General features: G+C 49.0%; 98 protein-coding genes and 3 tRNA genes (1 of these 101 running past the window's edge). 38 read left to right on the forward strand and 63 right to left on the reverse strand.

Annotation, left to right across the window (positions count from 1 at the left end):
- Positions 1-207: 207 nt before the first annotated feature.
- From HGT70_RS12100 to uvrC, 4 genes are all read right to left on the reverse strand, one after another.
- Positions 208-294: transfer RNA gene (locus HGT70_RS12100), tRNA-Leu, on the reverse strand.
- Positions 295-300: 6 nt separating this feature from the next.
- Positions 301-374 (reverse strand) — tRNA-Cys (locus tag HGT70_RS12105).
- 213 nt (positions 375-587) lie between these two features.
- The gene (gene pgsA, locus HGT70_RS12110) at positions 588-1,136 is read right to left on the reverse strand and encodes a CDP-diacylglycerol--glycerol-3-phosphate 3-phosphatidyltransferase (protein ID WP_071434923.1); all 549 of its coding nucleotides are present in this window, start codon (positions 1,134-1,136) and stop codon (positions 588-590) included.
- A 66-nt stretch (positions 1,137-1,202) separates the two neighbouring features.
- The gene (gene uvrC / locus HGT70_RS12115; RefSeq protein ID WP_071434920.1) at positions 1,203-3,035 is read right to left on the reverse strand and encodes an excinuclease ABC subunit UvrC; all 1,833 of its coding nucleotides are present in this window, start codon (positions 3,033-3,035) and stop codon (positions 1,203-1,205) included.
- A 173-nt stretch (positions 3,036-3,208) separates the two neighbouring features.
- Here uvrC and HGT70_RS12120 point away from each other — a divergent pair, with 173 nt between their 5' ends.
- The gene (locus HGT70_RS12120; RefSeq protein WP_071434918.1) at positions 3,209-3,430 is read left to right on the forward strand and encodes a DUF2594 family protein; all 222 of its coding nucleotides are present in this window, start codon (positions 3,209-3,211) and stop codon (positions 3,428-3,430) included.
- Between the two features lie 177 nt (positions 3,431-3,607).
- Positions 3,608-5,002 (forward strand): D-serine/D-alanine/glycine transporter, encoded by a 1,395-nt coding sequence (gene cycA / locus HGT70_RS12125; protein WP_071434917.1) that lies wholly within the window; start codon positions 3,608-3,610, stop codon positions 5,000-5,002.
- A gap of 31 nt (positions 5,003-5,033) precedes the next feature.
- Here cycA and HGT70_RS12130 read toward each other — a convergent pair whose 3' ends face one another.
- Both HGT70_RS12130 and HGT70_RS12135 read right to left on the reverse strand, forming a co-directional pair.
- Entirely contained in the window at positions 5,034-5,924 is an 891-nt protein-coding gene (locus HGT70_RS12130; RefSeq protein WP_071434915.1) for an EamA family transporter, read from the reverse strand.
- Between the two features lie 171 nt (positions 5,925-6,095).
- Positions 6,096-6,183, reverse strand: a tRNA-Ser gene (locus HGT70_RS12135).
- A gap of 214 nt (positions 6,184-6,397) precedes the next feature.
- On the opposite strand from HGT70_RS12135, the gene yccA reads away from it, so the two are divergent.
- The 4 genes from yccA (at position 6,398) to hspQ (ending at position 9,119) form a co-directional block, all read left to right on the forward strand.
- The gene (yccA, locus tag HGT70_RS12140) at positions 6,398-7,057 is read left to right on the forward strand and encodes an FtsH protease modulator YccA (protein ID WP_214196008.1); all 660 of its coding nucleotides are present in this window, start codon (positions 6,398-6,400) and stop codon (positions 7,055-7,057) included.
- A gap of 101 nt (positions 7,058-7,158) precedes the next feature.
- Positions 7,159-7,485: a sulfurtransferase TusE gene (tusE, locus tag HGT70_RS12145; protein ID WP_071435286.1), complete on the forward strand. Its 327-nt coding sequence runs from the start codon at positions 7,159-7,161 to the stop codon at positions 7,483-7,485.
- Positions 7,486-7,553: 68 nt separating this feature from the next.
- Positions 7,554-8,744: a 23S rRNA (cytosine(1962)-C(5))-methyltransferase RlmI gene (rlmI, locus tag HGT70_RS12150; RefSeq protein ID WP_071434911.1), complete on the forward strand. Its 1,191-nt coding sequence runs from the start codon at positions 7,554-7,556 to the stop codon at positions 8,742-8,744.
- 57 nt (positions 8,745-8,801) lie between these two features.
- Positions 8,802-9,119 carry a heat shock protein HspQ gene (gene hspQ, locus HGT70_RS12155; RefSeq protein WP_071434909.1) on the forward strand — a complete coding sequence of 106 codons (318 nt, stop codon included), beginning with the start codon at positions 8,802-8,804 and terminating at the stop codon, positions 9,117-9,119.
- Between the two features lie 13 nt (positions 9,120-9,132).
- Here the strand turns inward: hspQ and helD are convergent, their stop codons facing one another.
- Positions 9,133-11,187 (reverse strand): DNA helicase IV, encoded by a 2,055-nt coding sequence (gene helD, locus HGT70_RS12160; protein ID WP_214196010.1) that lies wholly within the window; start codon positions 11,185-11,187, stop codon positions 9,133-9,135.
- 109 nt (positions 11,188-11,296) lie between these two features.
- On the opposite strand from helD, the gene HGT70_RS12165 reads away from it, so the two are divergent.
- Together HGT70_RS12165 and yccS are read left to right on the forward strand one after the other, a co-directional pair.
- Complete coding sequence (locus tag HGT70_RS12165; protein ID WP_071434905.1) at positions 11,297-11,746, forward strand: YccF domain-containing protein; 450 nt, start codon at positions 11,297-11,299, stop codon at positions 11,744-11,746.
- A gap of 2 nt (positions 11,747-11,748) precedes the next feature.
- Positions 11,749-13,881, forward strand: a complete 2,133-nt coding sequence (gene yccS, locus HGT70_RS12170; RefSeq protein WP_071434903.1) for a YccS family putative transporter — start codon at positions 11,749-11,751, stop codon at positions 13,879-13,881.
- Here the strand turns inward: yccS and HGT70_RS12175 are convergent.
- Complete coding sequence (locus HGT70_RS12175; protein ID WP_071434901.1) at positions 13,856-14,506, reverse strand: TfoX/Sxy family DNA transformation protein; 651 nt, start codon at positions 14,504-14,506, stop codon at positions 13,856-13,858. The genes yccS and HGT70_RS12175 overlap by 26 nt on opposite strands.
- A 207-nt stretch (positions 14,507-14,713) precedes the next feature.
- Here HGT70_RS12175 and HGT70_RS12180 point away from each other — a divergent pair, with 207 nt between their 5' ends.
- Both HGT70_RS12180 and ompA read left to right on the forward strand, forming a co-directional pair.
- The gene (locus HGT70_RS12180) at positions 14,714-15,205 is read left to right on the forward strand and encodes a SulA-like leucine-rich domain-containing protein (RefSeq protein ID WP_071434899.1); all 492 of its coding nucleotides are present in this window, start codon (positions 14,714-14,716) and stop codon (positions 15,203-15,205) included.
- 345 nt (positions 15,206-15,550) lie between these two features.
- On the forward strand, positions 15,551-16,603 hold the full coding sequence (gene ompA, locus HGT70_RS12185) for a porin OmpA (protein ID WP_214196012.1): 1,053 nt from the start codon (positions 15,551-15,553) through the stop codon (positions 16,601-16,603).
- Between the two features lie 39 nt (positions 16,604-16,642).
- Here the strand turns inward: ompA and matP are convergent, their stop codons facing one another.
- A complete protein-coding gene (gene matP / locus HGT70_RS12190; RefSeq protein ID WP_214196014.1) occupies positions 16,643-17,101 on the reverse strand; it encodes a macrodomain Ter protein MatP in 459 nt (152 codons plus the stop codon).
- Between the two features lie 158 nt (positions 17,102-17,259).
- On the opposite strand from matP, the gene HGT70_RS12195 reads away from it, so the two are divergent.
- Both HGT70_RS12195 and fabA read left to right on the forward strand, forming a co-directional pair.
- On the forward strand, positions 17,260-18,990 hold the full coding sequence (locus HGT70_RS12195; protein WP_214196016.1) for an AAA family ATPase: 1,731 nt from the start codon (positions 17,260-17,262) through the stop codon (positions 18,988-18,990).
- Between the two features lie 68 nt (positions 18,991-19,058).
- Complete coding sequence (fabA, locus tag HGT70_RS12200) at positions 19,059-19,577, forward strand: bifunctional 3-hydroxydecanoyl-ACP dehydratase/trans-2-decenoyl-ACP isomerase (protein ID WP_071434890.1); 519 nt, start codon at positions 19,059-19,061, stop codon at positions 19,575-19,577.
- 58 nt (positions 19,578-19,635) lie between these two features.
- Here fabA and rmf read toward each other — a convergent pair whose 3' ends face one another.
- The 6 genes from rmf to rlmKL all read right to left on the reverse strand — a co-directional run bounded on the left by rmf (position 19,636) and on the right by rlmKL (position 27,491).
- Entirely contained in the window at positions 19,636-19,803 is a 168-nt protein-coding gene (gene rmf / locus HGT70_RS12205) for a ribosome modulation factor (RefSeq protein WP_157725251.1), read from the reverse strand.
- A 155-nt stretch (positions 19,804-19,958) separates the two neighbouring features.
- A complete protein-coding gene (pqiC, locus tag HGT70_RS12210) occupies positions 19,959-20,528 on the reverse strand; it encodes a membrane integrity-associated transporter subunit PqiC (RefSeq protein ID WP_214196019.1) in 570 nt (189 codons plus the stop codon).
- A complete protein-coding gene (gene pqiB, locus HGT70_RS12215; RefSeq protein ID WP_425328687.1) occupies positions 20,528-22,183 on the reverse strand; it encodes an intermembrane transport protein PqiB in 1,656 nt (551 codons plus the stop codon). Before pqiB ends, pqiC begins: the two co-directional genes overlap by 1 nt.
- Positions 22,158-23,432 carry a membrane integrity-associated transporter subunit PqiA gene (pqiA, locus tag HGT70_RS12220; protein WP_214196023.1) on the reverse strand — a complete coding sequence of 425 codons (1,275 nt, stop codon included), beginning with the start codon at positions 23,430-23,432 and terminating at the stop codon, positions 22,158-22,160. The genes pqiB and pqiA overlap by 26 nt, the downstream gene beginning before the upstream one ends.
- Positions 23,433-23,445: 13 nt before the next feature.
- Positions 23,446-25,368, reverse strand: coding sequence for an ABC transporter ATP-binding protein (locus HGT70_RS12225; protein WP_214196025.1), 1,923 nt, complete (start codon positions 25,366-25,368; stop codon positions 23,446-23,448).
- A gap of 2 nt (positions 25,369-25,370) precedes the next feature.
- A complete protein-coding gene (rlmKL, locus tag HGT70_RS12230; protein WP_214196027.1) occupies positions 25,371-27,491 on the reverse strand; it encodes a bifunctional 23S rRNA (guanine(2069)-N(7))-methyltransferase RlmK/23S rRNA (guanine(2445)-N(2))-methyltransferase RlmL in 2,121 nt (706 codons plus the stop codon).
- 101 nt (positions 27,492-27,592) lie between these two features.
- Here rlmKL and HGT70_RS12235 point away from each other — a divergent pair, with 101 nt between their 5' ends.
- Positions 27,593-28,717: a YcbX family protein gene (locus tag HGT70_RS12235; RefSeq protein WP_214196029.1), complete on the forward strand. Its 1,125-nt coding sequence runs from the start codon at positions 27,593-27,595 to the stop codon at positions 28,715-28,717.
- Here HGT70_RS12235 and HGT70_RS12240 read toward each other — a convergent pair.
- The 3 genes from HGT70_RS12240 to pepN all read right to left on the reverse strand — a co-directional run bounded on the left by HGT70_RS12240 (position 28,714) and on the right by pepN (position 33,163).
- Complete coding sequence (locus tag HGT70_RS12240) at positions 28,714-29,259, reverse strand: cell division protein ZapC (RefSeq protein WP_071434876.1); 546 nt, start codon at positions 29,257-29,259, stop codon at positions 28,714-28,716. The genes HGT70_RS12235 and HGT70_RS12240 overlap by 4 nt on opposite strands.
- A 135-nt stretch (positions 29,260-29,394) precedes the next feature.
- Positions 29,395-30,405: a quinone-dependent dihydroorotate dehydrogenase gene (gene pyrD, locus HGT70_RS12245; protein ID WP_214196031.1), complete on the reverse strand. Its 1,011-nt coding sequence runs from the start codon at positions 30,403-30,405 to the stop codon at positions 29,395-29,397.
- Positions 30,406-30,547: 142 nt separating this feature from the next.
- The gene (gene pepN / locus HGT70_RS12250; protein WP_214196033.1) at positions 30,548-33,163 is read right to left on the reverse strand and encodes an aminopeptidase N; all 2,616 of its coding nucleotides are present in this window, start codon (positions 33,161-33,163) and stop codon (positions 30,548-30,550) included.
- Between the two features lie 255 nt (positions 33,164-33,418).
- On the opposite strand from pepN, the gene pncB reads away from it, so the two are divergent.
- The 4 genes from pncB (at position 33,419) to HGT70_RS12270 (ending at position 38,793) form a co-directional block, all read left to right on the forward strand.
- Complete coding sequence (gene pncB, locus HGT70_RS12255; RefSeq protein ID WP_214196035.1) at positions 33,419-34,624, forward strand: nicotinate phosphoribosyltransferase; 1,206 nt, start codon at positions 33,419-33,421, stop codon at positions 34,622-34,624.
- Positions 34,625-34,749: 125 nt separating this feature from the next.
- Positions 34,750-36,150, forward strand: coding sequence for an asparagine--tRNA ligase (asnS, locus tag HGT70_RS12260; protein ID WP_071434866.1), 1,401 nt, complete (start codon positions 34,750-34,752; stop codon positions 36,148-36,150).
- A gap of 241 nt (positions 36,151-36,391) precedes the next feature.
- Complete coding sequence (locus HGT70_RS12265) at positions 36,392-37,471, forward strand: porin (protein WP_071435284.1); 1,080 nt, start codon at positions 36,392-36,394, stop codon at positions 37,469-37,471.
- A gap of 128 nt (positions 37,472-37,599) precedes the next feature.
- On the forward strand, positions 37,600-38,793 hold the full coding sequence (locus HGT70_RS12270; protein ID WP_214196037.1) for an amino acid aminotransferase: 1,194 nt from the start codon (positions 37,600-37,602) through the stop codon (positions 38,791-38,793).
- A gap of 28 nt (positions 38,794-38,821) precedes the next feature.
- Here HGT70_RS12270 and HGT70_RS12275 read toward each other — a convergent pair whose 3' ends face one another.
- The 7 genes from HGT70_RS12275 to cmoM form a co-directional block, all read right to left on the reverse strand.
- On the reverse strand, positions 38,822-39,463 hold the full coding sequence (locus HGT70_RS12275; RefSeq protein WP_071434863.1) for an MBL fold metallo-hydrolase: 642 nt from the start codon (positions 39,461-39,463) through the stop codon (positions 38,822-38,824).
- 11 nt (positions 39,464-39,474) lie between these two features.
- Positions 39,475-40,032, reverse strand: coding sequence for a peptidoglycan L,D-endopeptidase MepK (mepK, locus tag HGT70_RS12280; protein ID WP_071434861.1), 558 nt, complete (start codon positions 40,030-40,032; stop codon positions 39,475-39,477).
- A gap of 152 nt (positions 40,033-40,184) precedes the next feature.
- Complete coding sequence (gene ldtD, locus HGT70_RS12285) at positions 40,185-41,969, reverse strand: L,D-transpeptidase (RefSeq protein WP_214196039.1); 1,785 nt, start codon at positions 41,967-41,969, stop codon at positions 40,185-40,187.
- Positions 41,970-42,111: 142 nt separating this feature from the next.
- Positions 42,112-46,569: a chromosome partition protein MukB gene (gene mukB, locus HGT70_RS12290; protein WP_214196041.1), complete on the reverse strand. Its 4,458-nt coding sequence runs from the start codon at positions 46,567-46,569 to the stop codon at positions 42,112-42,114.
- Positions 46,566-47,291, reverse strand: a complete 726-nt coding sequence (gene mukE, locus HGT70_RS12295) for a chromosome partition protein MukE (RefSeq protein ID WP_071434855.1) — start codon at positions 47,289-47,291, stop codon at positions 46,566-46,568. Before mukE ends, mukB begins: the two co-directional genes overlap by 4 nt.
- Positions 47,272-48,594 (reverse strand): chromosome partition protein MukF, encoded by a 1,323-nt coding sequence (gene mukF / locus HGT70_RS12300; RefSeq protein ID WP_214196043.1) that lies wholly within the window; start codon positions 48,592-48,594, stop codon positions 47,272-47,274. The genes mukE and mukF overlap by 20 nt, the downstream gene beginning before the upstream one ends.
- A complete protein-coding gene (gene cmoM, locus HGT70_RS12305) occupies positions 48,591-49,376 on the reverse strand; it encodes a tRNA uridine 5-oxyacetic acid(34) methyltransferase CmoM (RefSeq protein WP_214196045.1) in 786 nt (261 codons plus the stop codon). Before cmoM ends, mukF begins: the two co-directional genes overlap by 4 nt.
- 123 nt (positions 49,377-49,499) lie before the next feature.
- On the opposite strand from cmoM, the gene elyC reads away from it, so the two are divergent.
- Entirely contained in the window at positions 49,500-50,258 is a 759-nt protein-coding gene (gene elyC, locus HGT70_RS12310; protein ID WP_071434849.1) for an envelope biogenesis factor ElyC, read from the forward strand.
- A gap of 22 nt (positions 50,259-50,280) precedes the next feature.
- Here elyC and kdsB read toward each other — a convergent pair whose 3' ends face one another.
- The 8 genes from kdsB to cmk all read right to left on the reverse strand — a co-directional run bounded on the left by kdsB (position 50,281) and on the right by cmk (position 59,329).
- Entirely contained in the window at positions 50,281-51,027 is a 747-nt protein-coding gene (gene kdsB / locus HGT70_RS12315; protein ID WP_214196046.1) for a 3-deoxy-manno-octulosonate cytidylyltransferase, read from the reverse strand.
- A gap of 2 nt (positions 51,028-51,029) precedes the next feature.
- The gene (locus tag HGT70_RS12320; protein ID WP_157725250.1) at positions 51,030-51,206 is read right to left on the reverse strand and encodes a Trm112 family protein; all 177 of its coding nucleotides are present in this window, start codon (positions 51,204-51,206) and stop codon (positions 51,030-51,032) included.
- A gap of 28 nt (positions 51,207-51,234) precedes the next feature.
- The gene (gene lpxK, locus HGT70_RS12325) at positions 51,235-52,245 is read right to left on the reverse strand and encodes a tetraacyldisaccharide 4'-kinase (RefSeq protein WP_214196048.1); all 1,011 of its coding nucleotides are present in this window, start codon (positions 52,243-52,245) and stop codon (positions 51,235-51,237) included.
- Complete coding sequence (msbA, locus tag HGT70_RS12330) at positions 52,242-53,990, reverse strand: lipid A ABC transporter ATP-binding protein/permease MsbA (RefSeq protein ID WP_214196049.1); 1,749 nt, start codon at positions 53,988-53,990, stop codon at positions 52,242-52,244. The genes lpxK and msbA overlap by 4 nt, the downstream gene beginning before the upstream one ends.
- Positions 53,991-54,024: 34 nt before the next feature.
- Positions 54,025-56,274, reverse strand: coding sequence for a DNA internalization-related competence protein ComEC/Rec2 (locus HGT70_RS12335; protein WP_214196051.1), 2,250 nt, complete (start codon positions 56,272-56,274; stop codon positions 54,025-54,027).
- Between the two features lie 181 nt (positions 56,275-56,455).
- Positions 56,456-56,740, reverse strand: coding sequence for an integration host factor subunit beta (gene ihfB, locus HGT70_RS12340; RefSeq protein ID WP_071434839.1), 285 nt, complete (start codon positions 56,738-56,740; stop codon positions 56,456-56,458).
- Between the two features lie 104 nt (positions 56,741-56,844).
- Positions 56,845-58,521 carry a 30S ribosomal protein S1 gene (rpsA, locus tag HGT70_RS12345; protein WP_214196129.1) on the reverse strand — a complete coding sequence of 559 codons (1,677 nt, stop codon included), beginning with the start codon at positions 58,519-58,521 and terminating at the stop codon, positions 56,845-56,847.
- A gap of 121 nt (positions 58,522-58,642) precedes the next feature.
- Positions 58,643-59,329 (reverse strand): (d)CMP kinase, encoded by a 687-nt coding sequence (gene cmk / locus HGT70_RS12350; RefSeq protein WP_071434837.1) that lies wholly within the window; start codon positions 59,327-59,329, stop codon positions 58,643-58,645.
- 167 nt (positions 59,330-59,496) lie between these two features.
- Here cmk and HGT70_RS12355 point away from each other — a divergent pair, with 167 nt between their 5' ends.
- Positions 59,497-59,688, forward strand: a complete 192-nt coding sequence (locus HGT70_RS12355) for a YaiA family protein (protein ID WP_071434835.1) — start codon at positions 59,497-59,499, stop codon at positions 59,686-59,688.
- A 39-nt stretch (positions 59,689-59,727) separates the two neighbouring features.
- Here the strand turns inward: HGT70_RS12355 and HGT70_RS12360 are convergent, their stop codons facing one another.
- The 3 genes from HGT70_RS12360 to serC are packed head-to-tail and all read right to left on the reverse strand — an operon-like array spanning position 59,728 to position 63,831.
- Positions 59,728-61,350 carry a peptide ABC transporter substrate-binding protein gene (locus HGT70_RS12360; protein WP_214196052.1) on the reverse strand — a complete coding sequence of 541 codons (1,623 nt, stop codon included), beginning with the start codon at positions 61,348-61,350 and terminating at the stop codon, positions 59,728-59,730.
- A gap of 54 nt (positions 61,351-61,404) precedes the next feature.
- Positions 61,405-62,688, reverse strand: a complete 1,284-nt coding sequence (gene aroA / locus HGT70_RS12365) for a 3-phosphoshikimate 1-carboxyvinyltransferase (RefSeq protein ID WP_214196053.1) — start codon at positions 62,686-62,688, stop codon at positions 61,405-61,407.
- A 57-nt stretch (positions 62,689-62,745) separates the two neighbouring features.
- Entirely contained in the window at positions 62,746-63,831 is a 1,086-nt protein-coding gene (gene serC / locus HGT70_RS12370; RefSeq protein ID WP_214196054.1) for a 3-phosphoserine/phosphohydroxythreonine transaminase, read from the reverse strand.
- Positions 63,832-64,025: 194 nt separating this feature from the next.
- Between serC and ycaO the strand changes: the two genes are divergently transcribed.
- Complete coding sequence (ycaO, locus tag HGT70_RS12375) at positions 64,026-65,786, forward strand: 30S ribosomal protein S12 methylthiotransferase accessory factor YcaO (RefSeq protein ID WP_214196055.1); 1,761 nt, start codon at positions 64,026-64,028, stop codon at positions 65,784-65,786.
- A gap of 102 nt (positions 65,787-65,888) precedes the next feature.
- On the opposite strand, the gene HGT70_RS12380 is transcribed toward ycaO, so the two are convergent.
- The 7 genes from HGT70_RS12380 to lrp form a co-directional block, all read right to left on the reverse strand.
- Complete coding sequence (locus HGT70_RS12380) at positions 65,889-66,899, reverse strand: zinc-binding dehydrogenase (protein ID WP_214196057.1); 1,011 nt, start codon at positions 66,897-66,899, stop codon at positions 65,889-65,891.
- A gap of 712 nt (positions 66,900-67,611) precedes the next feature.
- Positions 67,612-68,772 (reverse strand): MFS transporter, encoded by a 1,161-nt coding sequence (locus HGT70_RS12385; RefSeq protein ID WP_214196059.1) that lies wholly within the window; start codon positions 68,770-68,772, stop codon positions 67,612-67,614.
- 151 nt (positions 68,773-68,923) lie between these two features.
- The gene (serS, locus tag HGT70_RS12390; protein WP_214196060.1) at positions 68,924-70,216 is read right to left on the reverse strand and encodes a serine--tRNA ligase; all 1,293 of its coding nucleotides are present in this window, start codon (positions 70,214-70,216) and stop codon (positions 68,924-68,926) included.
- A 74-nt stretch (positions 70,217-70,290) separates the two neighbouring features.
- Entirely contained in the window at positions 70,291-71,640 is a 1,350-nt protein-coding gene (locus HGT70_RS12395; RefSeq protein ID WP_071434822.1) for a replication-associated recombination protein A, read from the reverse strand.
- Positions 71,641-71,657: 17 nt separating this feature from the next.
- On the reverse strand, positions 71,658-72,269 hold the full coding sequence (lolA, locus tag HGT70_RS12400) for an outer membrane lipoprotein periplasmic chaperone LolA (protein ID WP_071434820.1): 612 nt from the start codon (positions 72,267-72,269) through the stop codon (positions 71,658-71,660).
- 161 nt (positions 72,270-72,430) lie between these two features.
- Complete coding sequence (locus HGT70_RS12405) at positions 72,431-75,865, reverse strand: DNA translocase FtsK 4TM domain-containing protein (RefSeq protein WP_241576256.1); 3,435 nt, start codon at positions 75,863-75,865, stop codon at positions 72,431-72,433.
- A gap of 111 nt (positions 75,866-75,976) precedes the next feature.
- Positions 75,977-76,471: a leucine-responsive transcriptional regulator Lrp gene (lrp, locus tag HGT70_RS12410; protein ID WP_048911880.1), complete on the reverse strand. Its 495-nt coding sequence runs from the start codon at positions 76,469-76,471 to the stop codon at positions 75,977-75,979.
- Between the two features lie 386 nt (positions 76,472-76,857).
- On the opposite strand from lrp, the gene trxB reads away from it, so the two are divergent.
- The 4 genes from trxB (at position 76,858) to aat (ending at position 82,169) form a co-directional block, all read left to right on the forward strand.
- A complete protein-coding gene (gene trxB, locus HGT70_RS12415) occupies positions 76,858-77,823 on the forward strand; it encodes a thioredoxin-disulfide reductase (protein ID WP_214196133.1) in 966 nt (321 codons plus the stop codon).
- A 130-nt stretch (positions 77,824-77,953) separates the two neighbouring features.
- Positions 77,954-79,729, forward strand: coding sequence for a heme ABC transporter permease/ATP-binding protein CydD (cydD, locus tag HGT70_RS12420; RefSeq protein ID WP_214196062.1), 1,776 nt, complete (start codon positions 77,954-77,956; stop codon positions 79,727-79,729).
- Complete coding sequence (gene cydC / locus HGT70_RS12425) at positions 79,729-81,468, forward strand: heme ABC transporter ATP-binding protein/permease CydC (RefSeq protein ID WP_214196063.1); 1,740 nt, start codon at positions 79,729-79,731, stop codon at positions 81,466-81,468. The genes cydD and cydC overlap by 1 nt, the downstream gene beginning before the upstream one ends.
- Positions 81,465-82,169 carry a leucyl/phenylalanyl-tRNA--protein transferase gene (gene aat / locus HGT70_RS12430; protein WP_214196065.1) on the forward strand — a complete coding sequence of 235 codons (705 nt, stop codon included), beginning with the start codon at positions 81,465-81,467 and terminating at the stop codon, positions 82,167-82,169. The genes cydC and aat overlap by 4 nt, the downstream gene beginning before the upstream one ends.
- A gap of 87 nt (positions 82,170-82,256) precedes the next feature.
- Here aat and HGT70_RS12435 read toward each other — a convergent pair whose 3' ends face one another.
- Positions 82,257-82,457 carry a hypothetical protein gene (locus tag HGT70_RS12435; protein WP_071434808.1) on the reverse strand — a complete coding sequence of 67 codons (201 nt, stop codon included), beginning with the start codon at positions 82,455-82,457 and terminating at the stop codon, positions 82,257-82,259.
- A 25-nt stretch (positions 82,458-82,482) separates the two neighbouring features.
- Between HGT70_RS12435 and infA the strand changes: the two genes are divergently transcribed.
- Entirely contained in the window at positions 82,483-82,701 is a 219-nt protein-coding gene (gene infA, locus HGT70_RS12440) for a translation initiation factor IF-1 (RefSeq protein WP_028684310.1), read from the forward strand.
- Positions 82,702-82,773: 72 nt separating this feature from the next.
- On the opposite strand, the gene HGT70_RS12445 is transcribed toward infA, so the two are convergent.
- From HGT70_RS12445 to clpS, 4 genes are all read right to left on the reverse strand, one after another.
- Positions 82,774-83,604: an IS3 family transposase gene (locus HGT70_RS12445; protein WP_214196135.1), complete on the reverse strand. Its 831-nt coding sequence runs from the start codon at positions 83,602-83,604 to the stop codon at positions 82,774-82,776.
- 11 nt (positions 83,605-83,615) lie between these two features.
- On the reverse strand, positions 83,616-84,122 hold the full coding sequence (locus tag HGT70_RS12450; RefSeq protein ID WP_214196067.1) for a helix-turn-helix domain-containing protein: 507 nt from the start codon (positions 84,120-84,122) through the stop codon (positions 83,616-83,618).
- 67 nt (positions 84,123-84,189) lie between these two features.
- Entirely contained in the window at positions 84,190-86,472 is a 2,283-nt protein-coding gene (clpA, locus tag HGT70_RS12455; RefSeq protein ID WP_071434804.1) for an ATP-dependent Clp protease ATP-binding subunit ClpA, read from the reverse strand.
- A 53-nt stretch (positions 86,473-86,525) separates the two neighbouring features.
- A complete protein-coding gene (gene clpS / locus HGT70_RS12460) occupies positions 86,526-86,846 on the reverse strand; it encodes an ATP-dependent Clp protease adapter ClpS (RefSeq protein WP_071434802.1) in 321 nt (106 codons plus the stop codon).
- Between the two features lie 247 nt (positions 86,847-87,093).
- Between clpS and poxB the strand changes: the two genes are divergently transcribed.
- Entirely contained in the window at positions 87,094-88,815 is a 1,722-nt protein-coding gene (gene poxB, locus HGT70_RS12465; protein ID WP_214196069.1) for a ubiquinone-dependent pyruvate dehydrogenase, read from the forward strand.
- Positions 88,816-88,956: 141 nt separating this feature from the next.
- On the opposite strand, the gene HGT70_RS12470 is transcribed toward poxB, so the two are convergent.
- Positions 88,957-89,787, reverse strand: a complete 831-nt coding sequence (locus HGT70_RS12470; protein ID WP_214196071.1) for an N-acetylmuramoyl-L-alanine amidase — start codon at positions 89,785-89,787, stop codon at positions 88,957-88,959.
- Between the two features lie 151 nt (positions 89,788-89,938).
- Here HGT70_RS12470 and artP point away from each other — a divergent pair, with 151 nt between their 5' ends.
- Genes artP through artM form a run of 4 tightly spaced genes read left to right on the forward strand, consistent with a single transcriptional unit; the run spans position 89,939 to position 92,803 of the window.
- Complete coding sequence (gene artP / locus HGT70_RS12475; protein ID WP_214196073.1) at positions 89,939-90,667, forward strand: arginine ABC transporter ATP-binding protein ArtP; 729 nt, start codon at positions 89,939-89,941, stop codon at positions 90,665-90,667.
- A gap of 13 nt (positions 90,668-90,680) precedes the next feature.
- Positions 90,681-91,412 (forward strand): arginine ABC transporter substrate-binding protein, encoded by a 732-nt coding sequence (gene artJ, locus HGT70_RS12480; protein ID WP_071434794.1) that lies wholly within the window; start codon positions 90,681-90,683, stop codon positions 91,410-91,412.
- A gap of 6 nt (positions 91,413-91,418) precedes the next feature.
- The gene (artQ, locus tag HGT70_RS12485) at positions 91,419-92,135 is read left to right on the forward strand and encodes an arginine ABC transporter permease ArtQ (RefSeq protein WP_214196074.1); all 717 of its coding nucleotides are present in this window, start codon (positions 91,419-91,421) and stop codon (positions 92,133-92,135) included.
- Positions 92,135-92,803, forward strand: coding sequence for an arginine ABC transporter permease ArtM (artM, locus tag HGT70_RS12490; RefSeq protein WP_071434790.1), 669 nt, complete (start codon positions 92,135-92,137; stop codon positions 92,801-92,803). Before artQ ends, artM begins: the two co-directional genes overlap by 1 nt.
- A 23-nt stretch (positions 92,804-92,826) precedes the next feature.
- On the opposite strand, the gene rlmC is transcribed toward artM, so the two are convergent.
- Both rlmC and nfsA read right to left on the reverse strand, forming a co-directional pair.
- Positions 92,827-93,954: a 23S rRNA (uracil(747)-C(5))-methyltransferase RlmC gene (rlmC, locus tag HGT70_RS12495; RefSeq protein WP_071434788.1), complete on the reverse strand. Its 1,128-nt coding sequence runs from the start codon at positions 93,952-93,954 to the stop codon at positions 92,827-92,829.
- A gap of 89 nt (positions 93,955-94,043) precedes the next feature.
- Positions 94,044-94,766, reverse strand: a complete 723-nt coding sequence (gene nfsA, locus HGT70_RS12500; protein ID WP_214196076.1) for an oxygen-insensitive NADPH nitroreductase — start codon at positions 94,764-94,766, stop codon at positions 94,044-94,046.
- A 174-nt stretch (positions 94,767-94,940) separates the two neighbouring features.
- Here nfsA and HGT70_RS12505 point away from each other — a divergent pair, with 174 nt between their 5' ends.
- The 3 genes from HGT70_RS12505 (at position 94,941) to ybjG (ending at position 97,785) form a co-directional block, all read left to right on the forward strand.
- The gene (locus HGT70_RS12505) at positions 94,941-95,204 is read left to right on the forward strand and encodes a GrxA family glutaredoxin (protein ID WP_071434784.1); all 264 of its coding nucleotides are present in this window, start codon (positions 94,941-94,943) and stop codon (positions 95,202-95,204) included.
- Positions 95,205-95,387: 183 nt separating this feature from the next.
- On the forward strand, positions 95,388-97,067 hold the full coding sequence (locus HGT70_RS12510; RefSeq protein WP_214196078.1) for an aspartate:alanine antiporter: 1,680 nt from the start codon (positions 95,388-95,390) through the stop codon (positions 97,065-97,067).
- A gap of 112 nt (positions 97,068-97,179) precedes the next feature.
- The gene (ybjG, locus tag HGT70_RS12515) at positions 97,180-97,785 is read left to right on the forward strand and encodes an undecaprenyl-diphosphate phosphatase (protein ID WP_214196080.1); all 606 of its coding nucleotides are present in this window, start codon (positions 97,180-97,182) and stop codon (positions 97,783-97,785) included.
- Positions 97,786-97,854: 69 nt separating this feature from the next.
- Here the strand turns inward: ybjG and HGT70_RS12520 are convergent, their stop codons facing one another.
- Positions 97,855-99,051 (reverse strand): serine hydrolase, encoded by a 1,197-nt coding sequence (locus HGT70_RS12520; RefSeq protein WP_214196082.1) that lies wholly within the window; start codon positions 99,049-99,051, stop codon positions 97,855-97,857.
- Between the two features lie 266 nt (positions 99,052-99,317).
- Here HGT70_RS12520 and moeA point away from each other — a divergent pair, with 266 nt between their 5' ends.
- Both moeA and moeB read left to right on the forward strand, forming a co-directional pair.
- Entirely contained in the window at positions 99,318-100,550 is a 1,233-nt protein-coding gene (gene moeA, locus HGT70_RS12525; RefSeq protein WP_214196085.1) for a molybdopterin molybdotransferase MoeA, read from the forward strand.
- Positions 100,547-101,296, forward strand: a complete 750-nt coding sequence (gene moeB, locus HGT70_RS12530) for a molybdopterin-synthase adenylyltransferase MoeB (RefSeq protein WP_071434775.1) — start codon at positions 100,547-100,549, stop codon at positions 101,294-101,296. Before moeA ends, moeB begins: the two co-directional genes overlap by 4 nt.
- 28 nt (positions 101,297-101,324) lie before the next feature.
- On the opposite strand, the gene HGT70_RS12535 is transcribed toward moeB, so the two are convergent.
- The 4 genes from HGT70_RS12535 to ompX all read right to left on the reverse strand — a co-directional run bounded on the left by HGT70_RS12535 (position 101,325) and on the right by ompX (position 105,304).
- On the reverse strand, positions 101,325-102,917 hold the full coding sequence (locus HGT70_RS12535) for an ABC-F family ATPase (RefSeq protein ID WP_214196087.1): 1,593 nt from the start codon (positions 102,915-102,917) through the stop codon (positions 101,325-101,327).
- Positions 102,918-103,097: 180 nt separating this feature from the next.
- Entirely contained in the window at positions 103,098-103,496 is a 399-nt protein-coding gene (locus HGT70_RS12540) for an H-NS family histone-like protein (protein ID WP_214196089.1), read from the reverse strand.
- A 468-nt stretch (positions 103,497-103,964) separates the two neighbouring features.
- The gene (mntR, locus tag HGT70_RS12545; protein WP_071434770.1) at positions 103,965-104,417 is read right to left on the reverse strand and encodes a manganese-binding transcriptional regulator MntR; all 453 of its coding nucleotides are present in this window, start codon (positions 104,415-104,417) and stop codon (positions 103,965-103,967) included.
- A 359-nt stretch (positions 104,418-104,776) separates the two neighbouring features.
- Positions 104,777-105,304 carry an outer membrane protein OmpX gene (ompX, locus tag HGT70_RS12550; RefSeq protein ID WP_071434768.1) on the reverse strand — a complete coding sequence of 176 codons (528 nt, stop codon included), beginning with the start codon at positions 105,302-105,304 and terminating at the stop codon, positions 104,777-104,779.
- Positions 105,305-105,590: 286 nt separating this feature from the next.
- On the opposite strand from ompX, the gene rhtA reads away from it, so the two are divergent.
- The gene (rhtA, locus tag HGT70_RS12555; protein WP_071434766.1) at positions 105,591-106,502 is read left to right on the forward strand and encodes a threonine/homoserine exporter RhtA; all 912 of its coding nucleotides are present in this window, start codon (positions 105,591-105,593) and stop codon (positions 106,500-106,502) included.
- Between the two features lie 115 nt (positions 106,503-106,617).
- Entirely contained in the window at positions 106,618-107,121 is a 504-nt protein-coding gene (dps, locus tag HGT70_RS12560; RefSeq protein WP_071434764.1) for a DNA starvation/stationary phase protection protein Dps, read from the forward strand.
- Between the two features lie 16 nt (positions 107,122-107,137).
- On the opposite strand, the gene rlmF is transcribed toward dps, so the two are convergent.
- From rlmF to HGT70_RS12580, 4 genes are all read right to left on the reverse strand, one after another.
- Complete coding sequence (rlmF, locus tag HGT70_RS12565) at positions 107,138-108,037, reverse strand: 23S rRNA (adenine(1618)-N(6))-methyltransferase RlmF (protein ID WP_214196091.1); 900 nt, start codon at positions 108,035-108,037, stop codon at positions 107,138-107,140.
- A complete protein-coding gene (gene ybiB, locus HGT70_RS12570) occupies positions 108,037-108,996 on the reverse strand; it encodes a DNA-binding protein YbiB (RefSeq protein ID WP_071434760.1) in 960 nt (319 codons plus the stop codon). The genes rlmF and ybiB overlap by 1 nt, the downstream gene beginning before the upstream one ends.
- Before the next feature lie 8 nt (positions 108,997-109,004).
- Positions 109,005-111,179, reverse strand: a complete 2,175-nt coding sequence (dinG, locus tag HGT70_RS12575) for an ATP-dependent DNA helicase DinG (RefSeq protein WP_214196092.1) — start codon at positions 111,177-111,179, stop codon at positions 109,005-109,007.
- 76 nt (positions 111,180-111,255) lie between these two features.
- Complete coding sequence (locus HGT70_RS12580; protein ID WP_214196093.1) at positions 111,256-111,783, reverse strand: GNAT family N-acetyltransferase; 528 nt, start codon at positions 111,781-111,783, stop codon at positions 111,256-111,258.
- Between the two features lie 146 nt (positions 111,784-111,929).
- On the opposite strand from HGT70_RS12580, the gene HGT70_RS16650 reads away from it, so the two are divergent.
- Entirely contained in the window at positions 111,930-112,034 is a 105-nt protein-coding gene (locus HGT70_RS16650) for a hypothetical protein (protein WP_232526967.1), read from the forward strand.
- 14 nt (positions 112,035-112,048) lie between these two features.
- On the opposite strand, the gene idi is transcribed toward HGT70_RS16650, so the two are convergent.
- The 3 genes from idi to HGT70_RS12595 form a co-directional block, all read right to left on the reverse strand.
- Positions 112,049-112,567, reverse strand: a complete 519-nt coding sequence (gene idi / locus HGT70_RS12585; RefSeq protein WP_214196095.1) for an isopentenyl-diphosphate Delta-isomerase — start codon at positions 112,565-112,567, stop codon at positions 112,049-112,051.
- Between the two features lie 101 nt (positions 112,568-112,668).
- Positions 112,669-114,969, reverse strand: a complete 2,301-nt coding sequence (gene bglX, locus HGT70_RS12590; protein ID WP_214196096.1) for a beta-glucosidase BglX — start codon at positions 114,967-114,969, stop codon at positions 112,669-112,671.
- A gap of 141 nt (positions 114,970-115,110) precedes the next feature.
- Positions 115,111-115,343, reverse strand: the 3' end of a protein-coding gene (locus tag HGT70_RS12595; RefSeq protein WP_214196098.1) for a DUF3772 domain-containing protein. 2,194 nt of this gene lie beyond the right edge of the window; only the last 233 of its 2,427 coding nucleotides appear in the window; the start codon falls outside the window, past its right edge; it ends in the stop codon at positions 115,111-115,113.

Consider the following 115,343-nt stretch of genomic DNA (forward strand, 5'->3'; position numbering starts at 1 on the left):
GCGGGACTTGAACCCGCACAGCCTTACAGCCGAGGGATTTTAAATCCCTTGTGTCTACCGATTTCACCACCTGGGCAAATTCTATTTTGTCATTATCAAAGGGGATAATGATCGACTACTGAGTTACCCAATTTGGGTAGAACTGAATATTAACATCCGCTTAAGCGGTAATTCGACATTACAAACAGTGCTTATAATAAATATCGATGGTGCCCAGGGCGGGACTTGAACCCGCACAGCCTTACAGCCGAGGGATTTTAAATCCCTTGTGTCTACCGATTTCACCACCTGGGCAGAATTTGGAGGCGCGTCCCGGAGTCGAACCGAGGTACACGGATTTGCAATCCGCTGCATAGCCACTCTGCCAACGCGCCATAATTCTGGTACTGCTTTTCAGGAGAAGAAGACTCACTGAAGTTGAATTAACTTCTTGTTTTTCAAAGTGTTAATTCATATCCCTGTTCGGAATGGTGGCTATTATGGACTGTCTTCATGGGGTTGGCAATAGCCATAACCACTTTTTTTGGCATTTCAGCCTCGACCGACTGAAAAACCATCACTATGACGTAATGGTAAACAAAAATTGCTTAAGAATTCATTAGATCGTTACGTGATGCCTTGAGATATTGAAACATCGACCAAAACGTTAGGATTGCCGCAACGTACAACGCCACGATCCCTACCAACGTGAAGGCTTCTGAAGGACGCCAGAGCAGTGCTAAGAGTGCAAACATCTGTGCGCTAGTTTTAAACTTGCCAATCCAAGATACCGCGACACTACTACGTTTACCGATCTCTGCCATCCATTCGCGTAGCGCTGAAATAATAATTTCACGCGCGATCATCGTGGCCGCAGGTAAGGTTATCCACCAGCTATGGAAGTGTTCGGTCACTAATACTAGCGCGATGGCGACTAACACCTTATCGGCAACCGGATCGAGAAATGCCCCGAAGGCGGTAGTTTGTTTTAAACGACGTGCGAGAAACCCATCGAACCAATCGGTCACGGCGGCAATGACGAACAGCAATGCCGTAACGGTTGGCCCCCAACTAAAAGGCATGTAGAACGCTAGAACGAAAAAGGGGATCAGAATAACGCGAAACAGCGTTAAATACGTCGGTATTGTAAATTGCATATGCAACAGAGGCCTAGCAGTGTGAGCGAGGCCCTATGTTCCTACATTGTTCACCCTGTTTCAATGCTAGTGTTTAAGTGAATAAAATATTTTTTCGGCAAGACTGGAGGAAATGCCAGGAACGCTAGCGATTTCCTCAATAGAAGCATTTTTGAGCGGCTGTAGCCCGCCCATATATTTTAATAATTGCTGACGTCGTTTAGGGCCAATGCCTTCAATATCTTCTAAAGAACTGGTCGATTTTACTTTGGCGCGTTTTTTACGGTGCCCGGCGATCGCATGATTGTGTGACTCATCGCGGATATGTTGGATCAGGTGTAATGCCGGATCGTCTGCAGGGAGCGACATGCCCTCCCCCACCGGGATCTTAAACAGCGTCTCTAGCCCAGCCTTGCGATCACTCCCCTTCGCGACACCGAGTAACAGGGGTTTAGTCTTATCCCAGGGAACATCAAGCTGTGCGAAGACATCGATCGCCTGTGCAAGTTGCCCCTTGCCCCCATCGATAATAATCAGATCAGGGATTTTTTCAGGTTCTAACGGCTTACCATAACGACGGCGCAATACCTGGCGCATCGCCGCGTAGTCGTCCCCTGGGGTAATGCCCTCAATATTGAAGCGACGATATTCGGCACGCACCGGTCCTTGTGGATCGAACACTACGCAGGAGGCAATGGTTTGCTCACCCATCGTATGGCTAATATCGAAACATTCCATGCGCTGCAGCGTCGGTAAATTAAGATACTCGGTAAGGGCTTTGAAACGCTGAGTCAGTGTCGAGTACTGCGAGCGCTTGGCGACGAGCGCCGACGTCGCGTTAGTTCTCGCCAGCTTCAGATAACGCGCGCGATCGCCACGGGGTTGCGTTTGTAACTGAATTTTACGTCCTGCCAGTTCAGACAAGGAGTCACTCAGGACCTCTTTCTCCTCAAGGGGGAAATCAAGCAGGATGTGAGAAGGCAGTGAACGAGACTCGCTACCTTGCAGATAAAATTGACCGACGAAGGTTTGCACCACTTCGGTGAGTTCAGTATTGGGGGGCACTTTCGGGAAATAGCTGCGGCTACCCAGCACTTTTCCTTGGCGGATAAACAGCACATGAACACAAGCTAATCCAGAATCATACGCCACACTTATTGCATCCAGATCATCGCCTTGATTAGAGACAAACTGTTTCTCGGTGACTCGTCGCACCGCTTGGATTTGATCCCTAAGTCTGCCCGCTTCTTCAAATTTCAACGCCTGACTGGCTTGTTCCATTCTCGACACTAATTGGCGCAGGACTTGATCGTCCTTCCCCGACAAGAATAGACGCACGTAATCGGTCTGCAGTTTATACTCTTCTTCACTGACCAAGCCTTCAACACAAGGGCCAAGGCAGCGGCCGATTTGATATTGCAAACAAGGCCGGGTTCGGTTGCGGTAGACGCTATTCTCACATTGGCGGATAGGAAAAATTTTCTGTAGCAGGATGAGGGTTTCTTTCACCGCATAGCCATTTGGGAAAGGACCATAATAGTCCCCTTTCGCCTGTTTGGCTCCACGGTGCATCGCTAGCCGCGGGTGCTTATCACCACTCAAGAAAATAAACGGATAGGACTTATCATCACGCAATAATACGTTATAGCGTGGTTGGTAGAGCTTGATGTAATTATGTTCAAGCAACAACGCCTCGGTTTCGGTATGCGTGACCGTGACATCAATATGCGCGATATTAGCGACGAGCGCTTCAGTCTTGCGACTCCCGACGTGTTGACGAAAGTAGCTGCTCAGCCTTTTTTTAAGGTCTTTAGCTTTACCGACATAAATCACCTGCTGCTTAGCGTCGTACATTCGATACACGCCAGGCTGATGAGTTACATGTTTTAAAAATTCTTTTGCATCAAATTGTTCAGTCACACCGCCGCCCTAGGTCTAGAAATTTTCTTTCGTGGCTTATCGTTATCTCAATCTTGTCACGCTTATCACTATTATGGCTCACATAACTCTTCTCAGCTAGGTTCGGCGCTATATGGCAGTAAAGTTATTGTGCTACACTCTGCGCAATTTATTTATCAATTGGAGAGAACATAATGAGCCAAGCAATCACTACCGCTCAAGATGTTGAGAGTTTGTCGAAAGAAGTCACCTGTATGAAGATGTTAGTCGCCTGTATGTTGAAATCGATGGGGCAAGTCGATGCAGGTAAAGCTATCCTTCGTATGGAGCGTCAATTAGCGTGTTTAGAAGAGGGTGAAGATAAAACTCAATTCTCCGCTACCCTACAACAAATCAAAACTGCCTACCTCGCGTAATGCCTTAAATACCTCCTCTAACAGGAGGTATTTTCTACAATATTTCCTCTATTTAATACTTTGTGATGCCAATACGTCGCCGCCTATTCTCAAAGCTTAGCGGAGTATGTTACAAATCCCTTCTACGATCTAAAAATAACAATAACGATTGGCTATCATCATCACAGGAAATCTTTCATGACGAATCATACCGATCCCCAGCACTCGGAAACGGGTACAGGTTCATTGAAGCGCAGTTTGGATAATCGGCATATCCAATTAATCGCAATTGGCGGAGCAATCGGCACCGGCTTATTTATGGGCTCGGGCAAAACGATTAGCTTAGCCGGCCCTTCCATTATCTTTGTCTACATGCTGATCGGCTTTATGCTGTTTTTTGTAATGCGCGCAATGGGCGAATTACTACTCGCAAATCTGGAATACAAATCTTTCAGCGATTTCGCCGCAGATCTTTTAGGCCCTTGGGCTGGCTATTTTACCGGCTGGACCTACTGGTTTTGCTGGGTGGTCACCGGTGTCGCAGATATCGTGGCAATCAGCGCCTACTTCCAATTTTGGTTCCCAGATTTCTCGGTATGGTTGAGTGCCATTCTCTGTGTCGCTACTTTTTTAGTGCTGAATATCGCCACCGTAAAGCTATTCGGCGAGATGGAGTTCTGGTTCGCGATCATTAAGATTGTCGCTATCGTCAGCCTTATCGTGGTGGGTGTGGTGTTGATCGCCTCGCACTATGCGCTGCCGAACGGGACTTATGCCACGATGAGCAATATCTGGTCGCACGGCGGCATGTTCCCGAAAGGCGTTTCAGGGTTCTTTGCTGGTTTCCAGATTGCCGTCTTCGCCTTCGTAGGAATTGAACTGGTCGGAACCGCTGCAGCAGAGACTCATAACCCGCAGAAGGTGTTGCCTAAAGCCATCAACTCCATTCCACTGCGTATCATTATGTTCTACGTCTTGGCCCTATGCGTCATTATGGCGGTCACGCCTTGGAACGAGATCGATCCGACCCGTAGCCCGTTCGTGGCCATGTTTGTGCTAATTGGGCTCCCCGCTGCCGCAGGGATTGTGAACTTTGTGGTACTCACCTCTGCAGCGTCCTCCGCCAACAGTGGTATTTTCTCTACTAGCCGAATGCTGTTTGGCTTATCGGAACAGGGCGTCGCCTCGAAGCGGTTTGGCCGATTATCTAAGCGGTCTGTACCCGTGAATGGATTACTCTTCTCATGCTTATGCCTATTTCTGGGCGTCGCATTGATCTACTTAATCCCGAATGTGATGACCGTCTTTACCCTAGTCACCACCGTTTCGGCCATTCTATTTATGTTCGTCTGGTCGATTATTCTCTGCTCTTACCTCGTCTATCGTAAGAAATTCCCAGAGAAGCATCAGGCATCGTCGTTCAAGATGCCTGGCGGTAAAGCCATGTGTTGGGTCGTACTGGCTTTCTTTGCTTTTATTATCGTGTTGTTGACACTACAACCCGACACGCGTCAGGCACTCAGCGTGACGCCAATCTGGTTCGTGCTGTTAGCCATCGGCTGGTGGTTCAAGCGTAAAAAGCTTAATGCGTAGTGAATGACAAAACGGGCCAGCTGGCCCGTTTTTATTTACCGCGCGCGGTTCGACGCCGAAGTTTAAGTTCGCTAACCAACACTCCTGCCACAATTAATACGCCCCCCAGTAGCGCTAGGCTAGGTAAGACCTCCCCCGCTAAACGCCCGGCCACTCCAGCCCAGACAGGCTCACCCGCATAAATAACGGTAGCACGGGTGGGAGAGACACTCTGCTGAGCCCAGTTCATAGTCAGCTGAATAATGGCACTCATTAACCCTAACCCCGCAGCACTTAATAGAACCGAGGATGACAGGTGAGTGGCAGACTCCCCCGCAGGAACCATAAATAAGAATGAAAACAGCGAGGCCGCGGCGAGCTGAATGATAGTGACCCGCTTCGTATCAACCTGCCCGGCATAGCCGCTAATCAGGATAATCTCTCCCGCTATTGCCAATGTACTTAGGAGCGTAACGCACTCGCCGATCCCCAGACCTGCCGTCGTACCGCCGCTGTTCCCAGATAAAAGCAGTAAACCAATAAAGGCTAGCACGATGCCACACCACGACATCAGTCGCGGGGGACGTTTTAAGAAAATCCATTGCAATAGCGGTACTAACGGCACATACATTGCGGTCATAAAGGCCGATTGGCTGCTGGAGATTGTCTGCATGCCCCACGTCTGAAAGCTATAGCCAATCGCGATACAAAAACCGATCAGTCCACCCGCTTGCAGATCTTTCGCCGTCATCCCACCTAGACTTCGCCAAAATACAGCCGCGAGTAGCAGCGCTGCGACCGCGAAACGGATACCCACGAAAAAGAAAGGACTGGCGCTTCGCATTGCGTGATGCACGATAAGGAAGGTTGCTCCCCAGAGCATTGTAATAAGAATGAGCGTGGCTTCTTGCCGAGACACCTTGATTGCAACGGGCGATTTCACTGGCTTTCCTTTGAGTTTGGATAAGAACGATAGAGTGTAGGACGTTAGCGATAGACCGCTTGTTGACCTCAAACAGCCTTGTAGCCGTTATAAGCTAAATCATCGAGAAGGAGGGAAGATAACATGAAGCGAGAAAGCAAAAAACCAGCCGTAGGCTGGTTTCTTAAATAGTGGCGGAGGAGGAGAGATTCGAACTCTCGGATGGTTGCCCATCGGCGGTTTTCAAGACCGCTGCCTTCAGCCGCTCGGCCACCCCTCCGCAATGAGGCGCACTATAAACACTCCCCTAATTATTGTAAATAGCGAAATGTATCGTTCGCTTGAAAAACAAGCAAAATAACGCTTTATGCCGATAAAACAGTCAAAAAGCAGGTATAACCAAGGTCAGACTGAGGTAAAGATGGGTAAAACGCCTTCAATCCCCGCGTAGAGTTGATTAATTTGTAGCAACCACAATAATAAAGGGATGTATCATGGAAAAAACAATTACTTCATCTCGGCTTAGCCAGGTCATTACTTCTCATCACGTTTTACGCAACACCTATCTATTATTAGCACTAACGCTAACGTTCTCTGCGTTAACGGCTACCGCGAGCACGCTGCTTAACCTCCCTGCCCCTGGATTTATCCTGACTTTGGCAGGCTTTTACGGTTTGATGTATTTAACGCATCGCTTAGCCGACCGTCCGGTGGGTATCCTTGCCGCGTTTGCCTTCACCGGGTTCCTCGGTTACTGCCTCGGGCCAATTCTTAGTCGTTATCTGAGCCTAGGCATGGGTGAGACCATCGCCTTTGCTTTAGCAGGCACCGCAGTGGTATTTTTCTGCTGTTCAGCGTATGTCCTGACGACGCGCCGCGATATGTCTTTCTTGCAGGGGATGTTGGTTACGGGGTTTGTCGTCCTGTTAGTCGCGGTTATTGCGAATCTTTTCTTACACCTTCCCGCGCTTCAGATGACGATTAGTGTACTGTTTATTCTCTTTTCGTCCGCGGCCATTCTTTGGGAAACGAGCAATATAGTCCAGGGTGGTGAAACCAATTATATTCGCGCCACCGTAAGCTTATATGTTTCGCTCTACAATATTTTTGTGAGCCTTCTCAGCCTATTGGGAATAACCTCTCGTAACGATTAAGTTCTATAAACCTAGTCGACCGACAGCCTTTAGTAATAAAGGCTGTTTTTTTAGGTATGAAACTTGGTAACATCGCGGGGTTGATGGATGGGATGATAACGATGATGTTCGATAATAAAGAAATAGAGACCGATAACGAAGGTTACTTGAAAAATAGTGCTGACTGGGGTGAACCCCTTGCGGAATCCATCGCTCAGCGCGAAGCGATCACTCTCACCCCGGAACATTGGCAAGTTATCTATTTCGTCAGAGATTTCTACACAGAGTTTAATACTTCACCGGCCATTCGCATGCTAGTTAAAGCGATGGCGAAAAAATTTGGTGAAGAAAAAGGCAATAGCCGCTATTTATTCCGCCTTTTCCCAGAAGGACCTGCCAAACAGGCAACGAAAATCGCAGGGCTACCTAAGCCCGCTAAATGTTTATAAGCCGATAGAGACGAAAAAACGTTTGCTCTCGGCGATACCCTTTTACCACCCCTAACGTTAAGATTATTATGACTGCACGAATTATTCTGGCGAAAGGACGCGAAAAATCGCTCCTTCGTAAACATCCTTGGATCTTCTCCGGCGCAATCGCCAAAATGGAAGGTAAAGCCTCTTCTGGCGATACCGTCGATGTGTGCGACTCAACGGGTCGTTGGCTTGCCAAAGCGGCCTTTTCTCCCTCCTCGCAAATCCGTGCGCGCGTGTGGAGTTTCGATCCCAACGAAAGCATCGATATCGACTTCTTTGTGCGTAAACTCTCGCAAGCACTGAAACTGCGTACTTGGCTTGCCGAAAAAGATAATCTCGATAGTTATCGGCTGATCGCTGGCGAGTCAGACGGCCTACCGGGCATCACCATCGACAGATTTGGCCAATTCTTGGTATTACAGCTCCTCTCTGCCGGAGCGGAATATCAACGCCCTGCCCTGACCACTGCACTGCAACAGGTCTTTCCCGATTGCCATCTTTATGAGCGCTCAGATGTTGCGGTAAGGAAGAAAGAGGGTCTGGAGCCAGTACAAGGCGTGATCGCGGGTGATACGCCTCCAGCATTACTGCCGATCACCGAGCATGGGATGAAGCTATTAGTTGATATCCAACATGGGCATAAGACCGGCTATTATCTCGATCAACGCGATAGCCGTTTCGGCCTGCGTCGCTATTCAGCAGACGCCGAAGTCTTAAACTGTTTCTCCTATACCGGTGGCTTTGCTGTCTCAGCCCTACTCGGCGGCTGTAAGAGCGTAACCAGCGTGGATACGTCGCAAGAAGCCTTAGACATTGCTCGTCAAAATATCACCTTGAACCAGCTCGACCTATCGAAAGCCGAGTTCCTGCGTGACGACGTATTTAAACTCCTGCGCCGTTATCGCGACGAAGGTAAGCGTTTCGATGTCATTGTGATGGACCCCCCGAAGTTTGTTGAAAATAAAAACCAACTGATGGGCGCCTGCCGCGGTTATAAAGATATCAATATGTTGGCGATGCAATTGTTGCGTCCAGGTGGCTTTTTGCTGACGTTCTCGTGCTCTGGACTGATGACGACGGATCTGTTCCAAAAAATCATCGCCGATGCCGCCGTTGATGCCGGACGTACCGCACAGTTTATCGAGCAATTTCGCCAGGCGGCTGATCACCCGGTGAGCAGCGCTTATCCAGAAGGGTTATATTTAAAAGGCTTCGTTTGCCAAGTCGACTGACTTGAAAAAAAGATAATTGCCCCCAGATCTCTCATCACTACACTGTTGGAGACTATTATGATCAGCTGCAAATTCGGAATTGGTCAGCACGTGCGTCATCAACTGACGGGAGCGTTGGGGGTGATTGTCGATATGGACCCGGCGTATGCACTCCAAACGCCCACCCCACAAAGCCTCATCATTCACGAAGGATTGTTAGTGCTGCCTTGGTACTATGTGGTGATGGAAGATGAAGGGGGCGACACGGTGCAAACCTACGTCGCAGAATCGCAATTAACCGGGGAACTGTCTAATGAGCACCTCGATAACCCCGAGTTAGACGATATCGCAGAGCGCGTACGTTCGAAAATCACCTCCCCCCTTCTACGCCACTAAGCCCCCATGGGGCTTAGGCTTTCTTCGCCACGGGCACCCCAAGCTGTTTAAGTTCTCCGACGAAAGGCGAAGGGTTTTCCTGATTAAACAGCAGCCATGACCGCTGTTTGGCCCGGGTTAATGCGACATAGGCGAGTCGCCGTTCTTCTGCATGGGGATAGTCTTCTTGCACGGCTAACACTCCCCGCTCAATCACAGTTTCTTGATCCGCAGCAGGAAAGCCATCTTTACCGTCATTCATGCCACAGATTACGACATAGTCTGCTTCACGCCCCTTGCTCGCATGAATCGTCATAAATTCGACACTTAGGGTCGGCCAGCGCGTAGCTGCCTTATCGAGAACCTTAGGTTTGAGGTAGTGGTAGCGCGCTAACACTAGGACGGTTTCCTGCTTTGTAACGAAGCCACTAAGCTTATCGAACAGCGCTTCGAGCTGCGTTTCATGCAATAAGGTGATGGTCTTCTTATTGCCTTGGCGCAGGCTGGTGATGTACTTACGAAGCTGCGCAGGGTTCTGCTGGATAAATTGCGAAGCGATATCGCTTTGACGCTGATCGAAGCGATAGGTCGTATCTAGTTGACAGAGTGCAGCCTCGCCAAAGTAGTGGGCGAATTTGGTGGTTAAATCGAGTTGCGCGCCTGCGAAGCGATATATCGCCTGCCAATCATCGCCGACGGCGTAGAGATGGCTATGCTTATTCTGCTGACGTAATAGCGAAATCAGCCTCGCGCGTTGGGGTGAGATATCTTGAAATTCATCGACGAGAAGGTATTTCCAAGGGCTGATAAAGCGGCCTTTCTCAATCAGCCCACAGGCCTGCTCGATAAGACTCGTAAAGTCGACGGCTCCCTCTTCTTTTAACGCCGCCTTCCACGCCTTTAGAATCGGCGTCATCAATTTGATCCGCTTCGTAAATAACGGGCGATCCTCTTCGTTGACCTGCTCAATCATTTGCGCTTGAGTTCCACCGTGCATTCTGATTAGGCCCAGCCATTTATCTAATAATACCGGTATTTTCTTCTGAATATCGGGCTGTTGCCAGTAAAGAGGCTCAGTAACCGACCAGCCTAGATCCTCTTCAAGGCAGTGCCGCCATTGATTTGCTGCGGCTTTTTTCTGACTACATTGTTCAATCCACTGATCGAGTAACAATTTATGGCGCTCTGCCGTATTACTTTCTAGCTCCGTTATTGTCGGGGTTTTATTAGTAACTTGCTGAATGATCGCTAACGCCAGACTATGAAAGGTTTTGGCAGTGACCTGTGCTGCTGCCGTACGCTCGGTAATGCGCTGATTAAGTTCCTCTGCGGCTTTTCGACCAAAGGCCAATACCAGGATCTGCTCAGCGAGAGCCTGTTTACGCAGTATTAACCATGCGGTTTTCGCTACCAGCACCGATGTTTTACCGCTGCCGGCCCCCGCTAGGACTAAAACAGATTTTTCGTCGTTCATCACGGCTTGCCGCTGGGAGGAATTTAACGGGGAGCGTTCTACGGTGGCGAAAAACTCAGCATAGTTTTTTTCTAATTGCGCCATCCATTGCTGATTGCGTTGTTGACGCTGAGTTTCCGGCGCCGTTAACCACGATTGGCAAAACTGCCAGCGGCTATAACTATTGGGAAACTCTTTTAATCGAATCGTTGGGAGAGGCAGCGCGGTAAGGGCATCGTGAATGTGAGACTGTAAGTCACCTAACGACACTTGTGTCAGCCAACCATCTTTTTGTACACGTTGCAGAATGAATGTCTCGGTTTCCTGCAGCAGCTGATCACAAATGGTGACCATCTGTTCCGTCCACGACTGCCACGCTTGCATGAGATGTTGCCAGAAGCGTTGTGTTTCTAGCCACTCTGTTCCATGGAGACGAACCACCTTTTGGTCCGCGAGTTCAAACTCCAATTCGCCCCACACGACTCCGCGCTTGCAACGGATACCGATCAATTGGTTAAAAGGTATAATGTATTCATGATGATCGCCTGAAACCTCGATCCCTGCGCTAAGCATACGAACCCGATGATAAGGATGCTGTGCGAGCTTCTTTCCGATTGACGTTGCTTTTAGTTCCATGCACCTGACCATTGATTTACACTATCTCTGTTTTCGATTTTAACTGCCAATAGGCCGAGCCTCCAGATAAATCTACCTCGATATAAACTTCAATAGGGATGATCATTGCATGCGAAGTGTGCTCAATATTTTAAATTTTTTCCTCGGCGGTTTTTTTACCAGCCTCTCTTGGTTAATCGTAACGCTATTAACCGTGGTCTTTATTTTTACCCTTCCACTGACGCGTTCATGTTGGGAAATTACAAAACTATCGTTCGTCCCCTTCGGTAATGAGGCCGTACATGTCGATCTACTGAGACCCGAAAGTAAAAATCGCCTCATGAATTCTGGCGGTACCTTACTCAATGTCGTGTGGCTGGTGCTCTTCGGTTGGTGGCTCTGTCTCTCACATATCTCTGTCGGGATTGCACAGTGTGTGACGATAATCGGTATCCCTACTGGTCTTGCACATTTCAAAATTGCCGTGATCGCGTTGTGGCCAGTCGGGCGTCGCGTGGTCAGCGTAGAGCAAGCTCAAGCCGCGCGTGACAGCGCAGCGCGACTACAATACGGTAACTGATCGTGATCCCTCGCCGCGCACTTCATCGACACTGGCAACATTACGTTCTGAATCGGCTATGGCAAGAGCCGGTTAGGATCTTTCTCGCGATGAGTTGCGTGGCAATTTTTGCTTGGCAGCACCATACGGTGATCTGGACGATCCCCCTTATCCTTGGGATTGTCGCAGCAGCCCTCACCGATATCGACGACCGTCTCACGGGTCGTGTAAAGAATATTGTTATTACGCTGGTGAGTTTCGCTATCGCCACGACGAGCGTTGAGTTACTTTTCCCCTATCCGGCATTATTTATTTGTGGGTTAGGTCTATCAAGCTGGGCATTTATCATGCTTGGCGCCTTAGGGCAGCGCTACGCAACGATCGCTTTTGGCGCTATCTTGATTGCTATTTATACCATGTTGGGGATTGGACTGTTCCCTAAATGGTATATACAGCCTTTATTCCTGCTTGCTGGCGCGGGGGTGTACTATCTTTTTACGCTATTTAACCATCTTCTTTTTCCTGCTCGCCCGGTAGAGGCACAGTTGATTAGCACTTATAACGCACTTGCTAAATATCTAGACACTAAAGCGACACTGTTCGACCCCGATGGCGACGCGCAACAAGCCCGCCCCTTGTACAAGGTGTCGCTGGCAAATAGTCAGTTGGTTCAGCAACTCAATACCGTTAAAACTGCCATCCAGAGTCGCCTACGCGGAGACCGGGCAAGTAGCGCTAGCCGACGTGCTCTGCTTTACTACTTCGTCGCGCAGGAAATCCACGAACGAGCGAACTCATCACATATCGATCATCCCCGCTTACAGGATGACTGGCACTTCAATGAGTTGATGTTCCGCTTTGAACGTTTACTGCATCAACAAGCACTAGCCTGTCGCAATATTGCAGAGAGCCTACAGACCAAACAAGATTACCACCATAGTCGTAATTTCGAACGCGCCTTCCTGAAAGTTGAGGCTGCTCTTGAAAGAATATCTTCTTTTGCTGAAAAAGAGAGTTGCGAACGGTTACGTTGGTTGTTGAAGAATTTACGGGCCATCGATAGCCAACTTGCATCTGTCGCCTCGGAGCAGCTTGCGGCTACCGATTGGCACACGATCGACACTGAACTTTCTTTCGAGGGGTTACAGGGATGGCAGGATATAAAATCACGTTTCAAAAGCCATCTTACCCCTAAGTCTCCGTTATTTCGGCACGCCTTTAGAGTCAGTATTGTGCTCTGCCTCGGGTATTTATTTATTCAGACCATCGGCTTAGAACGCGGCTACTGGATACTTCTCACCTCGCTGTTTGTTTGCCAACCTAACTACTCCGCGACTAAACGCCGCTTAGCATTGAGAGTTATCGGAACGCTTGTCGGAATAGCGATTGGCTTACCTTTACTCTGGCTCGTGCCTTCATTACCTGGTCAATTAGTCGCCATTGTACTATTCGGCGTCTTATTCTTTTTATTTAGGCAGGTGCAATACGCGCAGGCCACGCTCTTTATTACATTAATGGTTCTATTTTGTTTTAACTTGCTTGGGGAAGGGTTTAACGTCGCGTTACCACGTATTACCGATACATTAATCGGTTGTGGACTGGCTTGGCTAGCAGTGAGTTATATTTTCCCCGATTGGCATTATCGACAATTTTCAGCCGTCATTGCAAAAGCTTACGCTGCTAATCTGGATTACTTAAAAGCGGTTACTTATCAGTATCAAAACGGTAAAGATAATGGCGTCGCGTACCGTATCGCCCGGCGTAATGCACATAACGCCGATGCTGAGCTCGCGTCGGTGATTACCCTTTCTGAAGAAAAAGCTTGGCCAAGCCTAGCCGCGAAAGAACGCTCTTTTTCAATACTGTGTACCAATCATAGCTTATTAAGCTACATTGCGGCGCTAGGGGCTCACCGCCAGCGTATTGGTAACCAGCAGTTAGTTGACTTATTGCATGATCTTGCCGCCTACGCAGAGGGCCATCAGCATCTTAATAATGAGGAGATGTCGGCTGCCCTCGCAGCGCTTAGATTACGCGCTGATTCCTTAGAGATTGATGACGAGCCACAAAAAGCACTGATTATTCAGCAGGTCTCATTGATCATTCATACTCTGAGCGAGATAAATAAAGCTAAACCGCTACAGTTAATACTGTAGGGTGCGTTAAGGTAGGTATCGAACGACTAGCGGTAAAAGCGCTATGCCACCGTATGAGTTCGTGCCTAACGCTTTGCGGTAGAACAGCATGGTGAATACCCATGATTGCCCCTTGTAGATAAAAGAGCGTTGGAAGCCCCAGATGCTTATTACGTTGATACATTAAGGTCCAGCATTGTTGGACACCGGCGTTACGTAACTGCTCTTCCGTATGGATACCGACTTCTCTTAACAACGTTTCAAAGCGGATCCCCAAGTTGGGGAGGTCCTTCAACCTACGGTGCGCCTGTTTGTATACTCTGCAGTTTTTTGCATCTTGTAGTGCAGCCCGCGAGAGTTTGAGTAGGCTTATCTCGTCCTGCCATAGTTGCTCACTCACGCTAAAATAATTTAATGCGATTGCACTACCTCTTTTAGAGAAAATGAAGGGATTAAGCGTATGTTGGCTAAGGTATTGCGACATGACTTCACTTCCTCGCAAATAAACTTCCCCCTGTTTCACTAGCGCAAATACGACGCTATCGATTGAAAGAGAATACCCTCCAAATTGGGTTTTAGATTGAATACAACCCAATGAACAGACTTTATTTGTGAAGTCTGCGATACATTGTTGAGAACGATTCATAGCGATCCTCCTGACCGTGAATTCACTAACTCATTGATATAAATATCCTTATAGGGGCATTTACCTTAAATAATTAAAAGTAGTTGTTCAATTAATAAATATAAAATGCTCGGTATGTATTCCAAATCTCTCAAAGGAGGCAAGAAATGATTGATCTTTGGGTGAAGTAGATTTACTGTATATCCATACAGTGCATAGGAGCTAACCATGATCACACCCCATTCTGTAAATGACACAACAAATTTGGCAATTTCTCTCTCAACGATGAATGACTCGCAGGGCGGGATGAACCAAATTTGTTATGATGATGCTTCGCCATCTCTCCTAAACCTATTGCTTTTACCGGCAATTAAACAACTGGGGCAGCAAGCAAAATGGATGTTATGGCTAACTCCCGAAAACCGACTTGATCGCGCTTGGTTAGAGCACTCAGGTATTTCACTGATTAAGTCTGTTCAGCTCCCCATGCTTACCCATGAACAGAAAATCGACTCAATGACCCAAGCGATTAAATCGGGTAATTATAGCGTGATCACTGTATGGCTAGATGATGAGTTAACACCTGAGCAAGAATATTCGTTAGATTACTCGGCCAAGGAGTCGGAAACTGTCGTCTTCGTTCTGCGCAATAATTCGACAAAAAAGCGCCTTGCCAGACAAGTCGAACGCTATAAAATTCCCACTTTTGCATTTCTTTAAGTTTATTGAGATTTATCTGAAGATTTTTTTTATCAAAATTTAAATCTGCTCAATTAACTAACACTCTCAGGCGGGACAACGCCTGCAAGCACGATTACATTTTTTATCGTTACCGAAGTTCAGTTTTAAATGTAACGGAATGTGTATAAAATGCTGTTTTTTACTGTACATCGTTATATCTTACTTGTAAGTTTTTAAACACGTTGTAGACTTTAGCTCGCTAGGGTGCTCAAAAACCTCCAGTTTTAGCTGAGTATAAAACGAGCGAAAAAGACCCAGCGAAGAATTGCAACGCAGAGCAAATTTTATGCTCATTGCCAATTTTGGATGATAACGAGGCGCAAAATGAAAAAAACAGCTATCGCAATTGCAGTGGCACTAGCAGGTTTAGCAACTACCGTTGCTCAAGCTGCACCAAAAGACGACACTTGGTACGTTGGTGGTAAATTAGGTTGGTCTCAATACCACGACACCGGTTTCTCTGGTAACCACTACCAAGTTACTAACGAAGCGCGTGACAACCAACTGGGTGCTGGTGCATTCGTTGGCTATCAAGCAAACCCATACTTAGGTTTCGAAATGGGTTATGACTGGTTAGGCCGTATGAAATATACTGGTCAAAACCACGGCGCATTCATCGGTCAAGGCGTTCAACTGGCAGCTAAACTTAGCTACCCAATCACTGACGACTTAGACGTTTATACTCGTTTAGGCGGCATGTTATGGCGTGTAGATGCTAAAGATTACCAAGGTCACCACAACATCGACACTGGCGTATCTCCTTTAGCAGCTGCTGGTTTCGAATATGCTCTGACTCAAAACTGGGCAACCCGTTTAGAATACCAATGGGTTAACAACATCGGTGACCGTAACACCACTGGTGCTCGTCCAGACAACGGCATGCTGAGCCTTGGCTTATCTTACCGTTTCGGTCAAGATGACGTTGCTCCAGCGCCAGCTCCAGCTCCAGCGCCAGCGCCAGTTGTTGAAACTAAGCACTTTACTCTGAAATCAGACGTACTGTTCAACTTCAACAAAGCAACTCTGAAAACTTCAGGCCAATCAGCACTGGATCAACTGTACTCACAGTTAAGCAACTTAGATCCTAAAGATGGTTCTGTTGTTGTTCTGGGCTTCACAGACCGTATCGGTTCTGATAGCTACAACCAAAACCTGTCTGAGAAACGTGCTCAATCAGTTGTGGATTACTTAGTATCTAAAGGTATCCCTTCTAACAAGATCTCTGCACGCGGTATGGGCGAATCTAACCCAGTTACTGGCAACACCTGTGACAACGTTAAGAAACGTGCTGCTCTGATCGACTGCTTAGGTCCAGATCGTCGCGTTGAAATCGAAGTTAAAGGCGTTAAAGACGTCGTTTCTCAGCCACAAGGCTAAGAGACAACAATAAAAAACCCCGCTTCTGCGGGGTTTTTTTTATTCTTTTTTTAGTTCCAAGATTGACGTAAGCCCTTCTTTGAGCGAACTCATTTGAGAAGCATATTTCTCTTTACGCTCGGCATCCTCGATTAACTGAACAATCGTCTCCGAAAGCGTAACTTCCCTTCGATGTGCTAATCCAGCCAGTCGTTGCCACACGAGGTATTCAAGATCGATAGATTTTTTTCGTGTGTGTTGCTGTTCCGCATTGAAATGGCGCTTACGTCTTGCGCGGATCGTTTGGCTCATTCGATTAGCGAGCTGAGGATTCATATGTTGCGAGATCCACGCAGAGATAGATTCAGGCTGATGCTCGTAACTCAAGAGCAGTCTTACCGCCTCATCGGCGGCTGATTGTTCTATGTGGCGCGTGATCAATTCACCTTCACGGTGTTTCTTGATTAAATATTTCCATTTCCAGCCTGACTCGAGATTCTCTAACTGTAAATATTTCATCAGGTTCCTTAAAATTAATCACTCGGCACTAGAATACCAGCTTTAGGTTTTTCTGCAGCCAAATTTGTCGTCCGCCGTCCCCACATCCACCTACATGGTGTCTCGAGTCGAACTACGATATAATTGCTCTTTTACGTTCAAGGCATAACAAGATTACTTTGACTAGCTCAACACTTTCATGGCAAGAACTTGTACCCGACGAGAAGCGGTTGCTCCCTCTCTTCTCTCGGGCATTATCAACAAGTACCACGGGGTTAGAATCCTTACAATCCCGGTTGCTCGACGCTATTGATCAGCTAAATAAGAACCCTCTCTGTTCATTATTATTGATTAAGATTGAAGAGCACCCTAGCAATGTTAAAGCACTTGCTCAGATAGTCGAACAACAACTGCCACAACGACTCGTTGATCGATGGGTTTATCACTCGCCCGCTGTTCACCAATTCCAATTACAGAAAGTGGTTGCCGATCATTTAGAATCTGCGGTTTATTATGCTGATTGGATTGAGTCAGATCAATTATTCGGTTATCTCTCGGAGCAGCAAGGGTCTTGGACTCCCGAATTGGGTCTCTTGCACCAGGCAAATGGGGGGACACTCATTCTCTCCACCCACTGCTTGCTAGCACAACCGCTTCTATGGTTACGTCTCAAAAAATTTATTAGCGAGCAACGTTTTTCGTGGCTATCCCCCGATCCGCGTAAGCCTCTGCCTATCCGTCTTCCCGATATCCCGCTAGCGGTTGACCTTATTTTGGTCGGTAGCCGCGAAAGTTTAGCGGAATTCAGCGAAATAGAACCAGAATTACACGCCAATGCTGTCTACACCGAAGTCGAACAGACTGCTGAAATCATCTCAGACCAGAACATTATCGATTGGGCTTCGTGGGTAGCGGTGCAGGCCGATATGCTTGAGCTTCCACGCCCTGACGCCGGTTTTTTATTACGGTTAATGCGAGAAGCCACTCGTTACACCAACGAGCTACAGCGCCTTCCAATAAGTTCTCTTTGGCTGCATAAACAACTTGGTGCCGCCTATGCTCAAGGGCATCGTTTAACGGCACAGAGCCTGTCACAAGCGCTTACGAAACAGACTTGGCGTGAGAGCTATCTACCCGAAGCCCTACAGCGTGATCTCGCAGCACCTCATAGTTTACTGGAAACTAAAGGCTCACGAGTGGGACAGATTAATGGTCTCTCTGTATTGGATCTTCCCGGGCACCCACGCCCATGGGGCGAACCTGCACGAATTAGTTGCTTGGTTCATTATGGTGATGGCGAAATTAATGACGTTGAGCGTAAAGCTGAATTATCGGGAAATATTCACGCCAAAGGTATGATGATCATTGAAGCCTGGCTGATGGCCGAGCTGGAACTTGAGCAACAGCTTCCGTTTAGCGCATCGATGGTGTTTGAGCAGTCCTATGCTGAAGTGGATGGCGATAGCGCATCACTCGCCGAATTAGCGGTACTCATCAGCGCGCTGTCATTCAAACCGATACAACAGGCGTTTGCGGTGACGGGTTCGGTCGATCAATTCGGGAATGTACAACCGGTGGGCGGACTTAATGAGAAAATTGAAGGCTTTTACCACCTTTGCCAACAACAGGGACTGACGGGAAAACAAGGTGTAATTTTACCGACGCGGAATTGTAGCCACTTATCGTTGTCAGATGAGGTTATCGAGGCGGTTAAACACCAGCAGTTTCACCTTTGGCCAGTCAGCACAGTTGATCAAGCTTTACAGCTTCTTATGTCTTGTCCTTGGACGTCTGAGAACGAGGAAGTGTCGTTGCTCAGTATTATTCAGCAGCGTATCGATGAAGCCCAACAGCCTACTAAACCTGCAGCAGGATTTTTTTCTCCTTTGCGGTGGCTAAAGCGTGATTAACACCTCTTGCTCAGCGTACAAGTGTACGCTATTCTTCCGTCTTCAATTGAAAAGGGCTAAATGTAATTATGGTAGATAAACGCGAATCCTACAGCAAAGATGACCTAATCGCTTCAGGGCAGGGTAAATTATTTGGTGAGAATGGGCCCCCGCTTCCTGCAGACAATATGTTAATGATGGACAGAGTTGTTCTCATGTCTGAAAACGGTGGTCACTTTGATAAAGGCTTCGTCGAAGCTGAACTTGATATCAATCCTGAACTATGGTTCTTCAAGTGTCACTTCGTCAACGATCCTGTTATGCCTGGATGCCTAGGCTTAGATGCCATGTGGCAACTTGTTGGATTTTACTTAGGCTGGTTAGGCGCAGAAGGTAAAGGCCGTGCACTCGGCGTGGGTGAAGTAAAATTCACCGGACAAGTTCTCCCGACCGCCAAGAAAGTCACCTACAAAATCCACTTCAAACGTGTTATCAACCGTAAACTGGTGATGGGCGTGGCAGATGGTGAAGTATTTGTTGATGGTAAGCTAATCTATACCGCTAGCGATCTTAAAGTTGGTCTATTTAAAGACACTGAATCGTTCTAAGCTGTGCAACGCTAATAAAAAAAGCAGATTCATTATCTGCTTTTTTTATATCTAGGATTTATGCAAAGGCTGAACGTTCTTCAATCGCCTTGCGCCACCCTCCTAACCAATGTGACCGCGAGTCTAACGTTTGATAGGGACAGAGTTCTTTCGATCGCCCAGTTTTTCCGGTTTTGTATCCCAGTGAATAAGCTCTTTCTAAGCGATCGCGTTTTTGTCTCTTCATATCCGTTTACCCTCATAAGATGGCTGGTTAAAAGATGAGGTGATAACTTTATCACCTCCACCTTTTTACGCTTCTCGTTACGCGAGATCAATGGCTAATTTTCGAACAGCTTTGCAAGTTTTGAGCTAAGTCACTTAATTACGTTATAGCAATCACTAATCATTCAGCCGCGAAGCGATCTGTTGTGCCTCTTGATACCACGCTGAGGACAGCGCCTGAACCAGAGCCTGATACCCATCATCTTTCAGCGGGACCACTATCTCGAACGGCTGACGCGTCGTCTCCTCTTGGTGCTGGTACAGCCAATAGCCTTTCACTAATGCATGTCCATCCCAACGGCCTTGGAAGGCAGTTATCGTCACGGTTAAAGAATCAGGTTGCCCATCGGTTAACGTGTTAGTGACCAGCCAGTTTGGCAGTAGGTTACTTAGATTAGTAACCAACGATTGCTGCAGTTGCTGGTCGAGTGGACTTGCCCACAAGTTTTGCTCGGCGATACGATACTGTACGTCGGAAGTCTGAAAGGCGATGCCCGTCCCAGCCAAAGCATCCGGTAAGTTTATGGATTGGATCCACAAGCGTTTCGGTTGTTGGACTAGGCCAGCGCTTGAAGTGTGGGTCAATGCCCCCCCTGGGGGCGTAGTCAGTTGATAATACTTTGCCGTGTCACTGCTGCTACACGCGGTGAGATAAACGGTGAGCAAAGCTATAAGAATTTTTTTCACTATTTAGCCCTTTTAGGTTGTGGATCTTTGGCAGGTGAAGCCTCGAAAACCAAGGCATTACTCTTAGTATTTATCGTACGCAACACCGGTTGCAGCTCTGCAAGTACTTGATCTAAACGCTGAAGGTTGCCGACTAGCTTGTTATAGGCCGGTGACCCCGGTTGTAGTCCCTTCATACTTTGGTTTAGCTCACGCAAGGTCTGCTGCATATCCTGCGGTAGGGTTTTCATCGCCGGGCTATTAGTGATTTGATTCACATGATCAAGAGTAATCTGCAGCTGTTGCATCGTCTTCTGACTCTCTTTCAGCGACCCCGTCGCTTCCGTTAGTAGCGGATTGAGCGGGAGCTTCTCAAACTTGTCGAGAATCGACATCACTTTTTGCTGCATCTGTGTCAATCCACCGTCTACGGTAGGAATGATATCGTACTGGCCGATTTTAGTCGGGCCTTTATAAGCTCCCTGATTGTTCACGAAATCGAGGTCAACATACAATGCACCGGTGATCAGGTTCGCCGTTTTCAAGCTCGCCCTTAATCCATGCTGTAGTCCATCCGCTAAGCGTTGCTGGAGATTAAAGTCAGCACCCAATTTTTTAGAGAAGCGTTCGGGTTCGATTTTAATCAGCACAGGGATACGATAATCGCCGTTCAATTTCTTCAGCATGTTAGGGATAATAAAGGGAACTTGTGCGACCGTACCCAGACGGATACCGCGAAACTCAACAGGTGCTCCGGCTTGTAATCCGCGAATTGACTCGTTGAAGAACAATAGGTAATCGTCGTGTTGGGTATAGAGCGAGTCTGTGATACTACGTTGATAGTTGAAGAGGTGGTAATGCGCTTTGTTTTCAGCTGTTGTACCGAGGTCCCAGCCTTCTGGCACATCGAAACTCACTCCACCACTAAACAGGGTCGCCAACGAGCCCATCTCTACGCGCATACCGGCAGCAGACATATCCACCGCGATACCACTATCTTTCCAGAAGCGTACATTACTGGTGACGAGTCGATCGTAAGGGGCTTGGATAAATAACTGGTACTCCATTTGGCGCTGCACGGGGTCGAAGCGGCTCAGTTCTACCGAACCGACACGATAGCCTCTAAATAATACCGGATCCCCGGCATTTAGCTGGCCTGCCTGGTCGCTATTCAAACTAATATGAATACCTTTTGCATCCGGCGAAGCGAGTGGCGGTGAATCGAGCAGCTTATATTGTGCCGCTTCCTCGCCCTTTCTGCCTGCTTGCAGTTCAATGTAAGATCCAGATAGCAATGTTCCTAGCCCAGTTACGCCTTCACGACCAATTTGCGGTTTAACCGTCCAGAATACGCTATCTTGATGGAGCATTTTTTCCATCCCCGTATTTAAACGGGCACGGATCTCAACGTGCTGCAGATCGTCGCTTAACTTAGCACTCTCTACCATCCCAATATCCACACTACGGCTCTTAATCGCGGTTTTACCGGGGACAATGCCATCGGCATTGGCCGTGGTCAGTACCACTTCTGGGCCTTGATGGGAGAAATGATAATAAACGATCCACGATCCAATAAGGATGGTGATGATAGGTACGATCCACACGGGCGACCAGCGTTTAATTTGCGTGATCCTTGCTTCACCAGATTGATTATTGCTCAATGGATTCTTCCTCATGCTTTTTAATACTTTCGCGATCCCACAACAGGCGCGGGTCGAAGGCTTGTGCTGAGAACATCGTTAAAATAACGACGAGACAGAAGAGTAATGCGCCTTCTGCCGGGTAGACATTCATTAGACTGCCCATCCTTACCAACGCGGATAAGACGGCGATGACAAAGACGTCAACCATGGACCAACGTCCGACAAACTCAACTATTTCATAAACAACCTGCATACGATGATTGTCGCGAGCGCCGTAACCGCCGGCGTTCCAGCTTAACCAACCGATCGCTAAGATTTTCATACTGGGGACGAGGATGCTGGCAATAAAGATAATCATTGCGATTGGCCAAGAGCCTTCATTCCAGAGAAAAATAACCCCCGCCATAATATTCGAGCCTGATGCACTCCCTAGCGCATCGGTCACCATGATCGGCATGATATTCGCGGGGATATATAATATAACGGAGGTCACTAATAGGGAGAGTGTCCACTGCAGGCTTTGTGGCTTACGCGCATAGCCACGCTGATGGCAGCGAGGACAAACGGGATTATCTGCTAACACTATCGCCGTGCAGCAGGGGCAACTGCGTAGATTCTGCGCCAATCCACTGATCCCTGCGGTCGGTGTGATGGGTAAGGGTGGCACAGAGCTGATGCGTCGCCAGATGACGTGGCGCTCTAAGCATTGAAATGCTCTAAGTTGGCATAAGCAAAATAAACACCAAGGCCAAAACCCCATCTCAAGGCCGATTTTGCCATAGGCCATCAGCTTAACGAAACTGACTAATACCCCGGCAAGAAAAATCTCTGCCATCCCCCAATTTTTTAGATAAAACAATCCCTTAGCTAAAGGAATACTGAGTATCGGGCTCAGTCTTTTATTGAGGGTAAGAAGAAGGATTGCGACAAGGCAGGTCGCAGGGATGATCTGCACGAACAACAAAAAGATCGTCGCTAAAAAGCGGTAGCGATCATCGACCATCGCTTGCGGGATTTGCAGGAGACTGATTTGGTTAGTCATCCCCATCACGCTGATACTAATAAAAGGGAAGACATTCGCCAAGGCTAGCATCACTAGTGCCGAGAAGGCATACGCCATTGGACGACGAAGAGGCTCATGCCATGCCGTGCTGATCGTGGTCTCGCAGCGCGGACAGATAGCCCTTGTGCCCGGCGTAAGGCCGGGCAATTTAATCGTCATATCACAGTGTGGGCAAAGCACCCACCTGTGAGAATGACCGTGATGAGAGTGCTCACTCATACAGCATCACTTATTATTCACCATTTTTAAGGTTTTCCAAATGCTCCCAACGTTCGAAGGCAATATTAAACTCTGCTTCTACCGCAGCAAGCTTATCGATAATCGGTTGCGTTTCGCCGTGAGGGCGAGTGAAGAACGCGGCATCTGCCATTGTACTTTGCAGCTGTGCGATCTCGGCCTCAAGGCCTTCCATCTTTTGCGGCAACTGTTCCAGCTCACGGGTTAGATTATAGCTGAGTTTCGCCGGAGCCTTTTTTTCCACCGCTGATTTATTCGAATCAGTGGCTGTCGAGGGGACTGCCGCCTTAGTCGCCTGAGGTTTACGTTGCGCCCCTCGTGAGGTACTACGTTGATGCTGTGCGTCGTGATAGCCCCCAACGTAACGACCAATCTCACCCTCGCCTTCGAAGATCCAGCACTCAGTCACGGTATTATCGACAAATTGACGATCGTGGCTGACCAATAAGACTGACCCTTGATAGCCATCGATTAACTCTTCGAGTAGTTCGAGGGTTTCCACGTCCAAGTCGTTGGTCGGTTCATCGAGGATCAATAGGTTACTTGGCTTTAGGAATAATTTAGCCAGCAATAAACGGTTTCTTTCCCCGCCTGATAACGCCCTTACCGGGGTCATCGCACGTTTAGGGTGGAATAAGAAGTCCTGCAGATAACCTAGAACGTGACGCGGCTTACCGTTCACGAGGACCTCTTGTTTGCCCTCTGCCAAGTTATCCATGACCGTACGATCGGGGTCTAGCTCCGCTCGGTGCTGGTCGAAATAGGCGACTTCTAGCTTCGTCCCGATATGCACTCGGCCTTGCTCGGCCTGAAGCTGACCCAGCATTAAGCGTAATAGCGTGGTTTTTCCGCAGCCATTCGAGCCAATCAGGGCGATCTTATCACCCCGTTGAACTTGAACAGAGAATTGATCCACCAGCGTTTTTCCGCCTACGTGATACACGACATCTTCTAGCTCAAAGACGATTTTTCCTGAACGGCTCGCTTCACCCACTTGCATGTTAGCTTTACCCATCACCTCTCGGCGTTCAGTACGCTCACGACGTAGTGCTTTCAACGCCCTTACACGACCTTCATTGCGCGTCCTACGCGCTTTAATCCCTTGACGGATCCAGACTTCTTCCTGCGCTAATTTACGGTCAAACTCGGCATTCTGCAGATCTTCAACCCGTAATGCTTCTTCCTTACCCAGCAGATATTGGTCATAATCGCCAGGCCAGGAGACCAATTTGCCACGATCGAGATCCACGATACGCGTTGCCATATTGCGGATAAATGAACGGTCATGCGAGATAAAGATGATGCTGCCATTGAACGTCTTAAGGAAGTTTTCCAACCAGTGGATAGTTTCAATATCTAAGTGGTTCGTTGGCTCATCGAGCATCAAGACTTTTGGATTGGAGACTAAGGCCCGACCTAACGCAGCCTTACGCAACCATCCGCCAGAGAGCGAAGAGAGTTCTGTATCGGCATCTAAGCCGATGTTCAAAAGCACATCGTTGATCCGGCTTTCAAGTTGCCAAAGATTCTGATGATCCAACACCCCTTGCAAGCGAGCCATCTCATTAAGGTTTTTCTCGCTCGGGTCTTGCATCACGATATGCGAGATAGCGTGATAAGCTTTAAGGTGCTGAGCTTGCTCCGCCACCCCTTCTGCCACAAAATCATAGACCGAGCCCGCTATGTTCCGCGGTGGATCCTGTTGTAAACGGGCAATAACTAAATCTTGCTCGTAGACGATGCGACCATCATCCAACGGTACTTCCTGATTGATGATTTTCATCAGGGTAGACTTTCCCGCACCGTTACGGCCAACGAGACAGACGCGTTCGTTTTCTTCGATATGCAATTCGGCGTTATCGAGTAAAGGTGCATCGCTGTACGATAGCCAAGCACCATGAATACTAATTAATGACATAGTTATTGTTCCTGACCTACACGCGTAACTAACCAGCAGTTGTGGATATGTTTATTGCGAGAGAAATCTTGAGATTGTGTTTTAGCGGTAATATCCCGCGCTTGTAAACCGACTGCAGCAAGGCCGTCATGGTCCATACGAAAACCACGTTTGTTGTTGGAGAACATGATAGTGCCCCCCGTGCGCAATAGATATTGTAGATCGGTCAGCAGAGATAAATGGTCACGCTGCACATCGAAGCTATCTTCCATCCGCTTAGAGTTAGAGAAGGTTGGCGGATCGATAAAGATCACATCGAAGGTTTCGCGAGACTCTTTAATCCAGCTAAGACAGTCTGCTTGGATAAGACGATGCGACTGCCCAGAAATATCGTTCAACTGGAAGTTACGCTCGGCCCACTCTAAATAGGTGCGAGACATGTCTACCGTAGTCGTAGACTTCGCGCCGCCGAGTGCCGCGTGAACACTTGCGGTCCCCGTATAGGCAAAGAGGTTGAGGAAATCTTTGTTGCGACTCATCTCGCCAAGCATCTTACGCGCTAAGCGGTGATCGATAAAGAGCCCCGTATCGAGGTAATCGGTCAGGTTGACCCAGAAGTGCGCGGAAAACTCGCTCACCTCAAAGAAATCATTTTTGGTCGCTAATTTTTGATACTGTTGAGTGCCTTTTTGGCGTTCACGAGTTTTTAGCACCAGCTTATTAGCGGGTAGCTCTAAGACCTGTAACGTCACGCTTATCACGTCAAAAAGACGTTGGCGAGCCTTTTGCGGCTCTACCGTTTTAGGTGGCGCATACTCTTGAACCACCACACAGTCGGCATAACGGTCAATCGCGATATTATAGTCAGGCAGATCGGCATCATAAATACGGTAGCACTCGATCCCTTCTTGCTTCGCCCATTTATCTAATTTCTTGATGTTCTTACGCAGACGGTTTGCAAAGTCTGGTGCTAGCTCACCCACTACCTGCCCTTCTACCGGCGCACGTAACTTATAATTTTTCTGAACGCAGTCTAGCGGACCATTCTTCGCCTTAAACTGACGATCGGCACGAAGTTGCAGACAATCTAGCAGTTCCGGCGAGCCACTGAACAGCGACAGGTTCCAACCGCCAAACTCGGCTTTTACGCGTCGACCAAGTTGGCTATGCAGCGCAATCAGTGCGGGTTCGTTTTCTAAACGCTCGCCATACGGTGGATTACTGATCACCGTACCGACTTCTGCCTCAGGTTGCGGGTTTTTCAGGTTCACGGCATCTTGGCGCTTAAAACTGATAAACGGTGCAACCCCTGCACGGCGGGCGTTAGTTTGTGCTCGCTCAAGAACCTGTGCGTCGTTGTCATAACCGAAGAAGCGGATCTGTTTACTCTGCATGCCTAAGTTGGCACGTTGTTGCGCCTGTGCAACGAGTTTCTCCCATTCCGCTTCGTTGAATTTTTTCCACGCGAAGAAGCCCCAGTGATCGCGTAAGAGACCTGGTGCACGATCTGCAGCCATCATCGCGGCTTCGATGAGTAAGGTACCCGAGCCACACATCGGGTCGACCATTGGCGTGCCACTTTTCCAGCCAGAACGCATGATGATCGCAGCCGCTAGCGTCTCTTTGAGCGGCGCCTGTCCCGTCGCATGACGATAGTTACGCTGGTGCAAGGCATCGCCGCTTAAATCGAGGGAGATGCTGACTTTATCGCGGTGTAACCAGGCATTGATGCGGATATGTGGGTAGTCTCTATCGACATTAGGGCGAGGGAGATTCTTACGCGTAAAGCTATCGACGATCGCATCTTTAATTCGCAGTGCGCCGAATTGGCTGTTACGGATTTCGTCGTTGGTGCCTTGGAAATTGATAACAAATGATGACTCAGCATCAAATATCTCATCCCACGCGATAGATTGCGCCCCGACATAGAGGTCGAGATCACTAAATACGTTGAACTCTCCCAGCGGTAACATGATACGCGAAGCGATACGACTCCAGAGCAGGCTCCGGTACATCACTTCATCATTACCACTGTAGTGAACCCCTCCCGGTACCAGTCGTAAATCTTGAGCGCCAAAGCCCTCAAGTTCTGTTTTTAAAAGTTCTTCCAGTCCACGACCGGTGCTGGCAAAAAGAGAATTCATAATAAATATCTTTGTTTCGGAAAATTTGCGCCTAGTATAGCGAATCGCGACGCTATGTCATAAAGTTACTGCAATTGTACGTGTAAAAGAGACTCCTTCTGATGATTACCTTAGCGAAACTGTTCATTTATCCTGTTAAGTCGATGCGTGGCACTCAGTTATCACACACTTTGGTGGAAGAAACGGGGTTAACGTGGGATCGCCACTTTATGCTAACGTTAGAAGATGGGACTTTTATCACGGCACGTAAATATCCTGAACTGCTTCGCTTCACCCCGACACTCAGCCGAGATGGACTCTACCTACGTGCGCCTGACCTACAACACGCATGGATAAGGATCGAGGATTTTGCAGAGGTCGATGCTCCCACCGAGGTCTGGGGGAATCATTTTACGGCAAAGATTGCCCCCGACTCGATCAATCGCTGGCTGAGCCATTATTTTCCTCACCCGGTGCAATTACGTTGGATCGGTAACACCCCACAACGTAAGGTAACCAAGCGCCCGGAACATCCCTTGTCATTCGCTGATGGCTACCCCTTCTTGCTCATCAACGATAGTTCACTGCACGATCTGCAGAACCGCTGTCCTGCGGGGGTAGCTGTCGACCAATTTCGAGCCAACTTAGTCGTTAGCGGTGCCAGTCCATGGGAAGAAGATCACTGGTCGGTGATCCGCGTCGGCGAGATTATTTTCGATGTTGCCAAGCCTTGTAGCCGCTGTATCCTCACCACGATAAATAGCCAAACAGCGCGTAAGCACCCTAGCGGGGAGCCGATGCGCTCACTGGCACAATTTCGCGAGGCGGCAGATGGCTCGGGGGATATCGATTTTGGCATTAATCTGATCGCCCGAAATAGCGGCATTATTCAAGTCGGGGAGCAGGTTGCCGTATTACAGCGTAAACCGCCACGGAGTTATTTACAGAAGGTGTCACAGGCTGGCGTTGAAGCTCCCCCGGTATTGAGTACCACTGTAAGAGATGTCGAGATAGCGTTTTCCGGTCGACACTTTATTGGCAACAATCAGCAAATACTGTTGGAGCAGTTAGAGCAACAGGGCTTTTCAATTCCCTATTCATGTCGGATGGGAAGTTGTGGGAGTTGCCGTTTAAGCAAAATTTCAGGTGAAGTGACCGCTATGAATGCCAACGCAGTGAGCGACTCCACCTTACTAAGCTGTTGTTGCATTCCTAACCAAGGACCCCTGCAACTCGAGATTGATTAACCGACTTTTTCTAGCAGCAGTGAGGGCTCGGCGTGCCAGGTCAATAGGCGATCGTTCATAATCTTGATCGCATCACCCAAACACAGGGCTTTGCCACTATTTAGCAGCATTTCCGGTTGAGCAACAATACACAATGAGGCTTGTGGATTGGTTTCAATTACCAGCAGTAACGCCTCTTCACCATTACTGGTCAGTTCCGCTACGACCATATCGCCGACCGCAGGCTGCAGCGCATACTGACGAGAGACAAAATGCCAGCTCTTCGGCATTTGCGGTTTCAGGAACCGGTACGCTACCAAGCTGTTAATAATTAGCTGCTGAGTTTGAGCGTTGTCCAACGGGGTGTTCAGGCAACTTTCTGCAAATTGTTCGAAGAGTGAGGCATCGTCTACGCAGAAGGGATGACAACAAAAAGCGTCAGGGATCAGCATCTTAGAGGAAAACCGCGAGGCGAAGTTCGAGCCATCTTTCATATCTAGCACAACTGAATCTTGCTCTGAATCAAAGTACCATTGCCAGCGGTTATCGGGTTTTAAGTGCATATCATCCCCTAAATAAAATTAAGATTATATAGATATATTTGGCATGAAATATTTATCTATTAGAAAGACGTGCAAGAAATATAAACGACACCGCACAAAAAATAAACCACTTTCTCTGTGCAGGTGTCTGATTATCTAGATTCCTATTACTATATTTTTAATTAGTTTAGGACCGTGATAGATAAATCCAGAATAGACTTGTAATAGAGTTGCCCCCGCAGCCTGTTTTTCTTTTGCTGCGACTAACGAATCTATCCCGCCTACTCCGATGATCGGCAGTGCGTCCTGTAATTCATGGTGCAAATGTTTGATCACTTCTGTCGATTTTAATTGTACTGGACGCCCACTCAAGCCGCCCGCTTCACTCGCATAAGGTAATCCTTCAACCAGTGAACGGTCCAATGTTGTATTGGTAGCGATGACGCCATCAATATTATGTCGGACCAAACTATCGGCCACTTGAATAATTTCTTCGAGAGAAAGATCTGGGGCAATTTTGACTACGACGGGTACATATTTTAAATGTCGCTGCTGTAGGTCGTGCTGTTTATTTTTTATCGCCGCTAACAATTCGTCGAGCGCATCGCCATACTGCAGAGAACGAAGACCTGGAGTATTAGGAGAAGAAATATTGACGGTTATATAGCTGGCATGTGCATACACTTTTTCCATGCAAAAGAGGTAGTCATCGCTACCCTGCTCAACAGGAGTGTCTTTGTTTTTACCAATGTTAATTCCCAACACCCCCCGATAACGGGCCGCCTTCACATTCTCAACCAGCTGATCAACGCCGTGGTTATTAAACCCCATCCGGTTGATAATGCCCTCAGCTTGTTCGACGCGAAATAACCTGGGTTTATCATTACCCGATTGCGCGCGTGGCGTGACGGTACCGATTTCGATAAAACCAAAGCCCATCGCGGCAAACGCATCGATACATTCACCGTTTTTATCTAGACCGGCCGCTAAACCGATAGGGTTTGGAAAGGTGATGCCCATTGAATGAAAAGGCTTACTCGGGAGGCGTTGCGTAATCAGGGCTTCGAGGGGCGTTCCGCTAACTTTTTTTAGCGCTTGAATGGTTTGCTCATGAACTTTCTCGGCATCAAACTGGAATAGCGCAGAACGAATTAATGGATACAACATTTCCCCTCCAAAGGTGGCTGACAAGAGTAATAGCAACGGACTTCAGTCAGGGGGGGATGGTAGCAGTTTTAGGCAGAAAGTAAATTTAACTTGCAGGGTAGCGGAAAACAAGCTCTACCGAGGTAGAGCTTGTTTAGGCACGTTAGGCGGCGAGCGCCTTAGTGATCTTCTCGTAAAGGTCGCGCGAGAGGTTGTCCAACGTCAAGAGTTGCTCAAGTGCCGCCCGCATTAACGCTTGGCGAGCTTCGTCGTAGCGTTTTAAACGGATCAGCGGTTCAATCATTCTTGCCGCTATTTGTGGGTTGCGCTGATTCAGGTCGGTCAGCATTTCCACCAAGAACTGATAGCCCGATCCATCTTCTGCGTGGAAGGCAGCAGGGTTGGATGAACAGAAGGCGCCCACTAACGAGCGTACACGGTTAGGATTTTTCATGGTGAAAGAGCGATGGTTTAATAATTGACGCACCTGAGTCAATACCTGCGGATCCGGACGGGTCGCTTGTAAGACAAACCATTTATCCATCACCAGACCATCTTGATGCCAACGGTCATCCCACTGGGCGAGTAGTTGTTCTGCCGCAGGGAGCTGCGCGGATACCGCACTGCTAATCGCCGCGAGCGCATCGGTCATGTTATTCGCCGCTTGGTATTGCGCCACCGTGAGTTGTTCGCCGAGTGCTGCATCGGTGAATACCAAGTACGAAAGTGCAACGTTCTTCAGCGACCGTTTACCGATGTCCTGTTCCGTGACGTGATACTCCGCACACTGGTGCTGCTGATAGGCGTTCTTAAACTCATCGGCCAGTGCGCCTGCAAGTAGCTGCATCAGCGAAGCTCTTACCGCCGCAATCGCCGTCGGGTTAATCACCTCGAACCACTCAGCAATCTCGTTCTCTGAAGGCAGCGTGAAAATTTGCGCTTTTAACGCTGGCTCCGCCGTTTCATCGACTAGCACGGCGCGGAATGCATCCACCACATGACGCGGGACAGACATCGCTTGTTGCTGTGCGAAACGCGCGATATTCAGTTTCAGATAGATAGCTAATAGACTTTGCGCCGCATCCCAACGTGTGAAGGCATTACGCGCATGCTGCATCAGGAAGGTAAGTTGAGCATCGCTCCATTGGTAATGTAATTTCACCGGTGCCGAGAATTCGCAGAGCAGTGCTGGCGTGGGTTGGAACCAGACTTTATCGAACACAAAGATCTGTGTAGCTTCAGTCACATTAAGGACCGAATCGATCGCTTCGCCTTTATACTGTAACGGGATCACCTGCCCTTCGTTATCGTATAACTCAATCGCCAGAGGAATATGTAACGGCTTCTTTTCTCCTTGATCGGCGGTAGCCGGCGTTTCTTGTGTCACCGTCAGCGTATAGGTCTCGCTATTCGGATCGTAGTCATCCTCAATCGTTAATTGCGGCGTTCCAGACTGGCGATACCATTGACGGAATTGTGTGAGGTCGATCCCGGAGGCATCCTCCATCGCTTTGACAAAATCTTCGCAGGTTGCGGCGCTGCCGTCATGGCGTTGGAAATAGAGCGCGATCCCAGCTTGGAATTTCTCTTCGCCTAATAACGTATGGATCATACGAATGACTTCAGAACCCTTCTCATAGACGGTTAGGGTATAGAAGTTATTCATCTCCATCACTTGTTCTGGGCGGATCGGGTGAGCCATCGGACTCGCGTCTTCCGCAAACTGTGCGCCACGCATCACGCGGACATTATCGATACGATTAACCGCGCGCGAGCCTAAATCGGAGCTAAATTCTTGATCACGGAAAACCGTTAATCCTTCCTTTAAGCTGAGCTGGAACCAATCCCGGCAGGTCACACGGTTACCACTCCAGTTATGGAAGTATTCGTGCCCGATCACCGCTTCGATACCGAGGTAGTCTTTATCGGTGGCGGTTTCCGGCTTCGCTAATACATACTTAGAGTTGAAAATATTGAGGCCTTTGTTTTCCATCGCCCCCATATTAAAGAAGTCGACAGCAACGATCATAAAGATATCGAGGTCGTATTCGAGGTTAAACCGCTGCTCGTCCCACTTCATGCTCTGCTTTAGCGAGGTCATCGCCCAGTCTGCACGGTCGAGATTGCCTTGGTCGACGAAGATCTCTAGCGCAACGTCGCGCCCGGAGCGAGTGGTGAAAACATCACGCAGCACGTCGAATTCGCCCGCAACTAAGGCGAAGAGGTAGCACGGTTTCGGGAACGGATCTTGCCATTTGATCCAGTGCTGACCGTTATCGAGATCGCCGCTTTCGATACGGTTACCGTTCGATAATAAATAAGGGTAACGCTGTTTATCCGCGTAGATAGTGGTGCTAAAGCGCGCTAAGACGTCAGGTCGGTCGAGATACCAAGTAATATGGTGGAAACCTTCTGCCTCGCATTGTGTACACAGGGCGTCACCCGATTTATACAGCCCCTCAAGCGCAGTATTCTGGTCAGGATGGATTTCATTCTCTATCTCTAGCGTAAAGTGCTCAGGAACATTACGCAGTAAGAGATTACCCTCTTCGATCGCGTAATCCTGCCACGGCGTACCATCAATCTTGACGCTAACCAGTACTAGTCCCTCACCTTGCAGGAGCAGGTCTTTGGCCGACGCATCACAACGCTTGACCTGACTCATCGCGGCGACCTTGGTCGTTTTTTCATCCAGATGAAAGGTTAAATCGATATCGGTGATAGTGAATTCCGGCGCAGTATAATCTTTACGATATTTAACTTGTGGTTGCTGAGTCATGCAATGTCCATGTGAATGATAGAGTGTTACGACAAAGTCTAGGCGCTCTCTATAGCAGATTCCAGTACCTCGCGGCAAGTCGCTACCGTTATGAACATAAATTTAACATTTAGCACAATTTATTCTCGATTTCGCTAATAATCTATGGTGTGATCCAATTCACTTTTTAGTGCGACAAGTTATACTGTTGCCTGACACAACGACTTTTCTGCCGGGTTGCAGAGTGACAATGTCCAAAGGATGCCGAAAAGCACTATGAAACCACTTGCTTCTCCGATACTGACCACACTTCTTGATACAGATGCGTATAAATTGCATATGCAGCAAGCGGTATTTCATCGCTATCCACACCTCTGCGTTACAGCGGAATTCCGCTGCCGAGGCGATGAACTACTCGGGCGGTATACCGACGAGATCATGACGCAGATCGAGCTTATGCAGCAGCTCGTGCTAACCGATGACGAATACCGTTATCTGGCCTCGCTCCCCTTTTTCACTATCGATTATCTGAACTGGCTGAAGACGTTTCGCTTTAATCCGCGTCAGGTCAGCGTTAGCAACCAGCAGGGTCACCTAGTTTTAACGATTACCGGTCCGTGGGTGGAAGTTATTCTTTGGGAAGTCCCGCTATTGGCGCTGATTTCTGAGATCGTCCACCGTCATCGCACACCTAGTGTCACCGCTGCCGATGCGCTAACGCTACTTAACACTAAGTTAGCGAAGTTTAAGATGGATTCTGCCGACCTCGATATGTCCCGGTTTAAACTAATGGACTTCGGTACGCGTAGACGTTTTTCTCAATCCGTTCAAGAGTCCGTGGTCGAGGAGCTCGTGCGCGAGGTTCCATGGCTAGTGGGTACCAGTAATTACGATATTGCACGTCGCCATCACCTAGCGCCGGTCGGGACACAGGCTCACGAATGGTTCCAAGCCCACCAGCAGATAAGCTCGGAGCTAGCGCACAGCCAACGCGCTGCCTTGCAAGCCTGGCTTGAAGAGTACAACGATATGCTAGGTATCGCGTTGACCGACTGCATCGCGACCGATGCCTTCCTCCGTGATTTCGGATTTAATTTTGCTAATCGCTATCAAGGTGTGCGCCACGATTCAGGGGACCCTGTCGCTTGGGGTGAGAAAATTATCAATCACTATCGTTCTCTCGGCATCGACCCACGGGAGAAAACCTTAGTCTTTTCCGATAGCTTAACCTTGGACAAGGCATTAGAGCTTTACCGACACTTCGACCCGCGTATCAATATTATTTTCGGAGTCGGCACTCGCCTTACGTGCGACTTACCCGGTGTCAGCCCATTAAATATCGTGATTAAATTAACCAGCTGCGACGGTAAGCCGGTGGCTAAATTATCCGATAGCCCCGGGAAAACCATCTGCCAAGATATCTCTTTCGTTAAGGCGCTAGAAAAAGCCTTCGACTTACCGAAGATTAATTGTCCAAACTAGCCGTAGGCCAGAGGTAATCTGGCCTACTCTGCCCTTTTTCTATGAATATTGCTTGTTTACTTAGCCCGCCTGAGTAACATATCCTACCCAATTCAATAGTGATTCCATCAAACAGAGAGATAATTATGAGCATAGTGCCTGTCGTGGACGTGCTAGACGGCCGTGTCGCTGTAGAGTCAGACGTTACAGTGCGTGGCTGGGTGCGTACCCGTAGAGATTCAAAAGCTGGTATTTCCTTTATCGCCATTTACGATGGCTCCTGCTTTAATCCCGTTCAGGCGGTGGTCAATAATTCGCTTACTAATTATCAAACCGAAGTCTTAAACCTGACCACCGGTTGTTCAGTTGAAGTGACAGGGACCGTGGTAGCCTCCCCTGGCCAAGGTCAATCGTTCGAAATACAAGCAACGGCCGTTAAAGTTGTCGGTTGGGTTGAAGATCCTGATAGTTATCCGATGGCCGCTAAGCGCCACAGTATTGAATATCTGCGTGAGGTCGCCCACTTACGCCCGCGTACTAATCTCATTGGTGCCGTTGCACGGGTGCGTAATACCCTGGCGCAAGCTATCCACCGCTTCTTTAATGAGCAAGGTTACTTTTGGGTTTCAACCCCGTTGATTACTGCATCGGATACCGAAGGTGCCGGTGAGCTATTCCGCGTATCCACGCTGGATATGGAAAACCTTCCTCGTAACGATCAGGGTAAAGTCGACTATAGCCAGGACTTCTTTGGTAAAGAGGCCTTTCTTACCGTATCCGGCCAATTGAATGGCGAAACGTACGCGAGCGCCCTCTCTAAGATCTATACATTCGGTCCAACTTTCCGCGCAGAAAATTCGAATACTAGCCGCCACTTAGCAGAATTCTGGATGGTCGAACCTGAAGTGGCGTTTGCCCATTTGGACGATGCCGCCGCACTCGCCGAGGCGATGCTTAAGTACTGCTTTAACGCTGTCTTGACCGAGCGCGCAGACGACCTTGCGTTCTTTGCCGAGCGCGTTGATAAAGAAGCGATCACTCGCTTAGAAAAATTCGTGAGCAGCGATTTTGCGCAGATCGACTACACCGATGCGATCGATATTCTGTTGAAATCTGGGCAATCGTTCGAAAACCCTGTCGAATGGGGTATCGACCTCTCTTCAGAACATGAGCGCTATCTCGCCGAGAAACACTTCGCCGCTCCGGTAGTAGTGAAAAATTATCCGAAAGATATCAAAGCGTTCTATATGCGTCTTAACGATGATGGCAAGACGGTTGCCGCCATGGATGTTCTCGCCCCGGGTATCGGTGAAATCATCGGCGGTTCCGAGCGTGAAGAGCGCTTAGAGGTCTTGGACGAGCGCTTGGCCGAAATGGGACTGAATAAAGAAGATTACTGGTGGTACCGTGACCTGCGTCGCTACGGTACTGTCCCCCACTCTGGCTTTGGTTTAGGCTTCGAGCGTTTAGTCTCTTATGTTACCGGCGTACAAAACGTCCGTGATGTCATTGCCTTCCCGCGTACTCCGCGTAGTGCAAATTTCTAAACCAGGCTTCCCTCATCATAAAATCCGCTGCGGCGGATTTTTTTTCGCCTATTGATTGAGATCATGGCTAAAACAACCGCTCCACATTAAGTTACTTTTAGTTACTTATAGAAATGTGATGAACATCTTTATTTCATTCTTACATACTTGAAAACCCAGCATAACATGCTATTAAGTTAGCGCCCGCAACGGGCGAACTACAAAAACATAATAAATAATAATGCCAATGAGGGTATTAATGATGATTAAGCGCAACGTTCTCTCTCTTCTCATCCCAAGTCTTTTAGCCATCTCTTCGGTCCAAGCTGCGGAGATTTATAATAAAGACGGCAATAAATTGGATTTATATGGTAAGGCAGTGGGTCTCCATTACTTCTCGGGTGATAACTCGAATAATGGTGATTTCTCCTATGTTCGTTTTGGGTTCAAAGGCGAAACCCAAATCAACGATATGATGTCCGGTTACGGGCAATGGGAATACAACATCCAAACCAATAACACCGAAGGTGGCGATGCTCAGGATGGCAATAAAACGCGCCTAGGACTGGCAGGAATACGCTTTAGTCAGTACGGTTCTATCGATTATGGTCGTAACTACGCTATCGCCTATGATGCCCTCAGTTACACCGATATGTTGCCCGAGTTTGGTGGTAACTTCAGCTACTCCGACTCAATGACCGGGCGTACGACAGGCGTTGCAACCTATCGAAATGCTGACTTTTTTGGATTGGTTGAAGGACTCAACATCGCCGTACAGTATCAAGGGAAAAACGAACGTGATGACGTCCTGCGTTCAAACGGCGATGGCTGGGGGCTCTCATCCAGTTACACCTTACCTTACGGATTCGGCATCACGGGTGCCTATCAACAGCAAAACCGTACCGCTAGCCAAAACCATCTCGCTTACGGAAGTGGCGATACAGCAAGTGTTTGGGCTGTTGGCCTAAAATACGATAGTGCGCCGGTCTACGTCGCCGTCAGCTATGCGCAAGGCCAGAACGCCACACGTATCAGCAGCAAGGTCAACGGGATCAGTCAAAGCGGCTTTGCAAATAAAACACAAGACTTCGAAGCCGTCGCCCAATATCAATTTGATTTTGGCCTGCGCCCTTCCCTCGCCTATATTCAATCGAAAGCGAAAGATGTTGAGGGTATCGGGGATGTCGATATCGTGAAATATATCGATGTGGGGGCAAGTTACTATTTCAATAAGAATATGTCGACCTACGTTGATTACCGTATTAACCAGCTAGGGGATAATAATAAGCTCGGTATTAATAACGATAATATCGTCGCTACCGGCCTCGTCTATCAATTCTAATATTTAGGGGATTACTGATAACCGGTAATCCCCTTTTTACTTCGATATCGAAAATTTTACAGTAACAGTTGTACCGGCTTACGCATATCGCTACCCTAGGTCTACGCTATTTCAATTCGGATACTACTATGTTTGAATCCATTCCTGCTGCTGCGGCTGACCCTATTTTGGGCCTTGCCGATCTCTACAAAAATGATCTGCGTCCTAATAAAATTAATTTAGGGATTGGGGTATATAAAGACGAAACTGGCCTGACTCCCGTCATGGTCAGCGTTAAAAAAGCTGAACAGCAGCTACTCGAAACTGAAACCAGCAAAAACTATCTGAGCATCGAAGGCAATGCGGCTTATGCTCTAGCTAGCCAACGCCTATTATTTGGCGCGGATAATCCGCTTTTGAACAGCGAGTGTCTGTATAGCGCGCAAACTCCGGGTGGTACGGGCGCATTACGCGTTGCTGCCGATTTTTTAGCGCAGCATACCGGCGCAAAACGTGTCTGGGTGAGTGACCCAAGCTGGCCTAATCACCATAATATTTTTAGCGCCGCTGGCTTAGAGGTTCTGACCTATACGTATTATCAGCCAGAAACGCACACTCTCGACTTTAGTGCGATGCTCAGCGCCTTAGACTCGGCACAAGCAGGCGATGTCGTTTTATTACATGGCTGCTGTCATAACCCTACCGGTATCGATCCAACTCTAGAGCAGTGGCAACAGCTTTCCGAACTTATCCAGCGTAAATCACTCCTTCCGCTCTTCGATTTCGCCTATCAGGGATTAGGTAAAGGTTTGGATGACGATGCTCAAGGGCTACGTATCTTTGCCGAGTCGCACCCAGAATTTATCGTTTGTAGCTCTTATTCTAAGAATTTCGGCTTATACAATGAACGCACCGGGACTTTTACGCTCAAGGCCAGCCAGCCGCAGGCGGCGAGTGATACCTTCAGCCAAGTAAAAGCCGTTATTCGCGCTAACTACTCCAATCCGCCTTCCCACGGCGCGGCTATCGTATCAACGATCCTTAACGATCCCACGCTAAGAACGATGTGGGAACAAGAGCTATTGGACGTTCGTCAACGTATCCAACGTATGCGTCAACTTTTTGTGCAGACCCTACAAGAGAAAGGCGCTACGCAAGACTTCTCGTTTATTATTCGCCAGAACGGCATGTTTTCTTACAGCGGATTAACGCAACAACAGGTTCTGCGTTTGCGTGAAGACTATGCCATTTACGCGGTTGCCTCGGGCAGGATCAATATCGCGGGGATGACTCCAGAAAATATGTCTCGCCTCTGCGAGGCGATTATTAGCGTCATTCGCTAACCGATAACTGCCCGGCTACGCCGGGTAGTCAATCACGCAGGAAGGGATTTGTTAAGCGCTCATGTCCCAATGTGGAACGAGGCCCGTGACCTGGGATAAACGTTACCTCATCCCCCAACGGCAATAATTTATGTTTAATGGCATCAATAAGCTGCTCGGCATTGCCGCGCGGAAAATCAGTGCGTCCGACCCCACCTTTAAAGATCACATCCCCTGAGAACAGTATATTCTGCTCAGCTTCATAGAACACGATATGGCCGGGAGTATGCCCTGGACAATGTAAGACGCTAAATGTCAATGCGCCGAGTTCGACAGACTCGCCTTCGCGTAACCAGTGATCAGGGTAAAACACTGCGCAAGGCGGGAAACCGAACATTGCGCTCTGTTGAGGCAGGCTGTCGAAGAGAAAGCGGTCGTCAGTATGCGGCCCGATAAGAGGAACTTGCCAGCGATCGGCGAGTATTTTTGCAGCCCCTACGTGGTCTAAATGGCCATGGGTCAGTAAAATTTTATCGACCTGCAAAGACTGTTGGCGCAAAACATCGCTAATTTTATCGGCATCGCCGCCTGGATCGATCAATGCGACCTTACCGGTTGCGGGACAAACTACTATGCTGCAATTCTGCGAAAAAGCGGTGACGGGGATCTGTTGATGGACAAGACGACTCATTGACGCTCTCTTTATGACCAGTGTCGCACAGGACCGGTATCGATATGAACAAAATTACTCTTAGGATAGTATCCGACGCCCCCTGCACTCATTTTTAGTGCAGCTTTGCGCACATTATTCAGTGCAATGCCTTCGATATGAAAATCCATCGCTTGACCTAAGGTGTGATAGCTATGCTTCGCCACACCACTGTGCGCGCTTTTACCGCGTAAGTGGTTGTTGGTCGCGATACTACGAAAGCCGGAAACGAGTTGAATCGGTTGGCGAGTCTCTAACATCACTTGCAAGCGGTAAATATGCTCAAACAAATGAGGGTCGATGGCATGGATTTTTTCAGCGCGATAATCGCGGAAAAAATGGTTAAGTCTAGCCAGTTCACTAGGATTATAAGTCTTGCCGTTGAAAAATTCGGCTTTTAAGCTTTCCCCGGTATTGATGTTATTCAACGTCAAAATTTTTGGTCGCGAGGTAGATAGTGAGGCTTGAGCGAAATGCGGTAGGCAAGAAAGTCCGGCCGCTGCTGAACCCAGCAAGAGCAATTTACGGCGATGTGAATCAATTTTTTCCATGGGCATGACATCCGCGAGGCAAAAGGACAAAAAAACAACAGGGGAACCATACCCAGAGTGTTGCTCTTCGTCAAGACGCAGACATGAGAACGATCAACTTAATTACACTTTGAAAGACTATTAGCTGGCCAATAGGCCAGCTAATAAGCAATTTAGAGCAAGAACTTCTCGGCGTTACTGATAGAACTCCACCCTGCACGCGCGAGTTGATCATAATTATAGATGTCAGTTCTAAATTGCGCCTGCCCATCTTCGCTAACCCATGCCGTTAAGTAATAGAGGTTGACGGGAATACGATGGCGAATGGAGATAGGTCGAGTGGTACGGCTATCCAAGGTCGAACTTATACGGCTTTGATCCCAGCCTACGTCCTTGAGCAATAACCCCGCTAGCTGAGCCGCTTTATTCACCCGTACACAGCCGGAGCTGATCGCTCGAATATCCTGCTGGAACAGGCCATGGTTTGGCGTGTCATGCAGGTAGATAGCATCAGAACTTGGCATATTGAACTTATAACGTCCTAACGAGTTTTGTGGTCCAGGCGCTTGCAGTACGCGATACGGGAACGCTGAGGCCGAAACGGTCTGCCAGTTGACGCTTGTCGGGTTCACCGCTGCCGCATCGGCTCCCCACCCTGAATAGAGCGTGAAGTTATGCTTAGCAAGATAACTAGGGTCCTTGCGTAATTTCGGGACAAGATCTTCACGAATAAGGGTATTCGGCACCGTCCAAGTTGGATTGAGCACCACGCTATTCAGCGCACTGCGCATCAGCGGCGTTTTACGACTCGGACGACCCACGATTACGCGGGATGACAAAATGGCTTTCCCCTCGACATAATAATTTAGCGAGTAGTTAGCAATATTTACCATGATGCCATTGTGCATATCGTCCGGGAGCAGACGCAGACGCTGGATATTGAGTGCCAGTAATGTCGCACGTTGATGCGGCGTAATACTCAACCATTCGCGAGTCTTATAACCGATAATGCCATCGTCGGTCAGCCCCTGCCAGTGCTGAAAACGCTTCACCGCCGATACCAGCGCATCGGAGTAAATGTCCTCAGCGGGTCCACTGGCTACCGGTGAACGGCTACTGTCCGCAGTCGGTGATGGCGCAAGCATCCTTTGTGGTTGCGGCGCAGTCACCGCCTGCGTATCGGATGCGACTGGCTGTGCGGGAGGTGGTGATGCAGGGATCGAGGCTTGTGCATCGGCTTCGCTTAGCCATCCCGCTCTGATTAACATTTGTCGTAATTGCGGTACGGCAGGATCACTCTCACCCGGTCGTATCGTCCGGTTTAATTCTAATTTTGGCCAGGGCTTGTTGTCCGCCAATAAAACGACCAGTGCTTTTTGCATCGGTCGATATTGTGGGTGCTGGGGCTGTAAGCTCTCGATAAACGAACGCGTCGTGCCATGATTAACCGCTTGCAGCCATCGACTTACCAGGGCAGAACTTGGTGCACTAAGGCGAGCTCCATTGGTCCCATAGAACCAACTCTCCCCTTGCGCAGGCGCAGCGTTGACAAATTGTAGGTAGCCTAATAGGGCGTCTGATAATACGACTTCTCGCGCATCGTTCGTTAAGTCGTTTCGAGTTAATACCGAAAGCCAGCGCGTGAATTGTGGTTGTACACCTGATAGTGCCACTTCAGCAAGTTGCTGTTCGAAACTATGAATGGCTTCTTGATCAGTCCATAACGGTTGCTGATGAGTCTGACGGTATACCGAGGTGAGCAAACTCCCATAGTAAGGCGAAACACCCGCAGGAAACGCTTGATAGACCGAGGAAATACGCTGGCTAGGAGTATTAGTATGTGTGGTAGGTGAGCTCGTCTGTCCAGGAGCTGCCTGCGCCGCCCATGAACTCCCGATCGCTAACGACATTCCGCCGAAGAGCAATACTGGTTTGAGTTGAAAACACTTTAGAAACATCCCTGACTCCTTACCTTGTTTAGACACGCACCAAAAAGTTCAATGTTTTTTATTATTTTCTTCTCATGAGTGTAAACGAAAAAACGACATTTGTTAGTAACAAATGTCGTTTAATAGTTAAGTATCGAAAAGCAGTCTGGCTTTACGTCTGATCGCTATCTATAGTGACCGCTGGCTGTTGAGGGGGATTTTCTGGTGAAAACCCTTTCAATCCAACCACATGCACATGCTCAATATCGTTAACCACTTTACGCATCAGCTTATAGGTGGTGCCTTTTTCCGGGCTGATATTTTCAGGGGCCGCGATCACCAGTTGCATTTCCAACCGTTCACATAACTCAAAGAGCGTAGCAATGGAGCGCGCATCGAGCCGCGCCGCCTCATCGAGGAACAGTAAGCGACAAGGAGAGATATCCTTCCCTCTTAACCGGCGAGATTCATCTTCCCAGCTCTGAACGACCATTACCAAGATAGACATACCAGTACCGATCGCCTCGCCCGTCGATAGCGCGCCACTTTCTGCCCGTAACCAGCCATCCGATCCCCGGTTGACTTCGACTTCCATCTCCAGGTAGTTACGGTAATCCAGTAATTCTTCCCCGATCACCTGTGCAGTCCGGCTGCCAAGATCGATATGCGGGTTAAGGCGTTGATAGAGTTTTGCTAAGGCCTCAGAGAAGGTCAGGCGTTGGCTATTAAATAAATCCTGGTGCTGCTCATGGTCCTGGGCAAGCGTCTCCAGCAGGATGGAGTGGGCTTCACGGACATTAACATTTAACCGTACGCTATTGACCTGTCCGAATTTAACCGCTTGTAACCCTTGGTTTAGCTGGCGAATACGCGTCTGTTCGCGCTGGATTGTTTTGCGGATAATATTCGCTGCACTGCGCGCGCTGATCGCAAGCGTCTGCTCGCGTGAGGTCAGCTCCTCCGTGAGACGATTAAGTTCGATCTCCATCTGTTCGATAGCTTCGATCGGGTCGTCGGTACGGATGATATCTTGGCGAATACGCTCACGAAGGTGCTGATAGACTGCAATAAAGAAGCGCACTTTACGCTCTGGATAACGTGGCTCTTCCGACAGGCGTAACACGTCACGCAAGTGCTCGTTGTCCGCCACCGCGAGACGTAGCGCACCAAGCGCCTTATCCGACATCGAACGTAGCTCGTCGCCCCCTAGATACGCCAACTCTCGACGGTGAAGACGACGCTCCAAGCCGTTCTCTTTGACTAAGCGTAGAACCGTGCACCATCCAGTCTTGGCGGTCACCACTTGGTTACGGCTCTGTCCATAGTCACGCTCTACCTTACGTAGGCGTTTTTGCAGGCTGTCCATTTCCGCTTCGCAGAATGTCAGTTGTTTTTCTAACTGATGGCGACGCGCGCGGTTGTGGCTAAGTTGATGATAGAGCGAGTCGCGTAACGCTTTGACTTGTAGCTCGGCATGGGGATCGGCTTTCGCGCCAAGCGCTTGCATCTCTTGCTGCAATTCTGACAGCATATCGCGCTTCGCGTCGTAGGCACTTTTCAGCGAGGCCAACAGCTGGCTACTTTGGGTTAATTGCTGCTGATGTTGACGCAGACGATCACGCAACTGCGCACGTTCGCTTTCCGCGTGCTCTAGCTGCTTGCGAAGTTTCTGTGTCAGATCGCTATTACCATCCAGCATCCCTTCTGCTTCAGCGTAATTGAAGTGCGCCCGACGCTGCACGACTTCGGTAAGCGTAAAGGCTTGCTGGCGATAGTCACGCTGGCGCTGCTGCGCAGTATGATAATCCTCTTGCAGCTGCTGATGCTGCTCAGGATCACTTTGCAGCACCGCGATCATTGGCTCCAGCTTAGCGAGCTTCTGACCAAATTGATGCAGGAACCGAGCGGCCTCTTGTGCTTCTTCGACCTGTTCGCGCAGCTCGTCGCAGCGATCGCTTAATGTATCGTCTAAGAGTAAATTAACGCGCGGCAGTAAGCGGTTTAATTGTGCTACCCCTTCACGCGCCATTTCAAACTGTTGACGCTGCTGTTGCGTATTCGCTTCATGGTTCGCCACCGCACGCTCAATATCGGTACGACGCGTCGTCAGCTGGCGGATCTGGGCTTCAGGATCCTCCTCAAAGGCAATCGCGAGGTGGCTACCAATGAAACGACTGAAAGATTGATGTAGCCGCTGCGTCTTCTGCACGTCGAAGGAGAGCGTCGCGTATTTTTCGCTCAACACCTCCCGCTCCTTAGAGAGCAGTTCGAGTTGATTCTCGCGCGCAGCGCGGCCAAAGAGTGGCACTTTCGGGAAGCGTGAGTAACGCCACTGACGATCGGCGATTTTGACGACGACCGCCTGATTTAGCTCTTCGACACTAAAGACGCTATCGTCGAAGGATTGTGGGTCCCCTTCGATTAAATAGAGGTCTTCCGGACAGTCTTCTAAATCGGCTAACAGGGCTTGAACCGGCGCGAGCTCAGGTACCACGATCGCGTGCCGTGAAGGACCGTATAGCGCTGAGAAATAAGGCGCGTCTTCCAAGGTCACATCGTCGTAAATCTCTGAAAGCAGCACCCCACCAAATTTCTCAGCGAGATGGTTTAAGCGGCTATCTTCTGCACCGCCGGGCTGGCTCAAGCGTTCAATTTGCTGCTCGACTTGACGTCTGCGGCTCGCCACTTCATCACGTTCGACGGTAGTTTCCCGCTCACGCTCAAGCAGGTATTGCATATACTCGGTGACCTGACTGCTTTGCGTAAAGAGCTGGCCGGTCTGTTCGCTTAGCTGAGTCAAGATCTCCTGAGCCGCTAACCAGTGCGGCGCACGATTGGTCAGCGCGCTGATTTTCTCACGGATCTGATCCAACGTTTGGCGATGAAGTAGGCGCTGCTCACTCGCTTCGTCCACCCCTGCACCGAGCTGTTCGATACGCGCTTCATATTCGCGGTGGAGATCTTCCAGATCGTCTGCCTCGAACTCCTGACCTTGACGCTTACAGAATTCCGCTAGTAGTCGCTCAGCATCGTGCTGCTCGCGTAAACGCTGTTCGAGTTCTGAAAGACGTAAGCGTAAGCCTGGTAGCTGATCCGCAAGATGGCGCTGCTGCTGTGCCTCACGGAGTGCTTCTCGACCAACCTGCCAAGCGTCTCCACGATTCACAGGACCGCTGATCTGTTGAACCAGCTCTAAAGCTTGGTTAAATTGGCTATGAGCCGCCTGTGCCATGCTGAGCTTTTGTTCAAGATTCAGTAATAGCTCAGTCGCCTCCTCATCGCGGGCTTGAAAACGCGCCTGCCACTCTGCGGCGTTCTCAGGAGCGAGGTCGTCAAGATGACAGACGTCTTTCGCTCGCTGTAGCGCTTTCACGGCTTGTTGATATTGTATGGCTCGCGTTTGCTGTACATCCAGCGCTTGCTGGAAATTCGCCAGCTGGCTTTTTAGTTCGTCAACCTCGACTTCAGATGCCTCGACGTCGGCCTGCTGCGCTTCGTTGATCTCTTGCGCTTCAGCCACCACCTCGTGCTGCTCTTCTAGGCGGTAGGAAAGCTCTTCGATCTCGTTCTCGTAACGCTCGATCTTTTCCTGCTGGCGGACGGCGTTCTGTACCACGGTAAGATGGTCGCTGGCCGCTTGGTATTCACCTTCTAGGTCCCCTTCCGCGCCAACATGTTCCGCAAGCTCGCGCGCCATTTCGACATGTCGGAACTGTTCGGTCTTGAGCTGATGACGGCCGCTTAATAACTCCTGACGTAGCGCAATCGCCCCGTCCAAATTAATACGACGATCGTTAGCATGCCGCATATAGTCGGAGGCAACGTACTGTGTCGATTCCGTGATCAGATGTTTAAAGAGGCTGCGATCAGCTTGCGTGACGCGAATGGCTTCGAGCGTCATCCGGTTTTCGCGTAACGCCCCTTCCATATCTTGGAAGGCCTTACGCACACCGCCGTTTTCCGGTAATAAGTAGTCACGTAGGGAGCGGGTGATGGTACTCGAGATCCCGCCGTATAATGAGGCTTCAATCAATCGATAGAACTTACTCCGATCACTTTGACTTCTTAATCGGCGAGGAACGATGCCGTGATCGAACATCATGCTGTGATAGTCGGTGACCGAGCTATATGCCTTAAAGCTCATAATCTCTTGTGCGTCTAATCGCTCTTTGACTTCGCTAAGCGGGCGCACCTTGGCTTGACGACTATTCAACACTTCCGTTAACAGGTCAGTCGGCAGCGTGTCTTCCGGCACATCGTGGATGCTAAACGGTTTAATATCGACTTTCTTGTCACGCCCTGCAACTTGTTGCAGGCGAACGCCGACCAGCGAGCGTTGTCCGCGGGAGTTGACGACATCGAGTGCGGCATAGCAAACCCCAGGGCGAAGCTTACCGTGTAGGCCTTTATCTCGCGAACCACTGGTTGCACCGGCTTCTGTGGTGTTACGAAAGTGAAGCAGGGTCAGATCGGGGATCAATGCGGTGATAAATGCCGCCATCGTCGTCGATTTACCGGCACCATTACCGCCCGATAAGGTCGTTACCAGTTCATCTAAGTCAAAGGTCCTGGCAAAAAAACCGTTCCAGTTAATTAGGGTAAGCGAACGAAACTTTCCACGTTCAATCATGCGTCATCACCTTCTTGTAGCCCCTCGGCTGCGTCATCATTTGCACTGTCTTGTTCTTCTTCAGTGAGGGCGGCACGGGTTTCGAGATCGACCGCCTCCCCATCACGAATCAAACGTAGCTGCGCTTCGCGTGGATCGTCGCCGCTACGCACCTCGGCACCGAAGCGAAATACAGACTCTTTAATCCTAAATTTACTGCTGTCATTCGCCATAAACCAGACCATGCCTAAGCGACGAAGGCGGTTTAAGGAGGAGCGTACCTTATCGAGAAGTTTGGCTCTGTCGATATCGGAGCCGGTGGAGCGTTGATTAACGAAACGCAGTAGCTTGCTTTCGTCTGCCAAACTGAGCAACTCGTCATACAATTCTTGGAAGGTAAAAATTCCTTCGTTCGCAAGCCGTTCCGGGCTGAGGTAGAGGTAGCAGAGGATTTTGCCGACCATCATATCCAACTCTGAGAGTACCGAACGCGCAATTAGGGTCGTCGAACGGGGACGTAGATAAAAGAAGCCTTCCGGTGCGCGAACTAACTCCACATGATAGCGAGCGTAAAATTCCGCGAGCTCGTGCTCAAAGTCCATCAACAACGCATGTTGATCAAGATCCTCAAGACTAATATGGCGACCGGCGCGCAGTTGGCTGTCTAAGGCTGGAAATAATGGGTTAGCGAGCGCCTGTGCCAATTTGACTGGCATCACTTGTTCAATATTTGTCGATGACATGTGCCTGCACCTTAGCTCCATATTCGTTAATAGTTTGCCATTCAGCAGGAAGCCCTGCTAAATCGGCTTCAGAAACACCCAGCTGCACCGCTTGGTCGACGACGATTCGTGCCAGATCAAAATGGCGGGCGCGTGGGTATTGTGCGAGATAAAGCCTCATGACGTCGGCAAGATTAAGCGGTTGCCCGTCACGTTGGTAAGCCTGCAAGGCGTGCTCTATCATCGCGGCAAGTTGTTCGCGTATTTCATTAAACTCTTCAAATTCCAGCTCAGGAGGGAGTTCGCCCATCACGTCATCGTTACGCAGGGTCATCTCATCGTCGCGCGTATCGTAAAGGCGCTCTGCGCTACTGTGGGTTAACGCCCAAGGCGCGTCGAAATAGTTCTGCACCGACTGCCGTAAGCGTTGAGCAAAAACCCGGTTTTTATCGAGATCGATGGCGGTACGGATAAACTTGTGGACGTGGCGGTCGTAGCCTATCCATAAGTCTATCGCCTGTTGGCCCCAACTGATGATGCGATCGAGTTTATGTTGTAGTTCGAAGACAAGCTTATCGATATAGGCCAGGTCAGGAATACCATAAATCGACTCTTGTATCACCAGCAAATGAGTCTGCAGTGTGTCCCCTGCGGCCTCCAAGGTATCTTGTAATTCCCGCAGCGTGCCCGAAGTCTCGGAGAGTAAGACCTCACAACTGGAGATAGCCGCTCGCCAGTCTTTATTTAATAGATCGGCGATCTCTTGCTTGATTTGCTGCTGCTGCTCGTCCATCTGCCGCTGTGTCAGGTCGATACTATCGAAGATCTCGGCGACCGAATACTTAAGCGGTGCGAAGACATTGCGATGCCAATGAAACTGGTCGCCATCTTGGTGGGCATCATCCGCGGCACGCTTTAGTTCGTTACCGACAATCGAGAGCTGCATCGATAGACGTAAGGTAGAAAATTCTTTTTGTCGGACGTAGTAATCAGTGATGCCAATCGCCAAAGGGGTGAGGCGATAGATCGCATAGCCTTCCGCTTGCTCTGAGGTAAAGCGGTTAAGGATGCGCTGTTTAACCATGTCATTAATCGCATTATTCCCGCGCAGATCTACCGTCTCCGGGCTTTGCTCAAAGACCGCACTTACGTGCTTAAAGGCATCTAAAAGTTCGGATTCGGTGAGCTCACCTTCAACTCGCTCACCATTGAGCGTCGCGATTGCCAGCAGAAACGCTAATCGCTCTACAGGCAGAGAGATAGCAAAGTCACTTTTACGGGCCCACGACACTAATTCAGGTATGGTCTGGGTATAATCACTCATAGCTCATCCTTTATTGCGGGCTTACGTGCCGTGACGTGAATGTAACGCCCTAAACTCATAAAAGGTTCCTGACGACAGTAACGCCGTTCCATTTCTATAATCCCCTCTTCGCCATTGGCCGAAGGCGGAAGATCGCGGATGAAGTCACTAAAAACACGGATCCCTGCTTTGTCTTCAATTTGGAAACCAACGTTACGCAGCCATTGGTCAACCTCTGCAGGGTCTCTCGGATAATCGGGTGAAAGCGTTTTTTTCTTCCGCTTCTTCATGTGTGCTTTGAGGTAGCCGAAGTTCCCTAAGGTTAAATTCTGCAGCGTTAGGCCATGAAGATTGTAAAACATCAATGATAACACGCCGCCCGGTGATAGGGTGTCGAATAAAGCAGCGAGCGTTTTCTCCGGCTCAGCCACCCATTCCAGTACGGCATGGAATAAGACTAGATCGACCGGCTGCTCTAACTGTTCACCTATCTGCTGAGCGCTCGTCTGAATGAACGTCATCTGCGTGGCTACGCCCTGTTGTTGTGCGTGCTGCGTGGCGCGCTGTAGCATTTGCTCGGAGACATCACATAAGGTTACCTGATGCCCACGCTCGGCTAATCCGGCTGAAATCTGTCCGATACCGCCCCCTGCATCAAGGATCGTTAACGGAGCGTTAGGGAACGTCGCAAGGATCTTTTCCAGCTCTTCCCACAGAATAATCTGTCGTATGCGCCCCTTAAGGGTGCCATAGATGTTTTGGGCGAAGCGTTCGGCCAAATCATCAAAGTTTCGATCCATCATACTGGTACTCCGCATTAACGACAGAAGAAATATGCTATTTTGTCACAGCTCTAGGATGAATGGAGCTATTCCCTGCAGAATCCGGTGCTGGGTGCTGTTTTTTCGTTCAATTCGGTGCTAACTATGTTATTTGCGTTAAAAAAATTAATCGGTGGCCTGCTATTACCGTTACCTTTCCTATTATTGGTGCTAGGTATTGGGCTATTCTTGCTCTGGTTTACTGCGCGTCAACGACTGGCTAAGTACTGCCTAACGGGCGCTTGGTTACTATTGCTGTTATTGAGTGTGCAGCCGGTTGCCGATCGTTTGCTCGCGCCGTTCGAAGATCAGTATCCTACGCTTAACCACCCCTCTACGGTCGCGGCGATCGTCGTGCTCGGTGGCGGTTACACTTATAATCCACAGTGGGCCCCGAGTTCTAACTTACTCGGCAATAGCTTACCTAGGGTCGCGGAAGGGGTACGTCAATGGCGGATGAATCCTACCGCGCAACTGGTCTTTACCGGTGCGGCAGCAGCGGATAATCCGCGCAGCAGTGCTAGTGTTGCCGCGCAAGTCGCGCAGACGCTCGGGGTTCCTGCCGACAAGCTGGTTACCCTTGAATCGCCTCGCGACACGCGCCAAGAAGCGATAGCCGTTAAACAGCGACTAGGAAACCGACCCTTTATCTTAGTGACCTCAGCCAATCATCTTCCTAGAGCCTTAGGCTTTTTTACTGAACAAGGGTTGTCGCCGATCCCGGCACCCGCCAATCAGCTTGCTATCCACTCGCCGCTGAATAGTTGGGAGCGGATCATGCCGTCACCTTTCTGGCTTGGACATAGTGAACGTGCGTGGTACGAGAGTTTGGGTAGGCTTTGGCAATGGCTGATTCGCGGTTAGCCTACTCAGGCTAACCGCAGGATTAACGCAAGACGTCTCTGACTCTTTGCAGATCTTCTGCTGTATCGACGCCGACAGCAGGGATCGCTGCCGCTGGAGCGACGTGAATACGTTCACCATTCCACAGTACCCGTAACTGCTCAAGCAGCTCGCACTGTTCGAGCGGGCAAGGTTCCCAGCTAATGTAGCGGCGGATAAAGCCGGCCCGATAAGCATAGATACCGAGATGGCGCTGAAACTGGTCGCCAATGGTCGCTTGAGAGTGAGCAAATCGCTCGCGATCCCAAGGAATCGTCGCTCTGGAGAAATACAGCGCATAGCCCTGTTTATCCGTCACCACTTTCACGGCGTTCGGATTAAAGGCTTCGTGTGCCTCAGTGATTGGTGCAGAAAGCGTCGCCATGCCACAATCCGCCTTAGCCAAGTTATCTGCAACCTGTTTGATAATGACAGGCGGGATCAACGGCTCATCCCCCTGCACATTGACGATGATGGTCGAATCATCGAAACGATATTTTTCAATCACCTCTGCCAATCGTTCTGTACCCGATTGGTGATCCGCCCGCGTCATACAGACTTCACCGCCTGCCGCATTCACCACCGCTGCAACCTGCTCGTGATCAGTGGCGACGATGACCCGATCAGCCCCCGCTGCCAGCGCTTGGTTTAGAACGTGGAGGATCATTGGCTGACCATGGATATCCGCCAAGGGCTTACCGGGCAGCCGTGAGGAGGCGTAGCGAGCCGGAATGATGACGACAAAGCTCATTGTTAGCTCTCGTCCGCAGTTAAGCTGCGCGCTTCATTCTCCAGCAGTACTGGAATGCCCTCTTGGATAGGGAAGGCCAGCCCATCTGGTTTACAGATTAATTCTTGTTCCTGCGGATGGTAGTCGAGTTTACCGTGACAAACGGGACAAGCGACGATACCAGCTAAACGATGATCCATAAGACCTCCAAATAAATAACGTTGACTGCTACAGGGACGTCCCTTGAGAAGCAGTAGGCAATAAAGCAATAATCTTGTCGAGCAGCCGCTGCGCATCCGCCGACGGAAGCTGTGCATCGATTGGCAAGTACCACCAATTCTCTAACGCAAAATACTGGCATTTTACCGCATCTTTTTCCGTCATCAGTAATGCCTGCGAGGAATCTGCCAAACCGGAAAGCTCCTCGAGAGTATAGGCATGGTGGTCGGCAAACGCATATTCGCGCTCAGGAGTGATCCCTTGAGCGCGTAGGGTCGAGAAAAAACGCGGTGGATGGCCGATACCCGCTAAGGCGACGGACGATCGATTCGCTAAGGCTGCCAGGGGAAGTGGTAGACCCGTGACAAGATTCGTCCACACTCCCGGTCGCAGGCGCATCGGAATTTCGCCCTGTTGTGCCTCACCGCCATTGGTGATCACCGCATCAACGCTCTTTAAGCGCGAGGGCCTCTCACGCATAGGACCCGCCGGAAGCCACCAGCCGTTACCGAAACGTCTTTCACCGTCGATAACGACGATTTCCATATCGCGCTGTAGCGCGTAATGCTGCAATCCATCGTCGGTGATAATGACTGAAATATCGTTGTGTGCCTGCAACAGCGCGCTGATTGCCGCACGGCGTTTAGGCGCAACCGCGACGGGCACTCCTGTACGTTGGAAGATCAGTACTGGCTCATCCCCCGCTTGCTGTGCAGAGGTCGTCGCGTCGAGTACTAAAGGGTAGTGCTCTGCCTTACCCCCATACCCCCGCGAGACGACTGCCGGACGAATACCGCGTTGTTTGAGTTGTTCAACCAACCAGATCACTACCGGCGTTTTACCATTGCCCCCTGCGGTCAGATTCCCGACCACGACCACCGGCACTGGTGCCTTCCATCTTTTTTTCAGCCCGCAGCGATAGCTGAAGCGAATGGCGGCAGTGATCGCTCCATACAGCCAAGAGAGTGGCAGCAAAAGCCGCCATGCTCCCGACTTTCCGCTCCACAGGCGCGCGATCATTGGCCGAACTGAATACGATGCAGTTGAGCGTAGGCACCCGCTTGAGCCAGCAGCTCTTGGTGTGTGCCACGTTCGATGATTTGTCCATCCTCAACGACCACAATCATATCCGCCTTTTCGATTGTCGATAGGCGGTGCGCAATAACCAATGAGGTACGATTCCGCTGTAGCTCATCTAAGGCAGATTGAATCGCGCGTTCCGATTCTGTGTCTAAGGCAGATGTCGCTTCGTCCAAGATCAGTACCGGGCTATCGCGAAGTAGCGCTCGTGCTATCGCGATACGCTGACGCTGGCCGCCGGATAATAAGACGCCATTCTCACCGATTACAGTATCGAGACCGTTATCCATCCGCGCAATAAAGTCCATCGCGTGGGCCATTTCCGCAACGTTTTCGATATCTTGACGACTGTATTGATCGGTACGTGCATAGGCGATGTTATTAGCGATGGTATCGTTAAATAGGTGAACATTTTGCGACACTAACGCGACCTGATTACGCAAAGCTTGCAGCTTATAATCATTGATTTCATGGCCATCTAGCAGGATCTGTCCTGACTGAATATCATAAAAACGCGTCAATAAACTGGCCAACGTCGATTTACCCGAGCCAGAACGTCCCACTAGTGCCACGGTTTTTCCTGCCGGAAGCGTTAAGTTAATATTTTTTAACGCTGGCGTTTCGCGACCCGGATAGGTAAAGGTGACGTTACGAAACTCAATATCGCCCTGCACGCGTTCGACAGAACGTTGCCCATTATCGACTTCTTGCTCGGCATCGAGAATACTGAACAGCGTCTGGCAGGCTGCCATCCCGCGTTGAAACTGGGCGTTTACGTTAGTCAGTGACTTAAGCGGACGCATTAAGGCGATCATGGAGGAGAAGACTACCGTAATCGTTCCCGCCGTTAGCGTATCCATTACCGCTGGATAACTGGCCGCATACAGGATGAACGCGAGGGCGAGCGAGGCAATAAGTTGGATAATCGGGTCGGAGATAGAAGACGCGCTAACCAGTTTCATCCCTTGTTGACGCATACGATTACTGACCGTCGCAAAGCGTTGGGCTTCGATCTCTTGCCCACCGAAGATCAATACTTCCTTATGGCCCTTAAGCATTTGCTCAGCGCTGGTTGTCACCTCACCCATCGTGTTTTGCATCGTCTTACTGATATTTCTAAAACGCTTAGAAACCAGTCGGATAGTAAACGAGACGATCGGCGCAAGCAGGATTAGGATCAGCGATAATTGCCAGCTGTAGTAAAACATCATGATGAATAAACCGATGATCGATGCGCCCTCTCTAACCACCGTCACTAGTGCGCTAGATGACGACGAGGCGACCTGTTCAGAATCGTAGGTTATTCTTGATAAAAGCGTTCCGGTCGATTGCTGATCGAAGAAGGAGACCGGCATGCTCATCATATGGGCAAATAAACTGCGGCGCATTCCCATTACCACATTTCCCGATACCCAAGAGATGCAGTAGCTAGACGCATAACTTGTTACCCCACGGATCAACATGAGGCCGATTACGGCTAAGGGCATCCAGAGTAAGACTGATTTATCGGCTTTACCAAACCCATCATCGAGTAGGGGTTTGAGCAGCGATAACATCAAAGTGTCCCCTGCTGCATTAATAATCAGAGCAATCGCAGCAATAAACAGGCCTGCTTTATGGGGGGCTATCATTGGCCAGAGACGACGGAACGTCTGCCACGTTGAGAGATCTTTGTCTAAGTGCATTATTTCTTCACGTTTTTTAACATCGAAGGGTAGTTTACCCGTAATCAGGTTTTACACCAAACCATTGATGGTACCATCGGGGTGAAATTTGATCACGTAATTGTAAAATCTCACTATTCCCCGCGGTGACCCTAATCGATATCTGTCCGGCCTGTGCCGTATCAAGCCATTGAATACCCTGCTGTTGATAGCGTTTCACGACATTTGTTGCGGGTAAGCGCCACGCGTTGTAGCGGGCCACGGAGGCAATTGCAATATTAGGCCGCAGTGTCCTGAGTAATAAGGGACTAGAGGAGGTTCGGCTACCGTGGTGAGGTACCTGTAGCCAATCGACAGGTAGTGTCTGGCCGACTAACTCAACAAGCCTTTGCTCCGCCTTCTTTTCAAGATCACCGGTAAGCAGGAGATGATGTCGACCATCGCTGATGTACAGTACGCAGGAATCATTATTTTGTCCGGCCGTTGGAAATTGCTCCGGCCAGAGCACCTGAATGGCTAATCGCCCCCATTGCCAGTGATCCCCACGCCGACAAGCTAAGGCCCCGGGATAACGGTAGGACGTCCTCACCACTAGCTGTGGCCAAATTTTTTTGATACTCGCCAGGCCACCACTATGATCGCTATGGCGATGGCTAATCACCGCCATAACCGGCGTTATCCCCTGGTCAATCAGCCAAGGGACGATAATACGCTCGCCTGCATCCCCCACCTGCCAGCGGTTGCCTGTATCGTAGATAAGGCCTTCCCCTCGTTGACTGATCACCATCGCTAAGCCATGACCGACGTCTAACATATCTACCCGCCACAGGATCTCCGAGGGCTGAACACGCCAACTCGCTAGACTGATAAGGAGTGCGCAGAGACTCAAGGGCGAGGCCCGCCAGAGATAAAAACGGCTAATACATAACCCACCCCAGAGTAGACAGGCAACCTGTGGCGCGGCAGGAAGAAATACCCACCCCTCTTTTTGTAGGCCGAGCAGTGCGAAGAGACAACGAAAGAGCGCGTCGTGGAGTAATAGCAAGCTACTGTAGAGCAGATCGGGCCACGGTATGGCAAGCAGTAGCGCTAACGGTAATAGGCCTAGACTGACGATAGGAATAGCCACTAGGTTAGCCCCTAAAGCAGCAAGGCTGGTACCGTGAAAGAAAAAAATCTGAATCGGTAAGAGTAAAACCATAATCCCTAGCTGCAGATGTACTAGACGAATAATCGCGTAGCGTTTAGCTTGACGATACGCCGGGGATAAAGGAAACCAACGATACCAGATCAGTAACGCTAAAACGGCGAGTACCGAGAGCCATAAGCTATCGGAGAGGATCATCAGTGGATTGGTCGCCAAGAGGCTAGCCACGCAGAGTAAGAGAATATGAAAACTGGAAAGATTTAGAGCAAATCGCTTAGCCGCCAGCCAGAAGGTTAAGGCGAATAGCGCGCGTAGAGCCGAAGGTTGGGCACCAGAGAGTAAACAGTAGCCAGCACTGGCTAGCCAACTTATTGCCTCGAGCCCGCCTGCCCGCGAGAACCTAGCCGGAAACAATAGCTGTACCCATTTTATTATGCGACGAGTGAGTAAGAAGATAAGCCCTACATGCATGCCGGATATCGCCATTAGATGTCCGATACCCGTTTCCCGAAACAGTGTATTGACCTCTGGCGGGATCCTGTCCCGCAACCCAAAGACCAATGCCCGCGAGATGCCCTGCCACGGAGAGCTAGCGCTACGTCGCACAAAGGCCTGCTCAAGGCGATGGCGCACCGAGCAAGTTGGGTCCAGTAGCTGCTGACGGTGTATTTTACCGGTGAACGGCGTGTCCTTCGCCAGCGCGTTACGCTGGCTATCATAGCCCCCCTCGTTCAATAGGCTATGCACGGGACGTAAACGTAAGCGCATTAGCCAATGCTGCCCCAGACAGTACTGGCTAGCGTCGATGTTACCGATCCATACGTCATAGACAGGAAATCGCCATTGACCTTCAACCTTAGTCAGGCTGACCCTAATCCGGCCATTTAATTCCTGAACTTCACTCACTCTCACTTCGGCGCTGACCGTTCGTTCGCTCCACGCGGTGATCGTGGATACCAGCCCGTGGGCGGTAAACTGGCTAATAAAGAAAAAGAATAGCGCTACGCCACAATAGTGCAGATATTTAGATCTCGTGATCAACAACAGCAATGCTAGAAGTAATACTGTGCTGAGGACTGGAAGGCTAACAATCTGTGGAATAAATAGCAGCGGGAAACACGCGGCAATCAATAGCCAAGCATAAGGAATAGTCTGCATAATATCACCGCTCAAAGCGAGGTACTGTAAGGGATTAATGCAGTAGTAGGTTTACTGATTGGAGAGAATGCGAGCCGCTACGGGGATTGTCGAGCGATAAAAAGGAAAGGACAAAAAATATGTGGGTCGTATAAATGAAAAACGATATCTAATGATACCGTCTTTTTTAAAACTGCACTTCTTAGCTAGAAAGGTTGGCTCTATCGCGAAGCTCTTTTCCTGGTTTGAAATGTGGCACGTACTTACCTTCCAGTTCCACTTTCTCGCCAGTCTTCGGGTTACGCCCTACGCGTGGAGCACGGTAATGGAGTGAGAAACTACCAAAACCCCGTATTTCGATACGGTCACCCTGCGCTAAGGTGGAAGCCATATATTCCAGCATCTCTTTAACAGCATCTTCAACAGCTTTTGCAGGGATTTGAGTCTGCTGGGCTGCGAGGCGTTCAATCAATTCAGATTTAGTCATTAATCCTCCGGAAATATCCTGTAAAGAAAGACAGTTTTAAAAAAAGCCAAGAGTGAAAACACCCTTGGCTAGTTGGGGGGATGTCACCATCCCCCTTTCGGCAATTACTCGCCTTTAGCTGCTTTAAATGCTTCAGCCATTGCGTTAGAGAAGTTGCTTTCATCTTGTTGCTTGTTGTTCACAGCAGCAACTGCATCTTTCTCGTCAGCTTCGTCTTTAGCACGTACAGACAGGGTTACAACACGGTTTTTACGGTCAACACCGGTGAATTTCGCTTCCACGTCATCACCAACATTCAGAACCAGAGTTGCATCTTCAACGCGGTCGCGTGAAGCTTCTGAAGCGCGTAAGTAACCTTCAACACCGTCAGCCAGTTCAACAGTTGCGCCTTTAGCGTCGACTGCAGTCACTTTACCGTTAACGATAACGCCTTTCTTGTTCAGCGCAACGTAGTTGTTGAATGGATCTTCAGCAAGTTGTTTCACGCCTAAAGAGATACGCTCACGCTCAGCATCGACTTGCAGAACTACTGCAGCAATTTCGTCGCCTTTCTTGTATTCACGAACGGCTTCTTCGCCAGTTGCGTTCCAAGAAATGTCAGACAGGTGAACCAGACCATCGATTCCGCCGTCCAGACCGATGAAGATACCGAAGTCAGTGATTGACTTGATTTTACCTTCAACGCGATCGCCTTTGTTGTGAGTTTCTGCGAAGTGCTGCCATGGGTTAGATTTACATTGCTTCAGACCCAGGGAGATACGACGACGCTCTTCATCGATGTCCAGAACCATGACTTCAACCACATCACCTACGTTTACAACTTTAGATGGGTGGATGTTTTTGTTGGTCCAATCCATTTCAGAAACGTGTACCAGACCTTCAACGCCTTCTTCGATTTCTACGAAGCAGCCGTAATCAGTCAGGTTAGTTACACGACCCGTCAGCTTGGTGCTTTCTGGGTAACGCTTAGCGATAGCAACCCATGGATCTTCGCCCAGTTGTTTCAGACCTAATGATACGCGAGTACGCTCACGGTCGAACTTCAGGACTTTAACATTGATTTCGTCACCAACATTCACGATCTCGCTTGGGTGCTTAACGCGTTTCCAAGCCATATCAGTGATGTGCAGTAGGCCGTCAACGCCGCCCAGATCAACGAATGCACCGTAGTCAGTCAGGTTCTTAACGATACCTTTAACTTCCATGCCTTCTTGCAGGTTTTCTAGCAGTTGATCACGTTCTGCACTGTTCTCAGACTCGATCACCGCGCGGCGAGAAACCACGACGTTGTTACGTTTCTGATCCAGTTTGATGACTTTAAATTCTAACTCTTTGCCTTCAAGGTGCAGAGTGTCGCGAACCGGACGTACGTCAACCAGTGAACCTGGCAGGAACGCACGGATACCGTTTAGCTCAACAGTGAAGCCGCCCTTGACTTTGCCGTTGATAATACCGGTAACAGTTTCAGCATCTTCGTAAGCTTTTTCCAGCGTGATCCAAGCTTCGTGACGCTTAGCTTTCTCACGGGACAGCAGGGTTTCACCGAAGCCGTCTTCTACTGCGTCCAGCGCAACGTCAACTTCGTCGCCTACCTGGATTTCCAGTTCGCCAGCTGCGTTTTTGAACTGCTCTGCAGGAATTGCAGATTCAGATTTCAGGCCCGCATCAACTAGGACGACGTCTTTGTCGATAGAGACAACAACGCCACGAACGATGGAACCCGGACGGGTTTCGATTTCTTTCAGGGATTCTTCAAATAGTTGAGCAAAAGATTCAGTCATATTGATAATCTTAGGATTCTTCAATTTAACGTCCATTGGACTTCATGTCTAATGGGGTTGTTTAACATTCTTCACACCATCCATGGAATGAAGCTACAGCATTCTTTTTATTTTAGCACACTTATGCGCTGAAGTTAGGCAATTTTTTCTGAATATATTCAAGAGCTATCGCCGTCACTTCTTCGATATCAATTCCCGTAGAATCAATAACTAAGGCATCGCCCGCCGCGACTAATGGCGCAACGGCACGATTACGGTCGCGGTCATCACGCTCTACCGTCTCCGCTAAAAGTTGCGCAAAGTTAACATCTACGCCTGCTTGCTGCAACTGCTGGCGACGACGTTCGGCGCGCTCTTCGGCACTTGCATCAAGGAAAATTTTTACTGGCGCATCTGGAAATACAACCGTTCCCATATCTCGTCCATCGGCAATCAAGCCCGGTAATTCACGAAAGTTGCGCTGCCTACGTAATAATGCCTCGCGCACGCGAGGGAATGCAGCCACTTTCGAGGCGGTATTACTCACGTCTTGCGTGCGGATCGCCGCAGTCACCTCTTCGCCTTCTAAAACGACTTGAGTACGGTTCTCGTCGACGATAAATTTCACATCGAGGTGCGCCGCAAGAGGAACTAGCGCCTCTTCATGCGCGATATCAACATGATGGTGGAGCGCGGCTAACGCTAAGACGCGGTAGATTGCGCCTGAATCCAACAGGTGCCAGCCTAGCTGCTCGGCTAATACCTTACACAGCGTACCTTTACCCGCCCCGCTCGGCCCATCGATAGTAATGACTGGAATGGTCGTCATTTCTGACTCCTTGCACTCAGCAATAAAATGGCGTCAGTATACCTGAATCTGTTGGTGAACGTTACCCCAAGCTCATCTCTTCACTTGCATAACGGATAAGCTTGTCTACACTTTATTAATTAAAAAATGAACGATAATCATAGAGTAAGCTATCTAGGAGGCGAGTTATGGCAGGTCATCCCCCGTATCCCCGTAAAGCATGGATTATTGAGGTTTCAGATGGTCAAGGCGTGGACAAAGTAGGTCACTATGAGCTCAGGGCCGATCATCCCTACCCCGATACCCTGATTAGCCAGCATTCTACCCGCCAAGATGCGGAAGACGCGAAAGAGCGTTATGTCGGCGAAGATAAGGAATAATCTGTAGGCCATGTGCAACGTACACATGGCCTTTTTCACTTAGTGCTTGCGAATATACATATCCTGCGTTTTATAGAACCCTAAGCGGCTGACTGATACGCCCCCCACCCAGGGTTTTACTAAGATATTTTGTACATAATAGTATAAGGGGATCGCCGGGACCTCCTTGCTGAGAATATCCAACGCCTGCTGATAGTCGGCTCTGGCTTTGGCCGGGTCGGTCTCAGCCGCCGCTGCGTTGACCAGTTTATCGTAAGCAGTATTACTATATTTCCCGTCGTTTTGCGTATTCCCCGTCATATAATTATTTAAGAACGTCGGCGGCGCATCGTAATCGGCGAGCCAAGACTGGCGTACCAGTTGGAAATCACCGCTATGCTGCGTCTGAATTAACGTCTTCCACTCTTGATTACGCATGGTAACTTGCGCGCCTAGATTCTTTTTCCACATCGAGCTTAGCGCGATAGCTATTTTTAGATGATCTTGTTGTGTGTTGTACAGCAGCTCTGCCTTCAGCGGCTTGTCCGCGCTAAAACCCGCCTCGGCCAATAACTTTTTCGCTTGTGCGATGCGTTGTGCCGGGGTCCATTGTGCAATCTCGGTTGGCTGATAGGTTTCTCCGCCAATTTGCAGCGGCATCAGGGTCCAAGCCGGTTTCTGCCCCATACCCAAAATCTTATCGGTGATGATCGATTTATCGACGGCTAAGTTCAGTGCCATGCGCACGCGTGGGTCGTTAAACGGCGCCTTATTCATATTGAACCAATATTCATAGACGCCGAGCAGCGGAGTCTGTTTTATTTGTTCAGGGATCGTCTTCTTAATCTGCGCAAAATTCACGGTTGGAATAGTGTCTGTAATATCAATCTCACCGCTCTGGTAACGGTTTAACGTGGCCGAAGGTTCGGCGATAGGCAGATAGGTGATTTGATTGATAACCGTTGCCTTATTGTTCCAATAATGGGGGTTACGCTGTGAGATAAAGCGTTCGTTAATCACCCACTTGCTCGGTTTGAACGCCCCACTGACAACGATGTTTGCAGGCTGTGTCCATTGCTCGCCAAACTTCTCGACATTCTGTTGATTTACCGGGAAGAAGCTTGGCGATGCCGCGGCTTGCAAAAACCACGAAACGGGCTGGGAGAGCGTCACCTGGAAGGTCTGCGCGTCTAACGCTTTAACGCCTAGGGCTGAAGGGGGGAGCTTCCCGCTCATCACCGCGTCGCTATTTAGCACATGAACAGCGCTGACATAAGATTGATAGGGTGATGCCGTTTTCGGATCGGCTAAGCGCTGCCAGCTGTAGACAAGATCCTGCGCGGTAATGGGTTGACCATTCGACCAGGTGATCCCTGGGCGTAAGTGGAAGGTCCAGACTTTATTGTCTTGGTTATCCCACTTCTCGGCTAATTCCGGATGAACCTTCCCCTGGCTGTCCAAGGCAACGACTCCTGCAAAGCTATCGAGAATGATATTGAAGGCTTCATTGCTTTCTGCCAGTTGTGGATCGAGCGTCGCCGGGTCGGAACCATTGGCGCGCGTGATCTGCTGTTGTGCCGCGAGCACCGTCCCCGCAGGAACTACAGCGGCGAGTACTGTACTCGTCGCGCCTAATCCAAATAATGCCATCATCGCTAAGGAAAGAATTTTACGTTGCATCATTAACCTCATCACCTGTAAGCAAAAAAAAGCGAGCTTAAACGCTCGCTTGAATAATTATGAGAACTGGCTGATCGACGTGAGTCGATCAAAATAATCAGGGAACGTCTTCGCCGTACAACCTGGGTCGAGAATCGTCACCGGCGTATCGGATAACGCCACAAGAGAGAAACACATCGCCATCCGGTGATCGTTGTAGGTCTCAATCTCAGCGTGCTGCAACTGGCGCGGAGGGGTAATAGTGATATAGTCCTCGCCTTCGATAACGTCGGCGCCCACTTTGCGTAACTCCGTCGCCATCGCAAATAACCGATCGGTCTCCTTAACCCGCCAATTGTAGATATTAGTCATGGTCGTCGTGCCCTCGGCGAAGAGTGCGGCGGTCGCAATCGTCATCGCGGCATCAGGAATATGGTTCATATCCATCGTAACCGCTCGTAGCGGCGCCCCAGTACAGGCGATGAAGTCATCCCCCCACTCCACTGCGGCACCCATTTTCTCAAGGACTTCAGCAAACCTAACATCACCCTGCACACTATTACGACCAATACCTGTGACTTTTACGGTTCCACCGCGGATCGCAGCAGCCGCCAAGAAGTAGGAGGCAGAGGATGCATCGCCCTCAACCAGAAATTCCCCTGGCGCTTGGTACTGTTGCTGACCCTGTACAACGAAACGTTGATAATCTTGGTTATCGACAGTGACGCCGAAGGAAGCCATGAGGTCGAGAGTAATATCGATATAGGGCTTAGAGACGAGTTCGCCCTTAATGGTAATGACGGTTTCGCCTTGGGTTAACGGCGCGGCCATTAACAGCGAAGTGAGGAATTGGCTGGAGACAGATCCATCAACACTCAGGTTGCCGCCATTAAAGCCACCCTGCAACCGGATAGGGGGATAATGTTCATTTTCCAGGTAAGTCACCGTCGCTCCCCCCTCGCGCAAGGCGTCAACGAGGTGCCCGATCGGTCGCTCTTTCATTCTCGGCTCACCCGTTAACACGATAGCGTTTTCAGCGAGCGAGAGTGCCGCGGCTAAGGGGCGGATGGCCGTTCCCGCATTGCCTAAGAACAGCTCTAGTGGCTCACGGCTTTGTAAGGGGCCGCCGATCCCGGTCACCGTACAGACGGTACGATCCTCTGAAAGGTGGTAGTCCACCCCCAGTGCCGTCAACGCCGTTAACATATGGCGAATATCATCACTGTCTAAGAGGTTGGTCAGGCGGGTAGTGCCCTGTGCCATCGCAGCAAGAAGAAGTGCACGATTCGAGACGCTTTTAGAGCCTGGAAGATTAACGGTTCCACTCACGTGGGAGATAGGTTGTAAAGTCAAAGATTGCATTAAGATACTCATATAACCACTTTCCCGGCGTACGCGGGGAAAGTGTTAAGTTGAAAATTAACCGTGACGCTGTGCGAATTCTTGCATAAAGGTCGTCAACGCTTGAACGCCTTCGAGCGGCATTGCGTTATAAATCGAGGCACGCATTCCCCCGACCGCACGGTGCCCTTTCAGGGCGTGCAAGCCAGCGGCCAGCGACTCCTCTAAGAATAGCTTATCGAGGCTCGCATCGGCTAACTGGAAGGGAACGTTCATCTTAGACCGGTTTCGAGCAATGACGTTGTTACGATAGAAATCGCTGTTATCAATCGTTCCATAGAGCAGATCGGCTTTCGCTTGGTTCTGCTTAGCCATCGCCTCGATACCGCCTTGCGCTTTCAACCATTTGAAGACAAGACCCGAGAGGTACCATGCGAAGGTCGGTGGGGTATTGAACATCGAGTCATTATCGGCGAGAGTTTTGAAATCTAGTACCGAAGGGAATTGTTGGAGGGTTTTCCCCAATAGATCTTCGCGCACAATCACCAGCGTGAGTCCCGCCGGGCCGATATTTTTCTGTGCGCCTGCATAAATCACACCGTAACGGCTGATATCTAACGGACGAGATAGAATGGTTGATGAGAGGTCGGCGACCACGAGGCGGTCGCCGAAATTCGGTTCTTCGTCAATCGCCGTGCCATCGATAGTCTCATTTGGACAATAGTGGACATAGGCGGCGTTATCATTCAGCGACCATTGATCCATCGGTAATAGGGCAACCTTGCCATTTTCCGTTGTTTTAATATCAATAACGTTGGGGGTGCAAAATTTCTCTGCTTCCTTAATCGCGCTGTGCGCCCAATAGCCACCATCGATATAATCGGCATGTTGGCCTGAGCCTAGCAGGTTGGCAGGGATAGCCGCGAACTGTGCACGTGCGCCACCCTGGCAAAATAAGACTTTATAATTGGCAGGAATGGAAAGTAAATCACGAAGATCTTGTTCTGCTGTCTCGGCCACTGCAATAAACTCTTTACTGCGGTGGCTAATTTCCATTACTGAGGTTCCTAACCCTTGCCAATCGAGCAGTTCTGCTTGAACTTGTTCTAACACTGCTTTTGGTAACATGGCGGGACCGGAACTAAAATTGAACACCTGCGTCATTGACCTTCACCCTTTATTATTCTGTCAAAGAATTTGTGCTGAGCCTTCGGTTTTATCACTGCCAGAATATTGCTGCAATAGATAATCTGCTCTCGACCAAAGATTGCTGGAAAACCCCGCACAACGATAGCCGCCCACGGCGAAAAAACGTATGATAGCCGTTATCATTTCTAGATTAACCAGAGAGCGCCACCATGTCGCAAACTTTTATCCCCGGTAAAGATGCCGCCCTTGAAGATTCCATCAGCCGATTTCAAGACAAACTTCAACAGCTTGGTTTCACGATTGAAGAAGCCTCATGGCTTAACCCTGTGCCGAATGTTTGGTCTGTACATGTCCGTGATAAAGATTGCGCACTGTGCTTTACCAATGGTAAAGGAGCCACCAAGAAGGCGGCCTTAGCCTCTGCGCTCGGTGAGTACTTTGAGCGTTTATCCACCAACTATTTTTTTGCTGACTTCTGGCTGGGCGATGCCGTAGCGAATGGTCCTTTCGTTCACTATCCCGATGAGAAATGGTTCCCGCTAAGCGAGGACGATTCATTACCCGAAGGTATTCTTGATAGTAAACTCCGTCAGTTTTATGACCCAGAAAATGAGCTGAGCGGTTCTGATCTTATCGATCTGCAATCGGGTAACCACGAGCGCGGAATTTGTGCCCTACCTTTCTCCCGCCAGTCTGATTTACAGACCGTGTATATCCCAATGAACATCATCGGCAACCTGTATGTATCTAACGGGATGTCTGCCGGTAACACGGCCAATGAGGCGCGTGTTCAAGGGCTATCCGAAGTCTTTGAGCGTTACGTCAAAAATAAAATTATCGCCGAATCGATCAGCCTGCCGGAAATCCCGGCTGACGTGTTAGCTCGCTACCCTAGCGTTACCGAAGCTATCGCCCGTTTAGAAGCGGAAGGCTTCCCGATTCTGTCATACGATGCCTCACTCGGCGGCAAGTACCCGGTGATCTGCGTCGTGTTATTCAACCCTAGCAATGGTACCTGTTTCGCTTCCTTCGGCGCCCACCCTGATTTCGGTGTCGCACTTGAGCGTACGGTGACCGAATTGCTACAGGGTCGTGGATTAAAAGATTTAGATGTCTTTACTCCTCCCACGTTCGACGATGAAGAAGTTGCTGAACACACTAACCTCGAAACCCACTTTATCGATTCAAGCGGCCTAATTTCTTGGGATATGTTCAAGGATGGCGGCGATTATCCATTTATCGACTGGTCGTTCTCAGGCACTACCGAGCAAGAGTTCGCGACGTTGATGGCTATTTTCCAACATGACCAGCAAGAGGTCTATATTGCTGATTACGAGCACTTAGGCGTATACGCATGCCGTATCATCGTGCCAGGCATGTCCGATATCTATCCAGCGGAAGACCTGTTATTAGCCAACAACAATATGGGCGCCGACCTACGCCAGATTATCCTGTCATTGCCTGGATCAGAGTGGGAAGCGCAAGAGTATCTGGAATTAATCTCTACACTGGATGATCACGGCTTAGATGACTTTACCCGTGTACGTGAGCTGTTGGGTATTGCGACAGGGAAAGATAACGGTTGGTCTACGCTGCGAGTCGGTGAGTTGAAATCGATGCTCGCCTTAGCCGGTGGCGATATCGATCAGGCCTTAACTTGGGCTGAGTGGACGATCGAATTCAACGGTTCGGTCTTCAGCGCAGAGCGTGCCAATTATTATCGTTGTTTGCAAACGCTGCTACTTTTGGCACTGGAAGATGAACGCCATGCCGTCGATTACCTAAATGCCTTCACTAAAATGTACGGGGCTGAAACCGTTGAAGCAGCTTCTGCGGCCGTGAGTGGTGAGGCGCCGTTTTATGGACTGCAAGAGGTTGACGCGGCACTCACCGCCTTCCCAGCGCATCAATCTCTATTAGCGGCTTATGAAAAGTTACAGGTGGCTAAGCGCCAACATGCGCAAGGCTAATTAAGCGGAAAAAAGGCCTTAGCTTACTCATAAACCCCATCTTCAGGATGGGGTTTATTCATACGATGCATTTATATGAAGCTGCTGATATTCAGTAATTGATTATTCGATACTTACCAGTGCCTTACCTATATTTCCGCCTTTAAGCATTGAGAGAAATGCGCCTACAATATTTTCAAAACCGTAATACACTGTTTCTTGTGGTACTACCTTGCCGCTCTGAATATGAGGAATAATAAATTTCTCCAGCTCATTTTGATAGGTTGTGTAATCGCGCACCAAGAATCCTCGTAGAGTTAAGCTCTTACCTACAATATCAAAAAGATTATTAGGCGAAACGGATGGTGTTAAAGCGCTGTATTGTGCAATTGCGCCGATTAGTGCAGCACGTCCAAAATTATTGAACACTGTAATGGCTGCCTCAAGTTGCTCACCACCGACATTATCTAAATAGACATCGATGCCCTCTGGAACTATATCGCGCAATTGAGCGCTAATCCTTCCTGATCGATAAACAAAGGCATCTGTATAGCCTAATTTCTCAGTCAGAATATTAGCTTTTTCAGGGTTCCGAGTACTACCGATTATACGTTTTGCCCCCAGTAGTGCCGCAAACTGGCCTGCTGCTGAGCCTACTCCGCCTGCGGCCGAGGATATGTATATTGATTCACCAGGTTGTAAGCGAGTAATTTTCGTTAGCGCTATCCATGCAGTAAGTCCAGTACCACCTAGCAGGCTTAGCCATGTACGCAAGGGCACACCCTCAACAGGCGTTATTTTACGACTTTCTTCCGCGGTAACCTGAGCATAAGCTCGCCAACCTTTTCGATGGAATACCCAGTCACCTCGATTTAAGGCTGGGTTAGTTGATTTTACTACTCTCCCTATCGTTCTTCCTTCTAATGGTTCGTCTAATTCCCAGTCTCCATCCATGCACTCCCGCATATAAGGATCTATAGAGAAATGGATATTTTTTACCCAAGCTGCCCCATCTTGCAATGGCTCAAGGGGTTGATCAACAAACCGGAAGTTTTCGATTACGGGCTCGCCATGAGGTCTGGAAATTTGGTGAACAAAGGTATTATGAACATTCATTAGATTATCACCTGCCACGTATGCCGCCTCATTTATCGTTGAACGAGATAATGATTTTATTCTTGTGATCTCGAGTATTTAAATGATTATTTAGCAATATGTTTTGATGAATTAATATAAGAACATTAGCCATCAATAATAGGCTTAAGCTTAATTAATAAATTATGAATAACATTACAGCCATCTATTAATGGACCACCAATCTAAAATTAAAAAATTGAAAACCAATAAAATACCTTCTACAAGTTTTTTAAAATACAGTGTAAGTAATTTATATTAAAAATTCAGTAGCGTTAGGTCAAGGCGGCCAAACTGAGCTTATACACAATAAGCCATGAAAATTAAATTATCAAAGATGAATGAAAGATAAAAAGCTTATTAAATTAATTTAATAGGTTTTATTAAAATTTATCAATTAAACCAATAATTTTATCGGGTAACGGTAAATTATCCTCGATAATTTTGTCTTCAGTATCGGTACCCTATTCAAGGGATGTTTACTCGTACACGTAAACCACTCACCTCATCAGAGGTTAGACTAGGTAGCATACTTATCAAGCTACATGATTCGATGCTCATACCCTCGATTTACCAAGCTAGTACGGCCTGATCTCAAAATCTATACGGTAAGCTTAAGTGTCATAAATTTAGTACAAAGACCCTACTAACGAAGAGGCCTGTATTAGATATATTATTGGAATAAAAAAAAGGCCTCAATCGAGGCCTTTTTTTATGCGTGAGCAATAGGGGTCGCCTGCTGATCCGTTTTACGCAGCAACATCATCAAGTATACAAACGCCACGATTGCGATCATCACGAATAAGATATTGTCTGACCAGGTTTCCATCAGTAACGACGTAATCGCGGGCCCTGCAAGACTTCCGGCGGTATAGCTGAGCAACAACGCTTGATTCATCGGGATCAGCTCGGACTTAGCGACTCTTTCGCAAGCCCACGCCATCGCTACCGGATAGAGGGTGAAGCCCGCGCTGCCGAGAATAAATAATCCGGCCACCAACGAGGCATTCATCAACATGGCAATTGCCGCGAGGATAACGACAAAGACCTGTACGCGCAGTACCAGTAAGCGCCCATAACGATCGGCTAATTTACCCAACGGCCACTGCGCGATGATACCCGCACTGATTAAAAGCGCCATCCAATATCCGACATTACTATCGCTCATTCCTTTATGAGAAAGATACAGCGGCATCAGGCCGTACAGTGATCCTAAGACGACGCCGGAGATAATGCATCCGTTGATCCCCAGACGGGATTGACGACGAAAGAACATCTTTATCACGCCGGGTTGCTTAGGCGTTTCTAATGCCTCTTCCGCCTCCCCCGCGGTGACCGCGACAAATAATAATGGGATAATCGCCAACATCATCAGGGTCACCAAAGCGGGGACTAACGCGCTGACCGATAATGGCATGGCACTGATAAACAGCTGCCCGAAAACGGTACCAAGGTAATAGACAATCATATAGGCCGCGAGCAGACGTCCGCGATTCGAAATAGTCCCGGAGCAGAGTAAGGCGCTTTCAACAATCACCCACAGTAAGGCACAGCCATTACCGGCGATAAAACGCCAAAATGCCCAGCTTTCAAAAGAGTGGCTAAAGACTAAGACTAAGGTCGCGATAGCGAAAATCGCGGTGGCTAAATAGTAGCTACGATTGAAGCCTAAGCGGTTAATTAATTTACCCGCAAATAGCGTACCGGTAAGGTTTCCGGTAAAGAATGCTGAACTGATTAACCCAATTTGTAGGGTTGACCATGACTCGTGGGAAAGCCACAGCGGAATTTGTGTATTGAGCACAGCGATGCATACCGTTAAAAGTAGCAAGCCACTCAGTAAAAGCACAACTGGACGTGAAAGCGCCGACATGATGGTTGGGATAACTCAGAGTAGGGAAAGTAGGCGAATAATGGCAGGGTTTACACCAAAGTCAATTAGCCAAAATTATAGAAGGCATTTTTTGTTTCGGGCAAAAAAAAACTCCATCGTTGCCGACGGAGCTTCTCACCTATTTCGATAATTAGCCGATAAACTCTAGGCCTTTCATATAAGGTTTCAATACTTCTGGCACTTGAATACGACCCTCTGCTAACTGGTAGTTTTCAAGCACAGCAACCAGTGTACGGCCCACTGCCAAACCAGAACCGTTGAGGGTATGAACGAGACGTGTTTTGCGATCACTCTTCGAACGACAACGTGCCTGCATGCGCCGAGCTTGGAAGTCTCCGGTATTTGAGCACGACGAGATTTCGCGATAAGTATTCTGCGCTGGTAACCAAACTTCGAGGTCATAGGTTTTACAGGCGCCAAAACCGATATCACCCGTGCAAAGTAATACTTTGCGGTACGGCAGGTCGAGTAACTGTAAGACCTTCTCCGCATGTCCCGTCAATGTTTCTAAGGCTTCCATGGAGTGCTCAGGCGCAACGATCTGCACCATTTCGACTTTGTCGAACTGGTGCATACGGATTAACCCACGTGTATCGCGGCCATAGGAACCCGCCTCAGAACGAAAACACGGCGTATGCGCAGTAAACTTAAGCGGCAGGGTCTCTTCGTCGATAATCTCATCACGGACGAGATTAGTGACCGGCACTTCAGCCGTAGGAATTAGCGCGTACTGGCTGTTACCGGCTTCTTCGTCGAGAGGACGGGTGTGGAACAGATCATTACCGAATTTAGGAAGTTGTCCCGTTCCGAACAGCGAGTCATGGTTAACTAAGTAAGGAACATACAGCTCAGTATAGCCGTGCTGCTCGGTATGCAAATCGAGCATAAACTGAGCTAAGGCACGGTGTAGGCGTGCAATCTGGCCTTTCATTACGACGAAACGTGAACCGGTGAGTTTCACCGCAGATGCAAAATCTAACCCACCGCTCATCTCGCCCAAATCGACATGGTCTTTCACCGGAAAATCATACTGCTTAGGCGTACCCCAGCGTAAGATTTCCTGGTTCTCACTATCGTCTTTCCCATCGGGAACCACATCGTCGGGGATATTGGGTAGGGTTAAGGCTAGCTGGCGGATTTCACTCAGTAACGCGTCGAGGTCGGCTTTTGCCTGATCTAACTTTTCCCCTAACACATTGACTTCGTTTCGCAATGGCTCGATATCTTCCCCGCGCGCTTTCGCTTGGCCGATCGATTTGGATCGTGCATTACGCTCGGCTTGCAACGTTTCCGTTTCAACTTGCAGAACCTTACGACGCTCTTCGAGCGAGCGCAGCGTTTCTACATCTAAGGTGAATCCTCGGCGTGCCAGTTTTTCTGCAACTGCGTCTGGCTCATTACGCAGCAGATTGGGATCGAGCATGCTAATCCTGTTTAAGTAAGTGAAAAAAACTTGTCGTGAGTCACGACAACGATAAGTGTCAGATTACCGGAATGTTAATTGCGGCGGTAGCGTTTTGTCTGACTATTATGATCCTGCTCGGTAAGCCAGGCGAGTTTTTCAGCAATTTTGCTTTCGAGGCCACGAGAAGTTGGGTGGTAGTAACGAGTCTGCGCCATCTCGGGAGGAAAATAGTTCTCGCCAGCCGCATAAGCGTGTGGCTCGTCATGGGCATAGCGGTACTCTTTCTTCAGCCCCATTTCTTTCATTAAGGCTGTTGGGGCATTACGCAGGTGGTCAGGCACATCGTAGTCAGGCGAGTGCCGAGCATCCTGCATCGCTTGGTTAAAGGCGGTATAAACTGCGTTGCTTTTGGGCGCACAGGCTAGATAGACCAGCGCCTGGGCTATCGCCCTCTCCCCCTCTGCCGGACCTACTCGGGTATAACAGTCCCATGCTGCGAGCGCCACCTGCATGCCGCGCGGATCGGCATTCCCCACATCTTCTGAGGCGATAGCCAATAAGCGGCGCGCGACATAGAGCGGATCGCCGCCCGCGGTGATGATACGCGCGTACCAATACAACGCGGCATCTGGGGCAGAACCGCGCACCGACTTATGCAAGGCAGAGATGAGATCGTAGAAACGGTCGCCTTTATTATCGAAGCGCGCGCTCCGTTCACCAGCGATCTCGGTGAGGAGCTCGGGGGTTAGCAAACGTTGGTCTTGCGCTGAAACCTCCGCCATATCGGCCATCATCTCTAAGGTATTGAGCGCTCGCCGTGCATCGCCATTGACCAGCTCAGCGATCATTTTACGGGTAGCGTCGGGTAGAACAAGATTTTGCCCCGCTAACCCACGTTCGCTATCGGCCATCGCTTGGTCGAGGATACTTTCTATCTCCGCATTGCTTAACGACTTCAATAAATAGACCCGCGCCCGGGATAACAGCGCAGAGTTAAGTTCGAAGGAGGGATTTTCCGTCGTCGCCCCAATAAAGGTAATAGTACCGTCTTCAATATGAGGTAAGAACGCGTCTTGTTGGCTTTTATTGAAGCGGTGTACCTCGTCAACGAACAAGATCGTGTGTTGTCCAGATTGACGATTGATACGGGCTAATTCGATCGCTTCGCGGATCTCTTTGATACCGGAAGTGACGGCAGAAACGCGCGAGACGTGAGCTTGCGCGTAGAACGCCATGATCTCCGCAAGCGTCGTTTTTCCGGTACCGGGAGGCCCCCACAGGATCATAGAGTGAAGGTGTCCCGCTTTAATCGCTTTAGCGAGGGGTTTACCGGGCGCTAGAATATGATGCTGGCCGATATACTCATCGAGTGTTGTCGGGCGCATCCTCGCAGCCAATGGTTGAAATGCGGCTGGCGCAAAGTCTAACGATAGATTACTCACGGCTTCCCCCTTGTTACTTATTGACGCTGATCATCCACCGTCACGCCTTTCGGTGGGGTAAACTGAAACTTAGACGCTTCGATCGCGCCATTTTTCTGACTTTTTAATTGATAATTACTGCGCTGGCCATCTTGCTCGACCGCGCTGAATTGGTTGATGGTTCCCTCTGGAGTCACATCAATACTAAATTGTTTCAAATTCCCGCCACCGGTTTTTGGCGTCAGCGCGAAGTGATCGCCTTGCTGTTGCACATTATAGTTCTTCCAATCAGTACTTTGATTGCGCGCGATAAGCATAAACGGTGTATTACTCGTCGCGTTTTTCAGCCAGGTCGCGCTTACCTGCTCAACAAACGGATTATAGAACCAGAGTGTTTTACCATCAGAGATAATAGTGCTTTCATCCGGAGCAGTCATATGCCAATTGAACAAGCTAGGACGCTTTACCCACAACTCACCTTGTCCCTGTTGCACGTTTGCACCCGACCCATCAGTCACGGTTTGGGTAAAGCTGGCATGAAAGCTATTCACCTTATTCAGGCGTGATTGCAAGGCCGAGGCATCATCGGCGAAGGCATGTAAAGAAAGTAAACTCGCCATCAATCCTGTGGCAACGGTCATCTTTTTCATCACTGGTAATTCCTTATAAGTTCTTGTTCGAGGTGGAATAACTGTAGTCTTAACTTTACTCTTCGAACAGGAGAATAGGTGTAAATAGGATATGGGGACGTTCTTCTTATAGACAATAGGCCAGAGTAAACTCTGGCCTATTTATTCTGCCGACTTAGCGATTACATCTCGTGGGGAGGCGGCGAGAGGACTTCCCGATTACCGTTATTTCCTGGTTCGGAGACGATCCCTTGCGCTTCCATCTGCTCGATGATACGCGCCGCACGGTTATAGCCGATACGGAACTGACGCTGTACACCGGAGATCGAGGCGCGACGTTTCTCAACGACGAAGCCGACTGCTTGATCAAACAGCGGATCGAGCTCTTCACCACTGCCATCAGGCCCGCCAGCGCCATTGTCGCTTTCATCACCCGCGGTAATGCTTTCAATATACTGTGGACGACCGCGAGCCTTCCAGTCTTGTACCACCGCATGGACTTCTTGGTCGCGAACAAACGCACCGTGAACCCGTATAGGCATTGATGAGTTCGGCGGCATATAAAGCATATCCCCCATCCCCAGCAAGGATTCAGCCCCTGCTTGGTCGAGAATGGTACGCGAATCGATTTTACTTGAGACCGTAAAGGCGATACGCGTTGGAATGTTCGCTTTAATTAATCCCGTAATCACGTCCACAGAGGGACGCTGGGTAGCCAGCACTAGGTGGATACCGGCCGCACGCGCTTTCTGAGCGAGGCGCGCGATAAGCTCTTCCACCTTCTTGCCCACCGCCATCATCAAGTCGGCAAATTCATCGACCATAACGACGATATAAGGAAGTTTTTCTAAGACTGGCGGCTGGGTATCCATGCTATCGCCCGGCTTCCAGAACGGATCGGGGATCGGCCGCCCCATCGCTTCCGCTTGTTCAATTTTCTCGTTATAACCGGCGAGATTTCTTACCCCTAACGCTGACATCAGTTTATAGCGGCGTTCCATCTCCATGACGCTCCAACGCAGGGCGTTAGCAGCATCCTTCATATCGGTCACGACTTCGGTTAATAGATGCGGGATCCCCTCATAAACCGATAACTCCAGCATTTTCGGGTCGATCATAATAAAGCGTACTTCATCAGGGGTCGCTTTATATAAGATACTGAGGATCATCGCATTGACCCCGACTGACTTACCGGAACCGGTCGTACCCGCGACCAGTAAGTGCGGCATTTTTCCAAGGTCAGCCACCACTGGGTCACCCGAGATATCTTTGCCCAGCACGATACTCAGCGGCGAAGGGTTATCCCGGAATGCTGGACAGTCGAGTACCTCGCGTAGATAGACGGTTTGTCGATGCTGGTTCGGTAATTCGAGTCCGACATAAGGTTTACCCGGTATGACTTCTACCACCCGCACGGCGATAGCGGACAGCGAACGCGCTAGGTCGCGAGAGAGATTGGAAATACGCGCAGCCTTCACGCCCGGCGCGAGATCAAGCTCAAAGCGGGTAATGACCGGGCCAGGTGAGATCCCGACGACATCCGCCTTGATACGGAAATCCGCGAGTCGTGCTTCGACTAGCTGCCCCGTTTGTTCAAGTGCGAACATATCCACTGGCTCTTCCTCGGCAGGGGGAGCGGTCAATAGGTCTAACGTCGGTAACGGCGTAGTCGGCTTCGCCAACGGCTGTTCGTGTCGCACTAAGAACGGATGGAATAAGCTATCTTTCGCTGCCACTGTTGGAGCTGGCTCTACGACAGGTTGCGTTTCAACCGGCGCAGCTTGCGGGATCACTGGCTCCACGCTAGGGCTAGGCGTCGGTTCCGTAGGCGTGAGAGTAAAAAGCGGTTCACTTGGGGTGTCGTCGACCAACTCTTCCATCGGGGAAAAACTAAAATCAGAGAGATCGAGGAGCGGTGATTTTTCAGCCGGACTCGATTGCGGCGATTGTTCATAGCGTTGCTGCTGCACCGCATGGAACTGGCGAGCCAACTCCTCTTGCTGCGCTTGTTCTTCAATATCTACCTCCGGCTCGGAGGAGATAGCCGATGGGGTCTCGATATAACGCTCGGACTGCTGCGCAGAGAATTGTGCCGCTAATTCAGCCGTCTGGTTAGCCAGTAGCTCTTCATCAGTCTGATCAGACTCCTCGCGCTGGCGGTTCTTTTCTTCCGCCTGGCGTTGCGAGGGTAACTTAATGCCATAGGAGGCCAATTCGCGGCGCGTAGGAATACGCACTGGATTCGGACGCGGGAGTTCGGGACCAATTCCTTGTTTTACTTGCGAGCTAGTTCCTGACTCTTTCAGCTTTTGGCCTGAGAGATCGGGATGAGTCAGTTTACCCATACTCGCCGCTGCAGCAAAAGGTGATTGTGCTTTCGCGACAGCTTCGGCTGCCACTGGGGTAACGGCAGCAGCAGGTGCTTGGGCCATCGAGGGCTGGCTGACAGTTGGCGTAATTGGTGCCTTAACCGGTTCAATAGCAGTCGCCGCAGGCGATGCGGATTGGTACGCTTGGCTTTGCGACGGGATTTCAAAATGATAAACCGGTTGCGCCTGCTCCGTTTCTACAGAGAGGGTATGCTCTGGCATCTGCGCTTGCGGGGCTACGGGCGCCACGGATGCAGAATGCTGTGCGACAGGATCGGGATGCTGCACAACAACCGGTTCACTCTTCGGTGCGATAGTCGGTTCATAGGCTTGTGGAGCCGTGTGTGTAGACTCAGTCCCCGTGTCCTGTTCGACGGGCCGCGGTTGATAGTCTAGTAATGGGTCGTAATCCAGCAGCGGGTCGTACTGAGACTCTGCCGTCTCAGTCGTCGCTGGCCGCGGCGCCAACAGTGGATCGTCATGCTCGGCCTCGACACCTTCTGGTGTCGCTCTATTAACGAGGCGTCGGAAAACATTTTTTCCGCTTTTTTGGGCAGGGACTTCATCCGCAGAGGATTGCTGCGCCACGGGTGGCTCTAACCGTTCTTCCTCTTCCCAGTACTCTTCACCTTGGCGATGGCGTGCAAAAGTGACGACACGCAGTACTGCATTACCAATTTTTTCAGCGATCGTTAGCCAAGACCAGCCGGTATAAAGAGTGATACCCGCAGCCCAGATAAAGAGGAGAATTAATGTGCCCAAGGCAGGTGCAAAAAATTGTGACATCGCGCTGCTGACCAAACTGCCGATAACGCCGCCAGAAGCAAAATACCAGATATCATCGGCATTCAGTGATGCCAAGCCACATGTTGTGACGACTAGGCTCAATACCCCAATAAGACGCAGACCAATGGCGAAAAAGTCGATGTAGTGCTGCTCTTTGAAGCGGTAGCGGTGCGCAATCCAGCATAACCCAAGAATCACGACAGGAATGGCATAAGCCATCATCCCAAAGATGAACAGTAAGGTATCTGCCAACCAGGCACCGATTCCACCCCCCAAATTATGGATAGGTTCGTGCCAAGCCGTTTGCGACCAACTGGGATCAGAAGGGTTAAAGCTAACTAATGAGATCATCAAATAGACGGCAAACAGCGCAATCAGAATCAATAAAGCCTCTAACAAGCGGCGTCCACTACTCATAGGGGTTAAAGCAATATCTTTATCTTCAATGTATTCCTGGCTCAAGAGTACTCTCCAGGTGCCTGTCAAGGGAGGAAGGAACAACGCTAATAACGTTGTCCCTGTATGAATTTACAGGAGTGTACCGAAAAAATTCAGCCTTTGCACCTGTCTGATCTAGCGAGTTTTGATCACTAAACGATTACTTTGCTTAACTTCTTCCATCACAACATAGGTTCTTGTGTCATTGACGCCCGGTAAACGCAGGAGTGTTTCGCCAAGGAGCTTACGATAAGCAGACATATCGGGTACGCGGGTTTTAAGGAGATAATCAAAGTCGCCAGAAACTAAATGACACTCTTGTGTTTCTTCTAGTTTTTGCACCGCCGCGTTAAATTGTTCAAACACATCTGGCGCCCCACGATTCAGAGTTATCTCAACGAAAACTAATAATGAGGCGTCTAGATAATGGGGATTCAGTAGCGCAGTATAGCCGAGGATAAATCCTTGGCGTTCTAAGCGACGCACGCGCTCTAGGCAGGGAGTTGGAGAGAGTCCCACGCGCTTGGAGAGTTCGACGTTGGAGATCCGTCCATCTTTCTGTAGTTCATTAAGTATATTGCGATCTATGCGATCAAGGTCCTTGCTGGGACGCTTTTTGTTATCAACCATGTTTGATTATCTCTTTTATTGCCGAGCCTAAATACAAAGCCCGCCCCTGTGCCCGGGGATTGTTTGGCCCGCTTATGTTGTGTTGTCGCAAATGGCAGTACGCTAAGGCGATTAACCACCTCCCCTGTTTTCGCAAAACAATAGCGGATTGTCAAAGCAAAACATCTTTTTTCAGTACAACATTCGGTATTTTTTTTATTTTTATTCATAGGCTATGATTATTCTCGATAAAACAGCCCTTTTTGCCGCCCTTTTAACCAATTTCTCTAGCGCAGCCCCTTTTATCTCCCCTACCTATTACAACAATAGGCAACAAAACTCACAGAGGCTTTTTTTCGAGGTAAAGATTCCCTACAATCAAGGAAATTATGTAGTGATACTGAGGAATCAAAATGGCCAAACACAGCAAACTCTTAATCCTAGGCTCCGGGCCTGCGGGTTATACCGCTGCGGTCTACGCTGCGCGCGCGAACCTTAGCCCTGTGCTAATTACAGGCGTTGAAAAAGGCGGGCAATTGACCACCACCACAGAAGTCGAAAATTGGCCAGGTGATCCTAAGGACTTAACCGGTCCTCTCCTTATGGATCGGATGCACGAGCACGCGGTTAAGTTCAATACCGAAATTATTCTCGACCAGATCACGAGTGTTGATCTTCAACAGCGCCCGTTTCGCCTTATCGGCGACAGTGAAGAATACACCGCCGATGCGTTAATTATCGCTACGGGTGCTTCGGCCCGATATATCGGCCTGCCTTCTGAAGAGGCTTTTAAAGGACGCGGCGTCTCCGCTTGCGCGACCTGCGATGGTTTCTTCTATCGTAAGCAAAAGGTCGCCGTGGTTGGGGGGGGTAACACTGCCGTCGAAGAAGCGCTTTATTTGTCCAATATTGCCGCAGAAGTCCACCTGATTCACCGCCGCGACAATTTCCGCGCGGAGAAAATCCTGATTGACCGCCTCATGGATAAAGTCAGCAGCGGTAACATCATCCTGCATACTGATCGTACCCTTGAGGAAGTGGTCGGTGACGAGATGGGCGTAACAGGGGTGAAACTCAAATCGACGAATGATCAGTCTATTGCTGAGTTAGCTGTGGCTGGCGTATTCATCGCCATCGGCCACAAGCCGAATACGGCGATTTTCGCTGATCAGCTGACCCTACAAGATGGTTATATCGTGGTGCAATCTGGCCTCGCCGGTAACGCCACCCAAACCAGTATCCCGGGTGTTTTCGCCGCGGGTGATGTGATGGACCATAATTATCGCCAGGCGATCACTTCTGCGGGAACCGGCTGTATGGCTGCGCTAGATGCAGAACGTTATTTAGACGGATTAGTTAGCGAAAATAACTAATTTGTTAAATGCATGATCTAGGTTAATCTTGGCGGCAGCTTATCTGTCGCCTTTTTTGTCTCTGCCATGCTAAAGTTGTTGTCACTTTCAGATAGTCGATGTTCAATTCCAATAGGTCAGTGACTCTCTCGTGGATAAATCAAGACAAAAGCAACTTACCCTCTGGCTCAAGGCGCAGCGTTACCTTGCAAAACGCTGGCTCAATCTTTCAGTGATACTCGGTACAGGTAGCGCGCTGGCTATCCTCTTGCAGGCATACTGTTTAGCAGAATTACTGCAACTAGCCCTGATTGACCATCATCCTCTCTCTCAGCTCTATCCGTGGCTCGCGATGTTGATGGGATGCTTTATCTTACGCGCGGTACTGCATTATCTACGTGAAAAAGTCGGAGTGAAAGCAGGCGAGGTGTTACGGATCGCAATCCGCCAAGTGATTGTAGATCGGTTAGAAACGCTGGGACCCGTCTGGGTCGCCTCCCGTCCGGTAGGGAGTTGGACGACACTGCTCCATGAGCAGATCGAGAAGATGCACGATTATTATGCGCGCTATCTGCCGCAAATGACCTTAGCGGCCGTCATTCCACTGTTGATCCTTATCACTCTCTATCCGATTAACTGGGCCGCGGCGACAATTTTACTGCTTACCGCCCCGCTCATCCCATTGTTTATGGCTATGGTGGGGATGGGGGCCGCGGATGCTAATCGCCGTAATTTCGCCGCACTCGCGCGACTTAGCGGTGATTTTCTAGATCGTCTGCGTGGTTTGGATACCCTGCGCTTATTTAATCGCCGCCAGCCTGAAGAACAAGCTATCGCCGAAACATCCGAACAGTTTCGCTTACGAACGATGGAAGTGCTGCGGATTGCTTTTCTCTCCTCGGCAGTCCTCGAGTTCTTTGCCTCAGTCTCTATTGCCATCGTCGCGGTCTACTATGGTTTCTCTTACCTTGGCGTCTTTCACTTCGGCAGCTACCATGGAACGGTTACGTTATTTGCAGGGTTTATTGCGTTGATCCTCGCCCCGGAATTTTTCCAACCCTTACGCGATCTTGGTAGTTTCTATCATGCAAAAGCGCAGGCGGCTGGTGCGGCAGATGAAATTGAAGCATTTCTCTCGCAGACTGAAAAACTGCTACCGACGCTCCCTGAACAGCCGACTCTTTTACCTCGCGGCACGGCGCTCACCATAGAAGCACGCGATTGGATTATTTATTCTATTGAGGGTGTTCACCTCGTCGGACCGCTTAATTTTCGTCTGGATGTAGGGCAACGAGTCGCTATCGTAGGCCCGAGTGGGTCGGGGAAGAGTACTCTTCTTAATGCCTTACTTGGCTTTCTGCCTTATAAGGGGTCGTTACTGATCAACGGACACGAACTCAATACATTGATTCGCCAAGACTGGCTTGAACGGGTGAGTTGGGTGGGACAACACCCTCGCCTTCTCTCCTGTTCTGTGGCGGAAAATATTTCTGCGCAAGGCACCTTAAGCCAAGAAGCCTTACAGACCATCGTCGAGCAAACCGGTATCGATGAATTCATTGACCGCTTAGCGCAAGGTCTTGCGACAGAGGTGAGCGAAGAGAGTACTAACCTCTCAGTGGGTCAAGCCCAGCGGATCGCTGTCGCCCGTGCACTAGCGAAACAAGGCGATTTATTGCTGTTGGATGAACCGACCGCTAGCCTCGATCGTCATCACGAACAACGTGTTATGCAGAGCCTACAAATGGCCAGCCATCAACAAATGACAGTGATGGTCACCCACCAACTGGATCAATTAACGAACTGGCCGGTGATTATGGTCATGGAGGCGGGCAAGATCGTGCAAACGGGTGATTATACAACGCTTGCCGCAGAAGCTGGATTATTCCAACGTATGATCAGCCATCGCTCAGGGGAGATTGAATAATGAAAGCGTTACTCCCTTTCTTAACATTGTGGCGTAGACACCGCTGGCAACTATTACTCGGCATTCTACTCGCCACGCTAACGTTACTCGCCAGCGTAGGGCTGCTCAGCCTTTCCGGCTGGTTTCTCGCCGCCTCCGCCATGGCGGGTAGCGCAGGGATCTATACCTTTAATTATATGTTGCCCGCCGCTGGGGTGCGGGGTGCGGCCGTTCTGCGTACCGTGGCCCGTTATTTAGAACGCTTGGTCAGTCATGATGCGACCTTTAAGGTTCTTAAACACCTTCGTGTCACTATTTTTAGTAAGGTCTATCCATTGACCCCCGCGGGTACCCACCAATTCCGCCAAGGTGACCTGCTTAACCGTTTTGTTGGAGATGTCGAAACGCTCGACCACCTCTATTTGCGGGTGATCTCTCCCGTGATCGGGGCGGTGTTGGTCGCACTGGTCGTCGGATTCGGCTTAAGCTTTATCAATCTGTCTGCCGCGCTGATTGTGGCGATAGTTATGTTCAGCGTGATCCTTCTTTTCCCACCGATTTTTTACTATAAGGGGAAGCCTGCGGGCGAACAAATTGCTGCCTTAAGTAGCGCCTATCGTCAGCAACTCACTACCCACTTGAGTGCGATGTCAGAGCTATTACTTTTCCCAACGTCTAAGGATTGGCGGGTAACTCTTCAGCAGACAGAGAAAAAGTGGCTCGCAACTCAGGCTCGACAACAGAACCTCAGTAGCCTTGCACAAAGTCTGATCATCGTCTTAACCGGAATAACGGTTATTGCGGTATTTATTACCCTTTCCTATTCTCAAGCGGCTCAGGTCGCCACCGCCGATAGCGCATTATTAATTTTCTGTGTCCTCGCCGCTTTCGAATCTCTTGGGCCTGTTGCGGTAGCCTTTCTCCACTTATCAGAAGTCTCTATCGCCGCCGAACGTCTGCAGCAGCTACTCGTACAGACACCGCAGGTCGACTTTCCCCCCGCGACGCTTGCCGATCCAGGTTCGATCTGTGAGTTGACACTGACTGATGTCGATTTCCGTTATACGGATACTGGCCCTAATGTCCTCGACCAGCTAACGCTGACCGTGGCTGCCAAACAGAAAATCGCCCTCTTAGGAAGTACAGGTTGCGGTAAGACGACTTTACTGCAGCTATTAACGCGCGCTTGGGACCCGATAGCGGGGGAAATTAGGATTAATCAGCAGCCTATTCAGGCTTATTCAGAGACACAGTTACGGTCAATGACGACCGTCGTCAGCCAACGCGTTGCCATTTTTAACCAGACGCTACGTGAAAACTTAACGCTCGCACAACCCTTAGCCGATGATTTACAGCTGACAGAAAGCTTACGTGCTGTAGGCTTAGACGCGCTGCTAGACGGTGCGGGATTGGATGCCTGGTTAGGCGAAGGGGGGCGACCACTTTCCGGCGGAGAACGACGTCGGTTAGCGATTGCGCGTGCCTTACTGCATAACGCACCAATATGGCTACTCGACGAACCGCTCGAAGGATTAGATGCTCAAACCGAGCACCAGATCATGCAACTGTTACTCGCCGTTACTGAGCATAAAACCGTGTTGCTAGTGACTCATCGACTCACAGGTATTGAAGCCGTCGATAAGATCTGTGTGATGGATGAGGGGCGTATTATCGAAATGGGCACTCATCAACAGTTAATGGCGAGCCCATCACGCTATTACGCGTTTCGTCAGCGCCAAAAAGAGCAGCAAGCGCTATGACGGCTAGCTTCTTGCCCTGCTTGGATCACCAACCGATCTCGAGCTTCCCATCACCCGAGACGGCGCTCTGCTCCCCACAAGGTTTGTTAGCTTATGGTGGGGATCTGCAAGCAGAACGATTACTTTGCGCATACCGCGAGGGAATATTCCCGTGGTTCTCTGCCGAAGACCCTATCTTATGGTGGAGCCCGGACCCGCGCGCGGTACTTCCCATCGAGGAATTTCATCTTAGCCGAAGTATGCAGCGTTTTTTACGTGCTTGCCCTTATCATGTAACGCTCAATAATGATTTTCGGGGCGTTATCGAAGGCTGTGCCTCGACACATACTGACGGCACCTGGATCACCGACCAAGTCATCAGCGCATGGTGTGAACTTGCCGCGCGAGGTCAAGCCCATTCGGTGGAAGTATGGCAAGGCACGACCCTGGTCGGGGGGCTTTACGGTATGGCGTTAGGCGGGCTTTTCTGCGGCGAGTCGATGTTTAGTCGGCGAACCAACGCCTCGAAACTCGCATTGCTCACACTATGCCGTCACTTTGCTGGCTTTGGCGGCGAGCTTATCGACTGTCAGATCCTAAATCCGCATACCGAATCGTTGGGCGCGCGCGACCTACCGCGCGCTGAGTTTCTGCAGCAATTAGTCGTGCTACAAAACAGGGTGATTTCGCCGGAATGTTGGGGTAAACAACGCTTATTTTAGGTCTGAATGAATGTTTAACAGGCTTTTTCAAGAAAAAGGTAGTATAATACTGGCGCTTGTTATGCTGGTGGCGGTTTGGTAAACACCTTATTTCTTTCCCCCACTCTCTTCTTGCAGAACCACGATAGGGCATGTAGCGCTAACGGCTAGCCATTCATCGTGTTCTTCAAACGACATAACACCCACATTCACGTAAAGATGGCGCACTTGACGCCCAGCGCTGACCAAATTGGTCGCCTTTTCTTTACACAGGTATAAGAATTCGGCATTATTCTGTCGATTAAACACTTAGTTAGTCCATTCAGAGGATTCGATGGCCAAAGAAGACAATATTGAAATGCAGGGCACCGTACTGGATACGTTACCCAACACCATGTTTCGTGTAGAACTCGAAAATGGGCACGTAGTTACCGCTCATATCTCAGGTAAAATGCGTAAAAACTACATTCGTATTCTTACCGGTGATAAAGTTACCGTTGAACTGACCCCCTACGACTTAACGAAAGGTCGCATTGTCTTCCGTAGTCGTTAATCATTTTAGTTAATGACTGCCATAAAAAAAGGCCGGATAATGAAGTGACCCCATAAACTTGGACACTTTTAGTTAGATGGCCTGTAAGGCCTGGTTTCGGTATTCAACCGGAGTTAGGCCTTTTAACTTGGCTTTGATCCGCTTGGTATTGTAATACTCTATATACTCGCTAATCTTTTCTATCAACTCATCAGCATTTTTAAAATCATTCCCGTGATACATTTCTGACTTCAATAAACCAAAAAAATTTTCAGCAACCGCATTATCTAAGCAATTACCTTTGCGCGACATACTTTGCTTAATACCGTTATCTGCCAGTTGTTTCTGATAATAATGGTTTCGGTATTGCCAACCTTGGTCGCTATGTAATAGCGGTTTTTCTGTCCCGGTTAGGCGACTCAACCCCCGTTCTATCATGTCAGTCACCAACTGTAAGCGAGGTGCCTTAGCTATTTTGTACGCCACAACTTCTTGATTATATAAATCAATAATGGGCGATAAATAGACTTTTTTCCCGCCAACGTTAAACTCGGTCACATCAGTGACCCATTTTTCATTTGGCTTGCCAGCGGTGAAGTTTCGTTTAAGGTAGTTGGGGGCGCTGTTTCCTATATTACCTCGATACGAACGGTATTTTTTGGGCCTAACTGTCGACTTTAGGTTAAGCTTTTCCATCAAACGCTGAACCGTTTTATGATTCAGTGTTATCCCTTCATGTTTCAGTGTCAAATGGATGCGTCTATACCCGTAGCGGCCTTTATGCTCATGGTAAATACTCTCAATGCGAGCAAGTTCTTTTTCATAAGCAACAGGTCTTTGCAACGCGCTAATAGGGTAATAAAAGACACTCTTTGCGAGCTTTATTGCCGAGAGTAAGTGTTTTAAGGAATACTGTTTTTTCAGAGCTAAAACGGCTAACGTTTTTTCTTTGTTTGTTGTCGCTTTAACTGTTTCAGCTCTTCCAACTTTTTTAGTACCGCATTCTCCGCACGCAAATAGGCGACTTCCTCTTTAAGCTCTTCGAGGCTCTTTTCATCGTCTGAACGAACTGGCGTAGTACGGGATGGTTTCATTGCTGGTTTTCCTCTCTGTCGGTATTCAAGCCCAGAAAACCCTAGCTTGTTGTAGCGCTCACGCCACACAGACAGGATACCGGAAGAAATTAAATTGAGTACAGCAGAAGTTTGACCGAGAGACCAACCGTTTGTCGACATAAGTTTTAGCGCTTCGAATCGTGCTGTGGCAGAGCGCAGATGAGGGAGTGGGACGAAAGCATTATCACCGTGAAGCGTAACGACTTGAGCCCAATAGCGAATTTGACGCGGGGGTATCGAATACTCCTTTGAAAGTAAGCACGAAGGCTCACCGGATAGATAACGGTTAGCGATGAAAATTTTTAACTGACGGCTATATTTTGCCATAAAAAACCCCCGATAATAGGTTATCCAACTATCGGGGGTCACTTCATACTCCGGCCTTTTTTATTGGCTAGTGTACCGTGCCTTCGGCTTTCTGCTTCGCGGCACTTTCAAAATGGTAAGTCAGCTGATCTTTCTTACGATCGACCCCCACTGAAACCGAACCGCCTTCGACGAGTGAGCCAAACAGCAGTTCATTCGCCAGCGGCTTCTTAAGGTGATCCTGCACGGCTCTCGCCATTGGCCGAGCGCCCATCGCTTTATCATAGCCTTTCAGCGCTAACCATTCCCGAGCGGCATCACTCACTTCTAACGAAACGCCTTTCGGATCAAGCTGCGCCTGTAATTCAACGATGAATTTATCGACGACTTGATGAATAACCTCAGTCGAAAGGTGCTCAAACCAGATTGTATTATCCAAGCGGTTACGAAACTCGGGGGTAAAGATTTTCTTGATCTCTTCCAGCGCATCGGTGCTGTTATCTTGTTGAATAAGACCGATGGTTTTGCGTTCCGTCTCGCGAACGCCCGCGTTAGTCGTCATCACTAAAATAACATTACGGAAATCGGCTTTACGACCATTGTTATCCGTCAACGTCCCGTTATCCATTACCTGTAACAGCAGGTTAAAGACATCCGGATGCGCTTTTTCGATCTCGTCCAGCAGGACAACGGCATGGGGATGCTTAATAACGGCATCGGTAAGCAGGCCGCCTTGCTCGTACCCTACATAGCCTGGAGGCGCACCGATTAAGCGGCTGACGGTGTGGCGCTCCATATACTCGGACATATCGAAGCGTAAAAGCTCAATACCAAGAGCCTTGGCCAATTGGGCTGTGACTTCGGTTTTACCGACGCCTGTCGGTCCTGCGAATAAAAATGACCCGACAGGTTTATGCTCGTTGCTTAAGCCCGCGCGACTCATTTTAATGGCTTCTGATAACGCATTAATCGCCTTATCTTGGCCAAAGACCAGCATTTTCAGGCGGTCATCTAAACTGCGCAACGTATCGCGGTCGGTTGCTGACACGCTCTTTTCCGGAATACGTGCGATGCGTGCGACAACGGTTTCAATATCTTGAATATTGATCGTCTTCTTACGCTTACTATTTGGTAGTAAACGCGCACGCGCACCCGCTTCGTCGATAACGTCGATCGCTTTATCCGGTAGATGACGATCATTGATATATTTCACCGCCAACTCGACCGCTGCACGAATGGCCTTAGCGGTATAGCGTACATCGTGGTGTTTCTCATACTTAGGCTTCAAGCCAGTGATAATTTTCACCGTCTCGTCCATAGTAGGTTCGACAATATCGATCTTCTGGAAACGACGCGCAAGCGCGCGGTCCTTTTCAAAGATAGAGCTGTACTCTTGGTAAGTCGTAGAGCCCATAACGCGGATCTTACCGCTGGAAAGTAGCGGCTTAATAAGGTTAGCGGCGTCGACTTGCCCACCGGATGCAGCCCCCGCACCAATAATGGTGTGGATCTCATCGATAAAGAGAATACTGTTTTTGTCTTGTTCAAGCTGCTTAAGCAGTGCCTTGAACCGCTTTTCGAAATCCCCCCGATACTTGGTTCCCGCTAGGAGAGATCCGATATCGAGCGAATAAATTACGCAGTCTTTCATCACATCAGGGACGTTGCCTTGCTCGATACGCCAAGCCAAGCCTTCTGCAATCGCCGTTTTTCCCACCCCTGATTCGCCGACCAGTAATGGGTTGTTTTTGCGGCGGCGACAGAAGACTTGTACTGTCCGTTCCAGTTCATGCTCCCGCCCAATTAACGGATCAATGCCCCCTACTCTGGCGAGTTGGTTAAGGTTAGTCGTGAAGCTATCGATCCGCTCTTCACTCGGCACGTTACTGGCTTCTTCGGAAGAGGCGCTGTCCGATGATTTGTCTTCAGCGCTCTCGTCTTTACGCGTGCCGTGCGAGAGGTAATTAACGATATCAAGCCGACTTACCTCATATTTCCTTAGCAAGTAAGCAGCTTGCGACTCTTGCTCGCTAAAGATAGCCACGAGGACGTTCGCACCGGTCACCTCACTGCGCCCTGACGACTGGACATGAAAGACCGCTCGTTGTAAGACGCGTTGGAAACTGAGTGTGGGTTGGGTTTCGCGTTCGTCATCTGCCTCGGGGAGTACAGGCGTCGTTTTTTGGATGAACGATTCTAACTCGAGACGAAGCGCCGCGAGGTCGACGGTACAGGCTTCTAGGGCTTCACGAGCAGCAGGATTGCTGATCAGCGCAAGAAGCAGATGTTCAACCGTCATAAATTCGTGATGGTGCTCACGCGCTCTGGCGAAAGCCATATTTAAACTGAGTTCCAGTTCCTGATTGAGCATTAGGCACCTCCGATCGATTAACGCTTAGGTCTCAGCCTAGATATATGGGCTGTTTAGCTTTTTTCTAGCATACATAGCAACGGATGCTCATTTTCCTTCGCATAACGATTTACTTGCATTACTTTGGTTTCAGCGACCTCTGCAGTGAACTCCCCACAAATCGCCCTTCCTTCGTAATGTACCGAGAGCATCAGTTGCGTTGCACGCTCTATATCCAGAGCAAAAAATTTTTGTAAAACTTCAATGACAAATTCCATCGGCGTGTAATCGTCATTCAATAAAACAACTTTATACATAGATGGCGGTTGTAACGCTTCGTCAAGGTGTGAGTCCAAGAGTTGTTCGAAGTCGATGCCATGATGCGTGTTAGCCATAATTACCCAGCAATACTGAAAGAAAGCGTATGTTTCTGCTAGTTTATCACGAACGATGGTTTTTGGCAGAACCGTACTTATTTCAGTCTAGCTGCTTTGGCACAATACAACTAAAAAAAACCTTATATCAAGCATTCCCCCCACTTTTCTTCACGACACCGCATTCAGGGTTTATACCCGGTCATAAAACAGGGACAAATGTTCGACTACAATTGAGGGATAAATCGAAATCCGAATGGAGTGGTTAATGGAAAAGACAGTTGCAGCACTATTAGTGGAAACCCTGACTGAAGTTGGCGTTAAGCGGATCTGGGGAGTGACCGGTGATTCCCTCAACGGTATTAGCGATAGCCTAAATAAACAATCGGCTATTTCGTGGATGTCGACGCGCCATGAAGAGGCTGCCGCCTTTGCGGCGGGCGCGGAAGCACAAGTGACAGGTGAATTAGCCGTTTGCGCGGGGTCTTGTGGACCGGGTAACCTCCACCTCATTAACGGACTTTTTGACTGTCATCGTAATCACCAACCGGTATTGGCCATCGCCGCGCATATTCCTTCCAGTGAGATCGGCAGTAACTATTTCCAAGAGACGCACCCGCAAGATCTATTTAAAGAGTGTAGCCACTATTGTGAACTGGTTAGTAACCCGGAGCAATTTCCACAGGTACTCGCGATAGCGCTACGTACCGCTATCGTGAAGCGAGGCGTCGCCGTTATCATACTTCCAGGCGATGTTGCGCTACAAAGCATCAGTATTCCTAAAAATATCGCTTGGTATCCCCCTGCTCTCCCTATCGTGAAGCCTACTCATGGAGAGCTTGAACGCCTCGCCAGCCTGCTAAACGGTGCTAAGAATATCACGCTAATGTGTGGCAGTGGCTGTGCGGGTGCGCATCAAGAGGTTGTCGCCCTTGCCAAAACGTTACAAGCACCCATCGTCCATGCCCTCCGGGGTAAAGAGCATCTAGAGTATGATAACCCCTACGACGTCGGGATGACGGGGCTGATCGGTTTTTCCTCGGGTTACCATGCGATGCTTAATGCCGATACCCTAGTCCTTCTCGGTACCCAATTCCCCTACCGCGCTTTTTACCCAGAATCGGCGACCATTATTCAAATCGATATAAACCCTGCAAGCATCGGTTCGCATTGCCATGTAGACCACCCGCTCATCGGCGATGTGAAAGCGACCGTTGAAGCCTTGTTACCCCTGCTTGATGCCGACCATTCCTCGACGCACCTCGAAAAATCTGTCGAGCACTACCATAAGAGCCGTCAACAACTCGACGACTTAGCGGTAGCAAACGATGACCGCCCGATTCACCCTCAATACCTCGCACAGCAGATAGATCAGTTAGCGTCTGAAGATGCGGTGTTTACCTGTGATGTCGGGACGCCGACCGTCTGGGCGGCACGCTACTTAACTATGAATGGCCAGCGTCGTTTACTCGGTTCGTTTAACCATGGATCAATGGCTAACGCGATGCCGCAAGCAATGGGTGCGCAATCTGTCGAGACCACGCGTCAGGTCGTTGCCCTCTGCGGCGATGGCGGCTTCGCAATGCTAATGGGGGATTTGTTGAGTATTGCCCAGCATCAGCTACCTGTAAAACTGGTGATTTTCAATAACAGCGTACTGGGTTTTGTCGCGATGGAGATGAAAGCAGGCGGTTACTTGACGAATGGCACCGAACTCGATAACCCCGATTTTGCCGCCATCGCCCGAGCCTGTAACATTGAAGCGTTTAGTGTACAAAAATCGTCTGAGTTAACGGATGTGCTGCAACAAGCTTTCGCTCATCCTGGCCCGGCGCTCATTGACGTCACCACGGCGAAAGATGAATTGGCGATGCCACCCCAGATCAAACTCGAGCAGGCTAAGGGTTTTAGTCTGTATATGCTAAAAGCCATCATTAACGGTCAAGGAAGCGAAATCATCGATCTCGCTAAAACGAATCTATTCCGTTAACCCTAGGATTGCTTGGTAGAGTAGGCCTGAGTACCAGGCCTACTTACCCTAGTCGTCCCTATCACTTCCCCCACAATAAACCCTAGGCTGCAACGCGATACTTCTATGGAGCGAAAGTCTTCACTATCTAGTGTCGAGCAATCACTCCTTCGCCTCTGGATATTGCAGCAACAGCGCTTGTAGGCGCGCGAGGGTTAATTGATCTGCCTTGCCGCTAATATTCTCCGGTTGGAAGTGCATTTGAAAAGCCTTGATTACCTGCTGCTGTTGCTCGGGGTTATCCCACTCATCGATAACGTAGCCATAGCGCCGCAGTAACGGTATAACAACTTCGTTGGAGACCGGTGTCGCCGTGGCTCGTCCCGCCAATAGTGTCTTAACAACAGCGGGATTTGGCCATGCGCCCAAGCCGCGCGAGGCAAGTTGCTGCCAGGGAAAGCAAGGACCAGGATCCTGTTTACGTAATGGTGCGATATCGCTATGGCCAATGATATTTTCCGGTTCAATGGAATAACGACGCGCGATGCCACTGACGAGTTGAATCAAGGCCTGAATTTGCGAGGGTGGATAGACTTGGCAAGTCTCTTGCGTCGCGGAGGATGTATAGCCACGATTAACCAGCTCTATGCCAATAGAGGTTTTATTCAAGTTATAGGTGCCTCGCCAAGCACTGATCCCCGCGTGCCATGCTGCCTGATCCTCGGGTACCAACTGATACACTTCCGGTAACGTTCGATGCCATGCTGGGTACTGTGCGATCAGGTAATGGCTACTCACTTTTTGTCCAGTAAGCAATTCTAAAGAACGCCGTTCATCAGCCACCGTATAGTGGATCACAATCGAATTAATACGGGGTTGATGCCCGAGGGCGACGTGCTGCGTATTCAATGCCAGCTGTGGCGTAGCAGGCCGCTGAACCTGGGAGCTACACCCCGACACTAACGCCATGAACAGTAGACATTCCTTTTTCATTTCACCTCTTAGGGGTTGGTTTTTACTCCCCCCGTCCATTAACTATTGACCAAGCAAACCGAGAGAAAAAGCCAGCACCCCATTTGCATATTTATGCATAGTGAATTACTATCTGGGCCAAATACACTCTTATATAAGTCAGATTTAGCGCATGAGCATTCATTTAAAAGGCGTAAATTGTTTCTACGGCAGTCAACAAGCGCTGTACGATATCACCTTAGATTGTGCCGAAGGCGAGACGTTAGTCCTGCTCGGCCCGAGTGGCGCTGGAAAAAGCTCTTTACTGCGTGTATTAAACTTATTAGAAGTTCCACGTTCTGGCCAGCTCGCCATCGCAGATCAACGTTTCGACTTTACTCAGCGCCCGTCTACGAGTGTCATTCGTCATTTACGCCAAAACGTCGGGATGGTTTTTCAACAGTATAACCTGTGGCCACACTTAAGCGTCGAACAAAATCTTATTCAGGCACCCTGCAAGGTGCTCGGCCTAAGCCGGAGTGAAGCGCAAGCGCGCGCCAAGAAATATTTAGAGCGCCTTCGTCTAACCGACTACGCGCATCGTTATCCTCTTCATCTATCGGGAGGCCAACAGCAACGTGTGGCGATTGCCCGTGCATTGATGATGGAACCACAGGTGCTACTTTTTGATGAACCTACCGCCGCCTTAGATCCTGAGATCACCGGACAAGTGGTGGCAATTATTAATGAATTATCAGAGACGCAGATTACACAAGTCATCGTGACACATGAAGTCGAAGTCGCGAAAAAGACGGCGTCACACGTTGTTTATATGGAAAATGGTCGTATTGTCGAACAAGGCAGTGCCGAACGATTTACTCATCCGCAAACGCAAGAATTTGCCAATTATCTCTCACATTAAGGACAGGGTTATCATGAAAAAGATTCTTATCGCAGCGTTACTCACTAGCCTGTCAGCGTCGGCGCTCGCCGCTCAGACGATCCGTTTCGGGACTGAAGCGTCCTACCCTCCTTTTGAATTCGTAGGGAGTGACAACAAAATTCAAGGTTTTGATGTCGACTTAGCGATGGCTGTCTGTAAACAAATTAATGCCAGTTGTAGCTTTACCAATCAATCTTTTGACAGCCTAATTCCTAGCCTGAAGTTCCGTCGTATCGATGCGGCGATGGCAGGCATGGACATTACCCCTGAACGTCAAAAGCAGGTTTTATTTAGTACCCCTTATTACTTGAACTCTGCATTGTTTGTTGCTGAGAAAGGTAAAGTGGCAAGTTTAGCGGCGTTGAAAGGTAAGAAAGTCGGCGTACAGAATGGGACTACCCATCAGAAATATCTTGCCGATAAGCACAGTGAAATTACCGCAGTGCCTTACGATAGCTACCAAAACGCAATCCTCGACCTTAAAAATGGCCGGGTCGATGCCGTGTTTGGTGATACCGCCGTGATTAATGAATCTTTAAAGAATAATCCCTCACTCGCTCCGGTTGGCGATAAAGTCACGGATAAAGATTACTTCAGTACTGGGGTTGCGATTGCGGTGCGTCAGGGCAACAGTGCCTTGCAGCAGCAGTTCGATCAAGGCTTAGCGAAGGTGAAGGCTGATGGCGACTATCAGAAAATCTATGCCAAGTGGTTCCAGAAATAATCGCAGATGAGTGAATTACCTTATCTACTCAGTGCCGGCGGCTTGACCGTCGGCCTTGCGCTGTGTGCCCTTATTGTCGGTTTGACGCTGGCGATGATTTTCGCCAGTTGGGAATCGGTTAGCGTCAAGCCGATCGCGTGGCTAGGTAGCCTCGTCGTCATGCTGATCCGCGGCCTGCCAGAAATATTAGTCGTATTGGGCGTTTATTACGGCTCATCACAACTGTTGCTCACTCTGTCAGAGGGGATTAACCTGCCACTAGGTTTTACCACCCTTCATCTGCAAGTCGCTATTGATAATTTCGATGTCAGTCCATTCTTATGTGGGGTCATCGCGTTAGCATTGTTATATTCAGCGTATGCGTCGCAAACGCTACGCGGTGCATTGCGCGCGGTGCCTCAGGGCCAGCGCGAATCTGCGTTTGCCTTAGGGATGAGTAAACGGACGGTGTTTTTTACCATCGTCTTACCGCAGATGTGGCGCCATGCCCTACCCGGCCTCGGTAACCAGTGGCTGGTGTTACTGAAAGATACCGCCCTCGTCTCCCTGATTAGTGTGAATGACCTGATGCTGCAAACGAAAGGGATTGCCACGCGTACCGAGCAGCCTTTTACATGGTATCTCGTCGCCGCCGCACTCTATTTGCTGATCACTCTTTTGAGCCAAGCCGTCCTGCGTTTCGCTGAGCGCCGTGTTACCCGTTTTGAGTTGGAGCAGCACTGATGAGTGACTATTTACTTAAGTTAAGTGCCGGCTTACCCGTCAGCCTAGGCTTAACGATTAGCTCCGCGCTCATCGCATTAGCTATTGCAGTAGCGCTGACTATCCTGCTGGCGCTACGTCATCGATGGATTAACGGTGTTATCCATTGTTACCTGACGCTGTTTACCGGTACACCGCTGCTCGTGCAGATCTTTCTGATCTACTATGGCCCAGGTCAGTTTCCAATATTGCAGCAGTACCCTACGCTTTGGTCGATACTCTCGCAACCCGCGTTTTGTGCCATAGTGGCGTTGTCATTAAATAGCGCGGCCTATACGACTCAACTCCTGTATGGCGCGGTGAAAGCGATCCCTGCCGGGCAGTGGCAATCATGTTATGCATTAGGAATGACGCGAGGGGAGACATTACGCGTATTGCTACCTTATGCCTTTAAGCGCGCCCTCTCCTCTTACTCGAACGAGATCGTCTTGGTATTTAAGAGTACCTCTTTGGCCTATACCATTACCCTGATGGATGTGATGGGGCTAAGCCAGCAACTCTACGGCGGTACCTACGATGTGAATGTCTTCGTCGCGGCGGGGATTATCTATCTGTGCATCAACGGCCTGTTAACGCTATTGATGCGGGGCATAGAGGCGTACGCATTACGCTTTGAGCGTCGTGCCTAATCAGTAAGTTGCCTCTCGGCAACTTACGCTTCTCTCATCAACAATGAAAGCACTTCGCTGTGCGCGGTATGAGGAAATAGGTCGAAGAGTTGTACGCGCTCAAGTCGGTAGCCGGTGAGCGAGGCAATATCTTTTGCTAGGGTTTCGGGGTTGCAGCTTGAATAGAGAATCGCCGCTGGGCGTACGCTGACAATAAAGTCACATAAGGCCTGGCCGATACCACGCCGAGGCGGATTCACTAACAGGAGATCTGGAGGCGTTGTTTTATCCAGCGCATAGCGCGTCGCATCCAGTGCCTGAAATTGCGTATTTTTCAGCCCAAGCTTCTCGGCAGAGTCCTTCGCACAAGCTATCGCTTCTGGGGAGATTTCAATTCCCGTAAGTTGCGTTTCGGCTCTGGCGCAATGGAGTCCAAAGCCGCCTACCCCACAAAACAGATCCCATAACCGCTCTACTTTCAGCGGTTGTGTCCATTCGCGCGCGGTGAGGTAAAGCTTGGCGGCGACCTCGGGGTTTGTCTGGAAAAAGCTCTGCGGTCGGATCCATAACGGAATATCGTTGAACTTCTCCGCCAAGGCCGTATCTTCACTGACTATGATCTCTTTTTCGCCTTCCATAATCGCCATATGAACCGGCTGAATATTCACAGAGATAACGGTCAATTGCGGTAACTGCTGTCGCAGTTCCGGCAGTGCATTTTTTAATTGCGTCAGTTTTTTCTCTGATCGTAAGACGAAGCGCAGCATCATGCCACCCTGCGTACTTTCGGTGAGTAACAGGTACTTAAGTTCGCCCTTGCGACGCCCAATATGATAGGGAGTCAAACCGGCCTTCGCAATAAAGGGAAGCAGCTGGCGGAAAACGGGGGCAAATGACTCGGGATAAAGGGGGCAATCAATTAAATCCACGCCCTCGCCTTGCGGATCGACAATACCTAATAAGGGGCGCTCGACAGAGCCGCTGACCACCATTTTAGCTTTATTGCGAAACCGTACTTGCGAAGAAGACACGGCAGGACGCCACTCGGTTACGGGAATATTGCTCAGAAGTTGTTCGACTTTTGATTGCTTGTCAGCGAGTTGCGTTGCGTAATCCTTGGGAAGCCATTGGCAAGAGCGACACTGACCCGCGTCATAACGAGGGCAAAACATAAGTTACCTGTGAACGATAGAGGATAAAGGCGCGGCAGTATAGCATTGAAGCAAGCGCAAAGCCTATCACTGTCCTGCCGCGAGCGTGGTTAACGCGTTATCCAGCCCTGCTGGTGTAAAAAGTCGAGCATATGGGGACGGCTCTCTTTGGTGATCATCCTCTCAATCATCTGACTCCACGTTTCGTGGCGATTACCACTGCTCCGCTGCTCATAATAGTTCAACAAATGCCTATCATAGGCCGCAAGCGTTTCGGGGACGATCGGCTGATATTTATTCTCATGAACGAGCATCGATAATGGCATGCGTGGCTTGAGCTCAGGTTTATCGGCAGGCCAACCTAAACAGAGACCAAACAGCGGTAATACAAATTTAGGTAATCCAAGTAGTTCACTCACTGCCTGCGGTTGATTACGTAACCCCCCGATAAATACTCCACCAAGGCCGAGTGATTCAGCCGCTACCATGGCATTTTGTGCCAGCAGCGCCGTGTCCACACACCCTAAAATTAGCTGTTCCGCAAAACCTAACTCCGCTTGCTCGCTAATTTGTTGATGGCGGTTAAAGTCAGCGCACAGTACCCAAAACTCTGCCGCCTCGGCAACCCAAGGCTGGCCGCCCGCAAGCTCGGCGAGGTGCTGGCGCTTCTCTTTATCGGTTATCCTTACCACGGAGGCACACTGTAATAGGCTTGAGGTAGAAGCCGACTGTGCGGCTAATAAAATTTGTTCACGCTGCTCGTCGCTGATCGGTTGATCGGTAAATTGGCGTATTGAGCGATGCTGACGTAAAAGGTCAATCGTAGAGGTCATGCTGAGTTCCAATCTGTTATAAGTCGATAAGGGTAAAGTGTAGCGCCATATAAAGAGGGTTACCGCATTAAGGACTCACGGATCGTGCGAAATCGATAACTGTCCCTATCGATAACTTTCCTTCTGCGGTCAGGCAAGGCATGATTACCCCTCGTTCTCTCTTAAGGAGTTATTATGTTCGTAGTTATTTTTGGTCGTCCCGCCTGCCCATATTGTGTTCGTGCAAAGGAGTTAGCGGATAAGCTGAGCGACGAGCGCGATGATTTTAGCTATCGTTATATCGATATTCATGCCGAAGGGATTAGTAAAGACGACTTATCGAAGAGCGCGGGTAAAACAGTGGAAACCGTGCCGCAGATTTTTATCGATGAATCGCATGTCGGGGGCTTCACTGAGTTCGAGGCTTACGCCAAACAACATCTCGGATTATATCAATAATCCGTTCGGGTACTGAAAATCAGTACCCGTCATCTCTCTGAGTAAATTCAATTTTTTCGTGAATCAGCCATAGCAGTTGGGCAGGTGAACGATTAGAATGTAGCGGTTTTTTTAGAACCGCCAGTGTCGTTGTCCACGACGCTGCCGGAAATGCCTCTTCGCTCACTAAACGAAAATTGACCCGTGAATATAAATGTCGCAAGCCTGCTCAGCGCTAATGATGTCCTCTTGCTTTTTGTCGTACTTTCTCTTGGGATTTGTTTGGGCAAAATTCGCCTTGGGAGCATCCAGCTTGGAAGCTCTATTGGTGTGCTCGTCGTCTCGCTTTTGCTCGGTGAGCAACATTACTCTATCAACACCAACGCACTAAGCTTAGGCTTTATGTTGTTCATTTTCTGCGTCGGGATTGAAGCTGGCCCCAACTTTTTCTCGATCTTTTTCCGCGACGGTAAAAATTACCTAATGTTAGCCTTGGTCATGGTCGGAAGCGCGCTTCTCATCGTACTCGGGTTAGGTAAGCTTTTTCACTGGGATATCGGCCTATCAGCCGGAATTTTAGCCGGGTCGTTAACCTCCACCCCAGTGCTAGTGGGAGCAGGAGACACCTTGCGACAAGTCATTTCCGATCCCCAACAATTAGCGCTACTTCAAGATAATCTCAGCCTCGGCTATGCATTAACTTACCTTGTGGGATTAGTGAGCTTAATTTTCGCTGCGCGTTACCTTCCTCGCTTACAACATCAAGATCTTCCCACCAGCGCACAACAAATCGCGCGTGAACGCGGCCTTGATGCAGACAGTCAACGCAAAGTATTTTTACCTGTGATCCGCGCCTATCGCGTTGGGAAAGAGCTGGTCGAATGGAGTGGCGGAAAAAACCTTCGCGAACTCGGTATCTATCGCCATACCGGGTGTTATATAGAGCGTATCCGTCGTAATGGTATTCTAGCTAGCCCGGATGGGGATGCGGTCTTACAAGAAGGCGATGATATTTCACTGGTCGGCTATCCGGATGCGCATGCTCGGCTCGATCCAAGTTTTCGTCATGGTAAAGAAGTCTTCGATCGTGAACTGTTAGATATGCGTATCGTGACAGAAGAAATCGTGGTGAAAAACCATAATGCGGTCAATAAACGCTTAGGAAAATTACGTCTCACTGATCATGGCTGCTTCCTTAACCGCGTTATCCGCAACCAAATCGAAATGCCTATTGACGACGATATTTTGCTTAATAAGGGCGATATTTTACAGATCAGTGGCGAAACCAGACGGGTTAAGAGTATTGCGGATAGGATTGGATTTGTTGCAATCCATAGCCAAATGACCGATTTACTCGCGTTCTGTTCCTTCTTTATCATTGGATTAATGATTGGGATGGTGACTTTCCAATTCAGTAATTTTGGCTTTGGGATTGGCAATGCCGCGGGCTTACTCTTCGCCGGTATCATGCTCGGCTTCTTACGGGCTAACCACCCCACTTTTGGCTATATCCCGCAAGGGGCGCTGACGATGGTGAAAGAGTTTGGCTTGCTGGTGTTTATGGCGGGTGTCGGATTGAGTGCTGGCAGTGGGTTGCACCACGGTTTGGGCGAGAATGGCCTGTCGATGCTGTTGTGCGGGGTGGTGGTGAGCCTCCTACCCGTGGTGATCTGTTATTGCTTCGGTGCTTATGTGTTACGCATGAACCGTGCGATGCTGTTTGGTGCATTAATGGGGGCGAGAACCTGCGCTCCGGCACTCGAAATCATCAGCGATACTGCACGCAGCAGTATTCCTGCGTTGGGTTATGCCGGAACTTACGCTATCGCTAACGTGATTTTAACACTCGCAGGGACCCTAGTGGTCATGTTGTGGCCGGGTTAAACAGTGTAAAGGGCGAGGAGTTAAGACTTTTCGCCCTAGCTGTGTTATATCAATTATATTAATATATCTGATTAACATTTAATGCTACCGACCCACAAGGAGACCTTCCCTAATGGAGCAACTCAATACCCGGCTTTTCCTGTGGCTAAATGCTACGCCGGACTCTCCACACTGGCTAATTAATTTCGCCATTTTTTTAGCCAAAGATGTTATCGGTATCATTCCTTTGCTCGTCGTCGCCTTATGGTTATGGTCGCCTAGAAAACTGATCGATTCGCGTCGTGAGCTCGTGCTTAAAACCGCAACAGCCCTTCTCTATGCGATCGTCTTCTCATATATTATCGGCGTACTCTTCCCGCATCCACGTCCTTTCGCAATAGGTTTAGGTTACCACTGGTTAAATCATGCACCGGACACCTCTTACCCGAGTGACCACGGTACCTTCATTTTTACCTTCAGCTTAGCGTTCTTATTTTGGCACCGAGTATGGTCGGGACTCGCACTGCTAGTAGTGGGTGCCGCGATTGCCTGGTCTCGTATCTATTTAGGCGTGCATTGGCCGATGGATATGTTGGGCGGATTATTAGTGGGGATGATCGGTTGTCTTACTGCCGAGATGGGATGGAAGTTTTATGGAAGCGCCTTATTGTCATTGGCACATAAAATCTATCGACAGCTGTTTGCTTTACCGATTCGCTGGGGATGGACACAGCACTAAGCATATCGGACAAATAAAAAAGCCCGTTCATGATACGAACGGGCTTTTTTTATGCAATGAACTAACTGACTAGAACCATTTAGCAAATAATGTAGAAATATGTAGCCAGATATAATCAACTAGACGGCTAAACATTCCACCCTCTTTTACGTCTTCCAATACGACCAGCGGCTTTTGATCGATAACCTTACCATTAATCTGGAAGTTGACCTGGCCAACAACTTGACCTTTAGTAAGCGGCGCTGAGAGTTGGTTTTGCACTAACGTGTAGTCTGCCTTGAGAGCATTAACTTGCCCTTTAGGTACCGTCACTGAGGCATTATTCATCACACCCAATGAAGCCTGCTTAACGTCCCCAAACCAGACTTTGGTCTGTACAAAGGGTTTACCTGCTTTGATGGGTGATAGGGTTTCAAAATTTTGGAAGCCCCAGTTCAATAATTTCTCACTTTCACGAAAACGTACGCCATCAGTACTCGCACCCAGCACGACAGAGATGAGGCGCATATTTCCGGCGGTAGCAGACGCGACTAAATTATTTCCCGCTCCCGATGTGTAACCGGTTTTAATACCATCAACGTTCAGCGAAGAACTCCATAACAGACGATTACGGTTAGGCTGACGGATATTATTAAAGCTAAACTCTTTCACTTTATTCAGGCTGTATTCATCGGGAACATCACGAATTAAAGCCTGACCAATCAACGCCATGTCGCGAGCCGTACTATATTGCCCCGGTTCGTCTAGCCCATGAACAGTGGTGAAATGCGTATTAGTTAGACCTAGCTTCTGACCATAGTTATTCATTAGGCCAATAAACGTATCTTGGCTCCCTGCGACATAGTCGGCTAATGCAATACACGCATCATTACCGGACTGAATCACTATTCCCCGGTTCAACTCATCAACGGTGACCTGTGACCCCGGTTTTAGGAACATCACCGATGAGCCCCGGAGCTTCGGATTACCGGTTGCCCAAGCATCTTGACCGATCGTTACGTTATCGGATGACTTAATTTTACCGCTCTTTAAAGCTTGTCCTACAACGTAACTGGTCATCATTTTGGTTAAGCTTGCAGGGTCTAATCGATCGTCGGCATGAGACTCGGTCAATACTTTACCACTATCATAATCCATTAAGATCCAGGCTTTAGCATCAACCTGAGGTGCATTAGGTTGAGAATCTGCAAAAGTAACGCTAGGAATAATAAGCATTACCGCGAGTAATGCTGGGCGTAGGGAAGTTGACATCGGTGGTCGGCGCATTATTTTTACTCAATCCTAATTTAACTCGTTGAAAACGAGGATATCCTGCTAGAGGCGAGGTAGCCATACTCGCATTAAAATATTTACAATTTTTTTTTCATTCTTGAGCGGTTATTTCTCTATGTTCTCTTATTCCCCGTGGTGTACTGCAGCCTATATCACGACAGCTATTGGCTGGATCTACTTTGGTCATTGATTACCGCCGCCCACAAACGGCTGAGTAACATGTTATTCTTTATTTTTTTCTCATACTGTATGGAGTTGAGATGGAACCTTTCACCACTGACTTGCTTTCCGTTGAGGCCGCTCAAGAGTTAATAATGAGTGGGCTAACCGCCTTAGCAGGCTCAGAAACCATCAGTATCAATGATGCGCTTGGACGAGTAACGGCTGAGCCGATTTTATCCCCGATTAATGTACCGGGTTTTGATAACTCCGCGATGGATGGCTATGCCTTACGTTTCGCCGACGCAAATTCCGACCTCATTTTACCTGTGGCTGGACAAGCCTTAGCGGGTAAGTCTTTTACGGGTTCAGTACCAAAAGGTCAGGTAGTTCAAATTATGACTGGCGCCCCGGTCCCTGCAGAGTGCGATACCGTCATCATGCAGGAGCAGACAGTCGTCAATGAGCAAGGTATCAGACTGACGGCGAAGGTTTCTCTCGGTCAGAATATTCGACGGATAGGTGAAGACGTGCTCTGTGGTCAGACGGTATTCGAAGCGGGAACGCGGATGACCGTCAAAGACCTGCCGCTATTAGCCTCTTTAGGGATTAGTCAGCTTAACGTGAAACGTCCACTTCGCATCGCCGTTTTATCTACCGGCGACGAGCTAGTCAGCGCTGGCACCCCTCTTGCGCCCGGTCAAATTTACGATACCAACCGCTTCGCCATTACACTGATGTTACAACGGCTGCACTGTGTGGTCATCGATCTTGGTATCATCCCGGATAACAAGGACTCGTTGAGATCGGCTTTCGAGCGCGCAAATCAAGTGGCCGACTTAGTGATCACAACTGGTGGCGTGTCGGTCGGCGCGGCTGATTATACTCGCGATATCCTTGCTGAGTGTGGGGATATTACTTTCTGGAAATTAGCTATGAAACCAGGAAAACCCTTTGCATTCGGTCGGTTAAACGATAGCCTATTTTGTGGGCTACCGGGTAACCCTGTTTCAGCCGTCGTGACCTTTTGTCAGCTCGTTTATCCGCTGATTCTTCGCTTACAAGGTATTACTGCCCCCCCTTTCTCGCCGATAACGGCAACCTTGCAGACGGCGATCCGCCGTCAGCCTGGACGTAGCGAATTTCAACGTGGTAACTATTCTTTTGAGCAAGGACACTGCCAGGTTACTGCGGATGCGAAACAGGGTTCCCATATATTCAGCACATTTAGTCATGCTAACTGTTTTATCTGTATAGAACGGGATCGAGGGACTATCCTGCCCGGCGAATCAGTCATCGTTCAACCCTTTCCTGATTTCCTAGAAGGTGCATGATGTCTTTATCCGATAACGACTTACTTCGCTATGATAGACAAATTGTTCTAAAGGGTTTCGATATCGATAAACAGCAGTGTTTAGCCGATGCCAATGTGATGATCGTCGGTATGGGCGGATTAGGCTGCGCGGTCGCGACGTATTTGGCAGCAAGCGGTGTTGGCGCATTAACCTTGGTCGATCCAGATATCATCAGTCTTTCTAATCTACCTAGGCAGATACTGTACAGCGACACTGACTGTGGTCAGGCAAAAGTCGATATCGCTAAGCAACAGCTCAGTCTACGCAACCCAGATTGCACTATTACCACTCATTCCCATGCCCTCGAGGAGTCTGCCTTTTGGCGAGACCGTTGTGCAGAACACGACCTTATCATTGATTGCACCGACCAGTTATCGAGCCGGCAACATCTTAATCGTTGCTGCTTTGCAACCTCGGTTCCATTGATATCGGGGGCTGCGATCCGTATGGAAGGTTATGTAATGTGCTTTAGTTGGCAGCACGAGGAACCTTGTTACGAATGCCTGAGTTATTTATTTGGTGAGGAGAAAGGGAGCTGCGTCGAAAATGGCGTGATGTCGCCTTTAACGGGCGTTATCGGAAGTCTACAAGCCATGGAGGCTATCCGTTACTTAAGCGACTATGGTACGCGTACACGAGGAAAATATCTGTTGTACGATGCGATGAACTTCAGCGTAACAACATTGACACTTAAACGGAATCCGTATTGTAAACTGTGTGCCTAGCCTCGAACGGGGCTAGGCACGGTTTCGATTAGTTAATCCCTTGCGAATTTAAGTAATCTTCATAATTCCCGGTAAAGTCATTCACTTTACCTGGTTTTATTTCAATGATACGTGTAGCGAGAGAGCTAACGAACTCACGGTCGTGTGAGACAAAAATTAATGTGCCTTCAAACATCTCTAGAGCCATATTCAGCGATTCGATAGATTCCATATCTAAGTGGTTAGTAGGTTCATCCATAATCAAGATATTCGGTTTCTGCATCATTAATTTACCGAATAGCATTCTTCCCTTCTCACCACCTGATAAGACTTTAGCCGGTTTCTTAATATCATCTTGGCTGAATAGCAACCGACCCAGTATACTACGCACCGCCTGCTCGTCATCACCAGCTTGTTTCCATTGACTCATCCAGTCAAAAACGGTTAGGTCATTAGTAAATTCATATTCGTGGTCTTGAGCATAATAACCAATCGCCGCGTTTTCAGACCATTTAACGGTACCGCTTTCCGGCGTGGTTTCCCCGACTAGAGTTTTTAATAGCGTCGTCTTACCAATACCATTAGGTCCGATAATGGCGAGTTTCTCTCCAACCTCAAGTAATAGGCTCAATTTAGAGAAGAGTGGACCGTTATCGAAGCCTTTAGTTATCGCTTCGACCTCTAGGGCATTACGGAACAGTTTCTTATCTTGATCAAAACGCATAAAAGGATTTTGACGGCTCGATGCTTTAACTTCGTCCAATTTAATTTTATCAATCTGTTTAGCTCGGGACGTAGCCTGACGAGATTTAGAAGCATTAGCACTAAAGCGACTGACGAACGATTGTAATTCGGCAATTTGCGCCTTCTTCTTGGCATTATCAGAGAGTAGACGCTCACGTGATTGGGTTGCTGCCGTCATATACTCATCATAGTTGCCTGGGTAAACGCGAATTTCCCCATAATCGAGGTCGGCCATGTGGGTACAGACCATATTCAGGAAGTGCCGGTCGTGCGAAATAATAACCATTGTACTGTCGCGGTCGTTAAGTGTTTGCTCGAGCCAACGAATGGTATCAATATCAAGGTTGTTCGTCGGTTCATCCAGCAACAGAATATCTGGATTAGAGAAAAGAGCCTGGGCAAGGAGTACACGTAGCTTCCAACCAGGCGCGACTTCGCTCATCGGCCCATAATGTAGCTCAACGCCAATGCCAACACCTAGCAGTAGCTCACCTGCGCGAGCCTCAGCACTATAACCGTCCATCTCTCCGTATAAAACTTCAAGATCAGCGACCTTATAGCCTTCTTCTTCGCTCATTTCTGGCAATGCGTAGATACGATCGCGCTCTTGCTTGATCTTCCACAGTTCATCATGCCCCATAATAACAGTATCGAGTACGCTGAATGCCTCGAACGCAAATTGGTCCTGACGTAGTTTACCTATACGCTCATCGGTGTCTAACGCAACGTTGCCCGCGGTCGGTTGTAAATCACGTCCCAAAATTTTCATGAAGGTAGATTTACCGCTACCATTGGCGCCGATTAACCCGTAGCGATTACCACCGCCGAATTTTACAGAAATATTTTCAAAGAGTGGTTTACTACCAAATTGCATCGTTACGTTATTGGTTACTAACACGATTAAGCCTTTTTATTAATGAGATGAGGTATGAATTGAGTAAATCTGAAAGAAATTATTACAACAAAGTCATGACAATAGAGGGATTATAACTCATTTAAGAAAATTCCTCGCGCATTGCGGAAAATGCAGCAATAAAAAAACCAGCAAAAGTGCTGGCTTTTTAGGAGGTCATTAGTCTTAGATTAAAAAGCTATCTAATGATTTACCTTCATCTAATGCTTTTTTGATGGCAGCTGGCGTACGACCTTGGCCTGTCCAAGATTTTTTCTCGCCATTTTCATCAGTATAGGTATATTTAGCAGGACGCGGAGCGCGCTTAGCACGTTTCTTACCTGTTTCGGTAGATCCTAATAATTCGCTTGGGTCGATACCTTCAGCTGCTAATAACTCGCGGTATTTAGAAAGTTTTTCTGCTTTTTCACGGTTCAGTGATTCTTCAGCTTCAATTTCTTCGCGACGCTCGGTCACAACTGTAGTTAATTTTTCTAAGATCTCTTCTAAGTCGACCAAATCTACTTCGCGAGCCTGAGCGCGGAGTGTACGGATATTGTTCAGTGTTTTGAAAATGTCGCTCATTATTTTTCCCTTTATGGATTCTTGAAACTTTAATATAGACAAGGGTACAGAATTTATTTTAAAAAATAAATAGAAAATTTAAAAACCGTAACAATATAAACTATTCTTTTTTCACGCTAGGAATTCTAGCGCCTTCATTACAAAATCATTACTTTTTCTTCTATAGAAATATTTAAGGTTTTAAGCTGAAGCAACGAAGGCTGTTATTCAATATAAACCAGTTTCAGATAATTCTGGGACTGATTCCATTCTCAATTTATGGAGTGAACATTCTCTAATTGTGTAAAAACTTCGATTAATTAACTCTATCGCCAAGAGAGAATAGACGTTGATATTAAAGTTTCCATAATGTTAAAAAAAAAACATTAAATTCACTCTAAAAGCTAATTAATGGAAAGATTAATAACATTACTCCCTATAAGGTTACTCAAGGGAGTTTTTTTAACGCTGAATTTGTTTACTCAAAGGTTATTTATTTATTAACTTTTTAAATACTGCTAACGTTTCATCACTAACATGATGCTCAATTCCTTCGGCATCACAATGGGCCACTTCTGGTGAAATACCTAAACTTAATAGAAACTCTTCAACAATAGCATGACGCTCACGACTCTGTTGAGCGAGGCTTTCCCCTTCCTGAGTTAAGAAGACCCCTCGATAAGGAATTTGTTGAATAAGCCCGGCTGCAGCTAGCCGTTTCAGCATCTTCGCAACAGTGGGTTGTGAAACCCCCAAGCGTGCGGCCATATCAACTTGACGAACTTCCCCAAATTCATGAATAAGGTCAGAAATTAATTCAAGATAATCATCGATCAGTTCGCGTCGATGAGCTTCTCTGACCTGTTTAAAGCCTTCAACGTGATTTTCGAGATCTTTAATCGGACCAATTGCTGGCTTTAAACGCGTATGCGGGTGGTTCATGGAAATTCCTTACTAAGTCAATGTCGAAAATGCCGACCATCGCGACTATCTTAAACGAGATGAGACCAAGCTCAACACTTTTCTCTCATAGCATTGGCTAAGTAATATAGCCTGTGCTATAAATAATGAAGTGTTGTTGGTTTTTAATACAGTCATTCAAGGGGAATAGTGATGCGCGATCTAACCAAACTCCGTCAAGTACCCTGCAGTCCGAGACAGCGGGTCTCCCTACGCAACATACTAGAATTTGCCACGCTCTCACCCTTCGCCTTACGTCTTTACTTGTTGAAGCGAATTAGTAACCTTTTCTGCAGGTAAAAAAAAACGACCCAACGGGTCGTTTTTTTAGATTGGTACAATTAGAAGCTGTAACCAACACCAGCGATCCAAGTACCCACATCAACGCTACGGATACGGCTTTGCTCGTAACCAACGTCAAGTGCAACGTTTTCCCACGGGTTGAATTGCAGACCAGCACCGTAAGCAACGCCAACATCGCTGTTGCTTTTGCTGTTGTAGCCCGCAGCACCGTGACCTTCGGCGTTGTTTTGAACGCGTCCGATACCGATACCGACTACACCGTAGATGCTTGCCCAGTCATTCAGACGGTAAGCTGGACCTGCAGTGATGCCATAGTACTGACCTTTACGGTAGTCATTAACATCTTTGTTAGAGTCTTTTTCGGTGTAAGTGAAAGATGCGATCCAACCTAATGGGTTTGACTCATCTTCGTAACGGTATTTTAAGTTGAAACCGTTAGCTTTGTTTAAAACACCTTGGTAATCGCTTTGTGCGTAACCACCAGTAACGGTGCTTTTAGCCATTGCAGAACCTGCAGAAACGGCGAGTAAACAAGCTAAAGCTGAAAGACATGCAATTTTTTTCATAATAACCTCAATGTGAAATTACTTTTATTTTTCCTGACAACAGAAGAAATATAACAAAAAAAAGTAAGAAACTCTGCCCGAATTTTGTTGTCCAACCCCCTGCAACATGTAACATAACATGTACATTGAGTGATATCCCACTGATTTAAATAATAAATACCCTAAAAAAAGCGAATAGAATTTTTTTTAAAAACTACAAATCTTTAAGCATATTCTGAATCTCTATAGCTATTTCTCTACGTTTCAATACAATTCTTTGTCACCAATTACGCAATTTGAGTGCTCTATGGGAAATTTAACGAAAAGGCCCGCGTCGGTGTTATACCCTATCGGCCTATTGCTTATCGCCATGTTCACACTACAAGGTGCGGCCTCTCTCGCAAAATCTTTATTCTCGGAAGTGGGTGCGCCGGGAGTTGCCGCATTACGCTTGGGTCTATCTACCTTAATGCTTTGGGCCATGTTCAAGCCTTGGCGTCTGACGTTCACCGCTGAACAACGTAGGCCCTTGGTCTTCTATGGGCTGGCATTAGGCGGCATGAATTTCCTTTTCTATATGGCGCTCAGGACTATCCCCCTAGGCATCGGTGTCGCCCTTGAATTTGTCGGCCCCCTCACCTTAGCCTTGGCAAATTCACGTAAACTCACTGACTTCTTATGGATTATTATTGCCGTCAGTGGACTCTGGCTATTGCTGCCCCTACACGGCGGAGCCAATAATATCGATCCTCTAGGCGCCTTTTTTGCGTTAGCGGCAGGAGCCTGTTGGGCGATTTATATTATTTTTGGGCAAAAAGCGGGGGCTGAACACGGTGCTGCCACTGTTGCAGTAGGTTCGTTAATCGCCTCATTAGTTTTTGTGCCAACTGGATTGGTGATGGCGGAACCCGGGATCTGGCATTGGTCTATTCTCCCTATAGGGTTACTAGTCGCTTTACTTTCGAATGCGATCCCTTATTCACTGGAGATGATGGCCTTAACCCGCGTGCCCGCAAGGGTATTCGGGACGTTGATGAGTATGGAACCGGCTGTGGCGGCATTGTCGGGATTTCTTTTTCTTAGTGAGCATCTTTCCTTAATCCAGCTCCTAGGATTATTTGCCATTATTCTGGCGTCGGCAGGCTCCGCACTCACGATGCAATCGAAAGAAAGTAAAATTAAGCGTATTAAGATTAAAAAGAAAAATAATTCTCATTAAAGTTAAACAATTCAGTCTATTGAACTAATAGGCTGAGCCTTGCTGCAGATTCTATAAGCGCTGCTATACTGATTCCAGTTGATTAAATTCAGACCATAACAAGAAGGAATTTTTCATGAGTACTGCAAAACTTGTTAAAACACACAACACTGAACTGCATTACACCCGTAATGACGTGTCAGACGAAGACAAGACCGCGACCATTCAAGTCTTAAATAAGATTGTTGTTGAGTTGATCGACTTATCGTTGATCACCAAACAAGCCCACTGGAACATGCGTGGCGCGAACTTCATGGCGGTTCACGAAATGTTAGACGGTTTTCGTACCGCTATCACTGAACACCAAGATAACGTCGCGGAGCGCGCAGTTCAGCTAGGTGGTACCGCACTGGGAACTACCCAAGTGGTTAACGATAAAACGCCTCTTAAGAGCTACCCTCTGAATATTCACGCAGTGCAAGAGCACCTTGTCGCACTCGCCGAGCGCTACGCCTTAGTTGCTAACGATGTCCGTAAAGCAATTAGCGAAGTGAACGATGAAGATACCGCGGATATCTTTACCGCAGCATCTCGTGACCTCGATAAGTTTTTATGGTTCATCGAAGCTAATATTGAGTAAATATGTTGAAGCCAGCCTAGGCTGGCTTCACTAATGCCTTCCTTGCGCGTTTCGTATGGAAACTCCAAACTAACATGCGACTTTTTTTATTCCCCTGACCCATTTCTATCTCTTTAATCACGGGTACTGTGTAATGCTTTAACAGCTTTTTCAGTGGCGCTAAGCTTTGCTGCTTCGCTACCAGTGTGGTAAACCACAGCACTTGATGCTGGAACCCAACACTCTCTTCAATCATCCTGCTGATAAAACCGACTTCCCCCCCGTCACACCACAACTCATGGTGCCGTCCGGAGAAATTAAGCGCATTTTCCGCCATCCCTAGATGATTATTTTTTCGCGCTGTCCCTGCCGCTGCCGAGTCAGCAGAACTGTGGAAAGGCGGGTTACATAACGTAGCGTGATAAAATTCCTTAGGCTGAATGATCCCATCGAAAATTTTATGGCTCTCTTTTTGTCGACGTAGCCGAATCTGGCTTTGCAATCCACTATTAGCGGCTAACAGTTGTTGCGCCGCACGAATAGATTCAGGCTGACAGTCACTCCCGGTAAAACGCCACCCATATTCAGCATTACCGAGCAGAGGATAAATACAGTTTGCGCCACATCCGATATCTAATACGGTGATCTGCGGGCCATGATATACCGCTAGATCTTCGGCTAAACAATCTGCGAGGTGATGAATATAATCAGCTCTTCCCGGAATCGGTGGGCAAAGATGGTCGTCTGCAAGCTGCCAATGTAGTTGATACCAATGACTGAGCAAGGCTTTATTTAACAGCATCACCGCTTCAGGCGCGCCAAAATTCAGGCTCAACTTACCCGTAGGCGTTAACAGCGACCAGTCTCTGAGTTTCGGTTCGATTTCAAATAGCGCAGCTAAATCATAATGACCTTGATAACGGTTTCTCGGATGCATTAGTAACCTTGTTTAGTCAGCCAATTCTTAGCGTCGGTAAGCGAAGCACAACGCCCACAGGCGACGAGGCAGCTCATAAGTTGTTCACGAAGGGGTTGCGGGACGGGGCATTGTTGTTCTAAGACTTGTCGTGTCCACGCCACCGTCGTTGCGATCTCTTTATTGCCGGCCAACGGCGTTTGCGCAGGCATACCACGTGGGACAATCTCCATGGCCTCACCACCCTCGTTATCGACAAACTGAATGGCTGAAGGGCGTTGTGGGTTGAGATACACTTCGCCTTCACATCCATTCGATACTAGCGCTTTACCTTTTATGTCTTGGAAAAATTGGGTGACCTTAGGCAGATATTCCGGATGCGAGACGCTCGTCAATCTCACTGCTGCCTGGGCCGGGAAAGGCGAGATCAGTTTCGCCAACGTATGCGCGCTATTGCGCAGCCCTAAGTGCCAACGCAGATCGAGCTGTTTGGCTAGAGGGGGACAGAGCGTATCAATCGTCATCAACGTTAGTCCGTTGTCTCGTAATTGCTGCAGGGCCCGTGGGGTGTCGCTTGCCGGATGGATCCCCATCGCGTCAAGAATATCGACGGTTGTGATCCGTGTTGGATCGCGGTGAATACTATGAAGAAAGACGTTCAGCCCTAACTTATTGAGCAATAAGGCGAGGAGCGGAGTACAGTTTGCCTGACGTCGAGCGCCATTGTAACTCGGAATAACTACAGTATGCGGGAGCTCCGGCCATTGAGGTAAAAACGCTTCCAATGCGCGATAAAACCCTAATAGCTCTTCCTCCCCCTCTCCTTTAATTCGTAACGCAATCAAGATTGCGCCTAGGGAAAGGTCATCCACTTCATCGGCTAAGATTGCACGATAAAGTGTGGTGGCGGTATCGAGATCAAGGTGACGTGCATGCAGTTTGCCACGTCCAATCTCTTTAATAATCTGTTTGATATCCATGAGTCTCTCTACTTACGTGAAGGACGACGGCTAGGCTTTTTCGGCACCCGTGGTGGCGGTATAACACTTATTTCACCCGTAATATGGGGTTGCTCAATAGGAAAAATGGGCAGTGATGCGAGCAGACGGCTACCATAATTACGCGTCATCAACCGGCGATCATAGATAACGATTTCACCATGACATTGATGGCTTCGAATCAACCTTCCGACCTGCTGAATCAAGGTAAAAGAGGCTGTTGGTAGGCTTTGACTCTCAAAGGGGTAGCGTTGCTTACTCTTTAGCCACTCACCTTCCGTGACGATGACCGGGCTATCGATCGGTGCAAACGCAATTTTATGTATATGTACTGCCGTTAAGAGATCCCCTTTTAGATCCAAGCCCTCAGCAAAGGATTGTAGACCGACCAAGATACTTTGCTGGCCTGCTCCTACGCGCTCACGATGTAATTCAATGAGTCGGGTCCGAGGCTGATCGCCCTGTACTAGCATCGATAAGCGTTTATCTGCCAGTAAAGTCACAAATTGCTGTAATGCACGCATACTCGAAAATAGTACCAGAATACCTTTATGGGACGTATCCTCAAGCCGGTGACGAAACAGCGTAGCCATCTCGGCTAAGTGTGCGGCCTCATGCTTAAAATCAGGCTCATACTGCATTTGCGGGATAATGAGCTTACCTTGCTCAGCATGGTTAAAGGGGCTTTCCAAGCAGACGAAACGATCGGTCGCTTTTTCGCTTAACCCCGACAGCTCTTGGAAGCGAGAAAACGTATTCAGGCTTCGCAGCGTAGCTGAAGTTAAAATTGTGTGTGGGACTTTCGACCACAGGATATTCTCAAGCTGCGCGCTAACGCGAATACCCGCGCAATGCAGCCATAACTGTGGCTTGTCTTCTCCCTTCTCCAGCGTGGCCCATTTGGAGACAGGGGCACCCGAGAGTTGCCGCAATGCCGCTAAACGCCATAATTTAGCTTGTGCTTCAAAGTGACCAAAGAAGCGGTTAAGCTGGAGCATCCCACGGTGGATCCTGACCATATCCGCTTTGCCCGTCTGCTCACCCAAAAAATTAATCAATGTTTCTGCTGCAGCACGCAGGCTATCGTAAAGCTTATAAAGCTGCTCACAAAGGTCGCGTAGCGCGTCGGGAAGCTCCCCCATAACAAAACGGTAGCTCTGGTCTGGTGCTGACTTAACCAAGGGTAATAGGGCCTGGGTAAAATTCATCAATAATTCGTCGATGGTTTCACGATGCACGGCCAAGCGCTCAGGCTTCGCCAAGGCAGGCGGCGAGGTTAAGGTAAATTGCGCCCTAATTTGCTCGATCGCTTTGCCAAAAAGATCGAGTTGTAAGGAGAGGCTCGATGGCGTGATTTCCGCACTCATCTCTAAAGCATCGCGCGCGACATCGGGAAGATGATGGCCTTCATCCATTATCAAAAGTAAATCTTTGGCGGGAGGCAGTACCGAATCACTTTCCAGTGCCGCCATGACCAACGCATGGTTAGTGATCACGACGTCGACGTTATCAATATCCCGTCGGGCGGTGAAGAAGGGACATTCTTTGTACCATTGACAATGATGTGCGAGGCAGTGCGCTTTATCGGTCGATAGTCGCGCCCATAGGCCATCACTAATATTCTCGGGGTAGTGATCGCGCACGCCATCCCAGCTCCCCTTATCTAGGCCTGATTGTAGGCTGTCGCACTGCTTTTGCTCATGAGTCGTCAGCGCATCCGGCGCCTGACTACTTAGCGAGGTATCCTCTAACAGATAAAGGAGATCGGGCTGGCTGCTATCACCCGTGAAATACAGATTACGCGGACAAACGTAACGCCGTCTTCCAAACGCGGTCGTGTAAGTGAGATCGGGGATAAAGGCTTTCAGTAACGGAAGATCTTTGCGGTAGATTTGGTCTTGTAGCGCAACGTTAGCCGTACTGATGACCAACGTTTTACTCTCTTCACGGCTTACGGCGATACCTGGGATAAGGTAGGAGAGCGTTTTACCCACCCCAGTGGGCGCCTCAATCGCGAGGTGGCGACCCGCGTCGCCCGCTAAGGTCTTCGCTACTTCTGCCATCATCTGTCGCTGCGCGAGTCGTGGAATAAAATCATCAACGTTGCGCTGAAGTTTTTTATACCAATCGCTGATTTGCGTTTTAATTGCTGAGGTAAGTGCCATAAAGACCAGTGATAAAATGAATCAGCCTGTATTTTTACACAGTATCCGCGTAACGTCAGCAGTTGTCGGGAATTTTTTAGCCTTCAGCTGTAGGGTGGAGATACATCACCGTGGTCGCTTGATAGTCGCCAGCTGTTGACTGGGCGAAATCGGGGATCTCACCCGCCACCATCCACCCTAATGTTTGATAAAAAGCCACTGTAATATCATCACTGCGCGTATCTAGGACAAGCAGCTTTAGCCCCAGGTGTGCGGCAAATTCTGCGGCGGCTACCATCAGCTTCCTCGCGATACCCTGACGACGCCATTGATGACCCACAATCAATTTCACTATCTCGCCACGATGACGCCCATTAGGTTTTGTACAACACTCTAGACCTACTACGCCAACGATTTGCTGGCCGACCCGCGCGCAAAAAAAATGCAGATTAGCTGCCTCTATGGCACGACTCTGCTGCTGCCAGTAAGCCTGTATAGCCTCGGCCTGTTGAGTCGCATCGGTATAACCAATGCTCGCTCCTAAGCTTACCGCCTCACAAAGCAATGCGGTTAACTGGGTGACCTCTTCTATCGTGAGCGGCGCAACGACTCTTTCAATGTTCATCTCTCTCTCCACAAAACGATGAGTTTATCCTTAATGGCGTGTAGCGAGGGAGAGGATATACTTATAGTTCAATCAAGAGGATTGAAAACTTTATTCGCTACACTGATGAGAGTATGATCCCCCGAAATTGTTTTGAGACGCTCTCGATGAATTACAAAAAAATATTTTTTATCTTACTGTTTCTCTTTATGGCTATTGGTGGCGTTGGCGGTGTGGCGCTAATCGGCTACTCGATTATCCTCGGTAAATAGCCGAACTACCCTGCCTACGCCTTAAATTGCTCGACGAGTAACGGGAAGGTCGTTTTAAACCAGGGTGTGAAACGTTCTGGGTAATCCAGTAGCTCTTGCCCGATATCTGTCAACGATGCGAAGCGGTAGCTTTCTGCTTCCTGCGGATTTAGCACCGGTAACTGCTCGGTAATACCAGTGAAGATATGCCCAAACTCGTGTTCGACTAACCCATTAGTCACCGGTAAGTTGTAATAGGTCTGTGTCAGTTTTTCTAAGGGCAGCGTCAGCCCCATCTCTTCATTGAGTCGGCGCTCGGCAGCCTGCTGTGTCTCTTCCTGTGGGAAAGGATGACCGCAGCACGTATTGCTCCACAGACCGCCACAGTGATACTTACTGAATGCGCGTTGTTGCAGCATAAGTTGATGTTGAGAGTTAAAAACGTAAACCGTGATTGCACGATGCAAACGTCCTTGCCGGTGTGCTTCAAGCTTTTCCATCTTCCCCAGCGGATTGTCTTGCTTATCCACTAGAATGACCTCGATAGTGTCCATCGTTTTCCCCTGTTCAAACCACTTGGCTAAAATAAGTGTAGCAGTCTTAGCTAAAAAAAAGCTGCCTCAATTAGGCAGCTTAGTGGCTAGCAGAATAATGTCTACTGGTACGTGAACGATTTTATTTGGGTATGCACAGAATCAGTACCGATCATTACCTCGAACTGACCGGGCTCCACAACCCACTTCATCTCTTGATTCCAGAAGCTTAGCGCGTTTTTATCGATCGTAAAGGTCACTGTCTTCGATTGGCCTGGCTGCAGCCAGACTTTTTGGAAGCCCTTTAACTCTTTGACTGGCCGACTGAGTGAAGCGACAGGATCGTGTAAATAGAGCTGAACAACCGTCGCTCCAGCGCGCTTACCACTATTCGTTACCATCACACTCGCTGCGAGTGTGTGATGACCCGTCATTGTCGGCGAAGACAGCGTGACCGGTGATAGCGTGAAGTCTGTATAGCTCAGCCCATAACCAAAGGGATAAAGCGGACTATTGTTAATATCGAAATAATGGGAGGTATATTTATTGGGATGCGTAAAATCGTAGGGCCGCCCGGTAGGGAGATGGTTGTAGTAAAGCGGTAACTGTCCCACCGAGCGCGGGAATGTGACCGGTAGTTTCCCTGAAGGATTCTGATCGCCAAATAGGATATCGCTGATCGCATGCCCACCCTCAGTCCCACTGAACCATGTTTCGAGGATCCCGTCTGCTTGCCCATCTTGCTGGGTAATGTCTAAGGCCCGCCCATTCATCAATACCAGAACGAGGGGTTTGCCGGTCGCCTTCACTGCATCGATCAGCTCGCGTTGTGCTTTAGGGATACGGATATCCGTCCGGCTTGACGCCTCATGTGCCATCCCTTGCGACTCTCCTACCGCCATCACCACCACATCGGCTTTTTTCGCGACCGCTACCGCTTCATCGCGAAGTTGCTGCGGGCTGCGTTGATCGACCGTGACCGCAGGCTCATAGAGATTTAGAAATGCTTGCACCTTGCTGTTATCGGTGATATTCGACCCTTTCGCATAGAGCAACGTCGCGCTACTCCCAACCGCCTCACGCATCCCTTGTAATAACGTGATTGACTGTTGCGCGACACCCGCCGCCGACCAGCTTCCCATAATGTCTCTTTGGCTATCCGCGAGCGGGCCGATTACGGCAATAGTCCCTTGCTTTTGCAACGGCAAGATATGATGCCAATTTTTGAGAAGGACTATACTCTGGGCTGCGACTTGTCGGGCTTCCTGGCGATGTAGGCGATCTTCGGCATTAGTATCCTTAGGATCACTACCCACTGGACCTAAATGGCTATACGCATCGCGGAATAGCCCCATGTCGTATTTAACATTGAGGACATGACGCGCCGCATTGTCGATCTCAGCTGAGGTCACGGCACCCTTCTTAACCAGACCAGGCAGATATTGACTGTAATATTGGTCGCTCATGCTCATATCGATACCCGCCTTAATGGCGATGCGTACCGCATCAGCAGGATCACTGGCGACTCCGTGATTGATTAATTCTTTAATCGCACCGTGATCGCTGACGGTTATCCCCTTGAAATGCCATTGATGACGCAGTAAATCAGTCAGTAACCAGTGGTTAGCGGTCGCGGGAACGCCGTTAATAGAATTCAGCGATACCATCACGCCACCGCTACCCGCTTGCAACGCTGTTTGATAAGGCGGTAAATAATGCTGAAACATCTGCTGTGAGCTCATGTCGACACTATTATATTCTCGGCCCCCCTCCACCGCCCCGTATAAGGCGAAGTGCTTGACGCTGGTCATCACTGAATTTCGGTCAGCAGGATCCTTACCTTGCATCGCCTCCACCATGGTTTTGCCCATTATTGAGGTCAGATAGGTATCTTCTCCAAATCCTTCTGAATTACGTCCCCAGCGCGGCTCGTGACTCACATCGACCATCGGCGCCCAGGTCATATTCAAACCATCTTGTGCGGCTTCTAAGGCAGACACCCGCCCCACCGAGGTAACGGCCTGAGTATCCCAGGTCGCAGCGAGACCCAATGGAATGGGGAAAATAGTCCGTTGACCATGTACGACGTCGTAAGCGAAAAAGAGAGGAATTTTAAGGCGACTCAACTGCATGACCTGGTCTTGCATCACACGGATATCCGAACGAGTCACAGTATTGAAGATGGCACCCACTTGCCCTTTTTCAATCATCTGTTTAATTACTGATTTTGGCGTGTCCGGTCCGACACTTATCAGACGTAACTGCCCGATTTTTTCATCGAGAGTCATTTTCTTAAGGAGTGACGTGACAAATTGATCGCGTTGTTGCTCACTCTGACTCGGGTGAGGTATCGGCTCCGCGAAGAGAGTCGTTGAGAAAAGCGTTAAGGGCAATATAAGAGCGTAGGGAAACATCGATTTCATTAACAATTCTCTAGGCAATAACTCTCATCGCTGATGCGCGGATGAAAGAAGATGATTAAGTAATGATAATGTCAGAATACGGTAAGAAAGAGAAAATAAATTGATGGCGGGCACGCCGTCGTCGGTCGTGCCCTAGAGAATCTATTCTAGATTAGCAGAGGCTTCTTTTTCGGCTGCCTTCTGCTCAATAACCATTGTTTGAGGCGATGAGAGAGCGATATTGGCGTCACGCAGCCTTACCAGTACATCAAATAACAGTTCGCTGCGGGTCGATGAGATCAAACGCTGAGAAATCACATTACCGGTGACACTCAATAGGATCCCTTGCGCAGAGAGATCTTTAAAACTCACCGATGGCGCAGGCGTATCTAAGA

Source organism: Rosenbergiella collisarenosi (assembly GCF_018494085.1).
In the GTDB taxonomy this organism is placed as follows: domain Bacteria; phylum Pseudomonadota; class Gammaproteobacteria; order Enterobacterales; family Enterobacteriaceae; genus Rosenbergiella; species Rosenbergiella collisarenosi.

Coding starts and splice junctions, on each gene's coding strand:
- pgsA (WP_071434923.1), bottom strand. CDS start 1,136: ATGCAATTTACAATACCGACGTATTTAACGCTGTTTCGCGTTATTCTG.
- HGT70_RS12120 (WP_071434918.1), top strand. CDS start 3,209: ATGAGCCAAGCAATCACTACCGCTCAAGATGTTGAGAGTTTGTCGAAA.
- cycA (WP_071434917.1), top strand. CDS start 3,608: ATGACGAATCATACCGATCCCCAGCACTCGGAAACGGGTACAGGTTCA.
- yccA (WP_214196008.1), top strand. CDS start 6,398: ATGGAAAAAACAATTACTTCATCTCGGCTTAGCCAGGTCATTACTTCT.
- tusE (WP_071435286.1), top strand. CDS start 7,159: ATGATGTTCGATAATAAAGAAATAGAGACCGATAACGAAGGTTACTTG.
- rlmI (WP_071434911.1), top strand. CDS start 7,554: ATGACTGCACGAATTATTCTGGCGAAAGGACGCGAAAAATCGCTCCTT.
- hspQ (WP_071434909.1), top strand. CDS start 8,802: ATGATCAGCTGCAAATTCGGAATTGGTCAGCACGTGCGTCATCAACTG.
- helD (WP_214196010.1), bottom strand. CDS start 11,187: ATGGAACTAAAAGCAACGTCAATCGGAAAGAAGCTCGCACAGCATCCT.
- HGT70_RS12165 (WP_071434905.1), top strand. CDS start 11,297: ATGCGAAGTGTGCTCAATATTTTAAATTTTTTCCTCGGCGGTTTTTTT.
- HGT70_RS12175 (WP_071434901.1), bottom strand. CDS start 14,506: ATGAATCGTTCTCAACAATGTATCGCAGACTTCACAAATAAAGTCTGT.
- HGT70_RS12180 (WP_071434899.1), top strand. CDS start 14,714: ATGATCACACCCCATTCTGTAAATGACACAACAAATTTGGCAATTTCT.
- ompA (WP_214196012.1), top strand. CDS start 15,551: ATGAAAAAAACAGCTATCGCAATTGCAGTGGCACTAGCAGGTTTAGCA.
- matP (WP_214196014.1), bottom strand. CDS start 17,101: ATGAAATATTTACAGTTAGAGAATCTCGAGTCAGGCTGGAAATGGAAA.
- fabA (WP_071434890.1), top strand. CDS start 19,059: ATGGTAGATAAACGCGAATCCTACAGCAAAGATGACCTAATCGCTTCA.
- rmf (WP_157725251.1), bottom strand. CDS start 19,803: ATGAAGAGACAAAAACGCGATCGCTTAGAAAGAGCTTATTCACTGGGA.
- pqiB (WP_425328687.1), bottom strand. CDS start 22,183: ATGAGGAAGAATCCATTGAGCAATAATCAATCTGGTGAAGCAAGGATC.
- pqiA (WP_214196023.1), bottom strand. CDS start 23,432: ATGAGTGAGCACTCTCATCACGGTCATTCTCACAGGTGGGTGCTTTGC.
- HGT70_RS12225 (WP_214196025.1), bottom strand. CDS start 25,368: ATGTCATTAATTAGTATTCATGGTGCTTGGCTATCGTACAGCGATGCA.
- rlmKL (WP_214196027.1), bottom strand. CDS start 27,491: ATGAATTCTCTTTTTGCCAGCACCGGTCGTGGACTGGAAGAACTTTTA.
- HGT70_RS12235 (WP_214196029.1), top strand. CDS start 27,593: ATGATTACCTTAGCGAAACTGTTCATTTATCCTGTTAAGTCGATGCGT.
- HGT70_RS12240 (WP_071434876.1), bottom strand. CDS start 29,259: ATGCACTTAAAACCCGATAACCGCTGGCAATGGTACTTTGATTCAGAG.
- pyrD (WP_214196031.1), bottom strand. CDS start 30,405: ATGTTGTATCCATTAATTCGTTCTGCGCTATTCCAGTTTGATGCCGAG.
- pepN (WP_214196033.1), bottom strand. CDS start 33,163: ATGACTCAGCAACCACAAGTTAAATATCGTAAAGATTATACTGCGCCG.
- pncB (WP_214196035.1), top strand. CDS start 33,419: ATGAAACCACTTGCTTCTCCGATACTGACCACACTTCTTGATACAGAT.
- asnS (WP_071434866.1), top strand. CDS start 34,750: ATGAGCATAGTGCCTGTCGTGGACGTGCTAGACGGCCGTGTCGCTGTA.
- HGT70_RS12265 (WP_071435284.1), top strand. CDS start 36,392: ATGATTAAGCGCAACGTTCTCTCTCTTCTCATCCCAAGTCTTTTAGCC.
- HGT70_RS12270 (WP_214196037.1), top strand. CDS start 37,600: ATGTTTGAATCCATTCCTGCTGCTGCGGCTGACCCTATTTTGGGCCTT.
- HGT70_RS12275 (WP_071434863.1), bottom strand. CDS start 39,463: ATGAGTCGTCTTGTCCATCAACAGATCCCCGTCACCGCTTTTTCGCAG.
- mepK (WP_071434861.1), bottom strand. CDS start 40,032: ATGGAAAAAATTGATTCACATCGCCGTAAATTGCTCTTGCTGGGTTCA.
- ldtD (WP_214196039.1), bottom strand. CDS start 41,969: ATGTTTCTAAAGTGTTTTCAACTCAAACCAGTATTGCTCTTCGGCGGA.
- mukB (WP_214196041.1), bottom strand. CDS start 46,569: ATGATTGAACGTGGAAAGTTTCGTTCGCTTACCCTAATTAACTGGAAC.
- mukE (WP_071434855.1), bottom strand. CDS start 47,291: ATGTCATCGACAAATATTGAACAAGTGATGCCAGTCAAATTGGCACAG.
- mukF (WP_214196043.1), bottom strand. CDS start 48,594: ATGAGTGATTATACCCAGACCATACCTGAATTAGTGTCGTGGGCCCGT.
- cmoM (WP_214196045.1), bottom strand. CDS start 49,376: ATGATGGATCGAAACTTTGATGATTTGGCCGAACGCTTCGCCCAAAAC.
- elyC (WP_071434849.1), top strand. CDS start 49,500: ATGTTATTTGCGTTAAAAAAATTAATCGGTGGCCTGCTATTACCGTTA.
- kdsB (WP_214196046.1), bottom strand. CDS start 51,027: ATGAGCTTTGTCGTCATCATTCCGGCTCGCTACGCCTCCTCACGGCTG.
- HGT70_RS12320 (WP_157725250.1), bottom strand. CDS start 51,206: ATGGATCATCGTTTAGCTGGTATCGTCGCTTGTCCCGTTTGTCACGGT.
- lpxK (WP_214196048.1), bottom strand. CDS start 52,245: ATGATCGCGCGCCTGTGGAGCGGAAAGTCGGGAGCATGGCGGCTTTTG.
- msbA (WP_214196049.1), bottom strand. CDS start 53,990: ATGCACTTAGACAAAGATCTCTCAACGTGGCAGACGTTCCGTCGTCTC.
- HGT70_RS12335 (WP_214196051.1), bottom strand. CDS start 56,274: ATGCAGACTATTCCTTATGCTTGGCTATTGATTGCCGCGTGTTTCCCG.
- ihfB (WP_071434839.1), bottom strand. CDS start 56,740: ATGACTAAATCTGAATTGATTGAACGCCTCGCAGCCCAGCAGACTCAA.
- rpsA (WP_214196129.1), bottom strand. CDS start 58,521: ATGACTGAATCTTTTGCTCAACTATTTGAAGAATCCCTGAAAGAAATC.
- cmk (WP_071434837.1), bottom strand. CDS start 59,329: ATGACGACCATTCCAGTCATTACTATCGATGGGCCGAGCGGGGCGGGT.
- HGT70_RS12355 (WP_071434835.1), top strand. CDS start 59,497: ATGGCAGGTCATCCCCCGTATCCCCGTAAAGCATGGATTATTGAGGTT.
- HGT70_RS12360 (WP_214196052.1), bottom strand. CDS start 61,350: ATGATGCAACGTAAAATTCTTTCCTTAGCGATGATGGCATTATTTGGA.
- aroA (WP_214196053.1), bottom strand. CDS start 62,688: ATGCAATCTTTGACTTTACAACCTATCTCCCACGTGAGTGGAACCGTT.
- serC (WP_214196054.1), bottom strand. CDS start 63,831: ATGACGCAGGTGTTCAATTTTAGTTCCGGTCCCGCCATGTTACCAAAA.
- ycaO (WP_214196055.1), top strand. CDS start 64,026: ATGTCGCAAACTTTTATCCCCGGTAAAGATGCCGCCCTTGAAGATTCC.
- HGT70_RS12385 (WP_214196059.1), bottom strand. CDS start 68,772: ATGTCGGCGCTTTCACGTCCAGTTGTGCTTTTACTGAGTGGCTTGCTA.
- serS (WP_214196060.1), bottom strand. CDS start 70,216: ATGCTCGATCCCAATCTGCTGCGTAATGAGCCAGACGCAGTTGCAGAA.
- lolA (WP_071434820.1), bottom strand. CDS start 72,269: ATGAAAAAGATGACCGTTGCCACAGGATTGATGGCGAGTTTACTTTCT.
- lrp (WP_048911880.1), bottom strand. CDS start 76,471: ATGGTTGATAACAAAAAGCGTCCCAGCAAGGACCTTGATCGCATAGAT.
- cydC (WP_214196063.1), top strand. CDS start 79,729: ATGAAAGCGTTACTCCCTTTCTTAACATTGTGGCGTAGACACCGCTGG.
- aat (WP_214196065.1), top strand. CDS start 81,465: ATGACGGCTAGCTTCTTGCCCTGCTTGGATCACCAACCGATCTCGAGC.
- infA (WP_028684310.1), top strand. CDS start 82,483: ATGGCCAAAGAAGACAATATTGAAATGCAGGGCACCGTACTGGATACG.
- HGT70_RS12450 (WP_214196067.1), bottom strand. CDS start 84,122: ATGGCAAAATATAGCCGTCAGTTAAAAATTTTCATCGCTAACCGTTAT.
- clpA (WP_071434804.1), bottom strand. CDS start 86,472: ATGCTCAATCAGGAACTGGAACTCAGTTTAAATATGGCTTTCGCCAGA.
- clpS (WP_071434802.1), bottom strand. CDS start 86,846: ATGGCTAACACGCATCATGGCATCGACTTCGAACAACTCTTGGACTCA.
- poxB (WP_214196069.1), top strand. CDS start 87,094: ATGGAAAAGACAGTTGCAGCACTATTAGTGGAAACCCTGACTGAAGTT.
- HGT70_RS12470 (WP_214196071.1), bottom strand. CDS start 89,787: ATGAAAAAGGAATGTCTACTGTTCATGGCGTTAGTGTCGGGGTGTAGC.
- artP (WP_214196073.1), top strand. CDS start 89,939: ATGAGCATTCATTTAAAAGGCGTAAATTGTTTCTACGGCAGTCAACAA.
- artJ (WP_071434794.1), top strand. CDS start 90,681: ATGAAAAAGATTCTTATCGCAGCGTTACTCACTAGCCTGTCAGCGTCG.
- artQ (WP_214196074.1), top strand. CDS start 91,419: ATGAGTGAATTACCTTATCTACTCAGTGCCGGCGGCTTGACCGTCGGC.
- artM (WP_071434790.1), top strand. CDS start 92,135: ATGAGTGACTATTTACTTAAGTTAAGTGCCGGCTTACCCGTCAGCCTA.
- rlmC (WP_071434788.1), bottom strand. CDS start 93,954: ATGTTTTGCCCTCGTTATGACGCGGGTCAGTGTCGCTCTTGCCAATGG.
- nfsA (WP_214196076.1), bottom strand. CDS start 94,766: ATGACCTCTACGATTGACCTTTTACGTCAGCATCGCTCAATACGCCAA.
- HGT70_RS12505 (WP_071434784.1), top strand. CDS start 94,941: ATGTTCGTAGTTATTTTTGGTCGTCCCGCCTGCCCATATTGTGTTCGT.
- ybjG (WP_214196080.1), top strand. CDS start 97,180: ATGGAGCAACTCAATACCCGGCTTTTCCTGTGGCTAAATGCTACGCCG.
- HGT70_RS12520 (WP_214196082.1), bottom strand. CDS start 99,051: ATGCGCCGACCACCGATGTCAACTTCCCTACGCCCAGCATTACTCGCG.
- moeA (WP_214196085.1), top strand. CDS start 99,318: ATGGAACCTTTCACCACTGACTTGCTTTCCGTTGAGGCCGCTCAAGAG.
- moeB (WP_071434775.1), top strand. CDS start 100,547: ATGATGTCTTTATCCGATAACGACTTACTTCGCTATGATAGACAAATT.
- HGT70_RS12540 (WP_214196089.1), bottom strand. CDS start 103,496: ATGAGCGACATTTTCAAAACACTGAACAATATCCGTACACTCCGCGCT.
- mntR (WP_071434770.1), bottom strand. CDS start 104,417: ATGAACCACCCGCATACGCGTTTAAAGCCAGCAATTGGTCCGATTAAA.
- ompX (WP_071434768.1), bottom strand. CDS start 105,304: ATGAAAAAAATTGCATGTCTTTCAGCTTTAGCTTGTTTACTCGCCGTT.
- rhtA (WP_071434766.1), top strand. CDS start 105,591: ATGGGAAATTTAACGAAAAGGCCCGCGTCGGTGTTATACCCTATCGGC.
- dps (WP_071434764.1), top strand. CDS start 106,618: ATGAGTACTGCAAAACTTGTTAAAACACACAACACTGAACTGCATTAC.
- rlmF (WP_214196091.1), bottom strand. CDS start 108,037: ATGCATCCGAGAAACCGTTATCAAGGTCATTATGATTTAGCTGCGCTA.
- ybiB (WP_071434760.1), bottom strand. CDS start 108,996: ATGGATATCAAACAGATTATTAAAGAGATTGGACGTGGCAAACTGCAT.
- dinG (WP_214196092.1), bottom strand. CDS start 111,179: ATGGCACTTACCTCAGCAATTAAAACGCAAATCAGCGATTGGTATAAA.
- HGT70_RS12580 (WP_214196093.1), bottom strand. CDS start 111,783: ATGAACATTGAAAGAGTCGTTGCGCCGCTCACGATAGAAGAGGTCACC.
- HGT70_RS16650 (WP_232526967.1), top strand. CDS start 111,930: ATGAATTACAAAAAAATATTTTTTATCTTACTGTTTCTCTTTATGGCT.
- idi (WP_214196095.1), bottom strand. CDS start 112,567: ATGGACACTATCGAGGTCATTCTAGTGGATAAGCAAGACAATCCGCTG.
- bglX (WP_214196096.1), bottom strand. CDS start 114,969: ATGAAATCGATGTTTCCCTACGCTCTTATATTGCCCTTAACGCTTTTC.